Raw genomic sequence first — 115,343 nt, 5'->3', positions numbered from 1 at the left:
CTGCAAAGCTATTTCTTCACACTCGCTGCCGCGCTGGACGCCAGAGATGCTTATACGGCCGGTCATTCCGAGCGCGTCGCACGCTACTCTATGCAGATCGGCGAGCTGGCGGGCTGGGAAAAAAACCAGCTGCAAATCTTATATCGATCCGCTTTGCTGCATGATATCGGCAAGATCGGCGTGCGGGACGCCGTCCTGCTCAAAGAAGGCAAGCTGACCGATGAAGAATTCGATCAGATCAAGCAGCATCCCGTGCTGGGAGAAAAAATATTGAAGCAAATCGAGCCTGCCGATGCGATGGCAGACCTCCTTCCCGGCATCCGCTCCCACCATGAGCGCTATGATGGCAAGGGTTATCCGGATGGTCTATCTGGTGAAAACATTCCTCTAATTGGACGTATTATCGCCATTGCGGACGCCTACGACGCGATGACCTCCGACCGCCCCTACCGGAGGGGGATGTCACGCGAGCGGGCGCTCTCCATTCTGGAAGATGGACGCGGCACCCAATGGGATCCCGAGCTAACCGCTCGTTTCGTCGCGCTTAAGCAAGCAGCAGCTTCAGACAGCCTGTAAAAGCAAACAGAAAGCCTTCGCCTCCCTATTTGAGGAAAGCGAAGGTTTTTTCCAGTTGAAGAGAACTAGCCTCCGCTCACACGATATGCAGAGAGACATTGGGCTAACATCTCAATGTTCGCGTGGCTTGTCACAATGGCAAATCCCCCTTATGACAGCACTTCGGTAATTAATGAAGCTACAAAATGTAAAAGTGCATGCAGATTAGCCCTAAAAGGCCGAATCTAGCGGTCAAAATGCAAAAGTGCATTTGAAATCGCTCCATTTCATGAAAAAGAGGCTTTTCGGCCAATCAAAATGCACATTTGCATTTTGAGACGATAAATCATCGAAAAAGCGGCTGGCAACCTGCACTTTTACATTTTGATTCGCGATTTGGTACAGTCAGCGCCAAGCACGGAAGTAAAACCAATCGAAATGAAGGCGTCTTAGCTGGATAAACTACCTTTTAGCGAAATTACCTCGCTTTTCCTTTAGCTGTATGGATTTTATTTCCTCAATCAGCGTATTGTCGCATACAGAATTAAAAAAAGCTGTCGAGATATTCCCGACAGCCATGCTTCTCTTCCCCTCCTATAAGGAAAGGCGAAGCTCTTTTACATCATTAATTAATATAGTGCAAGTATTGCAGCATACGCTTCAGCATGACGGCACTTTGCGCTCTGGACGCATTAGCTTGGGGAACGAAGGTCGTATCCGTCATCCCTTGGATGATGCCCAGTCCGACTAGCTGCTCCGTTGCGCCGACAGCCCAAGCTGCAACAGCTTCGCCATCAACAAATGACTTCAGCGCATTTGCACCGCTTCCTTCTGAGGGCTTGCTTCCCGCATAGGCTAACGCCCTTGCGATCATTACAGACATTTGCTCGCGAGTGATGTTGGCATTCGGACGGAAGGAGCCGTCCTCAAACCCGCCTATCAGGCCCGCTTTCTGAGCCGCGCCAACCGCTCCGGCATACCAGTCGGAAGCTTTTACATCATCAAATGTCAGCCCTGCACTAGTCTCAGGCACTCCCAGAGCCCTGACCAGCAGAGCGGCGAACTCCGCGCGGGTAATGGTGTGATTCGGCGCAAAGCTGCCGTCCGGCAAGCCGCCTGCAATCCATTTGTTCGCGAGCAGCTCAACATCTGCCTGAGCCCAGTGACCTTGTAAATCTGTAAAGCTTCGATTGGATTCAATGATTGTATAGGTTCCGGCACGGTGCAATTGAATCGTTGCTTTCCCATCGCTCTCGAATACCGAAGGTACAAAATGCAGCCGGTTATCGGCATCCAGCCATACGGCAGTTGCTTTGTTCGGATCAAGCTTAGCTGTCAGTTCTATCGTCCGTTGCAGGTAAATACCTTGCCAGTTAGCAAGGGTCTGGCCATTTGTATCAAGTGCAACGACAATTGGATGCTGAAGAACAGCAGCCGAGCCCTGCTTGTTGATCGCCGACTGCAAATCGGCACTTGCCTTACCAGAAGGCGGAGCCATCGTCACTGTAAACGTGGAGCCTTCCCGCAAGCCTGCAGCAGATTGAAGCGGAATATGCAAGCTGTTGCCATCCAGCATAACTTGAATGCTGGCATTCGGCTGTCTGCTGGCTATGTCGCGCAGCGAATCGGCTGGCAGATCGATTTTCACTGCAGAACCCAATCCCTCAACTGCAATAACCGATTGCTGCTGCCCTTTGGAGAAAGCTTGAATCAATTGCTCAGAGGTCAGGAAAAGCTTTATCGCAGACACACCATCCGCAGATGTTTCCTTCACTGCACGCACCTCCGTCAAGACACCTCCAATGATGATCTTCGCTGTAATCGGCAGAGGCATGCCGGGGTTTCCTGCACCGCCTGAGCCGCCGGGTCCTTGACCTTCCCCGCCAGTACCAGGCGAAGGCGTCCCGATACCGGACACAGTGATCTCCTGAACTGCTTCGTTACCTAATACATCAATGGCATACACGGTATAAATACCGTTTGAAGTAACATGGAATTTCTCCGAGGCGATAATGTCATTCCCTGCTCCTGCACCTCTTGCAAATTCAGCAGCACTTCGGCTGCCCGGCAGCCACAGCAGTGCTGACAGCGTATTGCCTTTCAAGCTTCCGGATACGCTTGTTGCAACCGTCACGTCTGCGCCAGAGCTGCTCACATTGCCCGCACTCAGAGTAAGAACCGGAGGCTTTGAAGCAATAATGACCCCGCTCATGTCCGGTACAACATATTCGGTTGCGGCTGACGCACCATTTAGCCGGGTAATGCTTGCACCGGCCGGAAGCACAAGCTCAGAGGAAGCGGTAATGTCATCCTCAAGCCCCTCCTCCAAACTGTACACGAAAGTAAGTTTGTTCAACGGCACACCCTGCGGTCCGTTATATACAGCGGTTTTCGTCGTTCCGCCGCCGGAGCCGATAATAAGCGGAATCGTTGGCGTTCCGCTTACAGTCACCATGTATCCATAGTGAACGGTAAGCGTGAGGGCTGCACTTTTCCCATAGAGTCCGTTAGCCGGAGCCTGCAGCACCAGTTGAACCCATGTCGCTTCGAATTGATCCAATGCTTGATTTAAGGCAGCAATAGCGGCAATAAACTGCGCTTCGCTTTGATTAGCGGCGTCGTCAGCAATGGCTTGCGCTGCGTCAATTGCAGTCTGCATCGCGGCGCGTGCTGCACTCGTCGTCTCGCCTACGGCCGTACCTTCCGGGTGATCCGCTAGCGTCTGAATCGCTTCAAGCAGCAAAGCCTCCAATGCTGCGGCATCTCCCGCTTGAACTAGTGTATCCTCGAATACGTCTATCGCGTATCGCAATACGGCAGAGGCAGCATCAAGCTGAACCTGTGTTTGATGCGCGGCGTCATCCGAGACAGCCTGCGCTGTATCAATTGCCGCTTGCAGGGCAGCACGTGCGGCTCCTGTAGTCTCGCCTACGCCTGTACCTTCAGGGTGATCCGCCAGCATCTGATTCGCGTCGCCCAGTACCGCGTCCAAATCAGATGCGTCTCCCGCTTGGATCAGTGTGCCTTCAAAAGCAGTAATCGCCGCTCGCAACGCAGCAGCAGCCGTATCAATCTGCCCTTGCGTATGACTGCCCGCATTATTGGCAACAAGCTGCGCCGCTGTTATAGCGGTCTGCAAGACCGAACGCGCCGCAGCCGTCGTCTCACCGACGCCGGTGCCTGCCGGGTGGTTCGCAAGCGCCTGATTGGCGTCGGTCAACGCGGCTTGCAGTACCGTTACGTCTGGTTGTATGATTGCCGCATTAAACGTTTGAATAGCGGTTTGCAGCAGAGCCCCCGCTCCATTTAGATCGGCAGCCGTACTGGTATTCCGGATCGCTTCAACGAATGCCTTGGCATCGCTAAGCGCAACCGTCAAAGCCACATGAGCATAGAGCGGCACTTGTCCTGCCATTGGGCCTGGACTATGATCCTTCAGCAGCTTTTTGGCCGAAGCAATCGCTTCAAACAGTGAGGTGCCATCTACGAATGTATATCCTTTATTTCTCGCATAGGTTTGTACAGATGAGCCCGCATAACCGAATAACTTCAAATCTGCCGCAACGGCTTGATTGTTGTTGAAAGAATTAGATTCGATTGTGACGGTCTTGCCCATCAAGACAACGCTGGACAGCTGATTATAGCGAAAAGTATAACCGCCGATGCTCGTTATATTTGCTGGTATTACAACGCTCGTCAACTGATTGCCTCTAAACGCAAAATCGCTGATACTCGTCAGATTTTCCGAAATCCGGATACTGGTCAGTAAATTGTTCGAAAAAGCCTCCTGTTCCATGTTCGTTATGCTATTCGGTATAAAGATGCTTGTCAGCTTGTTATTGGAGAAAGCCCTTTGTCCCAGACTCGTGACGCTCCCGGGGAGGCTCAGGCTTGTAAGAAAGTTATAGCCAAACGCATTATCGCCGATCGACTTTATCCCGTTATGTAATACTACGCTGGTAAGATCGGTGATATAAAAGGACAGTTCTCCAATAGCTGTTACTGGTACTCCGCCTAAAGTAGCAGGGATCGTAATATCGACACCGGCTCCTCGAATGAAATTCGTTATGGTTGCTTCATTGTTGGCAATCGTGTACGTATAATCATTCTCTCCAAGCGCATAGATGCGGGGAGTCTGTGAAAATGATGTACAGAAAGTGATTAGAACGACTAATAGACATAATTTCTTCATCTTGTTCTCCTCTCAAAAATGGTTAATCCGCCGCCTCTCATTGTAGCAGCGCCCAATAAAAGAATAGTGAAAGACAGCGGTGTAACAACAGCAAAAAACCGCGAAGCATCAAGCCTTCGCGGTTTTTGTCGAAGATAGAACTATTTTATAATAGTAACGTTCCGGTCACTTTTCGTTCAGCAGATCCGTTCGCCACCGTTCATATAGTTCCGGAATTGAAAGCCCTAAAATCCGTTCCATCTGTTCTTGCTGCGGATTTCGTATCACTTCGTTCATGGTCTCTATGCCGTAAACTTCAATTATATATTGAACCATCATCCCGCTATAGAAATAAGCATCTCCGCCCGCTCGGTCAAAATAATCTGGAGCAGCAAATTGCTCCAATGAAGGAAGGCTGCCAAAGGTTCGCTTCTGCTGAAGCTCCTGCTCAAGCTGCTTGGAGGCATAATAGGCAAGCCCTTCGTCCAGCCACTTGACCTGGCCAATATCCGGATTAATCTGCTGAATTACGGCATGGACAAATTCATGGACAATTTGATCTGTATAGTAGGCCTGAACGATCGGCTCAGCCAGATTTGAAGGCGTAAATACTTTAATGATTTTATCGGAAGCATCATAGGTTCCTTCTGTTTCGCGGCCCATTACGCTCTGAAACTCTGGTTTATCGGTGTATACATAGTTCACGGTCTTCCCTGAGGTTTGGAATTGGAACATTTCTGAGATTCTCTCATAGTTTTCTTCGAAAGCTTCCGCCAGAACCGAAATGGCCTGCCCGGCAGTCTCTTGAGAATCCGGACTATAGAATAAGCCATGCTCCGTTTCCTGGATCAGATGCACCTTCCGGTCATTAGAGTTCCCACAAGCTGTTAATAGAAGCAATAGTACAGCAAAAAGCGTGAAGCTCCAGCACCTTCTGTTCATAAGAGCCTCCTAATCAAAATTTGGCGATTTACCCTTTAAACATAAATAGTATAATTTCACAGAAGAGGACGATAATCCTTCCTTCAGTTTGCCGGGTCATGAAATTGCGATGAGAATGATGTTGGGCTAAAATGATCCTTAGCCAGACCTAAAGGCGGTGAGCTATCTTCGTGTCTAACGGAAATAAACCTAAATCTAATGAATATCACTCGCTAGACAGCATGTTATTCAAGCTGCGGGAAATGGAATTCATTGAACCTCATACGAAAGAGTGGGAATTAAGACTTCAGTTTATCGAATCCCATATTATTCTAGCCGTTGCGAGCGGTCAGGGCTGGCTGACGATTGACGGAGAGTTTACTGAATTGCGGCAAGGCCATGTATACCTATGCAGGCCGGGTCAGCTCATTGAAGCCGCCGCCTATTCATTGGATGAACGCGGATTATACATGATGCGTTTCGATGTATTGGAAGAAAGCCAATCAACCGCTGACGCCACAACAACTATCAACCGAAAAGGCCTTTTTCCGGTTCAGGGAGAAGTCATTCTTGCCTCCCCGGTATCCGTTAACGCATTATGCGAGAACATCTTCCACAGCTTTCAAGATGAAGATCCATTAAAGCGATTCGGTACTCAAATCTCGTTTCATGAGCTGCTGCATACCATTCTGCAAGAGTTCTTGCGTGAATATGATAACGATGCTGAAGCCTCGCTGGATCACATTAAATCCTATATTGAGCAGCACTACCGTCAAGAATTGACGATTGAGCATTTGGCCAAAGTAGCGGGAATAAGCTCGCGGCATTTCATGCGTCTATTCAAAAAAACGTATGGCTGCGGGGCCATTGATTATTTAGCCATGTACCGGATTAAGGAAGCCCAGCGGTTAATGCGTACGGGCGGCCCTAATCGCCTTCAGGATATTGCAAGGCATGTCGGATATCAAGACGACATTTATTTCCGGCGTAAATTTAAACAAATTACGGGTGTCCCCCCGGCAACGTTTATGAGAAACAGCAGACAAAAAATCGCTGCCTATCATTTTCCCAGCATTGGACAACTGATTGCTCTTCAAATTACGCCTTGCGCTGCACCTGCCGATCATCCCTGGACGGATTATTACAAAAGAAAATATCAATCGGATACAGTGGTGGCGCTAAGTGCTGATGAAACAGAGAGACGCGAACAGCTTCAGCTGGCTAAACCTGATTTTATAATCGGTGTCGATATCTTTGTGTCTGCTGAGGAGCAAACCCGTCTTCAGGAAATTGCACCTTCGTTTTTTGTACCTTGGCTGGAGCATAATTGGCGAGATCATCTGCGCCTCATCGCTAAGTTTTTGGATAAATCAGCTGCAGCAGAAGCATGGCTCGACAGTTACGAGCGAAAAGCGCTTTTTGTAAGAGAAGAAGTGAAACAAACATTGAAGAACGAACGGCTGCTCATACTGCAAATTTCCGGAGTTCAGTTTCAGGTTCTGGGAGACAGAAGCTTAGGCGCCGTTATTTATGAAGATTTACGGGTCAGGCCCGCTGTTGGAATTGATCGCATGAATGCTGCTCAAGAGGTGCGCTTGAATCAATTGCCCGAATTTGAGGCTGATCGGCTCCTGCTGATTGTGGGTGAGGATGCCCTCTCGCAGTCCAGTTGGCGAACACTGCTGAATTCCGAGATTTGGCGCGGTCTAAAGGCCGTTATTAATGATCGGATTGACATCCTTCCTGCGTATCCTTGGGTGGAGTATACAGCTTTTACGCATGAGCTTCTGCTCGATGAAGTGTTGAAGCTATGGCGGTATCGTGCATAAAAAATTGTCTCTATCGTCTATATTCCAAATTGGCGAATTCAACTATACTCCTCGTATGTGATAATGATTATCAATATATGTATTAGTCATTATTAAATTGTTATTTCAGGAGGAGCACCTGGGAATGAAACGTAACAGAAGCTGGATTAGAAGTACCGTGATCGTACTGTTAGTCATGCTAAGCACTGCTTGCGCTGCTAATAATACAGAACCTAATGCCGCAAAGGAGAACGCCGGCGGAACAGCTACAAATGCCGGGGCTGCAGAAAAAGAAGAACGCGTCTTTTCAAGTCTAAAGGGAGATATCACCATTCCGGCGGACCCTCAAAGGGTCATTGGACTATCCGTCGTTTACCCTGAGTTCTTATACGCGCTTGGCGTAACACCTGTAGCTGTACAAAATTATCATGACGATTTCCCCTCCTACTTGCAGGAAGCCTTTAAAGATACGTTAAAGATGGGAATTGCTCAAACACCAGATTTCGAAGCGATTCTGGACTCTCAGCCGGATCTTATTATTGCCCCTACTTGGTGGGCCGATAAAGATTACGACCAGCTGTCCAAAATCGCACCAACCGTGCTATTGCCGCAGCGGGATAATTGGCGTGATGAGCTTAAGGATATTAGTGAGGTTCTCGGCAAACAAGATCAGGCTGAACTAGTCATTCAAGATTTGCAGACGAAGGAAAAAGAAGCAAAGGCCAAGCTCCGCTCCATTATTGGAGACGAGACCGTCTTATATATGATGGTTATGGATAAGGAAATTGTTATTTATGGAGTGAATAGCGACCGCGGCATCTTCATCCACAAATCGTTAGGTTTGCAGCCGATAGAAGATTTTCCGCAAACCGAGCTTAGCCTTTCGATTTCATTGGAGAAAATACCCGAGTACAACCCGGATCATTTGATCCTGCAGTTGGATGATGAATCAAGCGAAGCAGTTCAAAACCGATACAAAGAAATGGTGAATAGCTCCTTATGGAAAAACATGACGGCGGTTAAGAACGACCATGTGTACGTCGTAGGAGGCAAGGAATGGTTTAGTCTAGGCATGTCTCCATTAGCGGATACGTATGCCATTGACGATATTGTGAAAGCATTTGAAAGCAAGAAGTAAATTGAAGCAGTGTATGACAAAGGGAGCACAGATCCATACTGTGCTCCCTTTGTTGTCAACCTCTTATGCTATTTTCTAGACGGCGCTTCCCAAATCGCTTTCAGCCAGCCATTAAATTCGTCGCCCTTGTCGCCTTCATACGTATCGTAAATATCGGAACGCGTCTTTTGCAGCTTTTCCTTAAACTCCTCGAAGGTGTGACCCTCCGGCAAGCTTTTCTTAATCCGCAGCAAAATCTTGTTTGTCCCTTTGAACAACTCGCCTTTCGTTTTGGCAGGCATTTGTACAGGCTCGCCGAGCTTCTTCAGATTGCGGTATGCAGCCTCCCGTACTTGAAATACAGGATCGCCGGACAACGCATGCTGCAGCAGCTTAATAGCCGGATCGGTATCCAATTGACCCAGCTCATTTACGGCATTCAACCGGTCGCGCCAGCTTGCTTTGCGGTTGACTGCTTTTTTCAGCTCTTCAAAAACATTTGCTTGTTCGTTAACATCTTCAACATTATGGTTACTCAACTTTTAATCTCCTTAATCATTGCCGCGCCCGGCAAATGATGAATTGAATTTCGCACTGATGGGCTCTATTATAACATGAACCTGTCCAAACTTCGCATGTGATCGTAATTCTGCCCATCCATAATAATACACATAATCATCGTAGCATTACATCTTTAGGTAAAAATGTAAGCGTTTTATACTGAGTTCATAAGTCCGTTCAAAACTGCATGATGGCGCCATGTTGACGCATGATTTCGTAAACCAATATTTGCTAAATATTGGTTTTGTTGCATTGTGCAGGTCGATTGAAGGCAAATATCGATTGAATGAGACTGTTACCCTTTAAAGAAAAGGAGGCGATTGAAAAAAAACACCATGGGCCAGCCTTGCTTAATAATGTAAGCGCATTAATTCTTGGTTAAAACAATGATTAGGAGGATGGTTATGTTTTTAATGAGGCATTCCAAACGCAATCCAATCGTTATTTGGTCTCTAGCTGCACTGATCCTGCTTTCGCAGCTCACACTGTATCCTACGCATTCTTCTGCGGCAGGCGGCCCCAACCTGGCAGCAGGCAAAACGGCAACAGCCAGCGGACACGCAGATGTCTATGTAGCCAGCAATGTAAATGACGGCAATCAGGGCACCTATTGGGAAAGTCCGAACAACGCTTTTCCGCAGTGGCTTCAAATTGATCTTGGCGCCAACACAAGCATTGATCAAATCGTGCTGAAGCTTCCTGCCAGCTCGAGTTGGGCAACACGTACACAAACATTATCCGTACAAGGCAGCACCAACGGCTCGACGTTCTCCGATATTGTAGGCTCTGCAGGCTACGTATTTAACCCGTCGATCAGCAGCAACTCGGTCACGATTAATTTCGCCGCCACGAATACCCGTTATGTTCGTCTTAACTTTACAGCTAACACAGGCTGGCCGGCCGGGCAGATTTCCGAATTTGAAATCTACGGCGCTACAGTAACACCTACGCCTACACCATCAGCAACACCAACACCAACACCAACACCTACACCTACACCAACGCCTACTCCAACACCTACACCTACGCCTACGCCTACACCATCAGCTACACCAACACCTACGCCTACTGTGACACCTACGCCTCCAACTGGCAGCAATCTGGCAATTGGCAAAGCCATTACCGCTTCCTCCTCTACCTTCACATTCGTAGCCACTAATGCTAATGACAACAACACGGCTACATACTGGGAAGGCGGAAGCAATCCAAGCACGCTGACTGTCGATTTGGGTGCTAATCACAACCTGACTTCAATCGTTCTGAAGCTGAATCCGGGGAATGATTGGAGCACACGCACACAAACGATTCAAGTGCTGGGCAGCGATCAAAGCTCATCCACCTTCAATAACATCGTTTCTGCTCAATCGTATACATTTAATCCAGCGACCGGCAACTCGGTAACGATTCCGGTGTCGGCAACCGTTAGACAAGTAAGACTGAATATTACGGCAAATTCCGGTGCTCCTGCAGGCCAAGTTGCCGAATTCCAAATCTTCGGAACTCCAGCTCCGAATCCGGATTTGACAATTACAGGCTTGTCCTGGACACCGGCTTCTCCGATCGAGACGGATCCGATTACGCTGAATGCAACTGTAGCCAACATTGGTACGGCAAACTCCGGCGCAACGACCGTTAATTTCTACCTCGGCACTCAGCTTGCCGGTTCGGTTCCGGTAGGCGCACTGGCTGCTGGCGCAACGTCCAACGTATCGCTTAATGTCGGCCCTAAAAATGCGGCTACGTACACAGTAAGCGCGAAAGTGGACGAAAGCAATGTGGTCATTGAGCAAAATGAGAACAACAACAGCTACACCAGCACAACACCGCTTACTGTAGCTGCGGTATCCAGCTCTGACTTGATTGCTACTGCTTCTTGGAATCCAAGCAATCCAAGTGCAGGCAATACTGTTACCTTTACCGTCAATCTTAAAAACGATGGAAATATCGCATCTGCGGGCGGCGCTCATCCGATCACGCTCGTTCTAAAAAATGCCGCTGGTGCAACGATCACAACGCTGAACGGTTCGTATAACGGCTCTCTTGCCGTTGGCGCTTCCGCCAATGTTGTACTTGGAACGTGGACGGCCGTTAATGGCAGCTACACGGTGACAACAAGCGTTGCGGCTGACGCCAACGAAGTGGTCATCAAGCAAGCGAACAATACGAGCACAACTAGCTTGTACTCCGGCCGCGGTGCTAACATGCCGTTCACGGTTATCGAAGCCGAGTCGTCCTCCAATACGACAAACGGTACGAAGCTTGCTCCTAACTTCAAGCCTGGCGACTTTGCAGGTGAAGCTTCCGGACGTTCCGCCGTCAAATTGGATGCCACAGGCCAATATGTAGAGTTTACGCTCACGTCCGCAGCCAACGCATTTGTACTTCGGAATGCGATCGCTGACAATACGTCGGGAACGATCAGCATCTATGCTAACGGAGTTAGCAAAGGCAAATTCAACGTAACATCGAAATTCTCTTATGTATATGCTACGCCGAGCACGCTTGGCCGTCTGGGCTATGACAACTCGCCGGGAGCCGGGCTTACTGCTTACTGGTTGTATGAAGATTCCCAGCTGCTGCTCGACCAGGTCTACCCTGCTGGAACGAAGATCAAAATCCAGAAGGACGCTGGAGACGTGCCTTGGATCTATGTCGATATGATCGAGACGGAAAATGTTGCTCCTGCCGCATCGAATCCGGATCCTAGCAAATATGTTCAAGTTTCCGCAACAAAATCGATCGAGCAAGCGCTGAATGAATTCAGACAGGATTCAACGAAAAAAGGGATCTTCATCCCTGCCGGTGAGTGGACGATTAACAACAAAATCTTCCTCTATGGCCGTGCAACCGAAATTATTGGCGCCGGCCCATGGCACACCAAGCTGGTAGCGCCGCAAAATCAAAGCAATACCGATGTAGGCTTCAACATTAGCTCGGCCGCTAACGGCTCCACAATCAAAGATCTGTCCGCATGGGGCAACTATGTATACCGTGTTGACGGACCTGGCAAATTCATTGACGGCAACGGCATGCAAAATGTAACGGTTCAGAACGTTTGGGTCGAGCACTTCATCTGCTTGTACTGGGGTGTTAACTCCTCCTACAACACGTTCAAAGACAACCGGATTAAAAATACGTTTGCAGACGGTATCAACATGACGAACGGCTCTTCCTACAACGTCATTGACAACAACTACTCCAGAGGTGCCGGAGATGATGCCTTCGCCTTGTTCAGCGCCATCGATTCTGGCGGTTCATACAACGTCGGCAATAAATTTACCAACCTGACGGCTACCAACGTCAGACGTGCAGCCGCTTTTGCCGTATACGGCGGTTCCGATAACCTGTACCAAAACCTGTACGGAGCAGATACGCTGACTTATCCGGGCATCACAATCAGCAGCTTGAGCTTTGGCTATAACACATTAGGCTTCGGCGATAAGGATACCGTCATTGACGGCGTGACGCTGGACCGGACTGGCGGAGACTTCTGGACCAGCGTCGGTGCAGACGACAAAATCAATGAATACCAAAACTTCGGCGCAATCTGGTTCTTCGGAGGCGACAGAACGTTCAAGAACATTCTGGTTAAAAACGTGGACATTAACAACCCTGTCTACTTTGGCTTGATGTTCCAAACCAAATCGCCGGAAAACCTGTCGATGCAAAACGTTCGCGTAGAGAACGTCAACATCAACAATCCGACCCGCTACGGCATTAAGCTCGTCGTCAGCGCAGAGAGCGGTCAAGGACCAGCTCGCGGTTCTGCAAGCTTTACGAATGTGAAAATCAACAACCCTGGCGTTGCCGCCATTTATGGCGAAAGCGGCAGCCCGAACTTCACGGTTAACCGGGTTTCGGGGAACAACTGGTAAGCCTAAGCAGTAAACAGAGAAACGGCCTGCTCGTTAGTCGAGCAAGCCGTTTTTCTTTCTATATCCGGTAAGCCGGTAAAGGACGGCTTAGCCCCAAGTGATCGCGGAGGGTGGTTCCGCTGTACTGGGTTCGGAACAGCCCCCTTTTCTGTAATTCAGGCACAACTTCGTCCACAAACTCATCCAAACCGCCCGGTAACAGCGGCGGCATCAGATTAAACCCGCCCTGCTTTTCACAGAGAATAGGTATCTTCTATAATAAGAGTTATTAATGCAGCAAAAAAGGCAGGTGGCAGGCAATGAATATTTACGATCATATCAGCCTATGGGAGCACGCTAATTGCAAAATCATAGACGTTCGCCGCATCACCTTGCATTCCCATGAAAGCCAGTGCAGCTACGTCATACCTGCCAGCCTCTTTATGCTGTCTATCCGTGGAAATGCGCAGATCCTGCTGGACGGAACGGCCTACCAATGCCGGCGCTTCAAAGTGTTTCATGCCGGCAAAGGCACCGTGCTGGATATTCGTGCTAATGAAGAAGGACTGGAATACTATGCCGTCTACTATAAAGGAAGCACACCGCCCCCTGCACGGCAGAGCTTGATTGATCTGGCAGAGCGAGTCCGCCCGTTTCATATCCAGTTTGGCTTCTCCCCTGCTTTGCCTGGCCCCTTGTATCACAGCTTGACAGAGATGCACAAGAAATGGGATCAGACAGGCTCTCTTAATAGATTACATGTAAAAGCGTTGTTTCATACTTTTGTCCATGAGCTCTTGAATCAGATGCAGGAACAAGGCCTTAAGCCGGAAAAGCGTGATTTAGCCGCCCAGATTATTGCTATTATTCATGAGCGTTATGCGGAAGCGATCACTTTGGAATCTCTCTCCGAAAGCCTGAACTACAGCGTTGCCCACCTATCCTCCTATTTCAAAAGCCGGACAGGCCTCAGTCCCATCGATTATTTGATTAAAATACGGATGAATAAGGCGGCTGTGCTGCTAATCGAAACCGATGCCAATTTAAGAGAAATTGCAATCGCTGTCGGCTATCAAGACCCTTTTTACCTGGGAAGGATGTTCAAGAAGCATAAAGGAGTATCGCCCACACGCTACCGGATGGAACACTTGGCTCAGCACACCTTAGAAGATAGTCCTTCCACGAGCATGAGATCCTCCATTGTCTCACTCGAACCGCTCCGCTATACTGATGTCGGTGATAATGATTATCAATGTAGTGGAGAGGAAGAATTAACGATGTTTAAAGATTCCAGACCGCCGCTGGCGGCTTTGCTTTTCAGCTTCATGCTATTGTTGAGCGCTTGCGGTGCGGGAAATACAGCGGAGACGCAGCCTGCGCCATCAGCTTCGGAGACAGCCCCCGCTGCTAATGAACAGCCTCAAACCAAAACCGTATCGACCGTCCTCGGGGAAGTAGAGGTTCCCCTTCATCCCAAACGTGTAGTGGCTGGAGAATATTTGGGGAGCTTAATTGCTCTTGGCGTTATTCCTGTCGGAACATCCAGCCATCATATTCAGAATCCTTATTTCAAAGAGGCACTGGAAGGTAAAGATGTCACGGATTTAGGAGAGGGAAATGGTGATCTGGAGAAAATCTTGGAGCTAGCGCCGGATTTGATTATTATGGATGACACCTATATCGAGCTGAACGAGCAATTGTCCAAAATTGCACCAACCGTTGTTGTTCCTTTTGCATCCTTAAAAACAGTGCATGAAGAGCTGGATTATTTCGGTAAGCTGCTTGGCAAAGAACAAGAGGCGCAGCAATGGCTCGCTGATTATGACCAGCGCATTGCAGCAGCGAAGGAAAAAGCTGTTCAAGCCGTTCCGGCTGGCAGCACCTTCTCCATACTAGAATGGATAGGCAAGGAAGTATCCGCAGTAGGCGCCAGCTACGGCAAAGGAGGCCAACCGATCTATGAAGGATTTGGCTTTAAGCCGCCCGCTGCTGTCGCACAAGAGATGATTGATCCAGGCTGGGCCTCGCTCTCCAGTGAAGCTTTGCCGAAATACGCAGGCGATTATATTATTCTGACAACCGATCGAAAGATTGAGGATATCAAGGCAGATCCAATCTGGAGTTCGCTGGAGGCTGTGAAAAACGACCGCGTGTTTACATGGACCTCTGACCGCTCCTGGTATTGGGACCCGATCGCTATCCTTGCTCAGACGGAAGAGCTGGCAGCGTGGCTGGACGGAATTAAGAAATAAGGATTTGCCTGCTCTGCACGCGGCTTGCTTTGCATTCGGACATCCATCATACTGAAACGTGAACGAATGCAAGGCAACAGCGGAAGGAGAGATTTTCATGAATCTGCAACATAAAACAGCCATCATTACCGGGGCGGGCAAGGGAATCGGCAAAGCAACTGCCATAGCTCTTGCGAAGGAAGGCGTGCACCTTGGACTAATCGCAAGAACAGCTAAAGATCTAGAGATCCTTCAAGCTGAGCTTGTACAGGAGTATGGCGTTCAAGTCCACATTGCAACTGCTGATGTTGGCCATATAGAGGAAGTAAATGCAGCTGTGTCCCAGCTTATCGGTCACCTTGGCTCCATTGATATTCTAATTAACAACGCCGGAATTGCTCAATTCCAGACACTTCTCGATATGGAGCCTGGACAGTGGGAGCAAATCATTCAAACCAACCTGATGGGCACCTATTACGTGACCCGTGCAGCGCTTCCGACGATGATCGAGAAGAAAAGCGGCAGTATCATTAACATTGCTTCCACAGCGGGCGAGCGAGGTTTCGCTACAGGCTCCGCCTACGTTGCCTCTAAGTTTGCCATTATGGGATTAACCGAATCTCTTCTCCAAGAGGTTCGTAAATTCAATATCCGTGTGACTGCTCTTACACCAAGCACAGTGAATACGGATCTTGCCGCGCAGGCCGGGCTGAAAATTGGCGATGAGGATCGCATGATGCAATCCGAGGATGTGGCGGAGCTGATTATCGCAGCGCTTAAGCTGCCAGAGCGCGTGTTTATTAAAACAGCGGGCATTTGGACGACAAACCCGCAATAAGATGAAATCCCCTCCGGTTGTGATGGAGGGGATTTCTTTTATAGATTGCCATTGCAGCTCTTTATTTGCTAAGAAGCTTTTGAACAATAAATTGCATGATTAAGACTAATAATGTCCCGATTAAAAACGTATAAACGTTTATAAATACTGTATTCGTATATTGATTAATTAAGCCATAGCCCTCTAAACGGCCATCGATCATTTTATAAACGCTGATTGCGTAGTTAAATTGTAAATAGATAAATATTAGCAGCAAGCAAAACAAGGTGAAGAGATACGTGACGCCTCTAACTTTTAACAAGCTTCTTGTGTAACCAATATAGATTATCGAATAAATGAAAAATAAGAAAAGCGGTATCTCAATATACCATAATATTAACCCCGGATTTCCATTGCCGGAAATTGCTTTGGCCGGGGCCAATTCCATTGTAAAAACGTCAACCAGATAAATCATCAACAAATTAAGTAACAATAATAGCAATGAAGTTATCTCGGCCGCTTTCATTTTCATATTCGATGCTCCTTCCCTCACACACACTCAAAGATCGATAACGCCAATATACAATTGCTTCCGATCTGATGGCAGTGAGAAGAGCACGAAGAGACGAGAGCTGTCAGGCGACCATCGGCACAGACTGATGTACATATAATCCTCCGTCAACAGCTTCGTACCATTTCCATCATCATTAGCTGTAGCGATTCTAGTCCCTGTGACGAGGTCATCCACACTTTCTCCTATCGCGCCAAGCAAATAGGCTAGCTGACTGCCGTCCGGAGAGGGCTGAATTTGCGAGGGACCAAACCGGCCGCTCCCCTTTTCACCTGTATAATAGTGAATTCTTTCCGTTGAACGGTCTGATGTTTCCTTATTCAAACGTGAGTACTCATCCAGATCGGCAGGCCATGCAACCTCGGATATAACCTGACCCTCCGAGCCATACAAGCTGAACTTTCCTTCATTGCTAACGAATAGCCGTCTGGATACTGGCTCGACAAAGCTGTTCAAATATTCATATTCGTAAGAATTGACGATTTGCCGCTCCTTGCCGCTTTCTAAATTTACAATTTTCAAAGCGACAACATCGTCAAAGCCGTTATGCGCTACAAGAGATACGCCAGGCTCCAGCCACTCGATTGTTCCCCAGTATGCTTTGGCAAAAGGCAAAATGCTGGATTTACCGGAAGCGACATCGTAAAGGGCAAGCTCATAATAAGGGCCAGCTCCATCGCCAATTTGTTCTCCCGTATCATGTAAATAAACAAAACCCGAGGAATCTGGCAGCCATAGAGGCTGGGAATCCTTCGCTCCAGTTCTCCACTGCTCGATTGCTCCTGTAGGCGTAATAAGGCTCCCGATGTTATCACCACTATAGCTGACCGCCCATTGGCCATCCGGACTTGCATAGCGGGTGCCAGCCTGTGATTCAATTACACCACTCGCCAGCTTGTATGTTCGATTCACCGATTGTTCAGCATCATAGGTATCCCATTCCACATGTTCATTAACCAAACGCAAACTATACTTGTTTATTGATTCCCCGCCGCTTTCCCATACAACGGTCGACAAGCCGGATTGCATATTCATACGGATAAGCTTTGCGGACTCCGAAGTGCGGCTACTCGCCAACAATACAACTTCTTCTGGGCTGACAGCAATCATATTCTCATAGTCGTATTCATCTGAAGGAAGCTTTACTGCATTAGCATAGTTGCGTTGCAGAAAGGCATCTGTCACTGCATCCGATTCCGCCCTTTCTTCTGGAGCAGCTAAAGGAACAACAGAAGACGTGGCGTAAGGTACCGGTTGCTGTTCCGGCGGATACGAATTGTCCTTACAAGAAATTATTGTACCTGCAAGCACTATGATGAATGCTGCCTTCAGTAATTTATTTATCAAGCATCCTCACCCCATCGATTAACAAATACTTACATAATCGTAGACGCTTGGAATGCATAGATGTTGCACGCCCTAACACTTATTTCCCCACCAAACTAGCCGTAACGACCGTTTGCCGCTTGTCATTGTTGCTGACTTTGACCTTGATGACCTTCTTGGTCTGATTGCCCTGCCGGTCTGTGATGATGATTGTAATCTCATCCTCCCTAAGCTTCTCTGGATAACCTTCCAACTGAATATGCCCGATACCATCATTACCGGCAGCCAGCTCCGTTTTTTCTTCTACACTCAGATCTGCTGGCTCTTGTCCCACTCCCAGAAAATGCGAGTAGTTATCTTGTACGGCCCATTTGTGCATATTCCATGCAGTCCAGCGGTACCAAATGTCCCCGTAGTCTGTGAATGTATCGTCAAAAGTCATCGTCATCTTCTTATCATACAGAAGACCGAAATCCGCTATCGAAACTTGCCGCTCTTCATCGAATTTCTGATAATATTCGATATTCCAATACTTCTCATGCTGCGTCTTCGTCCAGTCTACAGCGTAAAGGTACTCATTCTTAGCAGACAATTCAATTTTTGCAATATCCTTGCCATCGATATAAAATTCCAGGCCAGGCCGGGCATCGACGTAGCTTACCGTTGTGGCGTCCTCGCCAGACTTGTTCTCATTATCCAGCAATTTGAACACAGGCCCGTCTGCCCCGATTTTCACGTTAATGGCATAGACCGTAGCTCCTCCTCCAAAGGGAATACTTATAAAAATGACTATTGCAATCCATATAATACAGACGGCTGATAACGCCCATCTTATGCGCCGCCTTCTTGGGAGCTTCGCTTGCACTACCGGCTGCTTCCCATTCAAAATATGCGTCTTCATTCTCTCCTTTTGTTCCTCATCAGGCGTCATACTTTCAAATAATGAACCTAACTCCTCTCTATTCATACAGATCATCTCCTATCTCCAATTTGAGTCGCTTTCTCCCATTTCTCATCTGCGTTTTCACCGTGATAATATTCAGCTTCAGCATGTTAGCAATCTCAGCTACCTTGTAACCTTCGTAATAATGAAGATACAAAATTAACCTGTATGTAGAAGGAAGCTTACGAAGTTTGTCTGCCAGATCGTGACTTAAAGCTGTGTCCAAGCCTGTCTGTTCAATTGAATAAGCATCTAGATCAACGACTTTTTTCCTCCACCATTTACGCAGCAAATCACGACAATGATTCTGTGCAGTAACAATTAACCATGCTTTCTCATGTTCGGTATCAGCAAATAACTTGCCGTTCTCCATCAGCTTTATAAAAACAGATTGGACCGCATCCTCCGCGTCCTGTTTGTTCCCCATAAGCGAGAAGCATACCCGATACACGACATTAACGTGACGATCGTATACGGCATTAATTGTATGGTCTGCTTGCGTGGTTAACTTCTTATCTTCAGATCGTTTTTGCATGAATATCAAGGACACTATCACCTGCCTTCTCCCCCCTTTCCTTCATAACACGATAAAAGGGAGCAAATGGTTTTCTTAACCCTAAATATTCCCCCAGAAAGCTGGTTGCTTTGGGTTATATTGTAGATGATACTTCCAAAAAAGAAACAAAAGGCAAGGATTTACCCTTAAGGTAACCCTTGCCCTTCGTTTTTTCTCAATAGGCCCTAACACTTGGTTTGAAAATTCGCTTTCCCTTCCAAGACCGCATACAGAAATTGCTTCGACTTCTTCAATCGCTTCTGAACCTCTTCGATTTCTTTAATTTTCTGCTCAACCATTTTTTTCTTAACCTCGTAGGATAAATTCAGCTCCTGATTGACCAGCAAGCTCAACTCCTCTATAGAAAAGTCCACGGATAACAGTGCCTTCACATCGTTCAGAAACTCAATAACCTCTTCCGAGTAAACGCGATAATTGTTGGCATCCCTTTGCACAAATAGGTCCGGAATCAGATTCTTGCGCTCATAAAATCGTAACGTCGATATAGGCAAACCCGTTAATTTGGAAACGTCATTTATTCTCATCCTGCAGCCTCTCTTCGTCCGCTTGCTATAAACTTAAGTTTATAGTTCATAATGCAAATATGATAACGAACGACATATGCAATGTCAAAAAATTTAATGTTATCAAAAGGAGAGATTCAATTGTTTAACCATATTCAAAATAATGATTTTACCAGCATCGTCAAAGGCCGGCGTTCTGTACGCCACTATGATGAGAACGTTATAATATCGAGGGAAGAGCTCACCGAAATCATTGCGGAAGCCAGCCTGGCTCCTTCCTCTGCAAATATGCAGCCTTGGCGTGTGGTCGTCGTGGATACTCCGGAAGGAAAAGAAAAGCTAAGACCGCTTGTCCGTTTCAACACCGAACAAAATGATACTTCGTCGGCCATGCTGCTCATTTTTGGCGATACGGACAGCTATTTAAATGTGGAGGATATTTACAATACAGCTGTGGAGCAAGGAAAAATGCCAGCTGAAGTAAGGGATCGTCAGGTCGGAACCATTCTATCGATGTATCCGACTCTCCCTAAAGAAGTGAAAGTTGAAGTGGCGAAAGTCGACAGCAGCCTTTTTGCCATGCAGCTTATGTTAGTTGCTCGTGCACATGGATATGATACGAATCCTATGGCAGGCTTTGAAGTGGATCAGGTAGCAAAGGCATTTGATCTTGATGAGGAACGGTATGCTCCTGTAATGATCATTTCAATAGGCAAAGCCAAAGTGGAAGGACATGAGTCCGTGCGGTTAAACGCGGATAGAATTACATTCTGGAAGTAACTATTTATCTGTTATCTAAACATTATTCTTACTAGAAATGCAGCCGTGTGAATTGTACCTTTTCTGATTAACCAGGTACGATTCATACGGCTGTTTTTCCGTCTCTCCCGCCCCGCTATCGAACATCTTAATTCTATGCAAAACACTAGTGCTAAAGCATTGGGTTTATGCTACGATGTCTGTGACTAGTAGTACGGAAGTTTTATTGCCATTGCGCAGAAGGGGATACCGATGCCCGAACCAGCCAACCATTCGCAGCAGCCCAAATCTAACGCTTCAAACGCTCCTGCCCAGCGTGCTTCCAGTGCGCCTGAATCAACAGCAGCGGGATTATCTTTAACGAACTTGAGACAAGGAAACATGTCCCCTGCTGAGATCATGCAGTTGCAGCGGGCTGTAGGCAACCAAGCTGTCAATCAGATGTATAGCAGCCGAAGCGCCTCCTCCTCGAGACCTCCTGTTCAGAGGCAAGGCATACGCGCAAGCAATCTTTTTCAATCGACGGAAACACCAGCCCGGTCGCCACAGCCTGATAGTGCAACTGCAGCACCTGCTGCACCGGCTCCCGTCAGAGAGATCCCTACGCCTCAAATACCAGGAGATTTGAAGGGAAAAGGCGGTTATTCGGAAGTGTACAGCTGGCTGAAGCAGCAGGCGCAAGCATCCAAGAAATCCGGATTATTCAGCTTCTTCGATTCCCTCCAGCCGGAGCAGAAGATGAGCGCTATCCGCTCCATGGCAGGCAATCCCCGGAATATCACCGTTGACGCCGTTAAGAAGTCGATGATGACCGGGATTTTCACCAAGTCGGTCGATTGGGACAAGTTCTCGGTCATTAGCCGTGAGACGAAGAAAATGGATACGAGGAACTACAACGCCGACCAGGATCGCGATTACGCCAGCTATACGGCGACTGGCACATCAGCAGCGGCAGGCGGCGTCTCCGGCTCAGCCACAATCAGCAAAACACTGGGAGCTAGCGGCGCAGCGGGTACGGCACTTGTTGCCGCTCCAATAGCTGGAGGCCTGAGCGGTTTTGCATCCGTTTCGCAGATCTATAACGCTACGCAGAACTATGATGGCGCACTCAGTACAGCTGGCAAGGCAAGTCTTGTCGCTGGAGAAGGAGCGAGCGGTGCAGCCGATCTTGCGAGATTCACCGCAGGCTCGGTTAATGGTGTACGGGAAGCAGCCGGCATGGCTGTGAATGGCGCTGCTACCGTTGCGGCAGGCGCAGGCGCTATTGTAGGCGGGGCAGCCTATATGGTCGGCGGCGCAGCCGGATATGTCGAGAGCGGCCGCAATGCGAAGAAGCTCGGTCAGCTCGAGCAGCAGCTTGGCGAACGTGCCGGCGAGGCGGAGACTGATCAGAAGCTGCTGGCAGCCAGTCTCGGACGTTCGACGCAAGAAATGAACAAGTCAAAAAGCGGGATGACAGCGGTAAAAGGCGCAATGATGATCGCTGGCGGAGCCGTTCTCATTGCCGCAGCCGCTTCCCCGGCAGGACCTATTCTTCTAGCGCTTGCCGCCATTCTGGGCGGTGTCGCGGCCATTGTGAAGTTCTACAGAAAGTACAAACGGAAAGAAGCATTCGTCGACAAGGCGCTCAAAGTCGAGGAAGCGATGGCTTTGCCTGCAAACAAAGACATCCCTAAGGATCAAGTCCGGCAAGCGCTGCTGGAGAAAAACGGCTTTAATAGTGTGGGGCAATGCTATACTCAGCTCGTTACCGATCTGGCGGGCATGTTGTTCGAAAGCGGCGTGAAGGGCGATGATGCGGAGAGCCGCCAAATTATTGAAGGTATCGGCTTGAAGATCGACAAGGCGAAGCAGAAACCGGGCAAAGACTTGATCGCCAAAAAACTGCATACATAAAGGAGCATCGCCATGACAGACTCATCATCATTCGCTTACGCAGTCCTCACCAGATTATTCGATTATTACACCAAGCATCAGATGGCTGTGAAGCTGTCTGAGCCTGATGAAGCTGCCCCTTATTTTTCGCTTCTGATTGGATTCGATGAGATCGGCCCCCGCAACGATTCGCTCGTTGTTGAGATGAGCTTTATCCCGGGTTTAGAGGAGCTAGAGAAGGAAGGCGTCTATTTGCTCCAGACGTTCGCAGTCATACGGGAAACAACCGCGCCGGAGCAATTCAATTCACTGCTCCAAGCTTGCGCTAGCCTTAATCTCTCCCTCCCGGTTGGCGCATTTGGCGTACTGGAGGACGGCGGGGCGCTTTATTTCAAGCATAACGCGATGCTGAGGAACAATTGGCTGGACGATGAACAGGGACTGCTGCATCTCGACCGGACGAATGCGTTAATACTCCACCAGCTTCATCAATTTATTGATAGGCTTATTGCAGAAGCTTAAACAAGAAAACAGAGCAAGGAAGCTGCAGCCTCCTTGCTCTGTTGCTATTTTATAGACCCACGCATGTACTGTTTACTGTGCGGCTCCTTACTTGTTCGTGTACTCAATAATATCCTCTAAATTGTTCGAGCTTACGAGCAATTTCCTCGACTTCATTTTTACCAGTATATACTGATGATCCGTATGAAATTCCTCTTGCTCGTCCTTCCAGATTCCATAGGATACAGAATTGACTTTTAATCTTTGAACTTGCTCTAGAGTCAATGTTTTAGTTCCATTGACCATCAGCAATGTTTTTTGATTGGTTTGATAGTTCTCAATTGAAGTGACAGTAATGAAGAAGACCATAAAGCACGCAACGGTAATAATAAATAGATAGTTGAAATTGATAGATTTTTTCACATTTTCACCTACCTTCATCGCTTCTAACCCTGCTATAAAAATTAGCCCCTAATTAACGCATCGATTAAGTCTCGCTCATTCATGGATTTCGCGAGATCCATCAAACGTTCCTTTTGAGCATGAGTCAATGCCTCTAGACTAACATTGTATTTCGTGACCAGAAGCTTAATACTTTCCATATTTTCAGGGCTTGGATTCCACGAAGCAACCATATAGGCAGAGACGATTAATTCTTGTTTCGCATTTTTATCCGGTGCAATTTTTGGATAAGTGAATCGGATATTTTGTTCTGACTCATCCAGGAAAACAAGCTTCATTGTCTCACCTTCTGGATCGGCACCATGATTCAGCATCCACTCTAACCACTCAGGCTTACTTTCGGTGATGGCATAATAAGCATCCAGATTATCTGCAACGGCTCCGTACTCGTATAATAATTCGGCAATTTCAAACGAGGCTGGCGTCTGTATGATGTAGCTTTTCCCCGTATGATCTCTCCGAATAACCTTCTCTTTCCCCACATGCGCCCAAGATAAATAAGAGAAATTGGAGTAGTACTCCGGTATTTTGCTAAAATCAATTGTTCCTTCCTCCAACATTACGCTTACTAACTCGGTTTGCCTGCCCACTACTGCCTCAATAAAATGCTTATTGGCATCTGCACCAGAAGCCAGCGTTTCACTAGCCCAGGATGCGTCCTTTTGATACAAAATGACTTGTTGCAAAGCGTATGTAGGATCTAGCCCCTCTTCCAGCAGAAAAATAAACTTAGAAAGATCATCTCTCTTAATCGCCTCCTGTAATTGAGGGAAAAAGTCCAACAGTGTAAGCACAGAATTTTTATTATCCCATTTCACACCCACGTTAAAAAACGTCTTCAATATGTTCGCAGGCACATAGAGAGAGCCATTCACTGATGTTGCAGCTTGATTCAGCTTAACTGTATTTCCATCAAACTTCGCCCATACATTATTAACTTTCATGGCCAGCTTATGATTCTGCTTATTTATCGTTATCGTTTTCCGTTCGTCACTTAACGTAAATTGAGCACCAACAAGGCGAAGAACATTTAATGGAATATACATCGTGCCCTTTTGCAAAACTAGATCCGGCTTTTGTTCGATTTTCTTTTCATTAACCACAAGCACTATTTGTTTCTCGGGCTGTTTGACAACAGCTGCAGAAGATAAAGAAGCATTTGATAAAAGCAATACCAGGATAAGCATCAGACCCATAATGCGTTTCATAAATTTATATCTCTCCTTGATAGCGATACTCTTTTTTCTCTCTTATAAACAATCATATATTATTTCTTACAATATGTAACTCCTTTTCCTCTTGGACTCCAATTACAGCAGGAAAGGGCCGGCTTTCTCCGCTGCGGAGATTCCGGCCCTTTCAACATTCCAATGGTCATGGGAGCTACCATCCCCATTCTGCATCCAGCCACTACAATCCTCGCGGCTCGTTTAATGAGATTTGCCCCTTTTTATAAACGATATCGGAGATAAACTCGCTCTCCCCTATTTGAAAATTCACAAAGCTATCCATGCCGGACAAGGTCGCTGCGAACAGTGATAGACTGCCATCTGCATTATTCGCGAATAGCAAATCCTCATTCGGATGCACATAGTTAAAGTTTACAACCTCTTTGGCTGCCGGATCGAAATAGGCCGCATGCGAGCGATGAAGCCCGGAGCCCCATGAATAGGTAAAATACAGCTCTGACATGCCGTCGCCGTTAAGATCAGCGAGCGACATGCTCGTTACGCCAAAGCCGCCGAACCACTCGCCGAGCGGATAGACAACACCTTCATATAACAGGAACGAGGCGGCTGATTTATCATATTTAAAAATCATATAATCGGAGTTTTCCCCGATAAAATCCGGCGTTATGTTATAACAGGTATCGTTGTCATAACCCGTCTCGTAGTTCTTTTGCAGCGCCAGAAAAGCATCCACCTTACTCGAGGTTCCAGCAATCGTCAACGGTTCTCCAGCTGCGTTGCCCTTCAGCTTATCGATCTTATAGATGCTCCAGAAATAGCGGCTCTTCTGCGTATTGACGCTGTCCGCATGCAGTGTTGCCAGCCAAATCTCATCATCGAGAAGATACAGCCGATAAGCCGGAGAAGCGGACGAATCGGTCAAGCTGTACTGATAGCGAGTCTTGTATGAAGCAATATCGGGAACGCCGATACCCTCGATCATAAAATCATTGTTGAATTGCTGCTCATCTATTGTTGTCCGCTTATAGGAGATCTCTGTTCTTTGCTGATTGCCAGCCCCGTTCGTTATGAGAAGCGTGTTCTCCGTCAACGTATAATATTCCTTATGCCCATCCATCGCAATAAAGGAGCTGAGCGGATTCATATAAATTTGCTTCTCAAAGCGGTATGTACCGTATAATCCCTCTGAACCCTCAGGCTCTTTAGTGGCGATTGGATTGGCGGAGCAAGCCGCTATAATAGCTATACAGGCTGCAGAAGATAGGACAGCTGCCCATCTTTTCGGCTCCTTAAAGTTAAGAATGTGGACGACACGCTCTCGGACGTTAGCCTCCCCGAATGCCACACCTGACGGGAAACGGCGGTTGGCTGCAAAAGCCAGCAGCGACGTACAGTACGCCTTCCTGTGGTCAGCACCTATCTTCGACAGCACCTTTTCATCGCAGCTCATTTCCATGTCTTTGCTCATCAGCACAAACGCCACCCAAACGAGCGGATTAAACCAGTGTATGGCGAGAATTAGAAACATGACCGGTTTGATCAAATGATCCTTTCGGGTCAAATGGTATTCTTCATGCTGCAGCACATAGCTGCGCTCCTGATCACTGAGACCAAATGGCATATAAATTATAGGTTTAATCAAGCCCAAAACGAAGGGCGAGCTGATGCGGTCGGATTCGAACAGATGACGGTCCAGCCGGACTGCTGTAGCCATTCGGCGCTTCAAACGGAAGTATGCAATCAGACTATAGATGAGCATCGCAGAGACGCCAAGACCCCATATGGTCGTTCCAATCGCTATCCATATTTGCATGGGATTCACGCTGGCCGCAGGCGGTGCTGCCGGCAGCCTGTCACTAACAAAGGCATTTACAGTCGGAATCCCCACCGTAACCTTCGGAGAATCCGTATATCCGATATCGGCTGGAACATAGCTGAGCGACACGTCACTGCTCTTTTGCGCCGTTGTCATATCGAAAGGATTCATATTGAAGAGGCTAAGGTCGGAGGAATAGGACACTGGACAGACCAGCCGAAACAACACTACAGCCCATAACAAATAAGAATATTTCTTTGGCGCGCGCCGAAGCAGCAGGCGGAAGAGAAGTATAGCAGCAATCACATAGGTTCCCGTTATGCTCATGTTGACTACCTTCAAAAAGAGCGATTCCACACTCATTCCTCCTTGTGCGCATCAATCAAACGCTTCAACTCGTCCGCTTCCTTAGCAGAAATCGTTTTGTTGCCGAAAAAAGAAACGAGAAACTGCGGCAGCGAGCCCTCAAAGGCACGCTCTATAAAATGCTCGCTCTCATACGCTTGCACCTGCTCTTTGGGAATGATCGCTTCCACAATCGTATCCTCGTTTTTAACGAGCCCTTTTTCGCACATTTTCCGCAGCACGGTGTAGGTGGTAGGCTTCTTCCAGCCAAGCTTGTCAGCGCATAGCGTTACGAGTTGCCCGGATGCCAACGGTTCATTCTCCCACACCACCAGCATAAAACGGTAGTCGCTTTCGCAAAGCTTCAAATTGTTCATCATCATTCGCTGCTCCTAACGGTTTATGATTATAAACCAACAGATTTAGTTTATAACTATAAACCAGCAATTGTCAATCGAACGAACAGCATCCTATTCCAGCACCTGACAAAAAAAAGCCTGAACCCGGTACAAACCAGATTCAGACCTTATATTGGGATATGATTATACGTTAGCCACATACTCGAAAGTAATTTCATCGTATTGATCGGCAGCATCTTGAAAAACTTCCACGATGCCAGAGTAGCTGTCGTGCTGCTCCGAATCCACGACCCATCTTATATTCAGCGGCAATGGCAAATGTCCGGTAACACAATCCCACAATGCGTCGAGGTTCCCGCCGTACCATTCAGGCAAGTCCAGCTTCTGCTTCAACCAGTCATGAACGTTCTGGAAGCGCTCGGCTTCTGACTGCTTCAGTTCGATAATCTTGCTCATTCTCGGATACTCCCTTTCTTCGTAATATCCGTAAACGACTTGTAATGGTCCGTTGTCATATAGATCAGACCATCATTGGAGTAGAGAATCCGGTCCGCTCCGCGCGTCCCCTTCTTATAATTGATATCGGCTTCGTACCATATCCGATTCTTCTCCTTCGGCAGCAGCCCTTCCCGATTGCCGAAGCGGTCGCCTCCGATGCTTTTGCCCGGCGCTGCCTGATTCAGATTCCCTTTGGATGCGACCCAGCCAAGCTGCTCTGCTTCCTTTTTCGTAATAAAATTGTCCGGAAGCTTGTGATGCTGCCGGATATAATCCGACACTTCCTTAAAGCTTGTAAGCGGTGCTTTTGACTGCGATTGCTGCTGCTGTTGTTGCTTTTGCCCCGTGTCAGCAGAGCTGCTTGCCGTTGGCGGGTTTATTTCATTCAGCGTTAAATTACCGCAGCCAGCCATTACTACCGCCAGCATAACAATCATTGCTGCCAGCAATGCACGTGACCAGTTGCCCATTTGCTTCATACTTGCACCAAACATCAAATTTCCCCATTTCTCATAAAACTAGCATTGCACATTCAGCACGCACACTTGCGCCAATGTTCTTTATTAATCACCCTAACCATACACCGCATAAAAAATACACCGCCAAGAGCGCTCAGCGATGTATTTAACAGGAGCAGCGGCTAGGCCTATTTTCTACCCAAGGCTTTGCATCGACCAGGCTTCTACATCCCAAATCTTCGTTACCCAATCCTCATAAAACTCAGGCTCGTGAGAGACGAGTACGACTGTGCCCTTGTAAGCTTTCAGCGCACGCTTCAGCTCCGCTTTGGCAACGACGTCCAAATGGTTTGTCGGCTCATCGAACAGGATCCAGTTGCTTTCCCGCATCATTAATTTGCACAGGCGCACCTTCGCCTGCTCCCCGCCGCTGAGCTGGTTCAAAGCTCGTGTAATATGCTCATTTTTGAGACCGCAGCGGGCCAGAGCACCCCGCACCTCATGCTGGCTCATGAAGGAGAACTCCTCCCATACGTCCTCTAGCGGAGTCATCGTCGGCGCCTTCGCCTCTTGTTCAAAGTAAGCAGGAGATAAATAATCGCCCAGATAGGTTTTGCCGTCCAGCGGAGGGATGACGCCAAGAATCGTCTTCAGCAGCGTGGATTTACCGACACCGTTGCAGCCGACAATTGCTATTTTATCACCGCGTTCGATAACCATATCCATCTTGGGAAGCAGCGGCCTGTTGTAGCCGATGACCATTCCCTCCGCTTCAAATACGGTCTTGCCGCTTGAGCGGGACTCCTTGAAGCTGAAGGTCGGCTTAGCCGCTTCCTCCGGCTTGTCAATGCGATCGATACGGTCGAGATGCTTCTCCCGGCTTTTTGCCCGGCCCGAAGTTGAGGCACGCGCTTTATTTTTCTGAATAAACTCTTCTTGCTTCTTAATATAATCCTGCTGCTTCTCGTAAGCATCGATATGCTGCGCTTTGTTCAATGCAGACATCTCCAGAAACTTATCGTAATTGGCTGTATAACGCGTCAGCCTCGTAAATTCCAGATGATAAATCACGTTCACGACCTGATTCATGAAGCCCGTCTCATGAGAAATCAGAACAAGCGCATACGGATAGTTTTTCAAATAATTGGTCAGCCAGTTGATATGCTCTTCATCCAAATAGTTGGTAGGCTCATCGAGCAACAAGACGCCCGGCTTCTCCAGCAGCAGCTTGGCTAGCAGCACCTTCGTCCGCTGTCCGCCGCTAAGTGCGGTGACATCCCGGTCAAGACCGATGGCATTAAGACCTAGACCATTAGCCATTTCCTCCACCTTCACGTCGATCAAGTAAAAGTCGCCAATCTCCAGTTCCTCTTGAATTTCTCCCATCCGCACCAGAAGCTGCTCCAGCGTATCCGGATCGGCATCGCCCATTTGCATCGTAATCTCGTTAAGCTCTTCTTCCAATACAAGCAGGGGTAAAAAAGCATCCTTCAAGACGTCCCGGATGGTTTTGCCCGCTTCAAGCTTCGTATGCTGATCCAGGTAGCCGTAACGAACACGAGGTGTCCATTCCACTTTGCCTTCGTCTTTCAACAGCTTCCCTGTCAAAATATTCATAAGCGTAGATTTGCCTGTACCATTCGCGCCAACCAGCCCGACATGCTCTCCGGCAAGTAAACGGAAGGATACATTTCGAAACAATACCCGATCGCCAAACGTATGCGATAATTGCTCAACAGTCAACAAACTCATTTTTCTATATCTCCATTCCTGTATGCGCCTCATTAAAAGGATAGATGGCTCAATTTGCTCGTATCATTGTACCATAAAAATGTTTATCCATTATTTAATCTATGTAAGTTTCCCTGGAATGCGAAAGGGGCTGCCTCTCCAGCCGCTTGCGCAGCCGGGAGACAACCCCTTACCTATTGCTTTAAGTATTACTGATGACTTGTCGGATGCTGTGCAGTTAACGGAATTTGACCCTTGAGCATCCGGTTGATGTCACCCGTCAGCCTCAAGTAGAAATCCGAGGATACCGCAACGCCATCGGCATTCAGCGTCAGGAAATATTGGTTGGCCGGAATCATCGAAGAATTCTCAGCCGCCTTAGCGATAGCTGTACCTTCATCGTACTCGTCGAACATGGCAACATAAGCCGTGTTAATGCCTAGGCTTTTCACGTTATACGCTTGACGCCACATGAAATCGCCGTGCAGCCGCGGAATTTGGTTCTGCGGACCGCCATGCAGGTTGTACCAAGAGAAGCCTGGCCACAGTACCGGCTGATAAGCGATGCCCAATTGATTCGTCATAGCCAAATCCTGCTGCATAAAATTGTTTTTGAAGTGATCCGCGCCAGCCTCGCCGCTGAAACGGCCCACATACCAAGGCGACAGCATGTCGAAGGACTGGTATACGCTCAAGAAGCCCGATTTGGAGTCTTCAACGCCCGTTCTCCAGTAAGTTGGCACGCCGCCAATTACGTAAACATTTTGATCCTTGAACCATTGAATAAGTCCAGCTGCCTCTGCCGCCGTACCCGGACGGTCCGTAAAGCCAATCCCCCAAATATTAACGACAATCTTCCCGTTCTGCTTCGCGTAAGCGGAAGAGGAAGTCAGGTTCATACCGCTCTGGATCTTGTTCGTCCAGTCATATTTGATATCGTTGACCCAGGTGCTAGCATTCATGCCTGAAGTGTCGTACATGACATAAAATTTGCGGCCATAGGTTTCCGCCGCATTTTTCACCTTAACCGCAACGCTGTCCCGGTTCGTACGCCAGTTGTCCGGCGATGTGCTTGCGCTTGCGCCAAAACGCTGCAAGGCTGCACCGTCAATGTTGTAGGTCTGCATCCATTCAAAATGCTTGTTGACCGTTTCCTGGTCATAGGACGAGAACAATTTTGCCTGCTGTCCGTTATTCAAGTTTTGCAGATTGGTCTGGTAAAGCTTCGAGTATTCTCTGAGGTCAGGATAGAGATCGAAATTGACGTTGCTGCCTGTACCTGGCGCAGAGCTGTTCTTGGACCAGTGGATCCAGCCTCCGTTCGGAGATCCGTCACCAGCAGCATTGAACCAGCCTTGGTACCCCGCAAACACTTTGCCTACAACATCTCCGCCAGTAGTCTGTGGTGTCGACGGATTAAAGCGGAACCAGTTGATGTTGAACAAATTGCCCGCTCCTCCTGTGAATTTCAGGAACAATGTCTGTACGCCAGTCGGGTTGCCGCTAACGGAGCAAGTCACTGTCGTCCAGTTCTGCCAGCCGCCTGTACCCGGTACCGTACAAGTAGCTGCAAGAGTACCCGTCAAGCTGCCCAAACGCACTTCAATGGCTCCACCGCTGGCATTGCTCGCCACTCGCGCATTGAAAGCGTTTGCACCAGTTCCGAAATCAACACCGTCAAATCGGAGATAATCACCATTATCGATAAACGCAACATTTTGCCCGCCCTCGCTCGAAGCCTCAAGCTGAATACCGGACTGTGCACTATAGCTGGACGCTGCAGTCTGCGTGAACGCCGATGCTGCCAGCGCGGATGACGGTTTTAATGCCATCGTCACCAGCAGCAATGCTACAATTAGCGCTGCGGCTAGCCATTTCTTATAGACTTGATTGTCAGATGCATGAATCATTTTTATTCCTCCTCGCTTTTAATAAGTGCATGCTTGCGTAGCGTAGCCTAATCTAGCTTGTCCTCCGTTTCCGAACGGCCGTCCGATTCTCCTTTCCTTGCAGACCCGATCTATTCGCCATTTTCTGACGAATTTCTTCAGCTGCCGCCCCAAAATCATACAAAATCTACGCGAGTGAGCCGACAACTGCCGGGAGCCTGTCATTATCATGTTCGTACATATTTCGCTAGAGGTATAGGAGACGATCTTGACTTTTACAGTCGAATAATATCCAGATTTTTGTATTTGAAGAAAAGAGTGCTGGAGCAGCGGCAGCGGATAAAACAAAGGCCGCTCCGCTTCTGAAAATCAGAGGCTGAACGGCCTTTGCTTCATCCTATGTATCGCTCGGAAGCCTGCATCCCATTTGCTCCACTTCCATTGCCATTTGGGATGAAGGTTCAATGAGGCTTCGCAAGGGCACTTCTTGTTCCTGCTCCGGCTGGTCGATCGGATAAATTCTGGCTGTCTCATTCTCCTCATTCACATGCTGAATATAAATCTGAACCCCATCGTATTCCACGTTCTCCATAATTGGCGACGCAGCAATTTCCTGTGCCCGCTGGATATTCATCTTATAATCCTCCTCCAATGCTGTTAATTGCCAATTACATTTTGTGCGCTAGAGGAAAGGTCTATACAGGGATTTATAAATATTCTTAGATAATTTAATGATTTTCTAATTTCACTAGTGTAATAAACATATTTTATATTCTTTTCAGTATCAATTGGATAAAAATATTTAATATGATAATATATTCAAAGCCATATATAAATTCATAGCACAGATAAACCTAATTACCCAATATATTTATTTTGAGGAGAAAAACTTGGATGAATAAGCTATTGAAACGGCTGATTGGTGCAACAGCCGCTATTGTTCTGCTTCTGAGCGTTATACCTTCCGCTCCTGCACGTGCGGAGCAGCAGATAGAACCAGCGATCGTTACAGACTATGAGATTCAACTCATTGGCGACAAGTCAACTTGGAATGCTTACCCTATAGTAAAAATCGGGAAAACCAATTACGCGGACGGTTACACTCGTACATCGGATGAGTATGCTTTTCCCGGCTTGAAGTTCAAGATGCCAAGCGTCGCCGGCCAGAATAGCAGCGACAGCTACAAGAGTAATGGGGACAAATTTATATGGAGCGCTTGGGTTTTAGACGAATATTATCAGAATGGCGATCATCTTTATATTCATATCTCTTATCCGGCAGGCGACAAGCAGCATGATCAACTGTTTGATTTTAATAGTAAAAATAAAACGATGAAGCTAGTTAAAAAGATGGTCAGCAGCGGCCAAAGCTATAACATACAGGTTTACCCGCAAGCCGAAATGTTTTCTGTCAAAACGGCGAGAGTATTAAACAAATTTGATATTTACAATATAAATACCGGGAAGCTGATTACGACTGCAGACTACGCCTTCCAGCCGTATCCTCTAGTAAGCGGGGGCACAGGGACGAACTTCAATCGAAAGCCTGCGAGCAATTCGCTCATTATTAACACCTATACGAATAACGAACTCAACAATTATGAATTGCTTCCTAATGGCAGCAAAAAACAGATTGAATATAAGCAGTCGAATTTTTTGGATGCAACAACGGGGTGGACCAATAAAGTTGGCACTATTGTTTATGGCAGTTATTACGATAAGGCAAGCAAAACTTGGTTGATTGGATACAAGACGAAATCAAGCAGCAGCTACAAGCCGCTGACTAAGAAAGGTACCGAGTCTCGGGTAGAATTTTCACCGAATTTGAAGTATATGCTGATTACCGAGTTTAAAAAAGATGCGAAAACCGGGAAACGAACAAATGAGTATCTAACCACTATTATCGATGGGCAGACGGGAAAAGTGCTGCGAACCCTTGCAGCCTACAATCGTAAATATGTTCATTTCACTTATAATTGGAAGTACGGAGATGAACTGGTAGAGCTTAGTTTCAATAGCTATGCGAGGGACGGCTATTTAAACCTTTCCACTGGCCTTTTTGTCAGCAAGTATCGAGAGTGGACAGACACATACGGCTCCTATTCGGGAGACTTCAGTAAGCTGCTGTCACCTGAACGAAGTCCTGAAATACTAGTGAATAATACGCTGCATGTGAATCTTTCAGCTCCAGGCGTATTTTTGGCCGATAATTATTTATGGTATGTAAGCGTCAGTGACTTTGCATCGAAGATCGGTGCTTCTGTGACGGTTTCGGATAAAAAGGTTATTGTGAAGCTGGACAATAAAGAGTTTACGGCAGATCCCAAGACAGTGATCACCTTCCGTAACCGCATGTATATCCCGATGCAGGATTTCCGCAAGCTGGGGTTGAAGCTGCAGCTAAACGGCGAAGAACATGTGAAACGTTATATGTATGATACAGCTTAAACAATATAGAAGATATGAAATAAACCTCATATTCCCTCTAATTTACGATGGTTAGAATAAAATCAAAGGCTGTTTAGACTCTGGAAAACAGAGCCTGAACAGCCTTTGTATAGTCTTGTGAAAGGTTAACCGTACTAAAGAACTCCAACTAGGCTGGCTTCGTTCGATCAGTCTTTCGAATCGCCGCTTTCCTTCGCTCCGCGTCCGAAATTCTCCTGATAGTAGCTTGGAGTGCAGCCCGCGTACTTCTTGAATATCGCGATAAAATATTTATAATCCTTGTAGCCTACGTCCGCCGCAATCGCATATACCTTCTCATCGCTGCGCTGCAGCAGCTCCATCGCCTTCTGAATACGGTAGCGATTCAGGAAATCGTTGAACGTGTAAGTCGTTTCACTCTTGAACTTTTGGTTCAAATACGTCGCACTGACCTCCAGCTTCTCCACCAAATCCTTAATGCCGATCTTTTCAGCATAGTGCTCCTGCACATATTGAATCATCTTCGATACGTATCGGGACGACTTCCCAGGCAGCTTAACGACCGAGGCCTGCAGCGATTCTCCGGAACCATTCCCTGCCGTCTTCATCGCCGCATATTGGCGCTTCATCTCCACCTGGCTCTTGGCGCGGTTCAAGGCTGCGAGCAGTTGCTCCTGCTCAAGCGGCTTAAGCAAATATTCCGTAACGCCCAGCCGGATGGCTTCTTTGGCGAGCCGGAACTCATCGTAGCCGGAGAGAATGATATAACTGCAATTGGCCTCATCTACGCTTCGCTCGATCATCGTAATTCCGTCCATCAATGGCATATTGACATCTACAATGACGACGTCCGGCCGCAAAGCTTGAATCTGACGAAGACCATCTTCGCCGTTCTCCGCTTCACCTACTACGATGCAGTCTGCCCCCACCCAGTCGAAGGTGAACCGCAGACCTTTGCGTATCATCTCCTCATCTTCCACCAGCAGCACCTTGAACATCCGCATCCTCCTTCAGATAAGGCAATACAAAAGTAACCGTCGTCCCTTCCCCTTCAACGCTGTCAATCTGAATACCGTAACGCTCTCCATACATGAGGACAAGCCTGCGATGCAGGTTATGCAAGCCGATATGTGGCGCGCGGTTATCCTGTGAGAGCATGATCGCACGCACTTCCTCCAGCCGTTCCATATTCATTCCGCCGCCATCGTCCTTGACCTCAATAATAAGATCGGCAGCTTTCACATAGCCAACCACCGTAATGGCAACAGACTGGCGCTGGCGATAACCATATTTGATCGCATTCTCAATGACGGGCTGCAGCATCAGTCTCGGAACGAGAGCAGCCTTAGCCGCTTCTCCTACCTTCTCCTGGTACCGAAGCCTGTCTTTAAATCTCATTTGCTGCAGCTTCATGTAGCCCGCGATATATTCCAGATCATTGCCAAGGACGACTTGGTCCCGTTCATTGCCAATGCTGTAGCGCAAGTGCCGGGAGAGCGTCAATACGATATCCTGAGCGAGCTTGTCGTCTACGACGATCGCATACCGCAGCATCTCCAGCACATTAAATATAAAATGCGGATGGAATTGCGACTGCAGATGCTTCACCTCGATAACCCTGCGCAAATCGGAAAGCTCTTCGTTCTTTGCTACAAGCTCATTCAAGCGACGCAGCATCAAATTGTACTGATTCGCAAGCGTCTCGAATTCGTCGCCTGTTCCGATATAGACATACGATTCCATATTGCCCGACTGCAGCTCCCTGACGGCAAAGGTCAGCTTGTCCATTGCGCGCGATTGGCGATTGGCGATAATCCGGGACGAATACCGGATCAATATCCATAGCAGCAGGCTGGCAAGGGCAAAAAATACGGCCAGCGATAAATAAGCAGCATGATTCCATTGCGCTGCGCTTAACGTGTATATTTTCCACTGGGAGGCAGGCACGTAGGTTTCCTTGCTATAGTATCGCCCTTTGTCGATCCACACATAGCCCTTCGAATCTCTAGCCAGGCTATACTTGTTCATCAGTCCGCGCGTCAGATTGTTCGTCGTAGCGATAATGTTATGATAAGAATCGGTGACGACTGCGATTTCATTATTTTGTACAAAGATCAGCTTCTGAAAGTCCTCTTCATACAGCTGATAAATCAGATAGCCGACTATAGCTTCGCCATGCCGGATCTCTTTGGCGAAGGTATAGGCCGTATAACGGTCATGAGAGAAGCGGAGATGGTTCGTCTCGGCCAGCGTAGACAAGCCTTGCCGGTACATTCTCCGGGCGATGGATTGCACCGCAAGATCTGTTGCATCGGAGCTATAATTGGCTGAGGATGCGAGCATATTCCCGTCCGTACCAACGATATGCATAATACTTTTTACCCGCTGCCGGTTGTTGAAGTCGTAGAACCGTTCGAACACCTCCGGGCCGTTGCGGCGCGACTCCACGAAGGAAATAATGGTGCCCAGCTCAGCAGCCACGTTCATCTCCCCAAGATAGGAAGCATAGACCTCCTCCACAGCCGTCTTGATCTTCTTGCCCGCATCCGTCGTCTGGCCGATCAGCAGCAGTCGTGAGTTAATCATCATAAATAATAGAAACAATACGAATAAAATCGATATCGGCACAAGGGTATGAAGCAGGAACATCCGGCGCAGCGAATCTTTGAAACTCCCTTTAGCCATCCCGTCTCCCCCTTCATGTGTTCTATTATCTTAGCCGACATTGCGGAATTGTGAAACAGCATCCTTTCGCCAAATGGACAAAAGGCCGGAACCCGCTTGCGCGAGCCCGGTCTGGACTTACATTGTCACTTCTTTTTTGCCTGACAGCTTGAAGAACAACAGCAAGGACAGGACAGTAATGGCCGTCAGCAATGTCGATAAGGCAGCCGCTACGCCGTAATTGCCGCGTACGACCTCCGTATAAACTGCAACGGTCATCGTCCGGGTGTTTCCGGTATACAAAATGATGGAGGTACTCAACTCCGTTATAATGCTGATCCAGCTAATGATCGCGCCAGCGAAGACGCCGGATATCATCATTGGAACCGTAATTTTGAAAAAGGTCCGCATTGTCGAAGCCCCCAGGCTGATCGCCGCCTCTTCGATGCTGTCATTCACCTGATGAAGGACGGCTGCGCTCGACCGGATCGTATAAGGCAAACGCCGGATGACAAACGCCGCGATTAGAATAACGGCCGTTCCGCTCAGTACAAGCGGCTGCTTGTTGAACGTAACCAACAGCGCGATGCCAAGGATGGAGCCCGGTACAATATAAGGAAGCATCGTGAACGTATCCAGCAGATTGGCAACGGCTCCTTTGCGCTTAACCGTAACGTAAGCGATCAGCACAGCAGCCAGCGTAATGATGACAATCGTAATACCGGCCATGATAAAGGTGTTATAGATGGAATCGCCCACCTTCGCGAATGCCGCACGATAGCTGTCCAAGGAGTAACCGTCGACGAAGATTTTACCCGACGTTTTCTGGAAGGACGTATACGCTACATACGCTTGCGGCATCATCGCCAGTATCGTGAACAGATAGACGTACACATGCGCTGCCACATTAGCGATACCCTTCAGCTTCTTAGGCTCGATTGGATTCAGAGCACTCATGCTGTAAGACTTGCGGTTCGCAACAAACTTCTGCAGCAGGAATACAGCAGTAGCGAACAGAACGACAATAACGCTGATCGCCGCGGCAAAGCCATCGTCGCCGCCAACCTCGCTAATAAATTCGTTGAAAATCAATACAGGTACCGTACGGAAGCCCTCACCGATCAGCATCGGCGTACCGAAATCCGCGAACGCCCGCATAAAGACGAGCAGGCCGCCTGCCAGCAGCGTTGGCGTAATCAATGGCACGAGAATCTTCCACATTTTGCGAAGACCGGTGCAGTTCATGCTTTCCGCAGCTTCCATAAGGGAGTTATCGACATTTTTCAGCGCTCCCGATACATACATGAAGATCAGCGGCGACAACTGCAGTGTCAGTACGAGCAAAATGCCGGAGAAGCCGTAAATATCAGGCATACGGAATCCAAATACATCAAAAACGAAGTTGGTAATAACGCCGTTGCGCCCGAGCAGCAGGATCCAGGCATACGCTCCGATAAACGGAGCCGACATGGACGAAATTAATATGAGAATGCGCACCGTTCCGCTGCCCTTGATTTTGGCAATGGTCATAATATAAGCAAGAGGGCCGGCCACCAGCATCGAAAGCACTGTGACACTTACCGTTACCTTTATACTGTTCCAAACGGCGTTCATATAGTAGGCTTTGCTAAAAAATTTAGTGAAATAAGCCAAGGAAAAATCGCCTGTTGTACCGTCAAAAAAGCTTTTAATTAACAGCATGAATAATGGCAATGCCAGAAAAATCATATAGCCTGCAAAAATAATAAACGTAATCAGCGACCAGATATCCCACCGTTTCATGCGGCCGGTCATAGCCCCGTCCCCCGATTCAAATTGCGCTCCCCGGAAGCGTCATACACATTAATAGTTTCCGAAAGGATAGCCAGACGAACCGTCTGTCCTATATTCACCTCATTATTAGCGGCCGATTGCTGAATAACTTCAACTTCCTGCCCATTGTCGAGCTGTACGACGAGATGTGTATTCAAGCCCAAGAAGACATTATTAACAACTTTACCCGCCAGCCCTCTGCCGTCCTCGGACAGTACAAACTCCTCCGGCCGGACAGAAATTCGGACCGCAACTGATTCTCCCGGCTTCACTTGCGCTTGCAGCGCCAGCATTGGCAGCGAATAATCGCGGCCGACCACTACGGAGGCTGCGCCATCCGCTCCGATCTCCAGCTTGGCGTCGATGACGTTCGTTCTTCCAATGAAGGTCGCAACGAATAAATTGGCAGGGCGCTGATAAATATCTCTTGGTGTGCCAACCTGCTGAATAACGCCTAATTTCATAACCGCGATGCGATCGGATACAGCCATCGCTTCTTCCTGATCATGCGTGACATAGACCGTTGTGATTCCTACTTCTCGTTGAATGGACTTAATCGCATTACGCATATCGACGCGAAGCTGCGCGTCCAGATTGGAGAGCGGTTCGTCCATCAGCAGTACGTCCGGATTAATGACGATAGCTCTTGCAAGCGCCACCCGCTGCTGCTGTCCGCCCGACAGATTTTTGGGCATTCTGTCTTTGTATATATCGATCTTGACCGTATTTAAAATTTCGCTGACTCTCCGCTGCTGATCCGATTTGCTCACCTTGCGGTTTTGCAGCCCGAACGCAACGTTCTCCGATACGTTTAGATGTGGAAAGATCGCATAGTTTTGAAACACCATGCCGATATTCCGCTTCCCTGGCGGGACGTCGTTCATTACTTTCTCATTAAAGGCTAGCGCTCCGCCTTCTATACTGTTAAAACCAGCCACCATACGCAACAACGTTGTTTTCCCGCAGCCCGAAGGACCCAGAAGGGTGAAAAACTCACCCTTCTGAATATCCAAGGAAAGCTCGGGGATAACCGTAGTGTCGCCATATTTTTTCACGATTTCTTGGAAGGATATCGCAACGCTCATGATGTACACCCGCTTTCTGATTAATCGATCATCTTCATTATTACTTCGCGATTTTTGTGAACAGGTCCGTGTAACGCTCTACGATGGCCGGTTTATTGGCTGCTACGTAAGCTACATCTTCTTGAATCACATTGATTTTATCGATTGGCGTCATGAAGTCTCCGATTGCAGCGTCCTTGCGGAGCGGACGATTTGTCGTTTCCTGTCCTAACGCATCTTGACCTTCTTTGGAGATGAGGAAGTCGATGAATTTCTTCGCATTCTCCTGGTTTTTGGAGCCTTTAACGATTCCCGCAACGGCATCCAGAAATACTGCGCCTTCCTTCGGATACACAACCTTCACGGGAGCGCCGTCCTTCACGTAGCTGACTGCCGGATCTTCATAGGTCAAGGCTACGACATATTCACCGTCGGCAACGCTCTTATGCGCTTTGCTGGAGCCGCCTGCAATTTTACCATCCAAATTCTCGAGCAGCTTGGCAACATAGTCCCAGCCTGCATCGGAGTCATAGTCTCCGCCCATTGCTTTGAGCATGTTCGTCAATTGTGCAAACGCCGAGCTGGAGTTGGCAGGGTCAGCCATTGCGATCTTGCCTTTCAGCGCCGGATTAAGCAGATCCTCATAGCCGTTAATTTGAATGTCGCCAGCCAGATTGGTGTTTACCAGCAAGACGCTGCCGTCTGATACGTACGGAGTCATAAAGCCTGTCGTATTGGAGTGGCCATCTATCAAGTCTTTATCGTTGGGCGAAACGTACTTTTCGAACAGATCGGCATTATCGTGAAACAGAGCGAACGCTCCTCCGAACATAACGTCTGCATAAGGATTCGATTTTTCCGACTGGATACGCTTGATCAGCTCGCCGCTTCCCGCCGATACCAGCTCTACTGTAATACCTGTCTGTTTCTCGAAGGACGGAATAAGAGCATTGATCATTGCTTCGCTGTTCGGCGTATAAATAACCAGCTTATTCGAGCTGCCTGCTGTGTCCGATTTGCCTCCTCCACATGCCGCCAGTACAGCCACCAACATTGTAAGCATTATTAACGTACTCAACCACTTTTTCATAACCCCTTCACCCCTCATCTGAATGTAACTTTATTTTATCAGTTTGTAAGCGCATTAAAATCCTATTATTCAACAGAATCATCTAAAATTCGCAACTAATTTACTCAACAAGTAACTATTCATAACATGAAGGTATCATTAAACCCATGAAAATCAGCGTTCTCTTGTCTATTATTTGTTAGCAAGCATGGAGGTAAACAAAAGAAAAAGCCAGGATCTTATGATCCGGGCTTAGTTCATGTAATTTTTTGTTATGTACTTATCCGCCGCTTATTTGAACGATATCTCTTGTTAATTACATTACGGACGATTCGCCTTGATTCTTGCGATCTCATCCTGCAGCCCTAAGCTTTCCATCTCGCTCAATATGGCTTTATCAATGCCGGATTCATGGTAAACGAACTGTTCCAGGTTTAAATGATAGTCCCGGAATAGCGCAAGCTTTGACGCATATGTAGCATTGTTCAAAAAGGTCTCCAATTCTCTCCTGCCAATATCCTCATCAAGCACAATTGTTGTATGCTGCCGCCCTGCATCCTCTGGATGCTCATTCAATATCCCTAGTTCATCTTGTGTCGGAACAATGATTCGCTCCTTTCGTTCGGCTCGCACTTTCTCCGAATACGTATATGGATCTTGAATGACAGGCGGATGCAGCCTTTCCTCCAGCCTTTCCCGCACTATCCGGCCGTTCTCTAAGTCCTCTTGCGTGCTTTCATATTCGGGTGCAGCGTTTTGTTCAAGATAATCTTGTTCATTCTGATATCCCATATAAAGCAAACTGGAATCGATCATGACAATACGAATAAATTCCCGGATGTTATTCGCAACGACTACAGCAGGCCGATCAAAATCCATAGGGGATACCAATACGATCGGTGCCTCCTCCAAATCTGTAACCATTCCGAAATCGGTCAAAAATCCGTAATGTGCCCCGTCCATCCCCGTCGAGCCGAACGCCACGACATCCATGGGCGTATTTAAATAGCCGCTATGTCCATCCATCGGATAGAAACCAAGTATATCGTCAGCACTTTTTCCTTCTTGCTCAAGCTCCCGATACAGCTCATTTAATGCTTGCAGCGTCGCAGACCGTCCGTACTTCCCGTAATTCACCTTTACACTCTCTTTATCCGATAGCTCTGATTCATCCTCATCGTACACATTCCATTCCTCATCATTATCATCTGTCTCTTCTGTAGAAATGTTAATTGTATGAGCATCTTCATCCCATGACACTTCAGTATCCGTAACCGACCCTAAATAATACATGGGTATATACAAGATGCCGTCCACGATCCGAAGATTTGACTCTTCCTTTAGGTGCAAATAGTGGGTTAAAGTAGCGTCCGGCGTGCGATAGGTAATCGTTATTTCTTCAGATGCCACCGCGAACTCCCAGCCCATTTGTTCTAGCGTATCCTTCATAGGCAAAAATCGCTTTCTCCCGTCTACGATAACCGGTTTGCTAGGCTTAATAAATTTGCCGTCAAATTTAATATGAATGGGCTGATCACCCGTCTTAATGTTTGTCATTTCAAAGTTTTGTTGTTCTCCATTGTAATAGATCTCTATAGAGCTTGGTTCTTTACTCATTAGAAAATTCGCAGCAAACCTATGCTCTACTTCATTATCATTATTGGCGTTGGCGTCATTAATGCGGATTTTCACACCCCCGTTAGCCTCGACTACTTTCATTTTAAATTTATTGTATAAGTTCTTATTATCATTTGGATTAAAGAATAACCAATACTCATATCTGGTTTCGCTATACTTTTCGTAGAGCAGGTGTATTCCTGTTTGTTCATTTAATTTAGCTTTCCAATTCGCAACGGTTACGTTCAATTGCTGGTCACTTTCGATTATCGTTGCTTTCACTTTGTTTTCACTTGAGTTTAAGAACATTGCTGCAGCAATACTAGACACAACTATAAAGAAAGCTGCTATTATGATTAGTTTCCTCAACGGGCCGTCTTCTTTCCCCCGCAATCGATGAGCAAGGCCTGCAGCGTGAATGCGCCCTTTCTCAGACTTCTTGCCCACCAATGCATAGGTAAAATGTAAACTATTTTAAAAAACAGGCGTCTGATTCAGTCTCAATTCCTCTTCATTTGTGAAGCCTTTATCCAGCGCCTCTTGCCGCAATGCCATGTAAAGCTCAGCCTTTGTAGCATTGATATAAGGAAGTACAAACAGGACACCAACGAATAGCGCAAGCGTGCCAAGTAAGATCCAGCCTAAAAAGCTTAAATCAATCACAAAGATATTAAATTTATGGCCCTTAGTCATCTGCCTGCTCAAATCTACCGCACGGCGATAGCCAATGTTCGGGTTATCCGCCAAAATGAACGGCACCTGGCTGTATGAGTAGGATTTGATGATACCCGGAATAACGAGGAGCAATGACCATAAGAAGGTCAGAAACGCACGCCAGAGCATCGTTTTCACAATATCCAAATATCTCTGTTTATTGAATGCATACATCAAATGATTAAGATTCACTTCCCGCTCTGCAGAGCCTTTGAAATAACGCATCGAGCCTGCCTCAAACGGAAAACCGAGGAAAATCCGAAAAGCAATGGCCAACAAAAAGATAACGATAAAAACGACAATGATAATAGCAAGAATCGGCCCGAGTATCGCCCACTCTATATCTCCGCCCATCCATTCGAAATCACGGGTGGAGCCCGATGATCCGAAGTTAAAGTTCGGAGGGCTGACGCTTCCGCCAAAAAATGCCAGTATAAAGCTGACTAAAAACGCCTTCCAATACGATGTCCGCAGCACCTCCTTTGCCCTCTTCTTCAACTCTTTACGATCCCACATTGACATCCCTCTCTCCTTATTACTTTGTTGTCCATCTTACAATAGATACCATAATTAATATAGTACTAGCATTCATAAATCATTCGTTTTATGTCAGCGAGAACTCCAAATCCGCCCCTATGTATTGCATGCAAGCTATAGGTTATATAGCCAATTTGGTATTGGATTGCAGCATTCATCACTGGTACATTAGTAGCAATATATAACCTATCTCATTGGAATAGTATGAATTTATAGGAAAGGAGTAGATCAAACGTTGCATGAGCTTGCTCCGATTTTGTCGATTGAAGGCGTCACCGTTGCCTTCAGAAGTCCCGGACAATCCGAGGACAGACTTGTCCTGAACCGTCTGCAGCTTTCCGTAGAGGCCGGGCAATTCATCTGCCTTCTTGGACCAAGCGGCTGCGGGAAGACGACGCTTCTCAATTGTGTGGCCGGCTTTCAGACTTATGCAGGCGATATTTACTTCAACGGCGCCCGGATCGAGAAGCCTGGGAAGGAACGCGGAGTCGTCTTTCAGGAATACGCTTTGTTTCCCTGGTTCACTGTTGAGCAAAATGTAGAATTCGGCCTGCGTGTGAATGGTGTGCCAGCAGCGGAACGCAAGGAACGAGCCCGGCATTATATTAGGATGGTGGGCCTTGCCGGCTTCGAGAAGCACTATCCGGGCAAGCTGTCAGGAGGCATGAAACAGCGCGCAGGACTCGCAAGAGTGCTCGCCAATGAGCCGGCCATGCTGCTGATGGATGAACCATTCGCGGCGCTTGACGAACAGACCCGCGAGAAGCTGCAGACGGAATTGCTGGGGCTCTGGGAGCAGCAGCGCAAAACCTGCCTGTTTGTCACTCACAGCATACAGGAAGCCGTTTACCTGGCCGATCGTGTAATCGTCCTGCAGCCGAACCCTGCACGCATCGCGCTCGACCTCCGAATTGACCTGCCAAGACTGCGGAACCGACATGATGAGAAGCTGCTTCAGTATCAAGCGCGAATAAGCGATATTTTGCGAGAAGGAGATACCCTCTATGGAGAACACCTTTCCATCATTACCGCATAAGGAGGTTCTCACGTCCCCGTCTCCGAAAAAGCGCTGGCAGCTCCCGCAAGGCAAAACGTGGACGCGTCTGTTCATCAAGCTATCCGGCATAGCTATACTGCTGCTAGCTTGGGGGCTTATCACCGGCCTTGGGTATGTTGTCCCGGCTCAGCTTCCCAGTCCGCTAGCGACGCTGCAAACGATGACGCACATGCTTCAGGACGGCTCGCTTATCCTCCATGCGATATCCAGCTTGAAGCGTGTCTTCTCCGGCTTTTTCGTTGCCTTTGCACTCGCGCTTCCGCTTGGACTGATGCTGGGCTCCTCCCGTTTGCTTCGGGATGCGATCAATCCTGTCCTAGAGCTGCTAAGGCCGATACCGCCGCTCGCCTTCATTTCGCTAGCTATTCTGTGGCTCGGAATCGATGAATGGTCGAAAATATCGATCATTATTTACGGCGCCTTCTTCCCGCTCCTCCTTAACATTACCGGAGGAATCAGTCAGGTTGATCCCGTACATATCCGGGCGGCACAATCACTTGGCGCCCGCAGAATTCATATTTTCTGCCATGTCACGCTTCGCGCCGCTATTCCGAACATGATGATCGGCATCCGCTCAGGAATGGGCATGGCCTTCATTTGCTTAGTCGGCTCCGAGCTGATCGCGGCGAACGAAGGCCTTGGCTTCCTCATTCAGGAAGGTCGGTACATGTTCAAAACCGATCAAGTGCTCGTGGGCATGATTACAATCGGCATCATCGGTTACTTTATCAATTTAGTCCTGACCACGCTGGAGAAAATTCTGCTGCGCTGGAAATAAATCATTTTTTTGGAGGCTATCGTTATGTCTATTATTCGTAAATCGCATTCTTCGCTTCTTATTTTCTTATTCATTGCACTCACTGTGCTGCTCGCAGCTTGCGGAGGCGGAAGCGGCAAGACGAATTCATCCCCATCGCCATCGCCATCGCCGACTGCCTCTCCTGCTCCTGCTGCGGAAGAAAAATCCGCCGCTACAGCCGCACCGACCGAACCGCCTAAGCCCGCTCTCGAAACGACCAGCCTGTCCATCGGTACAGCTCGTGATACGCAGCTGTCACCGCTCATCGTAATTGCGAACGAGGAAGGCTACTTTAAAGAAGAAGGTCTCGAGGTCAAAACCGAGCTGTTCGCGGCCGGCCCCGACGTCATCGCTGCTTTAGGCTCTAAGAGCATTCAGCTCGGCTCCTCCGGCGACATTCCGCCGATTATTGCCAAAGCGTCGGGTCTGCCGATTGAAATTATTGCCCAGCAGGCCGATATATCCGGTGTACAAACCTTAGTCGTCAATCCTGATAAAATCAAAACGCCAGCTGATCTGAACGGAAAGAAAATCGCCTTTGTACCAGGAACCGTATCTGAAGCTTTCTTCCTGCGCATCGCAGAGAAATACGGTCTTGATCTGAAATCGATCGAGTCGTTCAAGATCGGCCCGACGGAATTGCTGCCTGCCTTCCAGGCTGGCAATATCGATGCCTTTTCTATCTGGCAGCCCGTTGCTCTCAATGGTGTTAAGAAAGGCGGCGTTGCCCTCCTGACGGGCAAAGAATCACATGTTCCCGGCGAGGAAGGACCGCAGCAGCTCATTAGCTCCTACTCCATTCTGATTGCCCATAACGACTTTGCAGCCAAAAACCCGGAGACGGTAAAAGCGGTACTGCGGGCTTTGAACAAATCCGTCGCCTTTATTGAAGCCAATCCGGATGCGGCAGCCGAGCATATTGGCAAGACACTTGGACAAGACGCGGCCGATATCAAAACCTTAATCGCGCTCAACCATTACGCGCTTAATCTGACGCCGGAGCTGGTTACTGCACTGGAGAGCATCTCCAAGTTTTTGAAGGATAACGAGAAGATTAAAGAAGTGCCGGACTTCAAATCCTTCATCAATACCTCTTATCTGAAGGCCGTTACTCCAGAGCTGGTTACAATCCCTTAAATTAACGCTATAAAAAAAGTTCACCGCAGCCTTATCGGCAGTGGTGAACTTTTTTTGCTTGCCTATCGCTTAGCTTATGCCGGATCTACCACTTCCGGAGACACTCCTGCGAAGGTATAGAAGCTGGCATCAAACGGCGTTGGCCCGCCCGTCGTTACAAATCTGGCCGCTCCTTCGCCTGTGTACAAGTTGCGCGTACCATGGAAGATCCCCTGCGGCACATAGAGCAAATCGCCAGCTTCGAACGGCAGCCATTCCCCGTTCAAGTGAATTTCGCCTTTGCCTTCCACACCGATGAACAGCTCGCTGGAATGCGGGTGCTGATGAACGGCGAAGCTTTGTCCCGGCTCCTGAATACCGCAGTGCAGCGATAACCTGGCGCTGCCTGTGCCCGGCCAGAACAGGAAGTTCATATTCGCCGGATTCTCAATCGTCTGCGACGGATCATTGCCCGTAAAACCTTTCAACTGAGTCTCGTCGTTGTACAGATGGTTGAAAAGCCTCGGCTTGGATGCGATTGGCGAGCCTTCAGGCAGCACCGTCTGCCAAATGTACACTGTAACTTCCTCGTCTTGATCGGCCTTTACTTCATAATCGGAGCCGGACGGCGCGTACAAGGCGGAAACTGGCTCCAGAGCGCTCGTTGCATCTCCGACACGTGCACTGCCCTTCCCTTTCCATATAACCCCTACCACTTCTTGAGCTTTCCCTTTCTCACAGCTGGTCCAAGTGCCGCCTGGTTTAATCCGGACGACCAGCCCTTTGACCAGCACCGCTCCCTTCTCTTCATTCACAGGGATGGCGACCAGCAGATCACCGCGGTCCTCCCAGTTCAATTCCGAATACCTAATTACCGCACCGGATGTTAATGAATTTGCTGCAGTTGTCATCGTTACTCCTCCTCTTGAAAATAGTTATATAGGATGGGGCGGCAGGCGGGATCACCCCATCTGCCACCCCACTGCTCCCGCTCTTGCCGGTATGCTCAGACCAGCATTCCATAAGGGCTTCCCGCCGTTTGTGCGAAGGCATTGGCCGTCTCTCTCCGCAGGGAAACAGGCTGACCAACTTCCTCGCCGAATTGCCCCCGATCGTAGACCACTTGCCCTCTTACAATCGTCACTACGGCTTCTCCTTCAAGCTCGGCCCCTTCATAAGCCGACCAGCCGCTGCCCGACAGCACATGCCCCTCAGTGAAGGTCCACTTCTTCTCGTCATCAATAAGGAGAAGGTCGGCATCCAGCCCGACTTCGATGCTTCCCTTCTGGTGATCAAGGCCGAAACGAGCCGCTGGCCCCGCAGCAAGCAATTGGGCCACCGCAAGAAGCCTCTCTTCTCTGCTTAATGAAGGGAGATACCGCTTCAATCCGGTTAGTAGTACAGGCAGCAACTCCTGAACACCCGGCAAGCCCGGCGGCGCATCATGGAAATCAAAGCTTTTCTCCGCTTTGGAATGGGGTGCATGATCACTGCCGACTGACGCAAGCGTGCCGCGGGCAATTGACTGCCAGAGCCGATCCCGGTCACGCGGCTCCCGGATAGCAGGACTTAGCTTGGCCCTCGTCCCGAGCTCCCGCGCACTTGCATGATCGAACCATAATTGATGGGCGGTCGTCTCGTATGTAACGGGATATCCCGCCTCCGCCGCCGCATCCAGCAGCTCCGCCTCCTCAGCTGACGATACATGCAGTATATGAACCGATGTGCCGTACTTGCGGACGAACCGGAGCGAGCGAGCAACGGCTGTTATCGCTCCAATCCGCGGATAGACCGATTCGTATTCCGTCAAATCGGAGGGCTCGCCGCGAGACTGGCGGAACAGCCGAAGCACAAAGTCATCCTCCGCATGCAGCGTCAGCGGAATTCCCTTATCCGCCGCCAGCCGGAAAATATAGTCAAGCTCCGCCTCGTCATCAATAATGTGCTTAGCAGTCCGGTGTCCGGTAAGGAACAGCTTAATGCTCGCCGCTTCTCCTCGTTCCAGCGTCTGAAGCGCCTCTGCCTTGCCCGGCACAACCCCGATATGAAAGCCGTAATCGACATAAGACTGACCTTGTACGAGAGCCGACTTTTGCCGCAGCTTATCTACGGTATCCGTGTACGGATTCGTATTGGGCATGTCCAGCACCGTCGTCACACCGCCCGCTGCAGCTGCCTTTGAGGCGGAGTGCCAGTTCTCCTTATGCTCATAACCCGGTGTCCGGAAATGAACATGCGAATCAATAAGCCCCGGCAGCACATACCGCCCCTCTGCGTCGATCGTGCGATCCGCCGCTGCTTCTTCGTCTTGCCGCAGCAGCTTTGCGATCTTTCCGTCCCGAATACCGATCTTGCCTTTCAAGATGCGGTCCCGGTAGACGATACGGGCATTGTCGATCACAAGATCAAATGCAGCCCCGCTCATGAAATCAGCTCCCTTCCAATAATTTCACGAGCCAGCCGGTTTACCGGCCCCATTAGCGAAACAGCCCTTGCATCACGCAGCAGGCGTTCGATTTTTTTGCCGCGCACATATCCGGAGCCGCCAATGATCTGCTGAGCCTCGCGGACAATATTTTCGCTGGATTCCGAAGCGAAGATTTTGGACTGGTAGGCAATCTGGCTAAGCCGGTCGCCTCCCTCCTTTGCCCCAACCTTCTCAACCAGCGCGCGAACCGCTTCGAGCTGCATATGCAGCTCGGACAAGGCGGCCTGCAGTACCGGATTGCCCTGCTGCCCTCTGGCCTTCACTTGCTCCAGCGCCAGCTTGTAGGCCGCCTCGCTAATCCCGAGCGACACGGAGCCCAGCGTCAGCCCGCATTCGCGAATGCAGTTAATGACGGCCGGCGCTCCGCCAAGCGGGCCGATGACCTGCTCGCTTGCTACCTCGCACTGATGCAGATTAATAAACCCCGTCGAGGAGCCGCGCATACCGGATAGATTCGTATCGGCATTCGCGGTAATGCCCTGTGTAGTCTCTATTAGGAAAAAGGATTGCCCCGAATTGCCGTACAGCGAGCCGGAGTCGCCCGTACCCGTCTGGACAAGCACCAGATATAAATTAGCCAGTCCGGCCCCCGTCGTGAATGACTTCACGCCTCCAATTATCCAGTTGCCGTCTAGTGTGCGATCTGCAACTGTCGAAATATTCTGTTTATTTGCACCGGCACCTGTCTCTGACCAAGCCGATGCAGCCAGCCATTGCCCGTTTGCGAGCTTGGGCAAATATTCGGTTCGCTGCTTCACGCTGCCCCATTCCAATATGCGGGATACAACCGAGAAATGCTGAAAGACGATAATAGCGATTGATGGATCTACTTCCGCGATTGAGGCGATCAGCCTTCCGGCAAATAAAGAATCATAACCAAGACCGCCGTATTCCTCCGGCACCAGACTGCCCAACAGACCGGATGCCTTGAGCGCATCAAGCGACTCCTGCTGCGTCCGCCCCGTTTCATCAGCCAAAGCGGCGTAACGGTCCAGCTCTTCCAACAAAGACTCTATGCGTACACCTTGCGTTGCCACTCCCATTCGTATGCTCCTTTCTTAAACGGTAACGCCCCAAGCAGACGCACGTTTTTCTCCGAAATGCTGCTGTATAGCAAATGGTCGGATAGCTTGCCGCCCGTCGTAGCCGTCGAGATATAGGTGCTTCCGCCTTTCGTACTCACCCTCAGACGATAACCCGCGGCTAGCGTATCTCCGATCAGCCGATGAACGATAGTCCCTTCAATAGCAGCGGCTGCGCCAATGCAGGCTGCTCCAGTCAGCGCAATCGTCGGATGCCAGGACGGTATCGATACGCCCCTGAACGCGATCACACCCGGTTCATAGCTGGCAATAGCCGCTACCTTCGGAAAGACGCCATCCGGGTTCCACCCCAGCAGCTGCGCCGCAGAGCGGCGGATCGCTTGCAGACGCACCAGCGTGTCCTCTCCCGCCTCAAATAACGCTTGCTCCGAATGAATATCGAGCTCCGCGGCATTAACGAACACATACGGATTGCCGGAGGATGCGAGCGATACTTCATAGTCTCCATATTCCGTGGATAACCGGTTCGTTAATGCGCCGGATGGCAGCAGACTGGAGAGCGGCGTCTCACCGTCCACGATGAAATGCGCCGTGCAATTCATCCCGGAACGAACCGCATGGTCGACCTCGCAGACGAGGGAGTCGCCGACATTTTCCACGTATACACGTACGCGTAATCCCGGGCTTGCGCTTGGCAGCCAGCCCCACTTCATCGCGACCTGAATCGCAGCCAGGATGGAATGACCGCAGCTGCCCGAATAATCGAAAGTAACAGGATTGCCCGGTACCAGCTGGAAAAACAAATAGTTCAGGTCGTACATCGGATGCTTGGACGGACGCAGGACGACATATTTGGAGATCAGCCCGTAAGGCCGCTCTTCATCATCCAAGTTGTCGCTAATCTCCTTTAGAATTGGAATAATGGCTTCAGGCGAAGCAGGCAGCTCCGTTCCATCAATAATGATGGAGGATGACACACTCCCCTCAGCATGCGCCAAATACGTTTGCATCGGAATCACCCCTCAAACTGATATTGCTTGGAAGAACCAATTTGAACCTGATATTGACTAATCCATAGCTGGAAAATAACGAGCGACCACAGCGTCAACGCCGTCTTGCCGTCAGGCTGAGTCGCCTGCTTGTGCAGCAGCTTCTCTACCGCTGCCGGACTGAACAGATTATGTCTGCGCAGCGTGTCCCGGTCGAGTACCCGCTCCACTGCCTCGAAGAGCGGAAGCCCCTTGCGCATCATGGCATCGATTGGCAATGTGAACGGCTGCTTCTTCCGGTTCAGAATCGCATCCGGCAGTTGCCCTTCCGCCGCCCGGTACAGCAGGCGTTTCACTTTTCCTTCGCCGATCCGCCAGTCTACAGGCAGTTTTCCCGCCAAATCCAGAATGCGCGGCTGGCAGAAAGGAACCCGTACTTCTACGGAATGCGCCATGCTGAGATGATCGACACGCCGTAAGTGATACGAAGGCAGCCGGTACTCCCGCTCGAAATCGAGAATCGCGTCCAGTCTTCCCTTCCGGTGATGCGCAGTCCGCAGACTGTCCGCAATTTGGTCACCGATCGATCCGTTATCCTGTATAAAAGCGCGGTAATCATCGCTGTACAGCTCCTTGCGCAACTCCGGCGAAGCAACACCAAGTGATGCGACATAGGGTTTAATCCAGTCATGCGAGGACTCTGAAGCCTCCAGGAACCGGTCGTAGCCGGCAAACATTTCATCCGCTCCGTCGCCGGATACCGTCACCTTGAACCCGGCTTGATGAACCGCCTCGAACAAAGCGTAGCTGCTCAGCGTGATGGGATCGGCATTCGGCTGCCCCAGCCGCTCTGCTACAAGCGGCAGCAGCTTTTCAAAGTCACGCGGATCGACCAGCACCTCATGATGCGTCGTCCCGTACCGCTCTGACACTTGTCTGGCATAGATCTTCTCGTCCAGCGGCCAGTCGCCTACGTAAGATAAATTAAAGGAGTGGATGCCGGCTTGTCTCTGGCTTGCCAATGCGGTTACAAGACTGGAATCCAATCCGCCGCTGTTAATTGTGGACACAGGTACGTCTGCAAGCAGCAGCGCCTGCACCTCACGGTCAAGCTGTCCCCGCAGCGATAGAGCTGCGGAGCTAAAGTCACTGCCCAGCGGCTCCGAAGCGAGCAGCGTCTTCCACCGGCGAAGGGACGGCCGCTCACCCAGCCTTGCTTGCAGCAGCGAGGATGGCGGAAGCGCATATACGCCGTCAAACAGCGTCCGCTCTCCGAATACCACCTTCGTCGTCAGATAGAAATCGACGCCCGGCAGCCATAAGCTTGAAGGTACCTTGCCGAATGCCAGTAAGGACGGGAGCTCCGACGAGAAGTAAAGCGTTGTATTCCCTTCATCCCAATAGTAATACAGGGATTTAATGCCGGAAGGATCCGTTGCCAGGGTGAGTACAACCCCCTCCCGCAAATCGATGACTGCAATTGCGAACATTCCGTCGAGATAACGGACAAAATCCAATCCGTATTCCGCATATAACGCAGGCAGGATCGAACCGTCGCAATGATCCGTGAACGTATAGCCTTTTGCCTCCAGCTTGCCTCTGAGTTCCCGGTGATTATAGATCTCGCCATTCAATACGATGCGTATTGAATCGCCAAGACTGTAAGGCTGCTCGCCGCCATCAAGTCCGACGATCGCAAGCCGGTTATTCCCGATCGCCCAGTTTCTCTCTGCCCATACCGATTGCTGATCGGGCCCGCCTGCCAGCTGTTGATCGGAGACTGCCTTCAATCGCCCGGGATCGACATCCTCATGACCGATATATCCGAATATTCGGCACATCCTAACCACTCCCTCTGTCTTTATTCATTCAAACCAATAAATCCGGCCTGCATCTCCCCTTTCCAGTCTATGATTTTACAAATTGTTAGTAATTTAGTATTCTGGAATGTTTTACAATTTAGACTGTACTCTCCCGCTTCCCAGCCGTCCAATATTACTTATCCAATCAATCGTATTCTTTAGAAGCTATCGTTCCGACTTTAATTGACAACGAATGTCGAATCCTCTGCCGGATAAGTGAACGAGGAGACCTCCCCTTCGAACAGACGGACGACAATAAATTGCGGCCGTTCCGACAAACGGAAGGCATGCGGCCTGTGAGCGGGCACCACGACAACATCGCCGGGCAATGCCGTCAATTCAAAATAGCCGGTTCCCGCTTTGTCTTTTATCGTGAACACGCCTGCCCCTCCAAGCACAATCCGCACCTCATCATCCAGATGATAATGAAGCGAGCCGAATTTCTGCAGCATATCAGGAGTCTGCTCCGACAGGATCACAATATCCCATTGCTTGTAGCCCTTGCGCTCGGCAAAATCCGCAATCGAAGATTCATAGATGCGAAGCAGCCCGGCTTTCTCCTCCTCCGTCAGCAGCAGCCGTTCCTCATATGAGGATGGAGTAAGCTGCTCCTCCCACCTTTCGTAATAGACACCCTGCTCCTCCAGAAAAGAACGTAATTGAATTTCCTTGCGCGTCTCTAATCCGCCTAGCAATCGCAACTCAGCCATATAATTCCTCCTATTCCAATTTGAATTGTAAACTATCATAGTTGGAAATTTTTACCCTGTCAACCAAAAATATAAATGATAGTTTGGAACCAATATGTTCATAATTTCCCGTCTATAAAACCTATTAGGAAATTGATATTGGAAGTTTTTTTCAATCGCTCGTTATAATACTAATAAACCCGGAATAGGTGGTTTTAACATCATAAATTTAGGATATGGAGCGTGTGACCCATGGGTAAAAATGTTTTGTTCATTAGCGGAAGCCCTCGTGCCGGAGCCAATACCAAGGCCGTTGTTAATGTCGTGTATAGGTTGCTGAGGGATAAGCAAGGCAACTCGCAGCTGCTGGATCTTCACCGTCATGTACTGCCTTTGTTCAACGGAGATCCCGCTCAGCAGGAGCTGGATACCGTCGCTCAGCTTCAGAAGCTTGCGCAGGAGGCCGACGCTTTCTTTATCGTCACACCCGAATACCATAACGGGATCAGCGGCGCATTGAAGAACGCGCTGGATTTTCTGAACAGCGATTATTTCAAGGGCAAGCCCGTTGCCATAGCGGCTGCTGCTGGGGGCGGAAAAGGCGGAATCAACGCGCTGAACAACCTGCGCCTCGTGCTGCGCGGCCTCCAAGCCAATGTGCTGCCCGCCCAGTTTGTTGCCGATCCGGGCCACATTGATCAGCACGGCATCTATATTGACGAAAGCGGCGTTCAGACGCTTCAAGCGCTCGTTCTGGATCTCGCATCCGCCCTGCAGACGGAAGCCCGCGTATGACAGCGGACTCCCATCACCGTATTGCCAAAGAGGCGAACCGCTCGTGAGAACGCTGCTTGATTCGCTTCAATGGGCTTTTTTTCTGCTGACAGGCGGCCTTGTGGCACCCATTGTCGTGGCGGCGGCCTTTCAGCTATCGGATGCCGAGACGATTAGTCTTCTGCAAAGAACGCTGACCGTCATCGGCATCTCCTCCCTGCTGCAAGTAACGCTGGGCCATAAGCTGCCGATTCTGGAGGGCCCTGCCGGCGTATGGTGGGGCGTCTTCATTCTCCTTGCAGCCAACCTTACGCCGGGGGCGTCCGGCACCGTGCTTCTTCGCCAGATGGAAATGGGCTTGCTGCTGGGCGGGGTCATTATCTTGCTGCTGAGCGCTTTTCAAGTCATCCGTTATTTGAAAAAGTTGTTCACGCCGGTCGTTACCGGCACTTATTTGCTGCTGCTCATCTTCCAGTTCAGTTCTCCGATCGTGAAGGGTATTCTTGGCGTCGGCTACAAGGACCCTTACATCCATGCGAGTATTGCAGCTCCCGCCATCGCGACTCTGCTGCTGACTTTTCTGTGCGGCCGCAGCAAGACGGCTTGGCTCCGCAACTACTCCGCCCTGATCGGAATCGCCGCGGGCTATAGCTTATTCCTGCTTCTTGGTCACATTCCTGCGCTGCCTAAGCTGCCGGATACGGCTGTGCTCATCCCCCAATTATTCGCCTGGGGCAAGCCGTTGTTCGACTCGGGCATTACGCTCACGACGCTGGTCATCACGCTTCCGCTGCTGATTAACATGATTGCAGCCATCGTTGTCATGGAGAAAACAATCGGCCTTGAGCCCGCAGATCGCTATCGCCGTTCCGGCATTGTCATGGGCATCAACCAGATGCTGTCCGGAGCCTTCTCCGCGGTAGGCTGCGTGTCCAACTCGCATACTGCCGGCTTTGTCGCCTCTACACGCATGACTAGGAGACTGCCCTTTATGATCGGCTGTCTGCTGTTGATTATTGCCGGCTGTTTCCCGTTTCTAACCGCGGCGCTTGCGTCCGTGCCTGTGCCCGTAGCATTCGCCGTCATCTTTTATTCCTTCGCGCATCTGCTGTCCGCCGGACTGAAAGAGCTTGGCGCGATTCTGCAAAATGAGAAAAAGCTGACCATTGTGGCGTTTTCATTGTTCGCCGGAGTCGGCAGCATGTTCATACCTGCGGCAAGCCTTGCTGTACTTCCGGATGTGCTGAAGCCGATTTTGAACAATGGACTGGTTGTTGGCGTACTAGCATCCATCGTGCTGGAGCAGGCTTGGCAATTCAAAGACTCGCTGTCATCAGGCTCCGGCTCCCGCTTCGGCTCTTGGAGACGCAAGCAATCCCCTATCGAAAGGAGCACCGGCCATGCCGTTAACGATCAAAGTGTACTCTGATTATGTCTGTCCATTCTGCTTGCTCGCGGACGGCGAGCTGAAGGCAGCGGCGGCGGAACGGGACGTAACGATTGAGCATCTGCCCTTCGAGCTTCGGCCCTATCCGGCGCCAACTCTTCGTCCCGAGGACGGTTATATGCAAGCAAGCTGGAGCGAAAAGGTTTATCCGATCGCGGAGCAGCTCGGCATTCCGATTCGTATGCCAACACTCTCACCACAGCCCTACACGCATCTGGCTTTTGAAGGCTATCAATTCGCGAAGAAAGCGGGCATCGGCGAAGCCTATAATTCGAGGATGTATAAAGCTTTTTTCATAGATGGCCTGGATATCGGCGATATCAGCGTGCTGACAGAGCTAGCCGAGGAACTGGGCTTGAATGGCCCAGAATACCGTGAGGCTCTGGAGACCGGCGCCTACCGGGAAGCGCATAAGCAGGCGCTGCATCACGCCTTATATGAAGCCAATATTACAGCTGCGCCAACTTACGTGATCGGAAAAACAACGGTTAAGTGGCTCCTATACAAAGAGCAATTTCTCGAAGCGATCGATGCAGAGTTAAAAAAACAACGGCTGGAGCAATGGAGCACCGGCATTAGCTGCACCATTGACGGCTGTATCTAATGGATGGAGAGGAGAATTATTTATGACGTTAAAGCTTCAAGTCTATTCAGATTTCGTATGTCCTTATTGTATTCTTGCCGAAGGCGAGCTGGAGGCTGCTGCTGCTGAAAAAGGAATCGAGGTTGAATATGTGCCCTTCGAGCTTCGACCTTATCCGACGCCAACTCTGCGTCCCGAGGGCGAGTATATTACGAAGGACTGGAAGGAACGGGTCTATCCAATAGCCGCAGAGCTAGGCATTCCGATCGTGAAGCCGCCTTTCTCCCCTCAGCCGTATACGCACCTGGCCTTCGAGGGCTATCAGTTTGCTATCGAGCATGGCAAGGCGAAGGCCTACAATAAGCGGATGTATGAGGCCTTCTTTCTGGAGAGCAAAAACATCGGAGAAATCGATGTGCTGACAGAGCTGGCAGGCGAGGTTGGCTTAGATAAAGCCGCCTACCGCAAGGCGCTGGAGGAGCGCACCTACCGCGAGAAGCATCGTGAGGCGCTGCACCATGCTTATTATGTCGCCAACGTAAGCTCGGCGCCTACCTTCATTATTGGAGAGACGGTCATTCGGGGCATGGCGTTCAAGCATCAATTTCTGGAAGTCATTGAGCGGGAGCTGCAGCGGGAATTGGAATCCGCAGCGGGATAAATACAAAGAAGCAGGAAGCGAGCATGCTGCGCGCTTCCTGCTTCTTTATTTGCTGAACCTTAATATTATATTGATGAAAGTTATTTCTAGCTGACTCCCCGCCAGCCCTCAGACCTGCTTACGGCGCTTCTGCTTCGTCCGCACAAGCGTCCCTGCTACTTGCTGAGGCTGTTGAAGCAGGTTCAATATCGGGCAAGCCAGCTCGACAGCCTCATGGAGCGCCGCCAGCTCTTTAGACGAAGCGCTGGACTCAATGCGCAACGTGTACGCAATATTGTGAAGATAGACCGGAATATGCTCGTAGCCCGGCTTTCCCGCGAGCGGATGCATATTGCCCGTAACCTCTACCTCCACAGCTTCGAGCGGCACGCCGCGCTCCGCCGCTTGAATCAATGTAATATGCGACAGGCAGCTCCCCAGAACGCCAAGCTGCAGCTCAGGCGAGCTTGCCCCGAGCTGATGTCCCGCAAGCTCAGGGCCGCTGTCGCTAATGATTTGAAAATCACGAATCCGGATTTCGCGCACACCGCTTCGTCCAGCGACACGAATCCCAGCCTTCAACTGTTGAGGAGCTACCTCCCTCTCCTGAACCAGCCGCAGCTTACGAGCGTCCAGCGCCGATTTCTTGTCCTGCAAATAATCCGTTATCCCGCTCATCCCTCACACTCCTCCTCCGCCATCACCCGTTACACTTCATGACCGTACGGGCGGTTGACCTTTTTCTCCATAGCGCTTTGAATATAACCATACACAATGGCGGCCAGCCAATACAGGATAGCCGCCGCCAGGAACGATTCCAGAAACTTGTACGTATCGGCCGCCATCAGCTTGGCCTGTGCCATCATCTCCGTTAAGCCCAGCGTGAAGCCAAGTGAAGTTTCCTTCACAACGGTCACGAAGGTATTGCCGAAGGATGGCAGTGCAATGCGAAGCGCCTGCGGCAGAATGATCCGCCGCATGCCCTGCCAGCGGGTCATCCCGATAGACTGGGATGCCTCCCACTGGCCATATTCGATGGAGCGGATCGCCGCCCGGATAATTTCCGCCAAATACGCCGCGCAATTCATCGTAATGCCAATTACCGTGGCCCAATATGCATTGATCTCGCCGAAGGCGGGAATTAATTGCGGCAGCCCATAGTACAAAATAAATAATTGCACGAGCAAAGGCGTTGCCCGGAAAAAGGAGATATACACCTTCGCCAAGGGCGCGAGCAGAAACAGCTTGCGCCGGATCGCCGTCTCCAGCACCAGTCCCAGAACGAGTCCGAACAGCATCGAGAGCACAGCGATCGTCATGGTCAAATACATGAATTGCAGCAGCCGGGGAAGCGCCGACAGCAAATATACCAGATCAAACATGGATGGTCTTCGCCCCTTCCAGCACTATCGATATCAGTTATCCGGATTGGTCAAATCCTGCGTAAACCATTTTTTCGAAATCTCGGCCAGCTTGCCGTTCTCGCGAAGCTTCTTAAGCGCATCATTCACCTGATTAACCAATTCCTTATTTCCTTCATTATTCAGGAACGGGTTCGCGGCAGGTATCGTCGTCAGCTGCTTGCCGCCCAGTTGAAGCGGCAGCTTCGTTTTATTAATCGTGCCAAGCGCAGATGCCTTCGTTGCAAAGGTTGCGTCAATACGCCCGATGGCGACGTCCTGGAAGCCTGCTTCTGCGGTCTCGTAGTTGACGATTTCGATTTCCCCGTTCTTATCGAATTCCTTAACCAGATTGGCGAAGTTGGTGCCCGACTGAATGCCGATCTTTTTACCCTTCAAATTTTCCAGCGACTGAATGGCATCATTTCCTTGCTTCACAACAAGCTGCGCACCGGAATACACATAAGGCTCACTGAACAGATACTTTTTCTTTCTCTCCTCGGTTACGGCGATGGAATTGGCAATCGTATCGATTTTCCCTGTATCCAGCAATCCGAACAGACCGCTGAATTCCGACGTCTTCCATTCCACCTCGTAGCCTGTCAGCGCGGTGATCTCCTGCCACAAATCGACTTCAAAGCCTTCCAGCTTATTCGTCTCTGTATTCTGGAACACGTATGGATAAAAACCTCCCGTCGAGCCGATGACCAGCTTTTTGCCTGCAGCAGCCGTGGTCGCCTTATCAGTTACCTTCGCCGATACCCCCGCCTTTTCCGATTTCTCTCCGCATGCCGTCAACACCAGGACGATAGCCAGCATGAGCAACGCTACTGCCTGTAAAGCTCCTCTTTTCTTTCTGTACATGTCCAAACACTCCTTCAACTGTCATTTTGTCGGCCCTATCCGCTGCGCAGCCCGTTCGGCTTATTCTCTACCGGACTGCGTCACAGCTAGGGCACCCCCTACGTTTCACAGTTAACCTATGAATTTAATGGGTATTTAGGCCGCAAAATGATTATAAAGGCGCACTTCCTTCCGCTTCCAATACCAAAATCGATATTACTTTAATAATTCTAAGCCTATAATGGAGCGAGAACTCTCCCCAACCGCCGTCGTACTAGCCAACCGCTGCTGCAGCTTATGGAAATATTCAATGACATAAATTCGGAAACGCTCAAAGCTTGGCGACAGCTCCTGCCGCTCCGACCAGGTCAGACTGATCGTACGGAAGCAGTTCGGGTCCGCGATCCGCACCGATACCGTCGCCGGGTCCGTACTGTCCATATCCCACAGTGCAGGAACGAAAGCAGCGCCGATGCCCGCACGGACAAGCTTATGGAGCAAGGCGGGGTCCTCTACTTCAAAAATCACGTTAGGCGAAAATCCCGCTTTGAGGCAAAGCCCATCCGTCGCATCCCGCAGCCCGAAGCCGGCTTTCAGTCCAATAAAGGCTTCCTTCTCGAGCTCGGCCAAATGCACCGATTCCCTTGAGGCAAAACGATGTCCAGCCGGTACGAGCAGCCTCAGCTCTTCGGTGAGCAGCGTAATGCTAGTCGTATTCGGCAGCTCGATTGGCGGAGCAGACAAGCATAGGTCGATTTCCTTATCCTTCAGAAGCTGCTTCATTGAATTATAGCAGCCTTGCTGAAACCGGAATCTCGTTTCCGGATGCTTCGATACGAATGTCGCCAGCATTTCCGATACCATCGGCAAATGAATCGAGGCTACCGTAATGACTTCCTCATATCTGCCGGAAATCCGCACTGCCTCTCGCTTCCCTTTCTCCAGCTCGCCGAAGGCGCGCTCCACATGCTGTAAGAAAACTCTTCCTGCTTCATTAAGCCGAATATTGCGTCCAAGCCGGTCGAATAACGCAACGCCCAGATCCTCCTCCAGCCTTGCAATCGTCTGGCTTAAGGACGGCTGCGCAATGTTCAGCTCTTTAGCTGCTTGTGTAATATGCTCCCGGCGGGCAACCGTCTGGAAATACTTCAATTGCAACAGGTCCATTCTCCATCTCCTCTTCTCTCTTGAAATCGCCAGCAAAAAGCAAAAAAAGCCGAAGCAAGGTTGCTTCGAGCCTACAGAGGTCTGTTCGACTTATGATATGGAATCAATTGTATGATTTTATCATTAATCCCATTTTAGACATGTTGACAGAATTGGTCAATACAAAGTGTTATTTAGAAAAAAGAAAATGACAAAGACGCTTGCTCCGTACGCTTGAAGCGTGTAGGTCAAACGTCAATTTTAGTTGAGAAACAATGGTTACATGGATAAAAGCTAGCGAAGCGGTTCGCCCGTTTCCTCCACGGCTGCTGTCGTTGTTTCGCGCAGCGCTCGCCGGACGGCCGGCACAACTTCCGTTGCCAGCAGCTCGATGGAACGAGCCACTTTGGCGTAAGGTACGCCTCCTATATCCAATTGCAGCAAGTAGCGGTTGTGTCCAATCCGTTCATGCTGATACAGGATCTTTTCCACGATTTGCTGAGGACTGCCTACTGCCAATGCTTCATTGGCGCTAGTTGATTGCTCGAACTGCTCGCGAGATAGACGATCAGCCGGATTGCGTTTTTGCATAATATGCTCGAAGTAATTGGCGTGATACGGAAAATATTCATCCAGCGCCTGCTGCGAGGTTGGCGCTATATATCCGTGTCCGCATACAGCGATTGGGAGCTGATCCGGCGTGTAGCCGGCCGCCTGGCCCGCCTCCCGGTATGCCTCAGCAAGCGGCTTCAGCCGATTCGTATCGCCGGTAAGCTGAGCGAATGACAATCCCGTTCCAAGCCTGCCGGCACGCTCTGCACTTTCCGGCGTTCTGCCCACTCCAATCCATAGCGGGAGCTTCCCTCCCAATGGCCGGGGTGCGATTCCCGCTTCGATAAGCTCCGGGCGGAAACGGCCGTTCCAAGACAGCTTCTCCTGGGCATTAATTTGAAGCAGCAGCCCGATTTTTTCCTCAAACAAAGCATCATAATCAGCCAGCTCATAGCCAAATACCCGGTATGTATCCAGAAACGCCATCGCGCCGCGGCCGGCAATGAGCTCTGCTCTGCCGTCCGACAGCAGATCGAGCGTTGCGAAATCCTCGAACAGCCGCACAGGATCTGCCGTGCTCAGTACAGTCGTCGCGCTCGTCAGTTTGATTCGTTTCGTATGCCGGGCAATCGCAGCCAAGACGACGGGCGGTGCCGTCACCGCAAAATTCGGCGTATGATGCTCCCCCACCCCAAACACATCGAGACCGGCTTCTTCGGCAAGCTTCGCTGCCGCTATAATTTCCTCGAGCCGCTGCTTCGCACCGATCGGACGGCCGCTATGCGGATCATGGTTTAAATCACCAAATGTATATACTCCAAATTCAAAGCTCAACTTGCAACGCCTCCCTCTCGATCGCATGAACGGGTCCCCTCTATCTTAACGGGCGCCTGCGCGGGAACTCCAATATCAAATGACATATCGGATTCATAGGCTGGATCAATTAAAGCGATAGCGAACTTGATATTGGATTAAAGCGATTGAATCCCCCTATAATTACGTCAATAACCAATTAATCCTATGTGAATAAAATGAAAGGAGATAACTCCATGACCGTTTCTTTGCATTCCCCGGGCCGAATCAATAAGCTCCAGCTCAAAAACCGGCTCATTCTTGCCCCGATGCAGCAGCACAAGGGTACGCCGGAAGGCCATGCGACGGATTATCATGTCCAGCATTACGGACGGCGGGCAGCCGATGTCGGCCTGGTCATTATCGAATCCACTGCTGTATCCTCTGAAGGCCGCCTGTATCAAGACGATATCGGCATCTATTCCGATGCCCACATCGAGGATCTTGGCAAAGTGGTAAAAGCTGTACACGCTCGTGGTGCGCGCATCTTTATCCAGCTATCGCATGGCGGGCGCAAATCGCACCCGCTTCCCGATGAGAGACTCCTTGCTCCAAGCTCCATTGCTTTCAACGCGGAATACCGGCTGCCGTTCGCGGCCAGCGAAGCTGAGCTGGAGCTGCTGATTGATCGCTATCGCAAGGCGGCGCTTCGCAGTCAAGCAGCCGGGTTTGACGGCATTGAGCTGCATGCTGCGCATGGCTACTTGCTGCATCAGTTTCTATCGCCTGTTACCAACAGGCGCACGGATTCTTACGGCGGCAGCGTAAACAACAGAATCCGCTTCGTTCATCGTGTCACGGCTGCTGTTCGCGAGGCGGTCGGATCGGATTATCCGGTTCAGATTCGGGTGTCCGCTTCCGATTACGATCCAGCTGGCCTGCTCCCGCTGCAGGTTGCAGATTTTATTGCCCAGTTGGAGCCGCTGATTGACGCCGTTCACGTCAGCTCGGGCGGCATCACACCCGTCCGCCCTCTCGACGTTCATCCCGGTTATCAGATTCCCTATGCGGCTGTTGTGAAATCCAAAACAGCGTTGCCCGTTATAGCCGTCGGCGGCATTCATGGGAGCGCTTTGGCGGAACGCGTCGTTGCCGAGCAACTCGCGGATTTTGTGGCAATCGGGCGGCCGATGCTGGAGGAGCCGGATTTTGCAGGACAGCTGCTCGACAGGAAGCCCTCTCCCATTCTTTAAACTAGCAATATCCACTCTATGATAAAGGCGGTAATTACAGTGACAACTCAATTGAACAAATGGTACATAGTCAAAAAAGCGCTGGCTGGAGCAGTCTTGACGGCAATAGCGGTATCGCTTCTGGCAGCCTGCGGAGCTAAAGCGGATAAACCGGCTTCCGGCTCGGCGAAAGAGCAGAAGATTGTCCGCATCGGAACTAATGGAGCATTCTATCCCTATACCTTCAAAAACACGGAGAATGGCGACAAACTCGAAGGCTATGAAATCGAGATTTGGGAGAAGCTTGCGGAAAAGCTGAATTTTAAAATCGAGTACCAGTTGACTGACTTCGCAAGCCTATTCGGAGCGCTGGAGTCCAAGAAGATCGACACTATCGTCAATTCGATTGCATTATCCGAAGAGCGGAAGGCGAAATACTTATTCACCGATCCTTATGTTTACTCGGGTGCCCAGTTGGTTACCCAAAAAGATAACAAGACTGTCAATTCACTTGAAGATTTAAAAGGCAAAAAAATCGGCGTCGTCGCAGGCAACAAGATCATGCTGAACTATATTAAACAGGCTGATCCTGAGGGGAAAATTGAAGTGGTTATCTACGAGACAGGAGAAGGCGCCTTCCGCGATGTGCTGCTGGGCAGACTCGACGCCACCTTTTCTACCAAAGCAGCTGCCCTGGCCCAAATCAAAAAAACCGGCCAGCCGCTTCGTCTAGCAGGCGACCAGTTTGTCGTCATTCCGGCCGGTAGCCCCTTCCTCATCACTGACGAAAACAAAGCCTTCGTGGAAGAAGTGAATGCCACTCTGAAGAAGCTCCGCGAGGATGGCACAATCAAAAAAATAGCTGAAAAATGGTATGGCGAAGATATAAGCAAGCCGGCGGAGTAAGGCGATGAACTTCGACTTCGCCTATTTTATAAGAAGCCTTCCGCAATTGCTGAGCTATTTGCCCCTAACGTTCATGCTTGCCGTGCTGTCTATGATTTTCTCTGTTATGCTCGGTATCCTGCTGGAGTCGATGATCCGCTCGCGGGTCAAAGCGGTGAGTGCTGCGGGGAATGCTTATATTTTATTTTTCCGGTCCACTCCGCTGCTTGTCCAGCTCTTCCTGCTCTATTACGGACTGCCGCAAATCTTCCCTGCTCTAAGCGTCATGAATGCCTTCCAGGCTACCGTTATCGGGATCAGCTTGAATAATGGCGCATATCTTGCGGAGATTTTCCGGGGAGCGATCGACTCGGTCGACCGCGGTCAAGCAGAAGCTGCGCAATCCATCGGCATGACACGGCTGCAGACGTTCCGGCGCATCGTTTTCCCGCAGGCGTACCGGGTTGCTCTGCCTTCACTTGGCAATACGTTTCTTGTCATCATCAAGGAAACCTCGCTAGGCTTCACGCTAGGCTTGACCGAAATGATGGGCCAGGCGAAGCTGATGGCCGCCGACACCTTGAAGGTGATGGAAGCCTTTCTCTCCGTCAGCCTGCTCTATCTCTTGGTTGCCCTCTTCTTCGGCAAGCTGCAAGGCTTGTTAGAGAAGAAGGTAGGGAAGCCTTATGCGCAGTAGGACGTAACAAAGAGGGCCGGTACAATCCACTCGCATGAGCTAGACTGTCCGGCCTTCTTCGCTACTTCTTCATTCATTTCACCATTTAAATCCCTTTGGCTTGGTGATTTCAGGATATGGCGTTTCTCCTGAAGGATACGGCATTACGGTTGTATATGCTGATTTCCTTAGGTCATAGATGACGATTCCTTGTTGAACCTTATCTTCATCATCCATAAAAGAATAGGATAACATCGCTCTCGTACTGTCCGGGCTCCATTCCACGAGCCTGTAATACGGGTCTGGTCTCGATTGTTCAACAACCTTATACAAATTTTTTTCATTTAGAACATCATTTACACTATTTTTAAGCAAGGAGTGTCCAGTAATCGGGTCTACCAAATCAATAGATCCCCAAGTTCTCCCTCCATACTCAATGGACAATTTTTGACCATCTTCAGACCAGTATAGGCCCTCTATACTAAGCCATTGTCCCTCCAACGGGTATAAGGCATTCTGTTCAGAATCAAATATCCACACTTCACCGTCATTGTAACGTGCTTCGTTAAATAGGTGGAAAGCAACTCGTTTGCCGTCAGGTGACCTGCTAAAAGCAGAGTCGTCAAAATCATGCTTATACACATACAGTGCAAATTTCGCGGCCGACACCACATTGGTGTCTGTGGATGTAAGCAGCTTCTCTATGGCATCTATTGCCTTCTGTTTTTCTGGATGCTCGCTATAAGCAATGAGTTTATTACATGCATACCACTCAACATAAGCGTTCGGATGTGACACCCCTTCCAGATAAAGATTGAAGAGGTCTGGAGCTTCGGGAGAATCAATTGAGATCACTCCGTTTTTCTTTACAGCTAACTCGTCCCACACTGAAAAAGGCTTAGTTCCCACGTCCGCTTCCTCTATCTTGTCGTTTTGTGGAGTTATATGTACAGAAGTATTCCCCGGTGCTGCCATTGAACAGCCGGACAAGGCAATCAAAATCAATAAACTTAGCATCACCGCTTTATATTTCATATGACGTCCCCTTCCTGGATCCATCTGGTAAAATAGACGTCTGATTTCAATTTATGTTGCACAAAAAGGCGACTGCCGCAATTGCAGAGTCGCCTAGTAAAGAACTCATTTTATTGTTAGTTGGAGGGAATGGGCTTACCACACACTCGCATAAGCATAGTTCCGTATCGTGCCGTGATAGCGATACCACGGTGAACCATTTTCCTGCTGGGCGTAGAACAACGTTACTTCCGCATCAGGATCGATAACGACGTAACAGCCTCTAGCTCCGTCCCAGCCAAATTCACCATTGTGGCTAAGCGAGTTATTGTCCTCGCGGTTCACCATCGTTCTGACGCCGAGGCCATAGCCGTAGCCATACTTGCTCTCCCCGCCAAACCGGTTAAAATCCTGCTGCGCAACAGGAGACAGACGATTGGTGCGCATCGCAGTCACCGTTTCCGGTCTCAGAATACGCTCGCCGTTAGGCGCCAGGCCATAGTTGCATAACGCTTCCGCAAACACAATATAATCAGGAACGGTAGAGTACAATCCGCCCCCGCCGCTTTCATAAGCTCTGCCCGGCTGAAGGTTAAAGCTTTCGCCAATACTTGCCGCGCGGTGCGTCTGGGCATTAAAGCTGTTGTAAAGCTTGCAGAATCGACTTTCATCTTTAAGCTGGAACGAAGTATCCTTCATGCCCAGCGGGTCAAAAATATTTTGCTGCAAGTATTGTCCGAAGGTCTGCCCTGTTATCGCCTCAAGCAGTCCCGCCAGTACATCATGGCAAACGGTATATTGGAAATGCGAGCCCGGCTCGAAAAGGAGCGGCTCCTGTGCCAGCGCCTTAATGACGGAAAGCGTCTGTCCTTCCCCGTTGCTGTCGGCAATCACTTTGTTAACAGCGTCCGTGTCGATCTTCTCGACACCTGCTGTCATCGTAAACAAATGCTCAATCGTAATATGATTTTGAGCAGGACGAAGCTCCACTGTTCCGTCTGGCAGTGTGTGACGAACGGACATGTTTCTAAACTCCGGAATGTACTCGTACAATGGGTCGCTCAGTTTAAACTTCCCTTGTTCCATCAGCTGCAGCAAAGCCGTGACGGTGATAACCTTTGTCGCAGAATACAATCTGAAAATGCTGTCTCCGCTAAAAGAAACCTGATTCTCTACATCCGAAAACCCAGTATAATGCTCGTATACAGGCTGGTGCTTGTGATACATCGCCACACCTAACCCGGGTATGTTTTTCTCCTTATAAAACGCTTCCAAATAGGTAGTTAACTTCATAAAACTCATCATTCTCCACCTGCCGTTTCACTGAACTGTTACAAACCTTATTCAATTTTATCACTCCAGAACAGCCGCTGGGTACTTCAATAATGCGACATGAGTCCCTTATTTAGCGACCTTAACGTGCTAGTTGATCTAATAGGAATATATATCTTTGTGGCATTGATATTTCTCCCAAACAGGGGAAATTAAAATCCTTCAAAGGTTGTTCTAAAATTAAAACTACTCCAATTTTTAATAATCATTTGTTGTAAAGTTGCTACCAGAATTCTAAAAGCAAACTCCTCAGTTTGAAATAATAATTCCAAGTAATCTTGATGAATATCGCTATCAATTAGCTCTTCTGAAGGTGTATGTATAGTCAAACTCCCATGAACAAAATTACTTCTATATTGGTAAAATTGCTTGATTTTTTTTATGATACTCGATCTTTTTTCTTCATAGTTATCAAATAATATGATTGATATTCTTTCTTTTAACGAATTCAATATTCCTGACTGGGGAATTTCATAGATAGATTCTAAAGCGTGAGCTAACCAAACAATTTTACTTGGACTTATCTTATCATCCTCACAAAAGTGCAGTATAGAAAATAAACATTTATCCAATCTACTCTCACCAACAAATTTATTCCATATATTATTTTCATTAAACCAATTGCAAACCTTATTTATCGGTATGTATTGTATAACTGGCCAGGTCTCATCAGTCCAACACTTTTCGAATTCATAGTTACTTAATTTCAGATTCTGACTATCATCGGAGAAATCCAATCTGGCTTGAAAACAATCTAATAAACCTGGATATGACAAATTGAGTGCTAAAAATAAATTATAAATAAAATTCTTAATCATTTGTTCTATCACTGGCATATTTACTTCAGATGTAGATACCAGCATTATTATTTCGGTTTCATTTGGAATTTCCTCACAAAGTGTTTCAAAGAATTCATAAATAGAATGATATTGATCTTTATATTTTTCAAATTCAACATAAATTTCATCTATAAAAAAGTTCTTTTCTACATTGGTCTTGATAGCAGTTATGGCCCTAGACCAGTCCAAACTTAATTGAATACTTAAATTATTTCGATGAAGTTCAAAAGTTCCTAGGGTACTTTGAATATTATTTAATAGATCATAAATATATTCCTTATGATTTTTCCCTGAATTAGTAATTCCCATAGGCAAACCTTTAAATGTAAGTTTATAATTAAAAGAATGAGTCATATGAATTTTCAAGCCCCTTTCTGATATTCTGTTATTTCTTATACTAAACAATTGAAAGCCACCCATACTTCATTTCCTGATTAACTCTATCACTTCATCAAACCTAGAGACAGGGTGAACATATTACGATGTTGACTGCAGTTCATTCCTCATTTTCGCGTTATTAGATTTATGAACAATAGATTTTCGTGGCTTTTGTTTCTCTTGAAACTAAAAAAGGCAAGGGAAAATCTCCCTTACCCCAAACAATATAAAGCTATAAATTATATGTCTCTGAATAAAAGTTAAACCCCGCTTACTCCTGAACCAATTCCTTAACAACAGGCTTTCCGGCCTCGATCAATCGCTTATTGCTGACAAAGAATAAGGTCAGAACCAAGATTAACACTCCGGTGCCGATAAGCAGCCATTCAATTGCAATGACATCCGCAAGCGGACCGAAGATCATCATGCCGATCGGCATCATCGAAGTTGAAATCATACCGAATACGCCGAAAATACGTCCCATATAGTTCGGGTCCACCCGTTCCTGCAGCAAGACGGTCGTTGGCGTATTTGCCATCGGCAGGGCCACGCCAAATATAGCCATCACAATTAAGTAGATCCAAAATATCGGAACAATGCCCAGCACTAAGGTACATACCGCCATGATTAGATTAGCGGCAGTCATCGTATACACTTTGTTGCGAAAGCCGCCCCATGCTGCGATAATGCCTCCGCCAGCCATCATACCAACTGAAAAAGCGATCTCGATGCCCGTGAGACGCCAGTATTCGTCACCAAAGCTTCGCGTCACTTAAAGCGGCGTTAGAAACGCTGCTGGCGCCATTAGCACAAAGAAAAAGGCGAAAAAGATAAAAAAGGGTTTCAGAAAGCTATGGTTCTTAATATAGCTTAGTCCCTGCTTGAAATCATCCATATAGCTGGTCGTTTGCTGATCCAACGCCTTCTTATGCGCAGGGATTTTAAGATAGAAAAACAAAGTGAAGATCGCAATGGCCGCCGTTACAACATCAATGAAGAAAATGATCTCGATCGTTGCCACGGAGAGCAGCGTCGCACTGACAATAGGCGCAACGAACATCATTAATGCTTGCAGCGTTCCATTTATTCCGTTGACCTTCGTCAATTTATCCTCGGGTACGATTTGCGGCAAGATCGCTGCAACTGCAGGCGTTTGAATGCCCGCTCCCAGCGCTCGGACAGCTGCAATAACAAACAACAGCCATGGCGCATCATATCCGGATAAGAAAGTGAGAGCAAGAAACAGCGTAACTGTAGCAATCATGCCATCCGCTATCATTATCAGATATTTCCGGTTGAAGCGATCTGCCCACACACCTGCAAACGGCGACAGCAGAAAGGTAGGAATAAATCCGCATACGATAAATAAAGTCATCATCACGCCCGATTTTGTCGTCAGTGTAATGTGCCACATAATGGCATATTGCACAAGTGCAGAACCAAATAAGGAGATGGTCTGACTGCTCAGAAAAAGGATGATATCCCTCTTCCAACTCTTTTTTTCCATAGCATTTGTCATGTTTTACACCCTTCTTGAGATATGTAATTCTTCGTATAATGAAGACTTAACATCGTAAATAATTTACCATATATCTGACTCCGCATCACTACAAGAAATATGAAGCTTACCATTCGTCAAGGAGAGGAAGCATACATGATGGATATATCGAGAAAACTGGAGATACAAAGGCTGCAACTTGAACAGAAGGAACTGTTTGGTTCACATGTACTTAACCTATTAAATGGACAGTTTATGTATGAGGAATTTAAACAAAACAACATAATGGGCGAGTCGGATTACGCTCCGTTTAATGAGGCCATGTCCGTTAATGCTGCGGCTGAACGCGTTTTTGAGCAGGATTTTATCCGGATTCGGGCGTCGGGTCATCATGAAACGGAACAAAGCTATATCAAGAAGGTAATCGAGCCTCTGCAAGGACTTTTCAATCATCAGCGATATGAGTGTATCGTTCTGTGGTTTGGTGAAGACATGTTCTGTCAAATGAATCTGCTAACTATACTCGCCTATCTGGAACAGTCCGGATATAGAGGCAAAGTGGTGTTGAGCAGCTTCAGGGAGGATGAGTTTAGAACAAGTCAGACCGAAATCAGTCTGGGACATTATCTTGCTGTCTACCAAGAGGTGCTAGTTAAACATACAAAACCGTCCTATGAACTTTTGCCCGTCATGTATCAGGCCATAGAGATTTATCTGGACATGCTGAATGAGGTTAACGCAGTGACCCGCTTTATTGCGAAGCACAAGGAGCTTTCAGAATCGGAGCTGCTTCATCAGCTATTCGAGCTCTTTCCGGCAGTGGGATATGGAGATACCCAATATATAGAGCTTATTCATAAAGTGAAATAACGTCAACAAGATGAACAATGACGTGGGATGGAGCCGTTAAGGCAGCTTCATCTCTATTTGTCATGGCATCACACATAATTCCAATAAGATTAGCCCTCAGCAGTAATTTAATTAACAGGTATAATTAAGTACTTCCAAAATTAATTAGTCACTCTTATGACAGCATTTCGGTCAAAAAATACATACATTCTAGGTCTTAGAAATAGAAATAAAAAAAAATAAATTGACTTATTTTTCTTTATATGTCTTCATTTGTTAATAGGAGCAGGGATAATAAGGAGGAATTAATAATGATTCGTGCAGCTAAAAAAAGATTAGCATTGCTATCTCTAAGCGCCACTCTCTTGCTGGCATGGCCGGTCGGTGCCTTTGCCGGTTCGGCTACAGGCGTTCAATATGGCCATACTTATACGTTTAGTAACGGCTATATCAGCAATGGCGCGTGGGCACAAACTTCTTTCTCCTATCAAGGCGTACCCAAAGAAGTCAAACTGACTTATACGTATCGGAACCTTAGCAATATGACGGTCGTCACGACAGGTCCTGTGAGCAATGCAAGCAGCACTGCCGCTGCCTATGCCGTGATTCAAGTACCGAGTGGAATTAGCCAGCAGCCAGTCAGCGGATACAGCTCCCATAGCATTCGGGTTGACCCGGGAGCGCCAGTTATCGAAAATACCCATTTGCCTATTTAAGTAATCGATAAAACATAGAGGATACCCTGCTCCGTCCTTCATGATTTATCGGAACGGTAATGGTACGAGAAGGAGGCGTGCTGCAATGGCCTGTAGAAATCATGCAAGGTATGACATACGCCTCAAAACGACGATCTTACTGCTCTTGTTGAGCTTAACTATGCTATTGCTTAACGGCTGCAAAGGCGGGACAACGCAGACCTCTGCTCCAACGAACAACCCGGAAGCCGTTCAGGAAGTACTTAAGCCGGAAGACTATGAAACATTATGGCCCGGCAAGAAGAAGCTGATTTGGATTTCTGACAGCGATTTGCTATACAGTTCGTCCAAGGACATTCTAGTTGAATTCAATAATACGCTGCTGGCAAACGGCGCGGACTTCGTTGTCGAATTCGTAAATACCAATGTAAGCAGCGTACAGCAATATTATGATTTGATCCGGCGATTGAAGCAGGAAGGCAAGCAGGTTGATTTGCTGAATACAGGCTCAGGCTCGTATGACGTAGACATTCGTACTTATCCGGCGGCCGTTCGGGATGGTCTGCTGGAGCCTTTGGATGACTACCTGCAGACAGAGGACGGAAAGCTGCTGTATGATCATATCCTCCCCAGCTCGTGGGAGATGGTTACATTAGATCACAAGATTTACGGCATACACCCTATGCCTACAGCTGCGGCCAATCTGTATGTATTCATAAATAAGCATATACAAGAAAAATACAATATCAATCTGCCAGAGCACATAACCAGCTTGGATGAGCTGCAATCTGCCTTGTCGTTAGCGGCTGAAGAAGGTGAGCAGAATCAGAAATTTGTACCGCTCTACATTTGGCTAGGGTCAGGGAAAGAAATGAGCGGGTATGATTTTCTGGGCAGCAGCGGAATAGCGGTACGCCATACAGCAAGTGGTGCCCCTCTTGCTTTCAACCCTTACGCGGAACAAGATGTACAACAGTTGCTCCAAACATTATCTGCATACAAAGCATCAGATTACACAAAAGAAGGACAAGCATTCGAAGAAGTATTGAAGGGCAATTTCTTTGCTTTCGTTACCTACGCTTACCCCTCCACTTATCATGACGGCAAATTGCAGCTCGGTATAACCGACCCGATCCTCGATGTAAATGCACATCTTTTACAGAAGGGAATGAACTTCGAGGCTGTTAATGGCATTAACGGAGTAGCATCGTGGTCCGCTAATAAAGCAGAAGCCTTTCAATTGTTAACGCTTGTGAATACGAACAGCGAACTTTCCAACTTGCTCCGGCACGGCTTTAAAGAAGCTAACGGCAAGCCGCAATTTAAAGATATGGAAGAGATGATGCGCGGAATTGCTTCGCCGTCCAATAATCTGATTACGGTTCCGGTTGGGCTGGAGACAGCTAACAAGCTGAACGACTATCGCGAATATGCAGCCAGCTTCTCAATGTCGCCTGCAGCAGGCTTCACACTGGATGAATCGAGTATCAAAAATGATCTGGCAGCAATCGAGGAAATCAATCGAAAGTATGAGGAGTTATGGACGGGAAGTAAGGATGCCGATGCCGAACTCATGAAAGCGAATGAGGAGCTAAAGGCCGCTCATATTGATCGAGTGCTGGCGGAAATCAACAAACAACTCGACAGCTGGTGGAAGGTATCTCAAACGAAATAAACAAACTCTTTTCTCTTGCCAGGAGTATAAAAATAAAGAAGCTGCTCTGCGAACGCAGAACAGCTTCTTTCATTTATCCATATTAAACGGGAGGTTAACCTTCAAAAACTCAAGGCTACGGCAAAAATGTTGGCATTGGCGGCATGAATGTCGGCCCTGGTGGCACGTATGTAGGGAACGGGAACGTAGGCCCTGGCGGAGTCTGTGCCGGTGTCTCTACTGGCGTTTCAACAGGTGGTGTCTGTGCTGGTGTCTCCACCGGTGGCGTCTCTACCGGCGGCGGTGTCTCTGCCGGCGGCTCCGTCTGTTCTGGCGTCACTGTTGGCGTCACTGTTGGCGTCGCTGTTGGTTGTGGTGTTGCTGTAGGTTCTGGCGTCGCTGTTGGCCACGAAGTCCAAACTGGTGCTGGAGTGGCCGTAGGTGCCGGCGTCGCTGTTGGCGATGGAGATGGCGAAGGCAGATCAATTTTGTCTGCTTGCTTAGCCGCATCGTATGAAGACACTACGAGCAGGTCACGCGTAGCGTTCCCCTTGCCGCCGAAGGAACCGTCCGCATTGTTGCTCAGAAGCTTCAACTCCAAAGCTTTGGCAACATAGCCTTTAGCCCAGTCCGATACGGATGTGTCATCAACCTTCTTCTTATCGTCGGCAGCTTGACCAAGTCCTCTAACAAGGAAGGTCGCAAGCTGCTCCTTCGTTACTTTCCCCGCAGGATCATATTTCCCGTCACCTACGCCATCCGTAATTCCCGCAGCCTTAACCGCTTCAATAAACGGCAGCGCATAAGAATCAGCAGACACGTCACTGAATGAAGATGTCTTTGGAGCGTTATCTGTATTAAGTCCAAAAATCAATGCAGCTACCTTGGCAAACTGCGCCCGGTTCATTTCTTCCTTCAATCCAAATTTCCCTTCATCGACACCATTGAACACGCCCGCTGCAATTAGCGCATCAAACTTCGCCTTCGTGGCTGCGTCCAAATCGTTCAAATCGGAAAAATCGGCTGAAGTCTTTGCCGCTAGTGCAGTCATCGCACCGGTCAAGCTAACAGCTGTGACAATTGCCAGTGCTGCAATCCAACCTTTCAGTTTCACCTTCATGTCTCCCCCGCTTCATTGAAAATTCGACTTTCTTCGTCATTATATGCTAAAAATTAGCATTTTCATAGATATTGTCAAAAAAATATAGGACATATGAACTTGTTATTACTAGCTAATAGTATTCTCATGTTCTTAACCCGTTTGGCGAATCGTTCAGACGGGTAGCTATAAGAAAAGCCAGCCTGAGCGAGTAGCTCAGGCTGGCTGGAAAATCTACTAGTTTATGAAAAAAACCACAACTTTAGCTGCGAACAGATTGCCGCCAAATAATAGACGCGCCGATCTTGACCGTCTCCCTGTTCACATTGCCTTTAATAAGCTCCAGCAGCTCCTTCGCAGCCAGAAACCCGCTTTCGTACCGCGGAATTTTAATCGTAGTCAGTCCCGCCAGCGCTGCTGCATCGGAATCGTCAAAGCCGGTAATGGAGATGTTCTGCGGCACGGAGATCTGATGCTCTTCGAACGCCTTCATTGCTCCGATAGCCATGTTGTCATTGGCGCATACCAGCACTTCAGGATAGTCATTGCTCAGAATCATGAGCTTAGCCGCTTGATAGCCGCTTTTCTCACGGTAATTGCCGTGATAGTAGTACGACTGGTCGAACGCAATCCCATTCTCTTGAAGCGTGTCGGCAAAGCCAGCGAATCTTTCCTTATTGTCGAGCGAAGTGCTGTTTCCGCCTAGAAAGCCAAAGCGCTGAAAGCCGCGATCCACTAAAGACTGTACCATCTGGCGCATTACCGGATAATTGTCGACCAAGACGCTTTTCGTATTTTTATTGTCATTCTCGAGCACTCTATCCATGAGCACCACCGGAAATTCCGGTTTGGCGACTGTCTTGAAATACTCGTCCGACAGACTTCCGTCCAGACTAATAGTTCCCCTAGCGAAGCTGCTTTTCAGGAAATTATCACTTGATTTATTCGTACAAATGATGAGATCATACCCGTTCTCATTCAGGCAGGTGCTGACCCCTTCAATGATTTTCAAATAAAACTCTCGGTCAAAATCGCTAAAAATAAAAACGATGCGTTTATCTCTATCCGATTTGGTTTTTTTGGGCGAGGCGTCATGCACGTACCCTTGCTCCTCGCAGCATCGCAATATCCGGTCTCTCGTTTCTTGCGATACATTTTTCCGTCCGTTCAATACGTTGGATACGGTCGAAATAGATACGCCCGTCAGTTGGGCAATCTCTTTCAAACTGCTCATCCCGTAAACCTCCTCATCGTTTTTGCGTAAGTAAAATCCATTATAACACTTTACAAGCATTTTACCTACACATTTTAAAGACAAAAAAAATGCTATAACTGCTGCAGCTACAGGAACTGTTCAAACCGGGCCCATCTTAGAGTTAGTAAAACGAAATTAGTTTTACCTATTAGTTTATGTTACGTTTTACTTAAAATAACCGCTTACATTTAAGTAAAATATATATTTTTTACGAGTTTTTTATTGACTTCTTTACCTGTCTGTTTATAATCAAGGGTACATCCATAAAAGGGGAGGCTTTTGTAAATGACAAAAATAAAGCGCTTTATTTCCATCACGATTACCTCTGTTATGCTGTTTACCATCCTTAGTGCCTGCGGCGGGAACAATGCGGATAAAGGCGGCTCGGGCGGCGATAACGGGTCTGAGAAGCTGCCAAAAATCTCGCTGTTCCAATCCAAAGTCGAAATTGCAGACCAGCTGGAAGCGATGGCCAAGAAATATAAAGAAGAAACCGGCAATGAAATTGACGTATGGGGCTCCGCTGGCGACAACTACCTGACTCAGCTGCAAGCGAAGCTGAACGCAGGTGAAGGTCCTACGATCTTCGGCGTACAGACAGGCGCTGAGACGACTAAGCTCCAGTCCTACTACTACGATATGAGCAATGAATCTTATGTTAAAAATATCGCTCCGAACATGGAAGTGAAAATTGACGGTAAAATCGTCGGCGTACCGACAGGTGTAGAAGGCTTCGGCTTCGTCTACAACAAAGCGCTTGTTGATCCTTCCAAAATTACGGACCTTGCATCCTTTAAGGCATTCCTTGAGGAAAGCAAAGCCAAAGGCATTAACGGCTTCAGCCTGTCCCAGGAAGCGTACTTCTTAATCGGACACATTCTCAACACGCCTTTCGCGCTTCAGCAAGATCCGCTTGCATTCATTGAGAAGTTGAACAAAGGCGAAGTGAAAATGGCCGATACGAAGGAATTCCAAGAATTCGGCCAATACATGGAAGCGATTCGCGAGCTGGCGAAAAACCCGCTTGAAGTAACCTACGATAAGCAAATGGGTGACTTCGCAACAGGCAAAACTGCAATCGTTCACCAAGGTAACTGGAGCTATGGCATGCTGCAAGATTACAAGGACATCGATGCCGGCATGATGGCGATGCCGCTTGCAGGCAACACCAAGCTCGCTGTAGACATCCCTGCGATCTGGGTCATCAACAACAAGGCAACGGCTGACCAGATCAAAGCGGCTAACGCATTCTTCGAGTGGCTGTACAACAGCGAGACTGGCAAAAACATCATTGTCAACGAATTCAAGTTCATTCCAGCGATGACCAATATTGAAGCAAACAATCTGGATCCGCTGTCCAAAGCGGTATCAGAAGCTACAGTAAGCGGCAACACAATTCCATGGGCTTTGACTTACTTCCCGCAAGGTATCATCCAGAACGATCTGGCTCCGGTTGCCCAAGAGTTTTTCCTGACTCCATCCATGACCGGTGATCAGTTCTTGAAGAAGCTTGACGAAGTATGGGCGAAAGCTCCTAAGCAATAAACGCAGTATGATTGATAAAACGGGGAACTAACCTGCTTGTCAGGTTAGTTTTCTCTCTTTGAACCTCAATATGAATTGATCGAAATTACTCCGAAATGAGTGAATGCATATGAAAGCGATCAAAAATAGAGCCTGGTACGCTCTATTTACAGCACCACTGCTCCTCATCTTTTCCATCGTCGTCCTTGTGCCGTTTGCCATAGGCATCTACTATTCCTTCATTAGCTGGGACGGCATTCCGGCCAACCCGAAGGTATTCGTGGGCTTCGACAACTACGTCCACGTCTTTCAAGACGACCGGTTCATGAAGTCAGCTTGGCTGACGATTAAATTTACCTTTTTAGCGCTTGTCATTGTTAATATTATGGGCCTCGCCCTCTCTCTGCTTGTGACATCAAAGCTGCGCACGAGCAACATTGCTAGAACGCTGTTTTTTATGCCGAATCTCATCGGCGGTCTGATTCTCGGTTATATCTGGAAGTTCATCTTTACAGATGTGTTCAATTATATCGGCGAAAATACCGGCATGGGCAGCGTTTTCTTCAACTGGCTGCTTAATCCCGATTACGCGCTGTATGCGATTGCGATCGTGTTCGCATGGCAAATGGCGGGCTATACGATGATCATTTACATTGCGGGAATTCAAGGGATTCCCGACGACCTGATGGAAGCGGCGAAGGTCGATGGTGCCAATGCTTGGCATAAATTGACCAAAATTATTTTCCCGCTGCTCATGCCATCCTTTACGATTTGCCTATTCTTGACGCTTTCCGGCGCATTCAAAATATTCGATGTCAACCTGTCGCTCACGGGCGGCGGTCCGGTCAACTCTACTGAAATGTTCGCGATGAACATCTTCAACGAAATCTTCGGCTATAGCCGTTACGGTATCGGTCAAGCGAAAGCGATTCTCTTCTTCGTGCTCGTAGCCGCAGTTACACTCGTCCAGGTGTACATCACGAAGAAAAGAGAGGTGCAGATGTAATGAAGAAAACAGGCAAATGGATTCTGGAAGCTTTGCTTGTCGTTATCGCACTCCTCTTCTTGTCGCCGATCTACATCATGATCGTCAACTCGTTCAAGACCCGTTCCGAGCTGTATGAGAATGCACTGGCATTGCCATCCTCCTTCAGCTTCGAGTACTATGCGCAAGCGATGCAGAAGATGAACTTCATGACGGCCTTCGGCAACTCGCTGTTCGTTACGCTCGTCTCTCTGCTGTTCATCGTTGTACTCGCTTCTATGACCGCATGGATGCTCGTTCGTACCAACAACAGGCTGAGCCAGATTATTTTCATGGTGCTCGTATCGACGATGCTTATTCCGTTCCAGACGCTGATGATGCCATTGATGCAGGTCATGGGCTGGATTGGCACGACACTGCATATTCCGATGCTGAATACGCATGGCGGCCTCATCTTCATGAACGTCGGCTTCCACGCCAGCATGGCCGTGTTCCTGTATCACGGTTTTATCAAATCCGTACCGATTGCGCTTGAAGAAGCTGCTACATTGGACGGCTGCACCAAATTCGGCGTATTCTGGCGGATCGTATTCCCGATGCTGAAGACGATCACCATTACCGTAGCGATTCTGGACGTCATTATGATGTGGAATGACTACCTGCTCCCATCCTTGACGCTCTCGGATAAAGGCTTGCGGACGATACCGCTCTCTACGTTCTACTTCTTTGGAGAGTTTACGATTGTATGGAATCTCGCGATGGCAGGACTGACGCTGTCGATCATTCCGGTTGTCATCTTCTATTTCACAGCGCAAAAACACATCATTAAAGGAGTGGCTGAAGGTGCAGTGAAGTAAGCAGAAAAACAAACCGCAATTCGGTTGGAGATTGCACCTTATTCATTGCATCCCAGCTTAAATACAAGATTAAAGACGAAATACGACCTGCATGAACGTGGTTCCGCAGTAAGACGGAGCTATGCGGTTGGAGTGAGAAGGGGAAGATAACAACATGAACAAAACCTGGTGGAAAGAAGCTGTAGTCTATCAAGCCTATTGGCGCAGCTATTATGACAGCAACGGCGATGGATATGGCGATCTGGAAGGCGTCTATCAGAAGCTGGATTACATTCAAAGCTTAGGCGTAGATGTCCTGTGGCTCAACCCATGCTATGAATCGCCGGATGTGGACAATGGCTATGATATTTCGGATTACCGCTCGATTATGCCAAAAGCCGGAACGATGGCCACCTTCGACAAACTGTTGTCCGCTGTTCATGATCGCGGGATGAAGCTGATTATGGACCTTGTCGTGAACCACACCTCGGATCAGCATAACTGGTTCAAGGAGTCACGCTCCGCCATCGACAACCCGAAGCGAGATTATTACATCTGGCGCAAAGAGACGAACAACTGGCGTTCTTACTTTGCTCCGTCCACCTGGACCTATGACGATACGACTGATGAGTACTACTTCCACTCTTTCTCCAAAGAACAGCCCGATCTTAACTGGGAGAACGAGAAGGTTCGCGAAGAAATCTATGACATGATGCGATTCTGGCTCGACAAAGGCATCGACGGCTTCCGGATGGACGTTATCAATCTGCTTGCCAAGCTTCCGGGCTTTCCCGATGCCGAGAACCCTACCGATATTTCCTATCTGGGCAATAACCCGGGCATTCATGAATATTTGCAAGAAATGCATGACAAGGTGCTCAAGCATTATGATGCATTCACTGTCGGTGAAATTCCGTTCGTAAGTCCGGAAGACGGTGTGCTATACGTCGGCGAGGGACGGAAAGAATTGAATACGATGTTCCATTTTGAAGTATGCGACTATATGGCGCATTGGGATATGCAGCGCTTCAAGCAAATTCAAGCGCGCTGGTATGACGGCTTGTGGGGCAAGGGCTGGAACTCCCAGTTCCTGAACAACCATGACCATACCCGGGTCGTGACGCGCTTCGGCAATGATGCCGAATACCGGGAGCAGTCCGCTACCTGCTTTGCTACCCTCATTCATACCTTGCCGGGCATGCCGTATGTATACCAAGGCGAGGAAATCGGCATGACGGGTATTCGCTTCTCCTCCATCGACGAGTACAACGATATCTCGATGAAGAACAAGTACGCGGAAGAAGTCGGCAAAGGCCGTGATCCGGAGGAAGTGCTGAAGGAGCTGCAGCATTTGTCACGCGACAACTCGCGTACGCCAATGCAGTGGAACAGCTCGCCGCAAGGCGGCTTCACCGAGGGACAGCCGTGGATCGCCGTTAATCCGAATTATGCGAGTATCAACGTAGAGCAGGCTTTGAGCGATCCGAATTCAATTTTCTACTATTATAAGAAGCTCATCGAGCTGCGCAAGCGCAATGAAGTGATGGTATACGGCAGCTTCACCACTTATCTGGATGAGCATGATCAGATTTACGCCTATACGAGAACACTGGGTGACGAGTCATGGCTCGTTCTGCTGAATATCTCGGAGCAGCCAGCTGGTATCAATGTAGCCGACTGCGGCGTCACGAAGCTGGGCGAGATCGTGATCAGCAACTATGCTGGAAGAACCAATCAAGAGAATGTGATGGAGTTGCAGCCTTATGAGGCTGTTGTCTATCGCGTGTAAAAGATATAACCCGCAAGGCGGACACTTTATGGAGTGTCTGCTTGCGGGTTATTTATATTTTACACATATGATTCCAAATATCAGCAGCTGTCACCTAACGCACAATAACCTGCTCACGTCTTGGCCCAACAGATACAGTGGTCACTTTCACTCCAATAGCCGATTCAACAAAGTCAACGTACCCTCTTGCCTGCTCTGGCAAATCTTCGAACCTCTTCACTTGAGAGATATCACATTGCCAGCCGGGCAGACTTGTTAAAATCGGTTTGGCTGCGTACAGCTTATTCGTCATTGGGAATTTGTCTGTGATCGTCCCGTCTTCAAGCTCATAGGCAGTACAAACCGGAATTTCATCCAAATACCCGAGTACATCAAGATTCGTCAGCACGACCTCAGTTGCTCCTTGCATTAAGCAGCCATATCGAGTGGCTATGCCATCAAACCATCCCATTCGTCTTGGACGACCAGTTAATGCGCCATATTCCCCAGCATCGCCACCCCGCTTCCGAAGCTCCTCCGCTTCATTACCTGTTATTTCACTCACGAATGGCCCTGCGCCGACACAACTGGAATAAGCCTTAACAACAGCAATGACGTTAGAGATTGAGGATGCAGACAGTCCGGCCCCAATCGGGGCGTAACCGGCAAGAGTGGATGATGAAGTTGAGTATGGATAGATGCCATGATCTGGGTCACGCAGCGCCCCTAATTGTCCTTCGAGCAATATAGTGTCTCCGTTGTCATTAGCTTCTTGTAATAATACTGTTGTATTTGTGACAAACGGAAGCAAATATTCCGCTTCCCTCGCCAGCTCTGCCATCAAATCAACTGCTTGTACGGGTTGTTTCCCATATAAATGCTCAAGCAAAATATTTTTCGAGACCAGCGATTGTTCAAGCCGAATCTGCAGCCGGTCATGGTCGAATAGATCAGAAACCTGAATGCCAAGCTTCGCATACTTATCTGCATAAAATGGTGCAATACCCTGCTTCGTTGAACCGAATCCTCGTGCACCCAGCCTTTCCTCTTCAAGCTCATCGAATAGCCGATGAACAGGCAGCACAACTTGGGCTCGTTCCGAAATATACAGCTTTGGTTCGGGCACACCTCGTTCAGCTAGCATTTGCAATTCCCGCTTCAACACGCCAATATCTAGCGCGGTTCCAGGCCCAATAATATTTGTAACAGAAGGATAAAACACACCGGAGGGCAGCATATGCAGCGCAAACTTGCCGTACTCGTTAATTATAGTGTGTCCTGCATTGCTCCCGCCTTGAAAACGAACAACATAAGCCGACTTTTCAGCCAGCACATCGGTCATTTTCCCTTTTCCTTCGTCTCCCCAATTCGCTCCTACAATCGCTGTTACCGTCAAGAGACAGCCTCCTCTAAACATTGTAATGAACTACATGGTTGATTATAATCATGACATTGATATTAGAAAAATTAATGTTAATTATACCTGTCATAACGTGAGGTAATGGATATGGATATAAATTTAGAATGGTATCGCTGTTTCTACTGGGTAGCGAAGACTGGAAGCTTGACGAAGGCGGCAGCTCATCTTCATATTACACAGCCTGCCGTCAGTCAAACAATTAAGCAATTGGAGGATAAATTAGGAGGCCCTTTATTTTTCCGGACGTCTAAAGGTGTACATCTAACAGCAGAGGGCGAGGTTTTATTCCGCTATATTAATCAAGCTTTTCACCATGTTGAGTTAGGCGAGAACGCTATTGCAGAAATGCATGATTTAAATAGCGGGGAGATTCATATTGGAGCAAGTGATACCTTGTGTAAGCATTATTTGCTGCCCTATCTTGAACGTTATCACAAGCAATACCCGAATATCCGCATTCATGTAACCAACAGAACGACACCAGAGACCCTTTTACTCATAAAAGAAGGAGCGATTGATTTTGGCATTGTGAACTTGCCCGTGTCGGATAAACAGATCGATATTCGAGAGAGCTCATCCATTCAGGACTGTCTGGTAGGCGGCAGAGAATTTTCTCATTTGGCGGGTTCCACCCTCCCTTTGACTTCCATTCAACAGTATCCGCTGTTGCTGCTGGAGCAAGGCGGGAGCACAAGGAAGTATGTGGATGATTTTTTCGCCTCTAATCAGATGACCATTACTCCTGAGTTTGAACTCGGAAGTATTGATCTCCTTGTCCAGTTCGCTGTACGGGGCTTCGGTCTATCCTTCGTTATTCGCGACTTCATAACGGAAGAATTGAATGCAGGGGAGCTCGTTGAAATTCAATTAGATCCGCCATTGCCAGAGCGCCATATCGGAATTGCCACACTTCGAGGGGTTCCCCTCTCGGCTGCTTCAAAGTCATTTCTGGCGTTGTTGCCTTAAATTCAGGCAGATAGACATGAAGCAGAAGATTAATTGACACCTTTAAAGCGTCTGCATATAATAAGCTCATCTAACCCTAAGGAGAGATTTGTTGTTCTTAACGATGCTATCGTATAACTGGTTGTGAGAAGCGCGGCGCATAGTCAAATTTGGCTATGTGTTATTAAGTTTAGTTTCTTCGCCAGATGATTTGTTAAGAACAGCGGAGATCATTTAAAGCCTGGGGTAGTATATCCCTGTAGCGCCACGATCCGTGCTGATTTCAGCACGGTTTATTTATTTTCCAGGCGTATTCAGGGTCCTATTCTAACTAATGACGGCAAATGAACTCTCGTTCATTCGCCGTTTTTTAGTTGCATTCTAGTACAGGAAAGGAGTGAGGAATAGCGTCAATAAAATGACTGTTGATCGTTCCAGAATTCAATAATAAAGAAAGGTGAATGCTCCTATGAAATTAGAAACCACACGGTTAGTTGTTCAAACTATTGATCTCCGGCTCTTAGAGGCGGCAGCCAAGCGGGATACGCAAGCTATTGAAGCCATAGGATTTAAGACGAATGGCGAATGGCCCGCTGCGGATTTCCACGATGCCATCCCCTACTTTCGCGAGCTTCTTATTCGGAATAACGGAACGAGAGGCTTCGATTCCTGGGTCATCGCTGAAAAAGATACACTGGAAATCGTTGGCGGTACTGGTTTTCTAGGCGAACCTAATGCGAGCGGCATCATCGAGATCGGTTTTGCTACAAATGAAAGCTGCCGCCGCAAAGGCTATGCTGTCGAAGCCGCACAAGCCCTCATCGATTGGGCATTGCAGCAGGAGACAGTTCAAGGCATCGTCGCCAGATGCGAGCCGGGCAATATTGGAAGTTCAGGCGTGCTGACAAAGCTAGGATTCAACTTGGATCGGGAAGATGCCCAATATTGTTATTGGACATATGCTCCTCGAATATCGGTATGACCGGTTTGATTCATTGGACTACCGCTTGATGGCGATATAAATCTCCACTTGCCCATCATTCAGATCAATATCCAGATCATATAACTCGAAATCGCCTGTAAACGCCCGCTCATTGCCGGGCTGCCGTGACCATTGCCAGATGCCGGCCCATGCTTGCTGCACCTTCTCGATGACAGGCCCCCGCTCTGTGATGAATACGGCATAGGCGGCAGTTGGAACGGTGAACGTCGTAACCGTTTCGGGATATTGTTCTTGTCCGTCCTGCACTACCGGCACGCTGACCATGACTTCATATTGTCCGGCATCGCCCTGTTCATAATTGAAGTAGCAGCTATACAGACCGGGCTTCTCGACATGGTCAGCCAATTGTCCTCCAATATTGCGTGAGTAAAATTGCTCAAACAGCTTGCCGATTTTGCCATTGCCGCTTAGTTCCGCCGCATTTGTCGTGACGGCGCTAATTCCGGCCAGTGTGAAGGAAGGAATCTCCTCAATCCTTGCAGGTTCAATATGCTGATTAGGTTGGTTCATCGCTTATCAATCTCCCTTTTGTTTGATGAGCCCAGTATAAAACAAGCAACCTGACAACTGACTGTCAGGTTGCTTGTTCGTTCCTGTATATTTTCACAATTTGTTCTGCACGGCTGGCAATCGTCTCCCGCAAATGAAGGGGCTCAAGCACCTCGACATGATGGCCAAAACCAAGAATGAAGCTGTACAGCCATTCATCCTCCGGGTAAGCCTTCTTCACTTGCCAGCTGCCATCAGCCGTCGGTACAAGCTCCTCTATACCGAAGTATTCCTGGGCCAAATGACGAGAGTCAGCCTGAAAACGCAGGATGAACTCTATAGCCGTAGAGGGTTCATTTACCGTCTTCCCTGCTAAGCTATCCTGAGCGGGAAGCTCCCGGCGGGAAAAGGTCTGCTCCCTGTCGATCGTCACGTCCTTCATTCTCTTCAGCTTGAACAGCCTGAATTCCATCTTCTCCAGACAGTAGGCTTGCAGATACCATTGTCTCCCTTTCAGAATGAGGCGGTGCGGCTCCACTATCCGATGCGATATTTCTCCGCTGGCATTGGAATAAGTGAACCCTGCCACGAGGCAACTGTCTACTGCCTCCTTTAATAAAACCAGCTTGGGCTGCAAACTTTCATTCCCGTCCCAAGGCGAGTGGTCGATCAGCACGCGGTTCGTCTTGTGCCGGAAATCCTCGGAAGATGAAGAAGGTACAACGCTATTGATTTTTTCCATTAATTGAAGGTTCTGTTCGCTGCCGTATGTGGTTGCGATGCTTTGCAATGCCGTGATGATGGCAGCGAGCTCGTCATTGGTCAATACATTGCGGTCCAAACGATAGCCTTCCGCAAGTCCAATCCCTCCGTTCGTTCCCTGATAGGTAACGACAGGAATTCCAGCCCGGTTAATCGCATCGATATCCCGATATATGGTCCGCACCGAAACCTCGAACCGCTCAGCAAGCTCCTTGGCCTGCACCATACGGCGATTCAGCAGCAATATGATAATCGACAAGAGCCTCCCCAGTTTCATTGCATACATCCTCTGTTAGACTTCTTTAATCGTAGTGCCATTCAAGCTGTCCCTTTCTAACTTTTGCAGCATATATGATTTGTCCGGTATGATAATGAACCTCTCTAACCATCGCGATCATCAGGTTCAGAACCGTTGTCTCATTATTGACTTGGCTGTATGTAAGAGGCGGGCGATTGAGAAAGGGCTGCGACATGACTAATTCCGGCTTGGAGCGGAGATGTTCGAGATATTGAATGATGATGTCGAATGCTTTCATGGTCCGGTCATAAGCTTCTTCTTGCGACATCTGAAGTCCGCGTTCGAATTCCCCGTCTCTGTCTCTAGCATCGGGAATATCGAGAAAGATGGTCTCGATTCGCGAGTGTACACAGCCATGAATGTGAGCGACCAGATTAGCAATGCTATTGCTGTCCGCATTCGGCGACCAAGTAATATCCTCTTCTGACAGCTGCGCAATAGCTTGAAGCGTCCATTTCTTCTCGGATCTGAATTTGACCAGCATACTGTCGATCAGCTCAATCGCAATATCCATTTCCTCACCTCTGATTATGGATTTTACTTCATTTTACCAAACGTGCGTTCCCGTCGCAATACAGACTTCCCCCTGCCAAACCAAAGAGGACTGCAGCAGATCTCTTGCCCCGCCTGCCACAGCCCTTTGTCTCAGATGATTACTTTTCCTCGATCCGGTACCATAATTCGCAATACTCATAGCCGTCCTGATTGGTGCAATACATTTCAAAATTACCACCATCAATGATGTTGTACTTCGAGGTTTGCAGCCATTCGGAAAAAATCCGGTTGCGCAATGCACTCAAATCATACTTGCCGCTGCCATTCCCGTCATTTAAGGTGGAGAACACCGCCCAAGAAGAAGCTGGAACATCCACAACGGTATAGCCATCGGCCTTGCTTTGCGCCGACTTATAGCATCCGATCAGATAAGGGAATGTAGTATTGCTTGTGAACTTATAGGAATCGAATGCGAATACCGCCCCAAGCTCATGGCTGAAATGGCCTTCCGCTCTCCAATCTCCGATGACCGACTGTTCCAGTCGGTCAAACTCGCCATTATTGCTGATGTTCTGCCAAACCTCCGGGATCGATACCCCTTCCCCGTTCGCAATCGTGTCCATTCCATATACATCTTCTAGTCCATATACTTGAAAAGCTTCCCGTACCTCAATGCGATAAATCATCTCAGCAACTCCCTTTAACGTAATTTGAAAGGAGAGGCGCGGATAGGCTTTTAACCGGCTGCCTGCCTGCCGCGCTGAAGTAGGCGTCATTCCGTGCAAATTGTGGAAAGCCCGTGAGAAGGATTCCGGCGTTTCATAGCCATATTTCAAGGCGATATCTGTCACCCTGTTCTTCTTGTCCTGCAGGTCAAAAGCTGCAAGCGTTAGCCGTCTGCGCCTTATATATTCGGATAAAGGCATTTCGATAACAAACGAGAACATACGCTGAAATTGATAGACGGAGCAAACCGCGATTCTAGCAATCTGTTCGTAATCAATATCATGTTCTAAGTTGTCCTCAATATAGTCGATGGCGAGATTCATGCGTTGAAGCCAATCCATACCGTCCCCTCCTTTCATAAGGAGCTTAACATTGCATAGTAGCAGAGGCCTGACAATTCGTGCAATAAAAAGACAGGCAGCGAGCAAAAGCATAGACAGTCTCTTAGCGGGCCTAGTTGTTGGCATTATATAAATATATCCAATTAGAGCATTTCCAGCAATGCTCCTGATATGCGTAATATTGAACATCATTTGCGCAACACAGTACCTTACATATTTTAGGAAAAATTGAAATAATGCAAGGAAAGGGAGGAATGGACTTGGGGAGAAAAAGGCTAATCATTGTATGGTTTGCAGCATTGGCAGCTGTCATTTTACTGCTATGGCGATTCGTAGATTTTCAGAGTTTAAACAACAGTGAAGGAGGAGGTCTGCTGGAGCCTAAGTTCGAGGTTAAGCTGCACAAGGAACTTGTCTATGCCAACAAATCCAATTATCAAGGCAAAGAAGAGGCGCTGGCACTCGATTTGTACGAACCTGTACAGAAAGGAAACACAGCTTGTCCCCTCATCGTGTTCATTCATGGCGGAGGCTTTAACTCTGGAGACAAACGGGACGCAAAGGCTATTTCCGAACAATGGGCGAGCCGCGGATATGTCGTAGCCTCCGTCAATTATCGCCTTCGGGCCAATCTGCAGTCTGATCAGGAAGGAACGATAGCGGATGCGCTCGCAGATATTGAAGATGCCATCAACTGGCTTAGTCAAAATCAGAAGACTTACCGTTTCGATACCCGCACCACAGCAATTGGCGGGGATTCAGCAGGAGGCTTGCTAGCCGTAGATTTCGCTAATCAGCATGGGACAACGCCACAGGATGCTGTTCAGCTGTTTGCAGTAATTGATCTCTATGGCCCTGCCTCAATTACCAGCATTCATGAAAAATTCCCAGCCACGATTATTATTCATGGCACGTCTGATATGACGGTTCCTTATAATCAAAGCCTGCTCCTGTCCGAGCGATTAAGCAAGGCGGGCATTTATCAGCAGCTGATTACACTAGAGGGCGGCGGGCATAACTATCAAGATTCTAAATACTGGGATCAAGTTGTGCAATCAACCGTCAGCTTCCTGCACAATGCCCTCCCAGCATCCAAACACGCTCTGCTGCCCGAACAAATTGAGGTTCAAGCTTTTGCAGGCGACATCGCCAAAATATCATTCGTTAAACAAGGGGAGCAGCCCCCTGCAAAGCTCAAACTAAAGACGACCCTGCCGGACGGATGGAAGCTAGCGAATTCCGAAGCCTCTAATGACCAGACAGAAGTTCACATTCAGGTTCCCGCAAATGTAAAAGCAGGGCTCTATCCGATACTGTTGCGGACAGATGCAGGTTCTGCGCCGTTATCTGCGTATATCCATGTCCTTGAACCGCTGAGCTTCACACGTACGCCATTCTATGATCAAGTGAGCGGGCAAGTACACACACGTATGGACATCGTTAATCTGTCTCCTCGCCCGCTTCAGGGCAAATGGAGCTTACGCAGCTTTGAGTCTAAAGAAAATCATCAGAAGCCTTATTCACTAGATACCATCCAGCCCAATCAAAAAATAAGTGCCACACTGCCCTTCTATTCAGACGAACCGGAAGAGGCAACCGTTAGCGATAATGCAGGTGCGGTTCTGCAGGAATCGGCTCTTGTCACTTACACCTATGTCGCGGAAAAACAGAAACAGCCGCTCACCATTGACGGTTCACTTGATGAGTGGAATCTATCGCATCCGTTCCCGCTCAATCGCCCGTCTCAGCTTCGCATACAGGACTACAGCAGTCCGGAGAATTTTGGCGGGCAAGGCTGGATTTCATGGGATAAGGATCATGTATATCTGGCTCTGCAAATCAAAGACGAGCACCACGTACAGCGTGAGACACCGTTTAACATCTATATGGGCGACAGCTTGCAGGTTTCTTTTCGAGTCACTGACGGGTCAGGAGGCTTCCTGGGCGTTCATGAGTTTGGTGCTGCACTCCATGATGACGGCTCCACCTCGACTTTCCGCTGGCTGAGTCCGCCGTCCTTTAAGCTTGGAGAGATTGACGACTTGAAGACTGGGATCACTCATAAAGATGGAACGACCACCTATGAGCTGGCGCTGCCTTGGGAGGAACTTGGCGTTACCGAACCTTTAGAGGGCCAGCAATTAAAGTTCTCTCTGCTCGTTAACAACAACGACGGCGAAGGCCGGATGGGTTGGGTTGAGTACAACAGCGGTATCGGCTTCAAGGATCCGGAAGCATTTGGCGACCTGTTCCTGGTCAGCAGCCGTTAAGCCGCCATTAAGCGTTAAGAGGAAGGAGCCGCATTCGCGGCTCCTCTTTTTTTATATAGCAAGATTCTGGGACTGGGACGATACCGCTGCCCCCTCTTTGACGGCCCGGCCAGCCACTGCTTGTCCCGTGCTGCCAATCAAAATGTAAAAGTGCAGGTTGTAAGCCGCATTTACGACGATTTACCGTTTCAACATGCAAAAGTGCATTTTGATTGGCCCAAAATGACTCCATAGAGCGAAAAACGGCCGTTTCAAATGTATTTTTACATTTTGAACGCCAATAGGAGCCTTTTCAGCCCCATCAGCCTGCACTTTTGCATTTTGTTACTGTAATCAACACTCACAACGCGAATCTTCAGCCCCAACAACCGCTCAACCCGCTATTCTTCATCTGCCATAAAGGCTATGCCCCCTAAATCGGAGCCCCGCGTCCTCGCCTCGGACTAATCGCGATAAAACGACAATACCCAGCATACACCATTCCGGTCGGTCACAATACCGAGCAGTCCATTGAACGGAGCTTCGTACACCTCCGTCTGAACCGTCCCGCTTGCTGCAAACTCATCATATATCCTCCGGAATGCTTCCTCCGTATCGATCTTGAGAAACACTCGTACATAGTCGCCCTTTTGTACCGGCTTCGCTGCCTTCGTATCCGCAAACTTAAGGCTTGCTCCGTCAACAAGCAGATCGGCGTTCAGCACCTCTTCCCCTTGCTTTCGGAGAATAGAGATCTCGCCGCCAAAAACACTTTGATAATACTGGATTTCATCCTTGCAGTTTTCCACTGCGATAAAAGGTTGTGCAATCATCTTTTTACACCCTCCCAAGTATCATTCGGTTATATTGCGAAGCACATTTTTCAGCAGACCCAACAACAGCTCATACTCCTCTTCACTCATGCTTCCCTTGGACTTGCCCTTCACGCGATTCAGCACTTCTTGAACCTTTGGTACGACCTCAATACCCGACTCTGTCAAAAAAAGCATCTGATAGCGGTTATCCGCAGGATCAGGCTCCCTCTTCACATACCCCTCCGCCTCCAGCTTCGCGATAGCCTTCGCAGTAGTCGTCTTATCGATGAGCAGCTTCTCGCTTAGCTTCTTCTGTGTCGTTGGCTGCTGATTCGCAATCGCCATTAGAAAAATATACTGGCCGCTCCCGATCCGGTACGGTGCCAGCTCAGCTGAGATGAACACCTGCATATGACGATAAATCGCCGAGATGTAATGTCCATGCGATTCCGATTCCATTCGATTTTTCCTCCTCCCCAAATAGAATGCTATTGCAACTAATTTCAATATACGCCAGATAGGATGTTATTGCAACTATTTTCTCGAAAATAAGGCGTGAAATTTCAGACGATACATCATCGCATTCACTCTTCGCGTAAAAACGCTTACAAACCGCGGTTTTCATGCATTTTAAGCGTAATATAACAACAAAATCGTAGCAATTGAATGCTCCGGAATCTTAGAAAATCCAATAAAATCATCGAAACATGAAGTATATATCCGCTCCCCTGCATGATACCGTTGAATTGTAAACGGATTCAAACCGGCACAACAGGCCACCTATGAACGGAGAGTGAAGATTCATTGTTGCGTGAACTATCCAAACACAAAGCCCTATACCTAATGAGCATTCCAGCCATGATCCTTCTATTACTATTCAATTACTTCCCAATGGCCGGTATCATCATCGCCTTCAAAGACTTTAACTTGAGCAACGGCATATTCGCCAGCCCATGGATGCATCCCATTTATGAGAACTTCCGGTTCTTCTTCACTTCGGATAACTGGTTAAGCGTCACACGCAATACGATCCTATTGAACCTGATGTTCATCTTAGTCGGCACGATCGTGAACGTTGGGATTGCGATTCTATTCAATGAAATTCGAGCCACTTGGTTCAAACGGACTGCACAATCACTCACGCTGCTGCCGTATTTCATCTCCTGGATCGTCGTCGGCGTGTTCGCCTACAACTTCTTGAGCTATGAGCATGGCATGCTGAGCGAGCTGCTCGTCAAGTTCGGCTTCGACAAGGTTGACTGGTATTCGAACCCGAACGCATGGCCGTTCATCATTCTGATTATTTTCATCTGGAAGGGCGTCGGTTACAACAGCATTATTTATCTCGCGACGCTGACTGGTATTGACCATACGCTGTACGAATCCGCCCGGATAGACGGCGCTACGAAAATGCAGCAAATTTGGTTCATCACGATTCCATTGCTTCGTCCAACTATCATTGTCCTGACGCTGCTTGCGATCGGTCACATTATGAACTCGGACTTCGGCATGTTCTACTCGCTCGTTGGCGACAGCGCGCAGCTCTATTCAACCGTAGACGTTATCGACACCTTCGTATTCCGCAGCTTGAAGGGCTCGGGAGACATGGGCATGGCGGCCGCTGCCAGCTTCTATCAGTCTGTACTGGCATTTGTGCTTGTCTACGTCAGCAACCGTGTTGCCCGCAAGTACGAAAGCGACTCCACCCTATTCTAAAAAGACAAACTTGCCCTTATGGAGGTGCTACTATGAACACCCGTCGTTCTCTTCAAGCGGGAGAAGTGATTCTATATGCATTCATGACGATCGTTTCGTTGTTGTGCATCATTCCGTTCATCATTATTTTATCAAGCTCAATGACACGGGAAACGGATATTCTGATGCACGGCTACAACATTTTTCCGAAAAACTTCGACTTTAACGCCTACCGGTTTCTATTCCAGCGGATGGACGTCGTACTAACCGGCTACAAGGTTACGAGCCTTGTCACCGTCATCGGTACAGTAGCCAGCTTGATTATTAGCGCCATGATCGCCTATCCGATCTCGCTGCGCCGGCTGAAATACCGCCGTTTTATTTCCGGCTATGTGCTGCTTACGCTCTTGTTCAACGGCGGCATGGTGCCTTGGTACATCATTAACGTCAAATACCTGCATCTCCACAACAATTTGTGGGCGCTCATTCTTCCATCACTGGTGAATGGCTTCAACATATTCCTAATGCGCAATTACTTCTCGTCGATACCTGAGGAAATGCATGAATCGGCCAAAATCGACGGAGCCAGCGAAGTTCGCACGCTTTTGTCCATCATTGTCCCGCTGTCGGTTCCCGTATTCGCATCGGTTGGCCTATTCATCGGTCTTGCCTACTGGAACGACTGGTGGCTCGGACTGATGCTGATCGACAAAACCGATCTTCAACCGCTGCAATTAATGCTGCGAACAATCGTCTCCAACGTCGATTACCTCGCGAATTCCAGCGTATTGTCGACGGGCAGCGATCAGATGGTACCTCGCGAGAGCGTTAAGATGGCCGCTACGATCGTTACGATCGGACCGATCATTTTCCTCTATCCGTTCCTGCAAAAGTATTTTGTCAAAGGTCTTATGATGGGCGCGGTCAAAGGTTAAACGGCTGCCCCGCCGGATGGGCAACATCGGACATTTGCTTCCAATGCGATGCCCATCCCCAACTTTCGGCTTGATCGGCAGCAGCCGTGAAGCACATAATAAATAAGAATGAACAGGGGGATTTCACATGAAGATCAACACGAAACGCATCGCAGCTGGTATACTTGCAGCCGTCCTCGCTTTCTCGCTGACCGCTTGCGGCAGCGGCAATGATGGCAACAACTCGTCCGGCAAAGGAAATACCAAGAATGAAAGCGCTTCGAAGGACGGACAATTGAAGCCTGTAACACTCCGCTTCTACTTCCCGGGCGATAAGCCCCAAGCTACCGATGAAGTATGGCAGTATGTATCCGAATTAACGAAGGACACGCTGAACGCCAAGTTCGAAATCAACTATGTCAACTGGAATGACTTCAAGAACAAAATGAAGCTGCTCCAATCTTCCGGTGACAACTATGATCTGAACTTTGACGGCAACTGGCTCGACTTCCCGAATGCGATGAACCGCGGCGGCTACCTGGACATCACCGACCTGCTTCCGGAATATGCGCCAACGCTGTATAAGCAATACACCGACAACAACCTGCTTGATCCAATCAAAGTTAACGACCGCGTCTATGCAGCTCCATGGACGATCAAGAAAACAAGCAAACCGATCGTATGGTACCGTGGTGATCTGGCAGCCAAAGGCGGCTATGCGAAAGATAAAGTCGAGACTGTAGAAGACCTGGACGCTATGCTTCATGCGATGAAAAAGGCAGACCCTGCGATTCTTCCTATCTCGTTCCGTCCGGACAACTGGTTCGGCGATATCAGCCGCGTGTTCCAAGAGAAATACGGCTATGAGGATCTGAACTTCCACGGACTCGTTGTCAAAATCGATGATCCGAAGCATACGGTAATCCCTTGGGAGCAAACCGAAGCATTCAAAGAGTACGTAACATACATGAAAAAATGGAACGAAAATGGCATCATCCCTAAAAACCTGCTGGCGACAAAAGGTACAGAAGGCGACTTCAGCGCAGGTACAATGGGCGCAGCAATCAACCAAATCGACGGCGGTATTCTCGAAAATCCGAACACATTCAAACCGCAAATCGCTGAGCAAGGTGCAGTTAAAGTATGGTCCGAGTTCTATCCGGACAGCAAATGGGTTCTTGAATCCCCTCTCGGCAACGCAGTTGCAATTAACAAAAATGCTGCCAATCCGGAAAGAGCGATCATGTTCCTCGAGCAGCTTACAACAAACGAGAAACTGTATGATGCCGTTATGTATGGTATTGTAGACAAAACGTACAAAGCTGACGGACGCAAAGTATCCTACATGGACGGCCAAGGCAATGGTCAGCCTACGAACTATCTGGACTGGGCAGGCCAATGGGGCTTCTGGCGCACAGAGTTCCAGAAGGAAGACTCCTCGCGCACAGCTAACTACTTCAAGCAATACGATGCATTCATCAACCGTCCGAACAATATCGTCTCGACGATTAACTACTTCGTTCCGGATCAGTCGAGCATCAAGACGGAGAGCGCGAAGCGTGAGCAAATTCTGAGCGAGCTTGGCCTTCTCTTGATGACAGGCATCAACATTAAAGATGTCGATAAAGATGTTATGAACTTCATTACGAAAGAGAAAGATGCAGGCACGGACAAAATCGTAGCCGAAGTTCAAAAACAACTGGACGCTTACTTGACGAAGTAAACCGAACTGAATCGCTCCAAGCGTTCACGAAAACTTGCAGCGATCGCGAATGGCAGCTTTTTACTAGCCATTCGCGATCGTTTTTGTCTATACTAGTAAACGTGAATTGGTAGCGCTTATATTGCAAGGGAGGGAGGCAGTCAGGTGCTCTCATGGTTCAGACTCAAGAATAATTCCTTATTCGTACGTACACTCTTGTCGTTCACGATTTTGGTCATGATCGTCATCGTGACGATTACGTTAATCTTCTCCAACCTATATTCCACGACGCTGTACAGCCAGATCTCCCGCGAGCAGGTAAAGGGTCTGGAGATGCTAAGTGAGAATGTCGACAATCTATTTAAAGAGATGGATCAGATTTTCTTAAATCTTGAGATCAATATGGACATTGAGCTCTTCTTGTCTTCCCGGTCCCATGATGCTTTAACGACTAACAAAGCCCGGCTTCAAATTTCCAACATCCGTCAGATCAATCCTTACATTCATTCCATCTTTGTATATAACTCCGTCCTTCAAGAAAATATCGTCGAAGGTGAGCCTGGCTTTGATGTGGAAAGCTACTTGAAACGAGACGCTTCGTTCCAGAAGAGCGTAAACGACTCGCGTACCATCTATTTGACCCGTTTGAAAGAATCGGAAGTGCCTCCATCCTTCCTTACTGATAAAAAAGCAAAATATATCATTAGCATGGAATACACGAACCGCAGTGTAAACGGCGAGCAGCAGACCGTTGTCATTAACCTGAACGACGATCTGCTCGTCCGCGACTACTTGTCCAAGAACGGCGATCTGCTGATGCTCGTCGATGCAGACGGCAATCTAGTCGCACACAGCAATATTGATGAAATCGGCCAAAACATCAAGGATACCCCGTCGTTCCAAGCGGTGAAGAATTCAATCGCTGAGTCGGGCGATGTCATCAACAAGAAAGGGAATGACCGAACGCTAACCACATTCGTCATCAACCGGACGACCGGCTGGTACGTTCTCGGGTCTACGCCCTATCAGAGCCTGATACAACCGATTCAAGACAAACGGAATGAACTGCTTGGCGTATGTCTCTCTATTTTGTTGTTGTGTCTGGCGCTGATATTCCTTATCTCGAAAAAGCTGTATAATCCCGTACAACGGCTTACCGAGCTGTTCAAAGGCTCACAGTTCAATGTCGGCAGTACAGCGTCGAACGACATTTCCTTGATTAGTCAGGTCTACACCGAAACGCTGCAGCATATGCAGTCGCTCGAGAACAAAAATCGCGACAGCCAGCAGCTGATGAAAAACAACTTCCTCCGGAAGAAACTGATTGCCGATGAACCCGAGTCTGCCGCCAGCCAAAGCTCAGAGGACTTCAAGCTGCGCATCGACTTCGACCGGCTGCTGCTGTGCGTCATTAAGATTGACGGGTATTCGCAGCTGGATGGACAAAGCGCCATGGTGCTCGAATCCGTTCTGTTCCAGAGCGTGACGGAGCTGTTGAACGACGAGTTCCGCTACGAGGCACTGCAGATGCCTAAGGGTGAAATCGTACTGCTCATCAACGAATCGGAAAGCGTCGAGGATGGCTTCCCCCATCTGCTTGCCAAGTTGTCCAGCGTTAAAGATTCCATTGCCGTTACGCTGGACATCACCATTACGATTGGGATTAGCAATCCAATCGACGCGTGGGGGGATTGCCCGAACGCTTACCTTCAAGCTCAAGAGATGGTCAAGCAGCGATTCGTGCTGGGGTTGAACCGCATTATCTACCCGCAATACGTAGAGGAGATGCTGGCGCATAGCTTCGACCTCCCTACCGAGATTGAGCAAAGTCTGACGGCCGCAATTAAGCGTAACGACCGGGAACGGTTCGTGGAAGGCTTAGAGAATATGGCTGCCTTGCTGCGGGGATACGTCCATGCAGACGCGATGCAGGCGCTCTTCCATGTGCTGCTCGTCTGCATTACGCAGATGAATCAGATGCTTAACGATGAGAATAAAAAGCTGGGGATGCGTTTTGGAGAGCTGAACCTCATCTTTACGGAGATGGAGACGCTCGGCCAAGCGAAGCATTGGCTGCTGACTCAGTTCGATGAGTACCAGAAGAGCCTTGAAAGCATTCAGCATCTCAAAGAGAATAAATTTTACCGTAAAATCGAGGAAACGATCCAATACATTCAGAACAACTATTCCGACAGCAACCTAAGCGTCGAGATGCTCGCTGAAGTCGCGGGTTATACGCCCAACTATTTCTCCAAGCTGTTCAAGGAAATGACCGGCATCAATTCCGGTGAGTACATCCGCAAAGTCCGTATCGGTAAGGCGAAGGAACTGCTAAAGAACGATGAGCATAAAGTAAGCGACGTAGCGGAAATATGCGGCTACGTTAACAGCAGCCACTTCTACTCCGCCTTTAAGAAGGTCGTCGGGATGACGCCTTCGGCGTATCGGGAATTTGCGCTAGCGGAGAAGGAATAGGGAATGTGAAAAGGCAGGTAGCCCCTTTATAAGAGGAGCTTCCTGCCTTTTTTGTGTTATTTATATTGCGAAGTTGTTAGCGGAATAAACACAGTGCCCCCGCTAGAAATACTGCCTTCAACAAACAATTCTTCAACTCCGCCAATGTTAACCTCAATCGTTGTCAAGCCATCCTCCGCTTTAATAAGCTGTACTTCTTTTAGGATAACATCTTTTTTCGTATCTTTAACGGTAATATTCTTAAGGTCGGAGCCGATAGCTGCAATTTGCAGTTGAAGCGTTTGATACTGTTTATTAGGATGCAGCATAAAGTTGACGCTGCGGTCTCCAGTACCATTATTGAAATAAGCTTCTTTGTAATCCTTGCCCTTATAGGAAGTAAAGGCCGGGTCTTTCGTGTAATACATATCATCGAAGCCAACAGACAAAGCCGTGCCTTCGACCTTCTCTCCAAAAATAATCGTTTGTGTGGCTGGGTCATAATCGACGGCTACACCTAGTGCATCTGCTATCGCCCTCGCTGGAACGTAGTTGCTATTTTTGTACTCGATAGGTACGATTGCACTTCCTTTAGCATCCTTTAGCTGCACGAGTGTCCCATTTACTTTAACTTTCACACCGGGATTCAAGTATGCTTTAATTTCTTGCAGCTTTGTCGCTGCATATGCTCCAGTGCTCATACTTGCCAAAATCGTTACTCCTAAAATTGTGGCCATCGTTTTTTTCTTCAAACTTCATCTCTCCCTAATATATGAAAATAGATGAAAATATATGTATACTATACTTTGGAAAAAATTAATATACAAGTTAGAAAAGCACTAACTACAACGAAAGCGTAGCCCAATACCGAAGCTACTTAACTATATCTTCAATGACCGATATTTTCCCTTCCTGAATTTCAAATACATTCTTCCCCTCCAGCTGAAGCTTATCTCCCTTTTTCAAACCATTGGGTAAATCTGCCGACAATATGGCTTCATAACAACTTGCACCTCGGCTTTGCCGGGAACAGCGCTATAGTGAGTGATCGTTTGGCATCAGCTAGAGAAAATCTCTGCAGACTTTTCCGCCGACTCCCTAAATTCAGGTATCCCTCTCGTCTCCGTATCGATTTCACCATTGGAAAGTTCCTAAACAGGACCCCTTCATGCAAAAGCCTAAGCATGCCTTCAATATCAAATGAATCGTAGGCCTCAATATAACGCTCGATGATTTCTTTGCTGTTCTCACTCATTTTTCAATCCCCTCCTATTCTACAGGATGCAGTTACCCATTTGAGATCTATCTCTTTTCTATTGAACTCAGCCTGATTCCTTTATTCGCCGGATGCCTTGCAAGACTTGCTCCCGGACACTCTCCCGCAGCGAGTAAATGACCGGTGCGGAAGGTATGTCGAATTTCAAATGAGAATGGGGAATTTCCGTCAGTATGGTGCCAATTGGACTGCCTTGCTTGTCATAGATTACGTTCCAAAATATTCTCGATCTGTTGTCCCCCGTACCCCATTTTTCGAGAGAGTTTCGGAAAATCAGGCGCTTGCCGATAACAAAATCATTCTCATTGAGCTTCTCCACCGTGCTGAAGCCTGCATACTCTAACTGGTCGAATAAGAATGGCATAAGCTGATCCAAATAAAGACCATACGCCGCATCTTCAATATCAGCAAAAGCAGCCGTCAGTTGCTCATACATGGATTCGTACATAGACCTCCACTTAGACTCAATATAACGGTTCGCCACCTCACTTATTTCTTCAATCGTCATGTCTTCCCGGAAAATCAAAGATTCTTTCACCATAACCAAAAACCTCCTTCTCTTCATTTCAAATCCATTGTACTACTCGCAAGCAAATTAGAAGGTTATGCAGAATTAGAGGAGGAATATCAGCAGTTTTCATTGAAAACCTTACAAAGAAGTTTAATCTTTAAAGATGTGGCGGGGAGAGATGACCGGTTGACGATGCGTCTCAAAAAAATGGCGGAGAGATTCAATATCAGCGCCAGTACGATAAGGAATTACGAGGCCAAGGGCCTGATCCCTCCAGCTGAGCGGTCACCAAATGGCTATCGCGTTTATACGGAACTGCACGCAGCCTATCTATCGTGTATCCAAGCAATGGCCCAGCCATTCGGAATGGAAGTGACTGCCGAGGCTCTTCGTTGTCTCCATCAAAACAAACCGCAAAATGCAATGTGGATCATCCGGGAAAAAGAAATCGCTTTGTATGAGGAAAAAGAGAAACTAGAGAGGTTATTCGAGGATATTCGAGCTTACTCTAACGAAAATAAATCTCTGTATGCCGATGAGCCATTCACTATCAACGAAGCATCCGAGTTGACGCAGATTCCCAAATCTGCGATCCGCTACTGGGATCAAGCAGGATATGTAATGGCCGACCGGGATCCTACCAACCGTTATCGTCGATATAGCGGATCTCATTTGCTAAAAATCAGGCTGATTCAAATGCTGCAAAGCTCCGTATATTCAGAAGATACCGTGAATATTAGGCAATCTATCGGCGCGGTAGAACATACTGATCTGGAAGGCCTCGTGAATGTGGCTGAGAATATCAGGGCTTATTTGGATAAGATACTGGAAGCCCAGATGTGTGGGATAGCGAATTTATATGAGTTGATTCAGTTTACGAAAGATTAGGGGCATTCAAGTGTTGTCGGTTGGACTTGACAGGACTTCGAATAATGAAGTGAGCCTACGCGGTGGATATATGCGGCTACATCACTTTTACTCCGCTTTTAAGAAGGTTGTGGGTATGACGCCTTAGGCGTATCAGGAGTTTGCGCCTGTGGAGAAGGAATGGAGAATATAAAAAGGCTTGAGTACACCGAACGAATCACTACGAAAAGGCCAAGTGAAGTAATGATGTAGAGAAAGGTTGGGAAAATAAGGATAGATAACAGGCTGCATCATTTGTTAGCAGCCTGTTGAGGGGAAAAGCGGACTATGATTTTCGCTGATCAATTGTCCATCTGTAATGGTATAATCAAGGTAATTTCATAAGAAATTCAGAGCTTTTCCCCAATCTTCCCAAATTGATAAATCCATACTTTTCAAAATACTTAACGTTATCTATTGATTCAGTCCATAGGGAGCCAGGAATATTTAGGTTGCTCTGAATATATAAGAATGTCTCCATCAACTTTTTCCCTTCCCCTTTGCGGAATGAATGAATATGAAGTAAATCTAATATGTATTTAGAATTATAGTGCCTTAGAAACTTTTTGTCAGTTGTGTTCAAAGCTAGACACATGATTGCATTAATATTTTCTGATATTATTCCAATTCCCGGTTCTCCCGGGACTGCTATGTTTGGAACGATGAAGGAACCCTGTTTACCCTGTTTGAGTATCTCTGTAATAAACTTTATATCAAATGAATTTTTATCTTTACTTATTTTCTCTTTCAAACTGTTCATTGTTTGATTTGAAATTTGATTAAGTAAAATGGGATTAAGTTTCTTCATAACTTCATTTAACATAGAATGTGTCGCTAAAGCGTAGGACATATATAAGATTCCTTTCTATACTGATATAAAACCATTTATAATATAAATTTTAGATCGTCTACTAAACTTCAATCTTATATCTTTCTTTGAACCACCTGTCTTCAAACCCTTCATTATTACACCCAACGACAGCACATCCAAAAAATAATTCCGTATTGTATCTGATATGGTTTTTATCAAGGGCATCTAATGCAAATCGATAACACATTTGAGAACTTAAATTCTCTATTCTATTATTTATCATATCTATTGTAGGTAACATGTCATATATATATCTACATTCATCCAATACAAACATATCTGTATACATAACTGTTTCTTTTGCCTTATAACTCCACCCCACTGACTTTAATACATTAATATGATATGGTACTGACAATTGACCAATTAAAAGGCCAATAACACTTTGGAATGTAAAAACATCACAAGCTTGTGGTGCAACTCTCTGCCAATCCATGTTATAAACATTTTTTAATTTTTCTGAATAACATTCGATTCCATGTGACCCACCTAAAATCAGGTACAACATCACACTAAATTGATCAAGTAACTCTTCTGAATTAAAACTCATTTGATTAATAAGGCTTCGAGATGCTTTATTAAATTGATCATCGTAAAAGTCCATGTAAAATAATTTCAATCGCTCTCGTTCATCTTCATCGTCACACCAGTCATACAATTCTTCAATGTTTTTATATTGAGCCATTCTCAAAAACCATGGTATTGAGAAAAATGACATATCACTCTCTAAATAACCTCCAGAGTCACCTTCCAATTTAAAGGACAATTCTTCAATATAATCTTTTTGATCATCATAGGAAAATAATATTTTCTTGCATAATTTCATCTGTTTTTTATCTAATTCGAAAAACATTTCAAAGTATTCTTGACTCCTGCAGATTCTTATAAAAGGAATTACCACAGAAGAAATATCCATCATAAACCTTCTTATAAATTCAGAATAGTAATATTCTAAATTGTTGTTAACTTTATAAAACCACTCGTGAAATAATAAGCCCTGCTCTTCAGCAGATGCTCCATTGTCAGCATATGCTTTAGGGTAAAGGTATAGCGATACTATTTTAGCCAATAACTTTTTTGTACCAGGATCATTAGACTCATCAATATATGCAAAATTAGTGATTATAACACCAGGAGAGTTTAACCTATGGTTATCTATCAAAGAAACAATGTTAGAAATATTACGATTTCTCTTACTAGGTGAAACCAAAGCCCCACAGAAATCTAAATATACTATATCGAAGTTTATTGCAGAATTCGAGAAAAATGAACTTATCTTTCCGAGATGGATTTTAACTTGAGGAAAATTAATTTCCAGCCTTCCCACTGCTTCTTTATAAATATCATTATCAGATTCAAATGCCCAAATATTTTCTGGTAATATTCCTTGCTTTATAAGTTCCATTAGGTCATTCTCTGGATTAGGACCTGCTAAGTATGCAACTTTTAATTCACTTGGTCTTTTGTTTCCAAGGGCTGATTCAAAGTGTTTCTTCCAAGATTGTTCTGTGGACTTCTTCAAATTTCTTGCAAGAATATGATCACTACTATAACTTGAACTAAAGAGCATAAAGTCCCTTAAACTATCAAAATAATCTAATGTAGTTATTGTACTTTGTTTTCTATCTTCAGTTAATATAGAAATTGCGCTACTCAATGCTTCTGATCTAATAATGTTTTTTTCCTTTTCTTGGTACACCTTATCTGCCCCTCAAATTTAGATTACAAAAAATACACTAAATCATTATTGTTTAATTTATTTTGAATAAAATAAACAGTTTTATAATGCTCTCTTCTACTTTTCTTGATTATGTCTTTTAATGTTTTCTTTATAAATCCAGCAAATGAAACTGGATTAAATTCCAATCGTTTCAAATTGACTATACCATGCGATTTGACCTAAGTATAGAAAAATAACACCTACTACCGCACTAGATCAAGCTTTCGTCCCTCTGCTTCCTCTTGTTGCTCTACAGGACAACAAAGACCTGCTTTTGAAATACTTTTAGGAAGTTTTGCTCTGAACGATTTTTCATTCTTCTTATATTCTAGTAAACTTTTACTATCGCTTCCCCTCTTCTAGAGTGGAACAAACTTTTGAAAATAAAAATCTACAGCTCTAATGTTGGTTTTTCTAGCATCTTTATATTAAAAACATAAATTATGGAAATTTTATAATGATACATGTTATATTAATATCACAACTAACATCAATGGGGGATAGAATGAGAACTAATATTGCAGGTAGATTGGGAACCGATACTCCACTAATTAAAGACCTAATTGGGGATATAAAAAAAGGGGAAATAAAAATTCCTCAATTTCAACGTAAATTTGTATGGAAAGAACCTCAAGCATTTAACCTTTTAGATAGCATTGCTAATAATTATCCTGTTGGGAGCCTCTTACTTTGGAAAACTCAATCGAAATTGACTGTAGAACGTAATATAGGTGATTTTAAATTGCCTGAAACAGACGACCTTAGTCCAACAGATTATGTATTAGACGGACAACAAAGATTGACAGTGATCTATTCATGTTTTGGAGCAAATGACGATGATCAAGGTTATTCAATTGCATATGATTTGGAAAAGGAAGAATTCACGCCAAATCCTGTTGATCAAAAGTTAAGCGTATTTCCATTAAGATGGATATACCAAACTACTAAATTACTTAATTTCAGAACAGGTCTAGCTAGTCACAATAATGCTTTACAACTTCAAGAAAGATTGGATAATCTAATTGATATTGTCACGAATTATAGGATACCTGTAGTAACACTAAAAGATTTGACAGTTGAAGAAGTTTGTCCGATTTTCGAAAGAATCAACAGTTCGGGAACACGTTTATCAACATATGATCTTATGGTCGCAGCCACCTGGACACAACAATTCAATTTAAATAACGAGATCGAAGAAATCGCTAATTCTTTACATCCTAAAGGATTTGGTGATATTGAAGGTGATGCAATTCTAAAATGCATGGCAGCCATAAAGTTCAAAAGTGTCAAAAGAGAAAACGTGCTATCACTTAGAAATCTAACAAAAGAAGAAATGGACGAGTTAGTTACAAGTACCAAAAGTTCTCTCTTGAAATCTGTTGATTTATTATGTACGGAATTCAAATTATATAGTTGGGATTACCTACCATATGAAGCTATAATAGTTATTTTATCTTACGTTTTTTCAAACAAAAAGATCCTTTCTGCAGAAGACATCCGTGATATAAGAATTTGGTTCTGGACAAGTTCGTTCACTCTGAGATACAGAGGAGCTTCTGATTCATTCCTATCGAATGATTTAAAAAATGTAACTTCATTTATAATTGAAAAACAAGCAGACTCATCCTTATTTGGTTTACGTCCTGGAAGAAATGATTTAAAAAAAATATTGTTTAGAAGTAATAACTCCAGCACTAGGGCATACGTTTTAGCTCTCGCTTGCATAAATCCATTAAACATTACAAATGGATCAAAAATCGACACATCAAATGCACTTTCAATTTATAATAAAAAACAATTTCATCATATCTACCCTCAAGCATATCTCAAACGCATATCCAGTGATCTCGAAACCAATAGTATAATCAATATTTGTATGTTGGCAGCTTCAGAAAACAATTTCATAAGCGATCAAAATCCCAATGAATATTTACCTAAACTGATTGAAACACTTGGAGAGCGTTATGAAGAAGTCTTCTCATCTAATTTGCTCCCATTGTTAACAAGCACAGACTATAGTAAATTATCTTACGAGGATTTTTTAGAACTGCGATCTGAAATTGTGTACTCACATGTAATAAAATTATGCTCAGGAGAAAAATAAATTGATGCATTTCTGTCGAATAAGTGACCTAATTATAGTTTTCTGTTGACTTTAGCTTACCCTTCCATAAGGAAGAGCAGATTAGCCTTCTTTGTGTGGATGTAGGGGGAAGTAACATAAAGTTTCCAGTAAATTGCATAAATCCAAACAAATAAGTGCTAGGTACTAAGCGTAAGTACTTTATGAGAACAAGTGTTGATTCTGAGTTCTGAGAACAACGTAAAGAAGGACATCGCCTCATTCGCGATGTCCTTCGAGTCTCATATTACTCTGTACCGCTTAAACCTTCTACTCTTCCCCCACCGCAACCAGATTCTCCGGGTTGCTGCTCCAATCACTCCAACTCCCCGCATAAAGCTTCACGTTCTTAAACCCCGCGCTTTCCAGCGCAATCACGTTAGGCGTCGCAGTTACACCGGACCCACAGTAGACGATGATCTCATCGTCCGCCTGCAAACCTGCAAACCGTTCAAGCTGCGCCTCAACTGGCTTCAAAGCGCCGGCTTCATCAAAGCCGTCCTTCCAAAAGCGGTTCACTGCGCTTGGAATATGTCCAGCTACTGGGTCGATTGGCTCGACCTCGCCGCGATAGCGAGGAGCCTCGCGGGAATCGATGATGGTCACATCGTCACGGCCAATCCGCTCCCTTACATATGCAGCATCCACCACAATTCCTTCTTGTACCTGAGGCGTGAATTGCAGCCCCTCAATGCCCACTGGAGGCTCTGTCGACACTGCCTCACCTGCAGCCTGCCAAGTGGCAAAGCCGCCCACCAGAATAGCCGTTTCCCCATCATGACCAAGCCATTTCAGCAGCCACAGCAAGCGCGAAGCCATAGCACCACCCTGATCGTCATAAGCGACGACCGTCGTGTTATTGCCTACCCCAATGGCACCTAGCTTGTCCGCCAATCGGCTTGGTTCAGGCAATGGATGGCGTCCGCCACGGCCGCCGGGCTGTTTTGGACCTGACAGATCTCGCTCCAAGTGAAGATAGAACGCGCCTGGAATATGACCCGCTTCATATGCCGTTTCGCCCGCCGACGGGTCATTCAATAGAAAACGGCAATCTACGATGACGACTCCGTTGTCCCCTTTTATTTTCGCCGCTAATTCTTGCACTGTAATATATTGCACCATAGTTACCCCGTCTCCTCTACACTATTTTTTATGTACATTTACACCCAAGCATCGTTCGCATAGCCGCGTTCTTCCCAATAGCCGACATGCTCGCCTTCGATCAGCTCAATCCGGTTGAGCCACTTGACCGATTTGTACGCATACATCTTCGGCACGATCAGCCGCACCGGTCCGCCGAGATCGCTCGGAATCGGCTTCCCGTCATGCATCACGGCGATCATAACATCATCCATCCCCGCCTGCTCCAGTGACAGCGTATCCGTATACACACCGTCACCAGAGTAGAACTTGACGGTCTTGGCAGTCTGTTGAACGCCCGCTTCCCGCAAAAAATCCTTGAGCGGAATGCCTTCCCACGTATTGCTGTAAACCGACCAGCCCGTCACGCAATGGAAATCGCTCACCTGCACCTTGCGCTTAAGCGCCACGAACTTCTCCCAATTCCACTTCATAGGCTTGTCGACGAGACCGTCAATGGTAAAAGACCAATTGTCGTTGTTGAAGGTCGGGATTGGCGTAACCGTATATATTCGAAAATTACCCCGTGCCCCGCCACCGCTCGGCGGCAGCGATGCAGGCAGCGGCTCCGGCGGCGGAGCAAGATGGTTGCCGTCTCGCGCTACGATCTCGTCAATGGAACCGCCCCCTCCTAGACTCGGTCCAAGCGATTTCCCAAGCCATTGGAGAAACGAAGGTCCTACCACGACGGCAAGTCCGGCGCCAATCGACCATTTAATAACGGTACGCCGGCTATACACCGCCTGTGGTCCTGCCGCAGGATGAATGCCTCGCCCGCCTACACCCACAACTTCTCCGCCAGAAGCTGTCGATTCGTCGCGGATCGTCCGCCGCTGCGGCTCCTTGAGCCATTTTGCCCGTGTTATGGAGTGGTAAATAATATAAGGAAGTCCGATCCATGTCAGCAGGTCATGCACGACGAGAGCAGCATTGGCCCATGCGGGGCCAACCGCGCGGAACTGCCAGAGCAGCACCCCGGAAATAAACCAGCCAAGCAGTAACCCTAGCACCACCAGCACATTGAACCGCTGCCAAGGCTTCTCCCTCAGCTGCTTCCAATGCTTGCCCGCCAGCAGCAGATAGTAGATGACCGGCATAATCGATGCGATCCCGACGACGATATGCAGTCCCTTCAGCCATACGCGGCCTTCACCGAGAATGCCTCGCCAGAAGCCTCCAAGCAGTACCAAACCGGATACGGCCAAAATCACGACAATCCAGCCGTTCCATGCGTGCAGTCTGACAAGCTTTTTCCCATACCCTTTGCGCAATTTAGCCAGCCAATTCATCGTATGTTCGCCCCTCTCCGCCTCTATGGCGGCGACCTGCTATTCTTACCCTTATTATAGCAATCCCGCTTAACGGCGAACAACCCTGCCACGAGGCAGGGTATTCCTTGAGCCATCAAGCTGTCCGCACCATTCACAACCTCTACCGGGTCAAAACAACCGGCCCCGTTTCAGTAATCGCCACCGTATGTTCAAACTGCGCCGACAGGCTGCCGTCGAGCGTTCTCGCCGTCCAGCCGTCCATCCCGATATATACGCTTGCATCACCGATCGTCACGATCGGCTCAATCGTAATCACCATACCCTCGCGAAGCCGCTCGCCCCGCCCTGCTCGCCCTTCAGAAGCCTGCGGCTGCTCCGGCTCATGCAGCAGCCTTCCAATGCCATGGCCGACAAAGCTCGTAATGACTTTATAGCCAGATTGTTCGGCGCATTGTTGGATGGCATGACCGATGTCGCCGAGCCTTTTGCCCGGAACCGCTTCCGCTATGCCGCGGCTAAGCGCCAGCTTCGCCACCCGCAGCAGCCTTGCCGTATCCCGCGTAGGTGTGCCGATTGCATACGTCCACGCCGAATCCGCCTTCCAGCCATTCACTTCCGCCACCAGATCAATCGTGACGATATCTCCCTGTGACAACGGCACCATGTCGGGAAAGCCATGGCACACCACCTCATTAACCGAGGCGCAAATCGCGTAAGGATAGCCTTTATACCCTTTTTGCGCAGGAACAGCTCCCCGCTCCAGCAAGAAACGTTCAGCAAACCGGTCGAGCTCAAGCGTCGTAACTCCGGGAGCGATTCGTTTGGCAATCGCTTTGTGGCAGGCGGCTAATATTTGCCCTGCTTTTCGAATGGACCGGATCTCGTCCTTGGACTTCAATTCCATCGCCATGTGAGGCATCCCCCCTATGATCACCCTATTCGGGAAAGGGACGGAACATAACACGGAATGGTATCTATTTTGTGAAAAAAGAAAAAACAAAAAGGTCCTACATCTATATTGCCACAGATGTAAGACCGTTATTATCCTGCTGCTATCCGACCGAGGAATTCAATTTGTCCATCTCATCCTCAACCAACATCGTCAACTCATCCTCGTACCCGCCGGTAATCCGATACTTGCGAATATAATCGCGTACAAATTTACGCGGATCCTTCGGTTGAAAGATTCTCGTGAGTTCCTTCAGGCTTTCCTTGACTTCATTCTGGCTATGCTTCGCCATGAAATCTCCTCCCCTATACGTTGGATGGTCGTCCTAAATAACAAAATCCGAGAACGGATGCGGCTCTCACACCGCAAAAACCCCCGATCGGTGCAGGCAACTCCATGGTGAATGAGTCACAATGTTTGCATTTTTCTTACTATTATAACATTTCAGAACCGAATGCGAAAGCATTCAATTGTAAGTCCTGTCCAGAGTATCAAAATCATTGCTTCAGATCGTCGGCAGAAGCCTTGTCCTCCGGCGGCACAACGCGTGCGGTTATCGGAGGCGGGATATCAATCGCAGTCGGGGATGAGGACAAGCTTTTCTCCTTGTAGAACATCCGCAAATACGCAAAAACACCAATAACAGCAACCAGAATTCCAAATGCTAGCATTATAATCGTTACCCAGCTGTTAACCATATCTCCGCCTCCTTTCCTACCATGTTTATCGGCTTTTACTGTATTAGATTTCAGTCGTTCGAAAAATTGTCACGCTTCCATATATAGGTTAGATTATATCCTAATTGGATATAATTGGGCAACCGTACGTTCGTATCATTTATGGGACAAATTATTTCGTTTTTGTGACAATGCGATACGTGCCGCTGCCCCATGCAATGAGCCGATCGTCCTCATCTTTGACAAAAGCTTGAAGCGTAATCGTTCGCCCGATCCGGTGTATAATTTCTCCCTCACATCTCAGCCGCCCTGCCTTGGCATTTTCCAGAAAATGCGTGTTCAGCGTGGCCGTCACCGTCTTCTCATCCCGGCAAGCGAGCATAATCGCCAGTCCCATCGCATTGTCCAGCAGAGACATCAGTACGCCTCCGTGCACGATGCCGAGCAAATTGAGATGACGCCGGTCCGTTTCCATACTAATAATGGCTTTGCCCGCTTCTGCGTGAATGATTTCGCAGCCCAGCTCTCCCCAGAAGGAATCCTCGGCCCGTTCCGCAAGCATGGCTAAAAAGCTGGACGGGTCGGCATAATGCTGCTGTTCATACCCTTCCTCCACCGACACGCGCATCCCTCCTTAGCTTCGTCAACTCCGCTTGTCTGTATCCGTATGTTCCTCCTCCAACAACTTGCGCTTCAGCACTTTTCCGATCATCGTCTTGGGCAGGCTGCTCCTGAATTCGTAAATATGCGGAACTTTGAACGCAGCAAGCCGCTCCCTGCACCAGTGATCCAATTCCTCCGGCGACACCTCCGCCCCTTCTTTGCATACGATGAAAGCTTTGACCGTCTCCCCGCGATACGCATCCTTCACACCAACAGCCGCAGCCTCCATAACGGCAGGATGCTCGAAGAGCACCTCCTCGACATCACGAGGATAAATGTTGAAGCCCCCGGCAATGATGACATCCTTCATCCGGTCTACGATAGTGAAAAAACCTTCCTCATCCATCGCCCCCAGATCTCCGGTATGGAGCCAGCCCCCTCTTAACGCATACGCCGATTCCTCCGGATGGTTCCAATATCCCTTCATCACTTGCGGCCCCCGGATGACAAGCTCACCAATTGCGCCCACTGGCAAAAAATCGCCCTCGGCATTGACGATCGCCGCTTCTGTATCGGGAAAAGGCAGGCCGATCGTGCCGATTTTGCGCTTGCCCCAGATTGGATTCGCATGTGTCACCGGTGAGGTCTCTGTTAAGCCATAGCCTTCGATCAGCCGCCCGCCTGTCATCGCCTCAAACTGGTCCTGCACCTCAAGCGGAAGTGCCGCAGAGCCGCTGATACACACTTCGATAGAGGACAGATCGCTATGGACCGCATCTTTATGGTTGATGAGCGCGACATACATCGTTGGAGCCCCTGGAAAAATCGTCGGCTTCAGCCGGTCGATCGCCTGCAGTACCGCCGGAACCTCAAAGCGCGGAAGCAGAATGAGCGACCCTGCCTTCTTCACCGACATATTCATTAACACCGTTAATCCAAACACATGGAAAAGCGGCAGCGCCGCCAGGAACTTCTCCTTTCCGTCCTGCGCTTTATAGCACCATGCCTCTGTCTGCAGCGTGTTCGCAACGAGATTGCGATGTGTCAGCATGACGCCCTTCGGCGTCCCCGTCGTACCGCCGGTATATTGCAGCAGTGCAAGGTCCTCTCCCGTTGTAGCAGTTACGACTGGCAGCGCGGAGCTCGTGCTAAGCAGCCGTTTATAGGCGACAATTCCTAGACTGCCGTATGGAATATCGGCTCGAAAGCCTTCTTTGCGCTGTTTGAGCGGATAAAGCAGATTTTTCGGAAAAGGCAGGCCGTCCTTGATGGAGGTGACGATGACATGACGCAGCTTCGGCAGCGGCCCTGTCTCTGGATGCTCGCCTCGCACTCGTGCCAGCCGGGCATAAAACAAATCGGCGGTAATGATCGCGCTAGCTCCGCTATCAGACAGCTGATGCTGCAGTTCGCGTTCGACATAGAGCGGATTCGTCTGCACGACTACAGCGCCAAGCAGCAGCACGCCAAAATAAGCAGCCACTGCCTGCGGGCAGTTCGGCAGCATAATCGCAACCCGATCCCCTTTGCTGATACCAAGGGAAATCAGACCGTTCGCTAGGCGATTCGCATCCTGAAGAAGACTGCGGTAGCTGATGGACTTGCCCATGAAGTAAATCGCTTCATGATTCGGGTAGTTTTCGGCTGCTTTCGTTAGCAGGCAAGCGATGCTGTGGTTCGGATACTCCAGCGAAGCCGGGATTTCCTCGGGATAGCTGTCCAGCCATGGTTTAGGGCGCTCATTCGATGAAGGAGCTTGGGGTTCGGGTTCGGGTTCGGGTTCGGGTTCGGGTTCGGGTTCGGGTTCGGGTTCGGGTTCGGGTTCGGGTTCGGGTTCGGGTTCGGGTTCGGGTTCATACTTATTTTTGAGCTCAGGTTCCCCTTGCTCAACTTCCGGTTCACTTGCAATCTGAACTTCTGTTTCAGGCTCAGTTGCCGGTTGATTTTCAAGCTCGGATTCTTCTTGGGATTCCTCTTGGGTCTCATGCCCAGGCTCATGGGCAAGTTGAGGATCCCCTTCGGACCCTACCTCCAGTTCATTCGCAAGCTCTTGTTCTCCGAACTCATGCCCCGACTCATGAACAAGTTGCGGTTCCGCTGGGGGCTCACTCTCCGATTCATGAGCATACTGAAGTACTGCTTCTTGCTCTTGCTCCAGCACATGTAAGACCACGGATTCTGAGTCCGTTTCAGGTTGCGGCTCCGGTGCAAGCTCAGATTGTGCTGGCACTATATCGTCTCCAGCTTGAAGCTCAACCCCTTGCTCAGACTCCAACCCGGCCTCATTTTCGAGTATGGGCTCGACTTCCGGTCCAGTCTCGGGTCCGGGTTCCTGCACGGCAAGCTCGATATCAGCCTCAAATTCGGCCTCGATTGAAGAAGCCGAACTAATATGGAGCTCAGGTTCCGGCTCCAATGCCGTTGCTGTGACGTCTGCCGCCTCACTGGAGGAGCCGGCCTCTACCGGCTGCTCCATCTCCAAATTCTCCTCCTGGGAAGTCTGTTCATCGGGTGCGGATTGATTCGGCTCCTGCCGATCTTCGGGTACAAGCGGCCGTTCCGGTTTTGACGGATCCATAAAGCGTTCCCCCTCCTACACAATGTATTGCTCCCCTCGAATGACGCGGGCGGCAATTTCCCTTTTCTTCGCTACGTTGTCAGCCAGCGGAGCCCGCATCAGCTTTTTCAATACGGACAGCTGCATTTGCAAGCCGTCGCCCTGCTCCAATGCAGCAAGCGCCAGCTTGGCATAGGACTCAATTCGGTCCATTGCTTCCTGGACGAATACCTCCGTCATCTGTATCGCGTTTTCAGTTCGCGGCGTGATTGCAATCGCAGCAGTGGCTGCCGCCGCAACACCTGCCGCTCCTTCCTGCGCCAGTTTTTTCGTCCGCAGCAGCGCACTTTCAGCGGCAAATATTTGAATCATAATATCCGCCATCGCACAGAGTACCTCTTGCTCCTGATCCAGCCTCGTTCCCAGCTTTTGCACGGCCAGGCCGCCAACGGCGAGGAACGCTTTTTTCGCTTGCGCGATTCGATACGTCTCCTTTGCCAGCGGCTCGTCAAAAGCAGGCACCGGCATCGGCTGAAGCAGCTCGCCTTGCAGCGCTTTTGCTTTTTGCAGGAGAGGGAGCTCGCCCTTTAATGCTTTTTTGAGCAGCGTGCCCGGAATGAGCATCCGGTTGATTTCATTCGTTCCTTCAAAAATCCGGTTAATCCGCGAGTCACGGTAAATCCGCTCTACCTTGTATTCGCGGATATAGCCGTAGCCGCCGTGGATTTGAACCCCTTCATCAGCGACGAAATCCAGTGCCTCGGAAGCAAACACTTTTACGATGGAGCATTCGATGGCGTACTCGCTGATTGCTTTTGCCGCTAGCACTCCCGCATCAGGGGAATCCGCCTCCGCTTCAGTCGTCTGGAGCGTGCCGTCGATCCAGCCTGCCGTGCGGTATACCATGCTTTCCATAACAAAGGTTTGGATGTTCATATCGGCCAGCTTCGCACCGATCAACGGGTAGGACGAAATCGCACGCCCAAACTGCTGCCTCGTGTTGGCATATTGCGATGCGAGCTCAATCGTCTCTTTCGCCGCGCCTAGACAGCCCGCCCCCAGCTTAAACCGCCCGATATTGAGAATATTGAAGGCAATATGATGCCCTTTGCCGATTTCGCCGAGCACATTTTCGACCGGTACCGCTACATCCTCGAAGTAAAGCGGACACGTCGACGAAGCTTTAATACCCATTTTGTGCTCCTCGGGTCCGATGCTGAACCCCGGCGTATTTCTCTCCACGATAAACGCGGTAAAAGCTTCCCCATCCACCTTCGCATACACGATAAACACATCCGCGAAGCCTGCGTTCGTAATGTACAGCTTGGAGCCGTTCAATAGATAATGCTGACCGTCAGTTGACAGCTTAGCAGTCGTTTTTGCGCCAAGCGCGTCGGAGCCCGAAGCCGGTTCCGTCAGGCAATAGGCGGCGATCAGCTCGCCGGCAGCCAGTTTGGGCAGGTAGCGGCGCTTTTGTGCCGGCGTGCCAAAAAAGACGATCGGCAGCGTGCCGATGCCCGTATGCGCACCTACCGACAATGCGAAGGAAGAAGCCCGCGACAGCGTCTCGGATAGAAGTGTTGTACTCACTTTATCCAGTCCAAGGCCTCCGTAGGCTTCCGGCACGTCTGCCCCTAGTAACCCCAGCTCGCCCGCCTGCCGCATCAGCTTCACCGTCAAGCCATAGTCCAGCCCTTCCAGCTGCTCGTCATGCGGCGCAATCTCTCCCTCGGCAAACTCTGCCGCCGCGCGGGCCATCATGCGCTGCTCCTCGTTGAAATCCTCGGGCGTCACCGTCGCCGAAGGCAAAGCGTCTTCTACGACAAACCGGCCGCCAAATCGCTTTTTATCCGTCATGCCGCCAATCTCCCTTCCCCTTGCCCGTTATAAGTCCTTCGGGATTGCCTATTGCCTATGGATAAACCTCGAACAGCCCCGCTGCCCCCATTCCGCCGCCGATGCACATCGTCACAACACCAAGCCCCCCGCCCCGGCGTCTGAGCTCATGGATGAGCGACACGGACAGCTTCGTCCCCGTGCAGCCCAGCGGATGTCCAAGTGCTATTGCGCCGCCGTTCACATTTACCTTGTCGGGATCAAGGCCGAGCTGTTCGATAATGGGCACGCATTGAGCGGCGAACGCTTCATTGAGCTCGAACAGATCAATCTCTCTGAGCTCGACGCCCGCTTTCGCTAGCGCCTTAGGCACTGCCTCAATCGGGCCAATACCCATAATTTCAGGCGCAACACCCGCTACACTGTAGGCGCGGAGTGCAGCAAGCGGCTGCAGCCCAAGCTCCTTGGCACGCGCCCGGCTCATTACAATCACCGCAGCTGCTCCATCATTCATAGGCGAAGCATTGCCAGCCGTTACCGTACCCTCGCGGGCAAAAGAAGGCTTGAGCGTCGCCAGCGTCTCCGGCGTCGTATCCGGCCGGACGCTTTCGTCCGTGTCGAACGTGATCATGCTCTCCCATGGCCGCCCAGCCTCGTTCACGCCCGAGCGGCGGGCCGTCACCGGCACGATCTCCTCTTTGAAGCGGCCAGCCTGAATCGCCGCTGCCGCCTTGCGATGGCTGGACGCTGCAAAAGCGTCCTGCGCTGCGCGGCTTATCCCATAGCGGCGGGCCACTTCCTCGGCGGTATGGCCCATGCCCATGTACACTTCCGGCATCGAATCAACGATGCCGGGATGAGGAGCTATCTTGAAGCCGGTCATCGGCACATGGCTCATGCTTTCTACGCCTCCGGCGGCTATAACCTCCGCTTCGCCGAGCCGGATGCGCTCGGCAGCATAGGCTATCGCCTGCAGCCCGGAAGCGCAAAAGCGATTAACCGTGACCGCCGGCGTCGTCACTGGGAAACCCGCATATAGCGCGAGAACTCGCGCCATATTCAATCCCTGCTCGCCCTCCGGCATCGCACAGCCGATAATGACATCCTCCACTTCCTCCGCTGCTAATCCCGGAGCCCGCTCCAATGCGGCCCGCAGCACGGCCCTTCCCAAATCCTCCGCTCTCGTATCGGCAAGGCTCCCCTTCTTCGCCCTGCCGACCGCCGTTCGTACTGCCGATACGATTACCGCGTCGCGGTCATCCTCGGCAAATCGCTTGCCCGCCGTCCCCATCGGCTTTCCCTCCCTTTAGTTCGAGCCTGTTTCGTTCCACTGCACAAGCTTGTTACTTCTGCGTTGCTCAAGAGCTCGCCGCAGCGTTTCCGCATGAATAAAACTAACTAATTTTTAGCGTTACTAGCGCTGGGAGACTAGCAACCTCAACTGCACGCCTCACTAGCTGCTAGCAGACCAGTAGTCTGATTCCGCGAGCCCCGCACTGTCTGATCAAAATGTAAAAGTGCAGTTTGTTTGCCCCAAAATTGCCGTTTTTGCGGCTCAAAATGTAAAAGTGCAGGTGAATTGGGCTAAACCGGCCTTTTTGAGCCCAATCTAGTCAAACAAACTGCAGATTTGCATTTTGAAGCCTTATATAGACTCAAAACGGCAAATCAAAATGTACTTTTGCAGTTTGTGCGCCCCGCCCATAACGTTGAGCGCAGCGACTAGCTCACCCAACTAATTCCGCAGCGGCTTGCCGGTCGCGAGCATATGGCTCATCCGCTCCTGCGTTTTGCGTTCGCCGCAAAGGCTGAGGAACGCTTCGCATTCCAGATCGAGCAAATACTGCTCGCTCACCTCAGCGCCCGGCGCGGCGTTGCCGCCGGCTACCACATGGGCCAGCTTGGCGCCGATCAAGGCGTCATGCGCGCTCACTTGCCCGCTGAGCTGCAGGGCCTTCACGCCAAGCTGCAGCACAGCTCTGCCCTCGCGGCCAGCCACGCGGATGCGCTTCTCCTGCGGCGGTGCATAGCCCGCCCGGTCCAGCTCCAGCACCGCCCGCTTCGCTTCGGCAATCCGCGCGTCCTGCCGCGCGATGACCCGGTCCTGCGGGCGTC

General features: G+C 48.4%; 94 protein-coding genes and 4 pseudogenes (2 of these 98 running past the window's edge). 36 read left to right on the top strand and 62 right to left on the bottom strand.

The window, feature by feature from the left end; all coding sequences use genetic code 11:
- Positions 1-576, top strand: partial view of an HD domain-containing phosphohydrolase gene (locus ACFVVF_RS21180; RefSeq protein ID WP_387813946.1) — the 3' portion only. Its footprint begins 969 nt before the window's first position; 576 of the gene's 1,545 nt are visible here — the last part of the coding sequence; its start codon lies off the left edge, out of view; it ends in the stop codon at positions 574-576.
- Between the two features lie 604 nt (positions 577-1,180).
- Here ACFVVF_RS21180 and ACFVVF_RS21175 read toward each other — a convergent pair.
- Both ACFVVF_RS21175 and ACFVVF_RS21170 read right to left on the bottom strand, forming a co-directional pair.
- Positions 1,181-4,747, bottom strand: a complete 3,567-nt coding sequence (locus tag ACFVVF_RS21175; RefSeq protein ID WP_387813944.1) for an S-layer homology domain-containing protein — start codon at positions 4,745-4,747, stop codon at positions 1,181-1,183.
- 165 nt (positions 4,748-4,912) lie between these two features.
- Positions 4,913-5,668 (bottom strand): peptidase MA family metallohydrolase, encoded by a 756-nt coding sequence (locus ACFVVF_RS21170; RefSeq protein ID WP_387813942.1) that lies wholly within the window; start codon positions 5,666-5,668, stop codon positions 4,913-4,915.
- A gap of 170 nt (positions 5,669-5,838) precedes the next feature.
- On the opposite strand from ACFVVF_RS21170, the gene ACFVVF_RS21165 reads away from it, so the two are divergent.
- Positions 5,839-7,476, top strand: a complete 1,638-nt coding sequence (locus ACFVVF_RS21165) for a helix-turn-helix domain-containing protein (RefSeq protein WP_387813940.1) — start codon at positions 5,839-5,841, stop codon at positions 7,474-7,476.
- 124 nt (positions 7,477-7,600) lie between these two features.
- Positions 7,601-8,593, top strand: a complete 993-nt coding sequence (locus ACFVVF_RS21160; RefSeq protein ID WP_387813938.1) for an ABC transporter substrate-binding protein — start codon at positions 7,601-7,603, stop codon at positions 8,591-8,593.
- A gap of 68 nt (positions 8,594-8,661) precedes the next feature.
- Here the strand turns inward: ACFVVF_RS21160 and ACFVVF_RS21155 are convergent, their stop codons facing one another.
- Entirely contained in the window at positions 8,662-9,111 is a 450-nt protein-coding gene (locus ACFVVF_RS21155) for a HEAT repeat domain-containing protein (RefSeq protein ID WP_387813936.1), read from the bottom strand.
- Between the two features lie 426 nt (positions 9,112-9,537).
- Between ACFVVF_RS21155 and ACFVVF_RS21150 the strand changes: the two genes are divergently transcribed.
- Positions 9,538-13,008, top strand: a complete 3,471-nt coding sequence (locus ACFVVF_RS21150) for a discoidin domain-containing protein (RefSeq protein WP_387813934.1) — start codon at positions 9,538-9,540, stop codon at positions 13,006-13,008.
- Between the two features lie 58 nt (positions 13,009-13,066).
- Here the strand turns inward: ACFVVF_RS21150 and ACFVVF_RS21145 are convergent.
- A pseudogene (locus ACFVVF_RS21145) lies at positions 13,067-13,231 on the bottom strand (nitrilotriacetate monooxygenase); the annotation flags it as partial.
- Between the two features lie 76 nt (positions 13,232-13,307).
- Here ACFVVF_RS21145 and ACFVVF_RS21140 point away from each other — a divergent pair.
- Positions 13,308-15,239, top strand: a complete 1,932-nt coding sequence (locus ACFVVF_RS21140; RefSeq protein ID WP_387813932.1) for an AraC family transcriptional regulator — start codon at positions 13,308-13,310, stop codon at positions 15,237-15,239.
- Positions 15,240-15,336: 97 nt separating this feature from the next.
- Complete coding sequence (locus ACFVVF_RS21135; RefSeq protein ID WP_387813930.1) at positions 15,337-16,056, top strand: 3-ketoacyl-ACP reductase; 720 nt, start codon at positions 15,337-15,339, stop codon at positions 16,054-16,056.
- Positions 16,057-16,594: 538 nt separating this feature from the next.
- Here the strand turns inward: ACFVVF_RS21135 and ACFVVF_RS21130 are convergent.
- The 4 genes from ACFVVF_RS21130 to ACFVVF_RS21115 form a co-directional block, all read right to left on the bottom strand.
- The gene (locus ACFVVF_RS21130; protein WP_387813928.1) at positions 16,595-17,791 is read right to left on the bottom strand and encodes a TolB-like translocation protein; all 1,197 of its coding nucleotides are present in this window, start codon (positions 17,789-17,791) and stop codon (positions 16,595-16,597) included.
- Between the two features lie 241 nt (positions 17,792-18,032).
- On the bottom strand, positions 18,033-18,899 hold the full coding sequence (locus ACFVVF_RS21125; RefSeq protein ID WP_387813926.1) for a hypothetical protein: 867 nt from the start codon (positions 18,897-18,899) through the stop codon (positions 18,033-18,035).
- On the bottom strand, positions 18,892-19,410 hold the full coding sequence (locus tag ACFVVF_RS21120) for an RNA polymerase sigma factor (RefSeq protein ID WP_387813924.1): 519 nt from the start codon (positions 19,408-19,410) through the stop codon (positions 18,892-18,894). Before ACFVVF_RS21120 ends, ACFVVF_RS21125 begins: the two co-directional genes overlap by 8 nt.
- 206 nt (positions 19,411-19,616) lie before the next feature.
- On the bottom strand, positions 19,617-19,976 hold the full coding sequence (locus ACFVVF_RS21115; RefSeq protein ID WP_387813923.1) for a MerR family transcriptional regulator: 360 nt from the start codon (positions 19,974-19,976) through the stop codon (positions 19,617-19,619).
- 120 nt (positions 19,977-20,096) lie between these two features.
- Here ACFVVF_RS21115 and ACFVVF_RS21110 point away from each other — a divergent pair, with 120 nt between their 5' ends.
- From ACFVVF_RS21110 to ACFVVF_RS21100, 3 genes are all read left to right on the top strand, one after another.
- Positions 20,097-20,735 (top strand): nitroreductase family protein, encoded by a 639-nt coding sequence (locus tag ACFVVF_RS21110; RefSeq protein ID WP_387813920.1) that lies wholly within the window; start codon positions 20,097-20,099, stop codon positions 20,733-20,735.
- Between the two features lie 231 nt (positions 20,736-20,966).
- Positions 20,967-22,610, top strand: coding sequence for a phage tail family protein (locus ACFVVF_RS21105; protein WP_387813918.1), 1,644 nt, complete (start codon positions 20,967-20,969; stop codon positions 22,608-22,610).
- 12 nt (positions 22,611-22,622) lie between these two features.
- Positions 22,623-23,111 carry a hypothetical protein gene (locus ACFVVF_RS21100; RefSeq protein WP_387813916.1) on the top strand — a complete coding sequence of 163 codons (489 nt, stop codon included), beginning with the start codon at positions 22,623-22,625 and terminating at the stop codon, positions 23,109-23,111.
- A gap of 87 nt (positions 23,112-23,198) precedes the next feature.
- Here ACFVVF_RS21100 and ACFVVF_RS21095 read toward each other — a convergent pair whose 3' ends face one another.
- The 9 genes and pseudogenes from ACFVVF_RS21095 to ACFVVF_RS21055 form a co-directional block, all read right to left on the bottom strand.
- Complete coding sequence (locus tag ACFVVF_RS21095; protein ID WP_387813914.1) at positions 23,199-23,531, bottom strand: hypothetical protein; 333 nt, start codon at positions 23,529-23,531, stop codon at positions 23,199-23,201.
- A 23-nt stretch (positions 23,532-23,554) separates the two neighbouring features.
- Positions 23,555-24,760, bottom strand: coding sequence for a copper amine oxidase N-terminal domain-containing protein (locus ACFVVF_RS21090; RefSeq protein WP_387813912.1), 1,206 nt, complete (start codon positions 24,758-24,760; stop codon positions 23,555-23,557).
- Positions 24,761-24,962: 202 nt separating this feature from the next.
- Positions 24,963-26,915: a M56 family metallopeptidase gene (locus ACFVVF_RS21085; RefSeq protein WP_387813910.1), complete on the bottom strand. Its 1,953-nt coding sequence runs from the start codon at positions 26,913-26,915 to the stop codon at positions 24,963-24,965.
- A gap of 2 nt (positions 26,916-26,917) precedes the next feature.
- Positions 26,918-27,286 carry a BlaI/MecI/CopY family transcriptional regulator gene (locus ACFVVF_RS21080; protein WP_387813908.1) on the bottom strand — a complete coding sequence of 123 codons (369 nt, stop codon included), beginning with the start codon at positions 27,284-27,286 and terminating at the stop codon, positions 26,918-26,920.
- A 159-nt stretch (positions 27,287-27,445) separates the two neighbouring features.
- Positions 27,446-27,718 carry a barstar family protein gene (locus ACFVVF_RS21075; protein WP_387813906.1) on the bottom strand — a complete coding sequence of 91 codons (273 nt, stop codon included), beginning with the start codon at positions 27,716-27,718 and terminating at the stop codon, positions 27,446-27,448.
- The gene (locus tag ACFVVF_RS21070) at positions 27,715-28,254 is read right to left on the bottom strand and encodes a ribonuclease domain-containing protein (protein WP_387813904.1); all 540 of its coding nucleotides are present in this window, start codon (positions 28,252-28,254) and stop codon (positions 27,715-27,717) included. Before ACFVVF_RS21070 ends, ACFVVF_RS21075 begins: the two co-directional genes overlap by 4 nt.
- Positions 28,255-28,413: 159 nt before the next feature.
- The gene (locus tag ACFVVF_RS21065; protein WP_387813902.1) at positions 28,414-29,970 is read right to left on the bottom strand and encodes an ABC-F family ATP-binding cassette domain-containing protein; all 1,557 of its coding nucleotides are present in this window, start codon (positions 29,968-29,970) and stop codon (positions 28,414-28,416) included.
- A gap of 188 nt (positions 29,971-30,158) precedes the next feature.
- Positions 30,159-31,859 carry a carbohydrate-binding protein gene (locus ACFVVF_RS21060; RefSeq protein ID WP_387813900.1) on the bottom strand — a complete coding sequence of 567 codons (1,701 nt, stop codon included), beginning with the start codon at positions 31,857-31,859 and terminating at the stop codon, positions 30,159-30,161.
- A gap of 439 nt (positions 31,860-32,298) precedes the next feature.
- Positions 32,299-32,472 (bottom strand): annotated as a pseudogene (locus ACFVVF_RS21055) (small acid-soluble spore protein H); the annotation flags it as partial.
- Positions 32,473-32,732: 260 nt separating this feature from the next.
- Here ACFVVF_RS21055 and ACFVVF_RS21050 point away from each other — a divergent pair.
- Positions 32,733-34,286 (top strand): hypothetical protein, encoded by a 1,554-nt coding sequence (locus ACFVVF_RS21050; protein WP_387813898.1) that lies wholly within the window; start codon positions 32,733-32,735, stop codon positions 34,284-34,286.
- 167 nt (positions 34,287-34,453) lie between these two features.
- Here ACFVVF_RS21050 and ACFVVF_RS21045 read toward each other — a convergent pair whose 3' ends face one another.
- From ACFVVF_RS21045 to ACFVVF_RS21015, 7 genes are all read right to left on the bottom strand, one after another.
- The gene (locus ACFVVF_RS21045; protein WP_387813896.1) at positions 34,454-35,263 is read right to left on the bottom strand and encodes a response regulator transcription factor; all 810 of its coding nucleotides are present in this window, start codon (positions 35,261-35,263) and stop codon (positions 34,454-34,456) included.
- Entirely contained in the window at positions 35,235-36,950 is a 1,716-nt protein-coding gene (locus tag ACFVVF_RS21040) for a sensor histidine kinase (RefSeq protein WP_387813894.1), read from the bottom strand. The genes ACFVVF_RS21045 and ACFVVF_RS21040 overlap by 29 nt, the downstream gene beginning before the upstream one ends.
- A gap of 117 nt (positions 36,951-37,067) precedes the next feature.
- Positions 37,068-38,723: an ABC transporter permease gene (locus ACFVVF_RS21035; protein WP_387813892.1), complete on the bottom strand. Its 1,656-nt coding sequence runs from the start codon at positions 38,721-38,723 to the stop codon at positions 37,068-37,070.
- Positions 38,720-39,826, bottom strand: coding sequence for an ABC transporter ATP-binding protein (locus ACFVVF_RS21030; protein WP_387813890.1), 1,107 nt, complete (start codon positions 39,824-39,826; stop codon positions 38,720-38,722). The genes ACFVVF_RS21035 and ACFVVF_RS21030 overlap by 4 nt, the downstream gene beginning before the upstream one ends.
- 40 nt (positions 39,827-39,866) lie before the next feature.
- Positions 39,867-40,895, bottom strand: coding sequence for an ABC transporter substrate-binding protein (locus ACFVVF_RS21025; RefSeq protein WP_387813888.1), 1,029 nt, complete (start codon positions 40,893-40,895; stop codon positions 39,867-39,869).
- Positions 40,896-41,195: 300 nt separating this feature from the next.
- A complete protein-coding gene (locus ACFVVF_RS21020; protein ID WP_387813886.1) occupies positions 41,196-42,593 on the bottom strand; it encodes a stalk domain-containing protein in 1,398 nt (465 codons plus the stop codon).
- 372 nt (positions 42,594-42,965) lie between these two features.
- Complete coding sequence (locus tag ACFVVF_RS21015; RefSeq protein WP_387813884.1) at positions 42,966-43,721, bottom strand: DUF975 family protein; 756 nt, start codon at positions 43,719-43,721, stop codon at positions 42,966-42,968.
- Between the two features lie 256 nt (positions 43,722-43,977).
- On the opposite strand from ACFVVF_RS21015, the gene ACFVVF_RS21010 reads away from it, so the two are divergent.
- From ACFVVF_RS21010 to ACFVVF_RS21000, 3 genes are read left to right on the top strand one after another with little or no spacing between them, the layout of a single operon-like run.
- Positions 43,978-44,778 (top strand): ABC transporter ATP-binding protein, encoded by an 801-nt coding sequence (locus ACFVVF_RS21010; RefSeq protein WP_387813882.1) that lies wholly within the window; start codon positions 43,978-43,980, stop codon positions 44,776-44,778.
- Positions 44,747-45,577, top strand: coding sequence for an ABC transporter permease (locus ACFVVF_RS21005; RefSeq protein ID WP_387813880.1), 831 nt, complete (start codon positions 44,747-44,749; stop codon positions 45,575-45,577). The genes ACFVVF_RS21010 and ACFVVF_RS21005 overlap by 32 nt, the downstream gene beginning before the upstream one ends.
- A gap of 24 nt (positions 45,578-45,601) precedes the next feature.
- Positions 45,602-46,735 (top strand): ABC transporter substrate-binding protein, encoded by a 1,134-nt coding sequence (locus ACFVVF_RS21000; protein WP_387813878.1) that lies wholly within the window; start codon positions 45,602-45,604, stop codon positions 46,733-46,735.
- A 74-nt stretch (positions 46,736-46,809) separates the two neighbouring features.
- On the opposite strand, the gene ACFVVF_RS20995 is transcribed toward ACFVVF_RS21000, so the two are convergent.
- From ACFVVF_RS20995 to ACFVVF_RS20970, 6 genes are all read right to left on the bottom strand, one after another.
- On the bottom strand, positions 46,810-47,625 hold the full coding sequence (locus ACFVVF_RS20995; protein WP_387813876.1) for a cupin domain-containing protein: 816 nt from the start codon (positions 47,623-47,625) through the stop codon (positions 46,810-46,812).
- A gap of 95 nt (positions 47,626-47,720) precedes the next feature.
- Complete coding sequence (locus ACFVVF_RS20990; protein ID WP_387813874.1) at positions 47,721-49,139, bottom strand: dihydroorotase; 1,419 nt, start codon at positions 49,137-49,139, stop codon at positions 47,721-47,723.
- A complete protein-coding gene (locus tag ACFVVF_RS20985; protein ID WP_387813872.1) occupies positions 49,136-50,245 on the bottom strand; it encodes an acyl-CoA dehydrogenase family protein in 1,110 nt (369 codons plus the stop codon). Before ACFVVF_RS20985 ends, ACFVVF_RS20990 begins: the two co-directional genes overlap by 4 nt.
- On the bottom strand, positions 50,215-51,255 hold the full coding sequence (locus tag ACFVVF_RS20980; protein WP_387813870.1) for a PrpF domain-containing protein: 1,041 nt from the start codon (positions 51,253-51,255) through the stop codon (positions 50,215-50,217). The genes ACFVVF_RS20985 and ACFVVF_RS20980 overlap by 31 nt, the downstream gene beginning before the upstream one ends.
- A 5-nt stretch (positions 51,256-51,260) precedes the next feature.
- Positions 51,261-53,075 (bottom strand): asparagine synthase (glutamine-hydrolyzing), encoded by a 1,815-nt coding sequence (asnB, locus tag ACFVVF_RS20975; protein WP_387813868.1) that lies wholly within the window; start codon positions 53,073-53,075, stop codon positions 51,261-51,263.
- Between the two features lie 200 nt (positions 53,076-53,275).
- Positions 53,276-53,806, bottom strand: coding sequence for a cupin domain-containing protein (locus ACFVVF_RS20970; protein ID WP_387813867.1), 531 nt, complete (start codon positions 53,804-53,806; stop codon positions 53,276-53,278).
- 231 nt (positions 53,807-54,037) lie between these two features.
- Here ACFVVF_RS20970 and ACFVVF_RS20965 point away from each other — a divergent pair, with 231 nt between their 5' ends.
- From ACFVVF_RS20965 to ACFVVF_RS20950, 4 genes are read left to right on the top strand one after another with little or no spacing between them, the layout of a single operon-like run.
- Complete coding sequence (locus ACFVVF_RS20965) at positions 54,038-54,580, top strand: NADPH-dependent FMN reductase (RefSeq protein WP_387813865.1); 543 nt, start codon at positions 54,038-54,040, stop codon at positions 54,578-54,580.
- Between the two features lie 43 nt (positions 54,581-54,623).
- Positions 54,624-55,988 (top strand): purine/pyrimidine permease, encoded by a 1,365-nt coding sequence (locus ACFVVF_RS20960; RefSeq protein WP_387813863.1) that lies wholly within the window; start codon positions 54,624-54,626, stop codon positions 55,986-55,988.
- Positions 55,960-56,610: a DsbA family oxidoreductase gene (locus tag ACFVVF_RS20955; protein WP_387813861.1), complete on the top strand. Its 651-nt coding sequence runs from the start codon at positions 55,960-55,962 to the stop codon at positions 56,608-56,610. The genes ACFVVF_RS20960 and ACFVVF_RS20955 overlap by 29 nt, the downstream gene beginning before the upstream one ends.
- 22 nt (positions 56,611-56,632) lie before the next feature.
- Entirely contained in the window at positions 56,633-57,250 is a 618-nt protein-coding gene (locus ACFVVF_RS20950; RefSeq protein WP_387813859.1) for a DsbA family oxidoreductase, read from the top strand.
- Positions 57,251-57,358: 108 nt separating this feature from the next.
- Here the strand turns inward: ACFVVF_RS20950 and ACFVVF_RS20945 are convergent, their stop codons facing one another.
- The 5 genes from ACFVVF_RS20945 to ACFVVF_RS20925 form a co-directional block, all read right to left on the bottom strand.
- Positions 57,359-57,907, bottom strand: coding sequence for an OsmC family protein (locus ACFVVF_RS20945; RefSeq protein WP_387813857.1), 549 nt, complete (start codon positions 57,905-57,907; stop codon positions 57,359-57,361).
- Between the two features lie 29 nt (positions 57,908-57,936).
- Positions 57,937-58,611 (bottom strand): amino acid ABC transporter permease, encoded by a 675-nt coding sequence (locus ACFVVF_RS20940; RefSeq protein ID WP_387813855.1) that lies wholly within the window; start codon positions 58,609-58,611, stop codon positions 57,937-57,939.
- A 33-nt stretch (positions 58,612-58,644) separates the two neighbouring features.
- Entirely contained in the window at positions 58,645-59,493 is an 849-nt protein-coding gene (locus tag ACFVVF_RS20935; protein WP_387813853.1) for an amino acid ABC transporter substrate-binding protein, read from the bottom strand.
- A gap of 195 nt (positions 59,494-59,688) precedes the next feature.
- Positions 59,689-60,639, bottom strand: a complete 951-nt coding sequence (locus tag ACFVVF_RS20930) for a LysR family transcriptional regulator (RefSeq protein WP_387813851.1) — start codon at positions 60,637-60,639, stop codon at positions 59,689-59,691.
- Between the two features lie 273 nt (positions 60,640-60,912).
- Entirely contained in the window at positions 60,913-62,004 is a 1,092-nt protein-coding gene (locus ACFVVF_RS20925; protein ID WP_387813849.1) for an LLM class flavin-dependent oxidoreductase, read from the bottom strand.
- A 215-nt stretch (positions 62,005-62,219) separates the two neighbouring features.
- Here ACFVVF_RS20925 and ACFVVF_RS20920 point away from each other — a divergent pair, with 215 nt between their 5' ends.
- From ACFVVF_RS20920 to ACFVVF_RS20910, 3 genes are read left to right on the top strand one after another with little or no spacing between them, the layout of a single operon-like run.
- Positions 62,220-63,215 (top strand): oxidoreductase, encoded by a 996-nt coding sequence (locus ACFVVF_RS20920; RefSeq protein WP_387813847.1) that lies wholly within the window; start codon positions 62,220-62,222, stop codon positions 63,213-63,215.
- Between the two features lie 39 nt (positions 63,216-63,254).
- A complete protein-coding gene (locus ACFVVF_RS20915; RefSeq protein ID WP_387813845.1) occupies positions 63,255-64,100 on the top strand; it encodes a transporter substrate-binding domain-containing protein in 846 nt (281 codons plus the stop codon).
- 4 nt (positions 64,101-64,104) lie between these two features.
- Positions 64,105-64,776, top strand: a complete 672-nt coding sequence (locus tag ACFVVF_RS20910) for an amino acid ABC transporter permease (RefSeq protein WP_387813843.1) — start codon at positions 64,105-64,107, stop codon at positions 64,774-64,776.
- A 78-nt stretch (positions 64,777-64,854) separates the two neighbouring features.
- Here the strand turns inward: ACFVVF_RS20910 and ACFVVF_RS20905 are convergent, their stop codons facing one another.
- From ACFVVF_RS20905 to ACFVVF_RS20890, 4 genes and pseudogenes are all read right to left on the bottom strand, one after another.
- Positions 64,855-65,790, bottom strand: a complete 936-nt coding sequence (locus ACFVVF_RS20905; protein ID WP_387813841.1) for a hypothetical protein — start codon at positions 65,788-65,790, stop codon at positions 64,855-64,857.
- Between the two features lie 135 nt (positions 65,791-65,925).
- The gene (locus tag ACFVVF_RS20900; RefSeq protein WP_387813839.1) at positions 65,926-67,062 is read right to left on the bottom strand and encodes a serine hydrolase domain-containing protein; all 1,137 of its coding nucleotides are present in this window, start codon (positions 67,060-67,062) and stop codon (positions 65,926-65,928) included.
- Positions 67,063-67,253: 191 nt separating this feature from the next.
- Positions 67,254-68,360 (bottom strand): hypothetical protein, encoded by a 1,107-nt coding sequence (locus ACFVVF_RS20895; protein ID WP_387813837.1) that lies wholly within the window; start codon positions 68,358-68,360, stop codon positions 67,254-67,256.
- A gap of 229 nt (positions 68,361-68,589) precedes the next feature.
- Positions 68,590-69,837, bottom strand: a pseudogene (locus tag ACFVVF_RS20890) (MFS transporter).
- Between the two features lie 99 nt (positions 69,838-69,936).
- Here ACFVVF_RS20890 and ACFVVF_RS20885 point away from each other — a divergent pair.
- From ACFVVF_RS20885 to ACFVVF_RS20875, 3 genes and pseudogenes are all read left to right on the top strand, one after another.
- Positions 69,937-70,686: pseudogene (locus tag ACFVVF_RS20885) on the top strand (AraC family transcriptional regulator); the annotation flags it as partial.
- Between the two features lie 290 nt (positions 70,687-70,976).
- Positions 70,977-71,381: a hypothetical protein gene (locus tag ACFVVF_RS20880; RefSeq protein WP_387813835.1), complete on the top strand. Its 405-nt coding sequence runs from the start codon at positions 70,977-70,979 to the stop codon at positions 71,379-71,381.
- Positions 71,382-71,466: 85 nt separating this feature from the next.
- Entirely contained in the window at positions 71,467-73,035 is a 1,569-nt protein-coding gene (locus ACFVVF_RS20875; RefSeq protein WP_387813833.1) for a DUF3502 domain-containing protein, read from the top strand.
- A 115-nt stretch (positions 73,036-73,150) separates the two neighbouring features.
- Here ACFVVF_RS20875 and ACFVVF_RS20870 read toward each other — a convergent pair whose 3' ends face one another.
- Positions 73,151-74,128, bottom strand: coding sequence for an S-layer homology domain-containing protein (locus ACFVVF_RS20870; protein ID WP_387813831.1), 978 nt, complete (start codon positions 74,126-74,128; stop codon positions 73,151-73,153).
- Between the two features lie 247 nt (positions 74,129-74,375).
- Positions 74,376-75,347: a LacI family DNA-binding transcriptional regulator gene (locus ACFVVF_RS20865; RefSeq protein ID WP_387813829.1), complete on the bottom strand. Its 972-nt coding sequence runs from the start codon at positions 75,345-75,347 to the stop codon at positions 74,376-74,378.
- A 306-nt stretch (positions 75,348-75,653) separates the two neighbouring features.
- Between ACFVVF_RS20865 and ACFVVF_RS20860 the strand changes: the two genes are divergently transcribed.
- The 4 genes from ACFVVF_RS20860 (at position 75,654) to ACFVVF_RS20845 (ending at position 80,502) form a co-directional block, all read left to right on the top strand.
- Positions 75,654-76,913, top strand: a complete 1,260-nt coding sequence (locus tag ACFVVF_RS20860) for an ABC transporter substrate-binding protein (RefSeq protein WP_387813827.1) — start codon at positions 75,654-75,656, stop codon at positions 76,911-76,913.
- A gap of 109 nt (positions 76,914-77,022) precedes the next feature.
- The gene (locus ACFVVF_RS20855) at positions 77,023-77,898 is read left to right on the top strand and encodes a carbohydrate ABC transporter permease (RefSeq protein WP_387813825.1); all 876 of its coding nucleotides are present in this window, start codon (positions 77,023-77,025) and stop codon (positions 77,896-77,898) included.
- The gene (locus ACFVVF_RS20850; RefSeq protein WP_387813823.1) at positions 77,898-78,734 is read left to right on the top strand and encodes a carbohydrate ABC transporter permease; all 837 of its coding nucleotides are present in this window, start codon (positions 77,898-77,900) and stop codon (positions 78,732-78,734) included. Before ACFVVF_RS20855 ends, ACFVVF_RS20850 begins: the two co-directional genes overlap by 1 nt.
- A gap of 154 nt (positions 78,735-78,888) precedes the next feature.
- Positions 78,889-80,502 (top strand): glycoside hydrolase family 13 protein, encoded by a 1,614-nt coding sequence (locus ACFVVF_RS20845; RefSeq protein WP_387813822.1) that lies wholly within the window; start codon positions 78,889-78,891, stop codon positions 80,500-80,502.
- Between the two features lie 94 nt (positions 80,503-80,596).
- Here ACFVVF_RS20845 and ACFVVF_RS20840 read toward each other — a convergent pair whose 3' ends face one another.
- Positions 80,597-81,877, bottom strand: coding sequence for an adenylosuccinate synthase (locus tag ACFVVF_RS20840; RefSeq protein ID WP_387813820.1), 1,281 nt, complete (start codon positions 81,875-81,877; stop codon positions 80,597-80,599).
- Positions 81,878-81,988: 111 nt separating this feature from the next.
- Between ACFVVF_RS20840 and ACFVVF_RS20835 the strand changes: the two genes are divergently transcribed.
- Together ACFVVF_RS20835 and ACFVVF_RS20830 are read left to right on the top strand one after the other, a co-directional pair.
- Positions 81,989-82,867, top strand: a complete 879-nt coding sequence (locus ACFVVF_RS20835; protein WP_387813819.1) for a LysR family transcriptional regulator — start codon at positions 81,989-81,991, stop codon at positions 82,865-82,867.
- Positions 82,868-83,315: 448 nt separating this feature from the next.
- Complete coding sequence (locus ACFVVF_RS20830) at positions 83,316-83,828, top strand: GNAT family N-acetyltransferase (RefSeq protein ID WP_387813817.1); 513 nt, start codon at positions 83,316-83,318, stop codon at positions 83,826-83,828.
- An 18-nt stretch (positions 83,829-83,846) separates the two neighbouring features.
- Here the strand turns inward: ACFVVF_RS20830 and ACFVVF_RS20825 are convergent, their stop codons facing one another.
- The 4 genes from ACFVVF_RS20825 to ACFVVF_RS20810 form a co-directional block, all read right to left on the bottom strand.
- Positions 83,847-84,359, bottom strand: coding sequence for a GyrI-like domain-containing protein (locus tag ACFVVF_RS20825; RefSeq protein WP_387813815.1), 513 nt, complete (start codon positions 84,357-84,359; stop codon positions 83,847-83,849).
- A gap of 64 nt (positions 84,360-84,423) precedes the next feature.
- The gene (locus ACFVVF_RS20820; RefSeq protein ID WP_387813813.1) at positions 84,424-85,377 is read right to left on the bottom strand and encodes a helix-turn-helix transcriptional regulator; all 954 of its coding nucleotides are present in this window, start codon (positions 85,375-85,377) and stop codon (positions 84,424-84,426) included.
- 25 nt (positions 85,378-85,402) lie between these two features.
- Positions 85,403-85,912, bottom strand: coding sequence for a DUF1572 family protein (locus ACFVVF_RS20815; RefSeq protein ID WP_387813811.1), 510 nt, complete (start codon positions 85,910-85,912; stop codon positions 85,403-85,405).
- Positions 85,913-86,051: 139 nt separating this feature from the next.
- A complete protein-coding gene (locus ACFVVF_RS20810; RefSeq protein ID WP_387813809.1) occupies positions 86,052-86,960 on the bottom strand; it encodes an AraC family transcriptional regulator in 909 nt (302 codons plus the stop codon).
- Positions 86,961-87,220: 260 nt separating this feature from the next.
- Between ACFVVF_RS20810 and ACFVVF_RS20805 the strand changes: the two genes are divergently transcribed.
- Positions 87,221-89,230 (top strand): prolyl oligopeptidase family serine peptidase, encoded by a 2,010-nt coding sequence (locus ACFVVF_RS20805; protein WP_387813807.1) that lies wholly within the window; start codon positions 87,221-87,223, stop codon positions 89,228-89,230.
- A 443-nt stretch (positions 89,231-89,673) separates the two neighbouring features.
- Here ACFVVF_RS20805 and ACFVVF_RS20800 read toward each other — a convergent pair whose 3' ends face one another.
- Positions 89,674-90,042, bottom strand: a complete 369-nt coding sequence (locus ACFVVF_RS20800; RefSeq protein WP_387813805.1) for a VOC family protein — start codon at positions 90,040-90,042, stop codon at positions 89,674-89,676.
- Between the two features lie 21 nt (positions 90,043-90,063).
- Positions 90,064-90,483, bottom strand: coding sequence for a MarR family winged helix-turn-helix transcriptional regulator (locus ACFVVF_RS20795; protein ID WP_387813803.1), 420 nt, complete (start codon positions 90,481-90,483; stop codon positions 90,064-90,066).
- Between the two features lie 432 nt (positions 90,484-90,915).
- On the opposite strand from ACFVVF_RS20795, the gene ACFVVF_RS20790 reads away from it, so the two are divergent.
- The 4 genes from ACFVVF_RS20790 to ACFVVF_RS20775 all read left to right on the top strand — a co-directional run bounded on the left by ACFVVF_RS20790 (position 90,916) and on the right by ACFVVF_RS20775 (position 96,810).
- Positions 90,916-91,740, top strand: coding sequence for an ABC transporter permease (locus tag ACFVVF_RS20790; protein WP_387813801.1), 825 nt, complete (start codon positions 90,916-90,918; stop codon positions 91,738-91,740).
- Positions 91,741-91,772: 32 nt separating this feature from the next.
- The gene (locus ACFVVF_RS20785) at positions 91,773-92,654 is read left to right on the top strand and encodes a carbohydrate ABC transporter permease (protein WP_387813799.1); all 882 of its coding nucleotides are present in this window, start codon (positions 91,773-91,775) and stop codon (positions 92,652-92,654) included.
- Between the two features lie 127 nt (positions 92,655-92,781).
- Positions 92,782-94,356: an extracellular solute-binding protein gene (locus tag ACFVVF_RS20780; protein ID WP_387813797.1), complete on the top strand. Its 1,575-nt coding sequence runs from the start codon at positions 92,782-92,784 to the stop codon at positions 94,354-94,356.
- A 144-nt stretch (positions 94,357-94,500) separates the two neighbouring features.
- Positions 94,501-96,810 (top strand): AraC family transcriptional regulator, encoded by a 2,310-nt coding sequence (locus tag ACFVVF_RS20775; protein WP_387813795.1) that lies wholly within the window; start codon positions 94,501-94,503, stop codon positions 96,808-96,810.
- Between the two features lie 56 nt (positions 96,811-96,866).
- Here the strand turns inward: ACFVVF_RS20775 and ACFVVF_RS20770 are convergent, their stop codons facing one another.
- Both ACFVVF_RS20770 and ACFVVF_RS20765 read right to left on the bottom strand, forming a co-directional pair.
- The gene (locus ACFVVF_RS20770; protein ID WP_387813793.1) at positions 96,867-97,526 is read right to left on the bottom strand and encodes a stalk domain-containing protein; all 660 of its coding nucleotides are present in this window, start codon (positions 97,524-97,526) and stop codon (positions 96,867-96,869) included.
- A gap of 585 nt (positions 97,527-98,111) precedes the next feature.
- Positions 98,112-98,606 carry a DUF6022 family protein gene (locus ACFVVF_RS20765; RefSeq protein WP_387813791.1) on the bottom strand — a complete coding sequence of 165 codons (495 nt, stop codon included), beginning with the start codon at positions 98,604-98,606 and terminating at the stop codon, positions 98,112-98,114.
- Between the two features lie 99 nt (positions 98,607-98,705).
- On the opposite strand from ACFVVF_RS20765, the gene ACFVVF_RS20760 reads away from it, so the two are divergent.
- The gene (locus ACFVVF_RS20760; RefSeq protein WP_387813789.1) at positions 98,706-99,464 is read left to right on the top strand and encodes a MerR family DNA-binding transcriptional regulator; all 759 of its coding nucleotides are present in this window, start codon (positions 98,706-98,708) and stop codon (positions 99,462-99,464) included.
- Between the two features lie 346 nt (positions 99,465-99,810).
- On the opposite strand, the gene ACFVVF_RS20755 is transcribed toward ACFVVF_RS20760, so the two are convergent.
- Both ACFVVF_RS20755 and ACFVVF_RS20750 read right to left on the bottom strand, forming a co-directional pair.
- The gene (locus ACFVVF_RS20755; RefSeq protein ID WP_387813787.1) at positions 99,811-100,332 is read right to left on the bottom strand and encodes a hypothetical protein; all 522 of its coding nucleotides are present in this window, start codon (positions 100,330-100,332) and stop codon (positions 99,811-99,813) included.
- A 61-nt stretch (positions 100,333-100,393) separates the two neighbouring features.
- The gene (locus ACFVVF_RS20750; protein WP_387813785.1) at positions 100,394-102,052 is read right to left on the bottom strand and encodes a hypothetical protein; all 1,659 of its coding nucleotides are present in this window, start codon (positions 102,050-102,052) and stop codon (positions 100,394-100,396) included.
- A 526-nt stretch (positions 102,053-102,578) separates the two neighbouring features.
- Between ACFVVF_RS20750 and ACFVVF_RS20745 the strand changes: the two genes are divergently transcribed.
- On the top strand, positions 102,579-104,177 hold the full coding sequence (locus tag ACFVVF_RS20745) for a GmrSD restriction endonuclease domain-containing protein (protein WP_387813783.1): 1,599 nt from the start codon (positions 102,579-102,581) through the stop codon (positions 104,175-104,177).
- Positions 104,178-104,465: 288 nt separating this feature from the next.
- Here ACFVVF_RS20745 and ACFVVF_RS20740 read toward each other — a convergent pair whose 3' ends face one another.
- The 10 genes from ACFVVF_RS20740 to ACFVVF_RS20695 all read right to left on the bottom strand — a co-directional run.
- Positions 104,466-105,317 carry a sulfurtransferase gene (locus tag ACFVVF_RS20740; protein ID WP_387813781.1) on the bottom strand — a complete coding sequence of 284 codons (852 nt, stop codon included), beginning with the start codon at positions 105,315-105,317 and terminating at the stop codon, positions 104,466-104,468.
- Between the two features lie 38 nt (positions 105,318-105,355).
- Positions 105,356-106,624, bottom strand: a complete 1,269-nt coding sequence (locus tag ACFVVF_RS20735) for a molybdopterin-dependent oxidoreductase (protein WP_387813779.1) — start codon at positions 106,622-106,624, stop codon at positions 105,356-105,358.
- 142 nt (positions 106,625-106,766) lie between these two features.
- Entirely contained in the window at positions 106,767-107,516 is a 750-nt protein-coding gene (gene map / locus ACFVVF_RS20730) for a type I methionyl aminopeptidase (RefSeq protein WP_387813777.1), read from the bottom strand.
- Between the two features lie 142 nt (positions 107,517-107,658).
- Positions 107,659-107,847, bottom strand: a complete 189-nt coding sequence (locus tag ACFVVF_RS20725; RefSeq protein WP_042168109.1) for a hypothetical protein — start codon at positions 107,845-107,847, stop codon at positions 107,659-107,661.
- A gap of 205 nt (positions 107,848-108,052) precedes the next feature.
- Positions 108,053-108,253, bottom strand: a complete 201-nt coding sequence (locus ACFVVF_RS20720) for a hypothetical protein (protein ID WP_387813775.1) — start codon at positions 108,251-108,253, stop codon at positions 108,053-108,055.
- Between the two features lie 151 nt (positions 108,254-108,404).
- Entirely contained in the window at positions 108,405-108,854 is a 450-nt protein-coding gene (locus ACFVVF_RS20715; protein WP_387813773.1) for a PaaI family thioesterase, read from the bottom strand.
- Positions 108,855-108,875: 21 nt separating this feature from the next.
- Positions 108,876-110,558 (bottom strand): long-chain-fatty-acid--CoA ligase, encoded by a 1,683-nt coding sequence (locus ACFVVF_RS20710; RefSeq protein WP_387814298.1) that lies wholly within the window; start codon positions 110,556-110,558, stop codon positions 108,876-108,878.
- A gap of 870 nt (positions 110,559-111,428) precedes the next feature.
- Positions 111,429-113,249 (bottom strand): acyl-CoA dehydrogenase family protein, encoded by a 1,821-nt coding sequence (locus ACFVVF_RS20705; RefSeq protein ID WP_387813771.1) that lies wholly within the window; start codon positions 113,247-113,249, stop codon positions 111,429-111,431.
- A 55-nt stretch (positions 113,250-113,304) separates the two neighbouring features.
- Entirely contained in the window at positions 113,305-114,519 is a 1,215-nt protein-coding gene (locus ACFVVF_RS20700; protein WP_387813769.1) for a thiolase family protein, read from the bottom strand.
- A gap of 444 nt (positions 114,520-114,963) precedes the next feature.
- Positions 114,964-115,343 carry the 3' end of a 3-hydroxyacyl-CoA dehydrogenase/enoyl-CoA hydratase family protein gene (locus tag ACFVVF_RS20695; protein ID WP_387813767.1) on the bottom strand. It continues 2,077 nt past the right edge of the window, so 380 of the gene's 2,457 nt are visible here — the last part of the coding sequence; the start codon falls outside the window, past its right edge — the gene reads right to left on this strand; its stop codon occupies positions 114,964-114,966.

This window comes from Paenibacillus sp. NPDC058174, assembly GCF_042883865.1.
GTDB lineage: Bacteria > Bacillota > Bacilli > Paenibacillales > Paenibacillaceae > Pristimantibacillus.
The sequence above is the reverse complement of the archived record's forward strand: the minus strand, read 5'-3'. Positions and strand labels throughout refer to the sequence as shown.

What these genes read in the sequence shown, in the direction of transcription:
- ACFVVF_RS21175 (WP_387813944.1), bottom strand. Translation starts at nt 4,747, where the DNA reads ATGAAGAAATTATGTCTATTAGTCGTTCTAATCACTTTCTGTACATCA.
- ACFVVF_RS21170 (WP_387813942.1), bottom strand. Translation starts at nt 5,668, where the DNA reads ATGAACAGAAGGTGCTGGAGCTTCACGCTTTTTGCTGTACTATTGCTT.
- ACFVVF_RS21160 (WP_387813938.1), top strand. Translation starts at nt 7,601, where the DNA reads ATGAAACGTAACAGAAGCTGGATTAGAAGTACCGTGATCGTACTGTTA.
- ACFVVF_RS21150 (WP_387813934.1), top strand. Translation starts at nt 9,538, where the DNA reads ATGTTTTTAATGAGGCATTCCAAACGCAATCCAATCGTTATTTGGTCT.
- ACFVVF_RS21140 (WP_387813932.1), top strand. Translation starts at nt 13,308, where the DNA reads ATGAATATTTACGATCATATCAGCCTATGGGAGCACGCTAATTGCAAA.
- ACFVVF_RS21135 (WP_387813930.1), top strand. Translation starts at nt 15,337, where the DNA reads ATGAATCTGCAACATAAAACAGCCATCATTACCGGGGCGGGCAAGGGA.
- ACFVVF_RS21125 (WP_387813926.1), bottom strand. Translation starts at nt 18,899, where the DNA reads ATGAATAGAGAGGAGTTAGGTTCATTATTTGAAAGTATGACGCCTGAT.
- ACFVVF_RS21120 (WP_387813924.1), bottom strand. Translation starts at nt 19,410, where the DNA reads ATGCAAAAACGATCTGAAGATAAGAAGTTAACCACGCAAGCAGACCAT.
- ACFVVF_RS21115 (WP_387813923.1), bottom strand. Translation starts at nt 19,976, where the DNA reads ATGAGAATAAATGACGTTTCCAAATTAACGGGTTTGCCTATATCGACG.
- ACFVVF_RS21105 (WP_387813918.1), top strand. Translation starts at nt 20,967, where the DNA reads ATGCCCGAACCAGCCAACCATTCGCAGCAGCCCAAATCTAACGCTTCA.
- ACFVVF_RS21100 (WP_387813916.1), top strand. Translation starts at nt 22,623, where the DNA reads ATGACAGACTCATCATCATTCGCTTACGCAGTCCTCACCAGATTATTC.
- ACFVVF_RS21095 (WP_387813914.1), bottom strand. Translation starts at nt 23,531, where the DNA reads ATGAAGGTAGGTGAAAATGTGAAAAAATCTATCAATTTCAACTATCTA.
- ACFVVF_RS21090 (WP_387813912.1), bottom strand. Translation starts at nt 24,760, where the DNA reads ATGAAACGCATTATGGGTCTGATGCTTATCCTGGTATTGCTTTTATCA.
- ACFVVF_RS21080 (WP_387813908.1), bottom strand. Translation starts at nt 27,286, where the DNA reads ATGATGATGAACAATTTGAAGCTTTGCGAAAGCGACTACCGTTTTATG.
- ACFVVF_RS21075 (WP_387813906.1), bottom strand. Translation starts at nt 27,718, where the DNA reads ATGAGCAAGATTATCGAACTGAAGCAGTCAGAAGCCGAGCGCTTCCAG.
- ACFVVF_RS21070 (WP_387813904.1), bottom strand. Translation starts at nt 28,254, where the DNA reads ATGTTTGGTGCAAGTATGAAGCAAATGGGCAACTGGTCACGTGCATTG.
- ACFVVF_RS21065 (WP_387813902.1), bottom strand. Translation starts at nt 29,970, where the DNA reads ATGAGTTTGTTGACTGTTGAGCAATTATCGCATACGTTTGGCGATCGG.
- ACFVVF_RS21060 (WP_387813900.1), bottom strand. Translation starts at nt 31,859, where the DNA reads ATGATTCATGCATCTGACAATCAAGTCTATAAGAAATGGCTAGCCGCA.
- ACFVVF_RS21050 (WP_387813898.1), top strand. Translation starts at nt 32,733, where the DNA reads ATGAATAAGCTATTGAAACGGCTGATTGGTGCAACAGCCGCTATTGTT.
- ACFVVF_RS21045 (WP_387813896.1), bottom strand. Translation starts at nt 35,263, where the DNA reads ATGTTCAAGGTGCTGCTGGTGGAAGATGAGGAGATGATACGCAAAGGT.
- ACFVVF_RS21040 (WP_387813894.1), bottom strand. Translation starts at nt 36,950, where the DNA reads ATGGCTAAAGGGAGTTTCAAAGATTCGCTGCGCCGGATGTTCCTGCTT.
- ACFVVF_RS21035 (WP_387813892.1), bottom strand. Translation starts at nt 38,723, where the DNA reads ATGACCGGCCGCATGAAACGGTGGGATATCTGGTCGCTGATTACGTTT.
- ACFVVF_RS21030 (WP_387813890.1), bottom strand. Translation starts at nt 39,826, where the DNA reads ATGAGCGTTGCGATATCCTTCCAAGAAATCGTGAAAAAATATGGCGAC.
- ACFVVF_RS21025 (WP_387813888.1), bottom strand. Translation starts at nt 40,895, where the DNA reads ATGAAAAAGTGGTTGAGTACGTTAATAATGCTTACAATGTTGGTGGCT.
- ACFVVF_RS21020 (WP_387813886.1), bottom strand. Translation starts at nt 42,593, where the DNA reads ATGAAAGTAGTCGAGGCTAACGGGGGTGTGAAAATCCGCATTAATGAC.
- ACFVVF_RS21015 (WP_387813884.1), bottom strand. Translation starts at nt 43,721, where the DNA reads ATGTGGGATCGTAAAGAGTTGAAGAAGAGGGCAAAGGAGGTGCTGCGG.
- ACFVVF_RS21005 (WP_387813880.1), top strand. Translation starts at nt 44,747, where the DNA reads ATGGAGAACACCTTTCCATCATTACCGCATAAGGAGGTTCTCACGTCC.
- ACFVVF_RS21000 (WP_387813878.1), top strand. Translation starts at nt 45,602, where the DNA reads ATGTCTATTATTCGTAAATCGCATTCTTCGCTTCTTATTTTCTTATTC.
- ACFVVF_RS20995 (WP_387813876.1), bottom strand. Translation starts at nt 47,625, where the DNA reads ATGACAACTGCAGCAAATTCATTAACATCCGGTGCGGTAATTAGGTAT.
- ACFVVF_RS20990 (WP_387813874.1), bottom strand. Translation starts at nt 49,139, where the DNA reads ATGAGCGGGGCTGCATTTGATCTTGTGATCGACAATGCCCGTATCGTC.
- ACFVVF_RS20985 (WP_387813872.1), bottom strand. Translation starts at nt 50,245, where the DNA reads ATGGGAGTGGCAACGCAAGGTGTACGCATAGAGTCTTTGTTGGAAGAG.
- ACFVVF_RS20980 (WP_387813870.1), bottom strand. Translation starts at nt 51,255, where the DNA reads ATGCAAACGTATTTGGCGCATGCTGAGGGGAGTGTGTCATCCTCCATC.
- asnB (WP_387813868.1), bottom strand. Translation starts at nt 53,075, where the DNA reads ATGTGCCGAATATTCGGATATATCGGTCATGAGGATGTCGATCCCGGG.
- ACFVVF_RS20970 (WP_387813867.1), bottom strand. Translation starts at nt 53,806, where the DNA reads ATGGCTGAGTTGCGATTGCTAGGCGGATTAGAGACGCGCAAGGAAATT.
- ACFVVF_RS20965 (WP_387813865.1), top strand. Translation starts at nt 54,038, where the DNA reads ATGGGTAAAAATGTTTTGTTCATTAGCGGAAGCCCTCGTGCCGGAGCC.
- ACFVVF_RS20955 (WP_387813861.1), top strand. Translation starts at nt 55,960, where the DNA reads ATGCCGTTAACGATCAAAGTGTACTCTGATTATGTCTGTCCATTCTGC.
- ACFVVF_RS20950 (WP_387813859.1), top strand. Translation starts at nt 56,633, where the DNA reads ATGACGTTAAAGCTTCAAGTCTATTCAGATTTCGTATGTCCTTATTGT.
- ACFVVF_RS20945 (WP_387813857.1), bottom strand. Translation starts at nt 57,907, where the DNA reads ATGAGCGGGATAACGGATTATTTGCAGGACAAGAAATCGGCGCTGGAC.
- ACFVVF_RS20940 (WP_387813855.1), bottom strand. Translation starts at nt 58,611, where the DNA reads ATGTTTGATCTGGTATATTTGCTGTCGGCGCTTCCCCGGCTGCTGCAA.
- ACFVVF_RS20935 (WP_387813853.1), bottom strand. Translation starts at nt 59,493, where the DNA reads ATGTACAGAAAGAAAAGAGGAGCTTTACAGGCAGTAGCGTTGCTCATG.
- ACFVVF_RS20930 (WP_387813851.1), bottom strand. Translation starts at nt 60,639, where the DNA reads ATGGACCTGTTGCAATTGAAGTATTTCCAGACGGTTGCCCGCCGGGAG.
- ACFVVF_RS20920 (WP_387813847.1), top strand. Translation starts at nt 62,220, where the DNA reads ATGACCGTTTCTTTGCATTCCCCGGGCCGAATCAATAAGCTCCAGCTC.
- ACFVVF_RS20910 (WP_387813843.1), top strand. Translation starts at nt 64,105, where the DNA reads ATGAACTTCGACTTCGCCTATTTTATAAGAAGCCTTCCGCAATTGCTG.
- ACFVVF_RS20905 (WP_387813841.1), bottom strand. Translation starts at nt 65,790, where the DNA reads ATGAAATATAAAGCGGTGATGCTAAGTTTATTGATTTTGATTGCCTTG.
- ACFVVF_RS20900 (WP_387813839.1), bottom strand. Translation starts at nt 67,062, where the DNA reads ATGAAGTTAACTACCTATTTGGAAGCGTTTTATAAGGAGAAAAACATA.
- ACFVVF_RS20895 (WP_387813837.1), bottom strand. Translation starts at nt 68,360, where the DNA reads ATGGGTGGCTTTCAATTGTTTAGTATAAGAAATAACAGAATATCAGAA.
- ACFVVF_RS20880 (WP_387813835.1), top strand. Translation starts at nt 70,977, where the DNA reads ATGATTCGTGCAGCTAAAAAAAGATTAGCATTGCTATCTCTAAGCGCC.
- ACFVVF_RS20875 (WP_387813833.1), top strand. Translation starts at nt 71,467, where the DNA reads ATGGCCTGTAGAAATCATGCAAGGTATGACATACGCCTCAAAACGACG.
- ACFVVF_RS20865 (WP_387813829.1), bottom strand. Translation starts at nt 75,347, where the DNA reads ATGAGCAGTTTGAAAGAGATTGCCCAACTGACGGGCGTATCTATTTCG.
- ACFVVF_RS20860 (WP_387813827.1), top strand. Translation starts at nt 75,654, where the DNA reads ATGACAAAAATAAAGCGCTTTATTTCCATCACGATTACCTCTGTTATG.
- ACFVVF_RS20855 (WP_387813825.1), top strand. Translation starts at nt 77,023, where the DNA reads ATGAAAGCGATCAAAAATAGAGCCTGGTACGCTCTATTTACAGCACCA.
- ACFVVF_RS20850 (WP_387813823.1), top strand. Translation starts at nt 77,898, where the DNA reads ATGAAGAAAACAGGCAAATGGATTCTGGAAGCTTTGCTTGTCGTTATC.
- ACFVVF_RS20845 (WP_387813822.1), top strand. Translation starts at nt 78,889, where the DNA reads ATGAACAAAACCTGGTGGAAAGAAGCTGTAGTCTATCAAGCCTATTGG.
- ACFVVF_RS20835 (WP_387813819.1), top strand. Translation starts at nt 81,989, where the DNA reads ATGGATATAAATTTAGAATGGTATCGCTGTTTCTACTGGGTAGCGAAG.
- ACFVVF_RS20830 (WP_387813817.1), top strand. Translation starts at nt 83,316, where the DNA reads ATGAAATTAGAAACCACACGGTTAGTTGTTCAAACTATTGATCTCCGG.
- ACFVVF_RS20825 (WP_387813815.1), bottom strand. Translation starts at nt 84,359, where the DNA reads ATGAACCAACCTAATCAGCATATTGAACCTGCAAGGATTGAGGAGATT.
- ACFVVF_RS20820 (WP_387813813.1), bottom strand. Translation starts at nt 85,377, where the DNA reads ATGAAACTGGGGAGGCTCTTGTCGATTATCATATTGCTGCTGAATCGC.
- ACFVVF_RS20815 (WP_387813811.1), bottom strand. Translation starts at nt 85,912, where the DNA reads ATGGATATTGCGATTGAGCTGATCGACAGTATGCTGGTCAAATTCAGA.
- ACFVVF_RS20810 (WP_387813809.1), bottom strand. Translation starts at nt 86,960, where the DNA reads ATGGATTGGCTTCAACGCATGAATCTCGCCATCGACTATATTGAGGAC.
- ACFVVF_RS20800 (WP_387813805.1), bottom strand. Translation starts at nt 90,042, where the DNA reads ATGATTGCACAACCTTTTATCGCAGTGGAAAACTGCAAGGATGAAATC.
- ACFVVF_RS20795 (WP_387813803.1), bottom strand. Translation starts at nt 90,483, where the DNA reads ATGGAATCGGAATCGCATGGACATTACATCTCGGCGATTTATCGTCAT.
- ACFVVF_RS20790 (WP_387813801.1), top strand. Translation starts at nt 90,916, where the DNA reads ATGGCCGGTATCATCATCGCCTTCAAAGACTTTAACTTGAGCAACGGC.
- ACFVVF_RS20785 (WP_387813799.1), top strand. Translation starts at nt 91,773, where the DNA reads ATGAACACCCGTCGTTCTCTTCAAGCGGGAGAAGTGATTCTATATGCA.
- ACFVVF_RS20780 (WP_387813797.1), top strand. Translation starts at nt 92,782, where the DNA reads ATGAAGATCAACACGAAACGCATCGCAGCTGGTATACTTGCAGCCGTC.
- ACFVVF_RS20770 (WP_387813793.1), bottom strand. Translation starts at nt 97,526, where the DNA reads ATGGCCACAATTTTAGGAGTAACGATTTTGGCAAGTATGAGCACTGGA.
- ACFVVF_RS20765 (WP_387813791.1), bottom strand. Translation starts at nt 98,606, where the DNA reads ATGGTGAAAGAATCTTTGATTTTCCGGGAAGACATGACGATTGAAGAA.
- ACFVVF_RS20755 (WP_387813787.1), bottom strand. Translation starts at nt 100,332, where the DNA reads ATGTCCTACGCTTTAGCGACACATTCTATGTTAAATGAAGTTATGAAG.
- ACFVVF_RS20745 (WP_387813783.1), top strand. Translation starts at nt 102,579, where the DNA reads ATGAGAACTAATATTGCAGGTAGATTGGGAACCGATACTCCACTAATT.
- ACFVVF_RS20740 (WP_387813781.1), bottom strand. Translation starts at nt 105,317, where the DNA reads ATGGTGCAATATATTACAGTGCAAGAATTAGCGGCGAAAATAAAAGGG.
- ACFVVF_RS20735 (WP_387813779.1), bottom strand. Translation starts at nt 106,624, where the DNA reads ATGAATTGGCTGGCTAAATTGCGCAAAGGGTATGGGAAAAAGCTTGTC.
- map (WP_387813777.1), bottom strand. Translation starts at nt 107,516, where the DNA reads ATGGCGATGGAATTGAAGTCCAAGGACGAGATCCGGTCCATTCGAAAA.
- ACFVVF_RS20725 (WP_042168109.1), bottom strand. Translation starts at nt 107,847, where the DNA reads ATGGCGAAGCATAGCCAGAATGAAGTCAAGGAAAGCCTGAAGGAACTC.
- ACFVVF_RS20720 (WP_387813775.1), bottom strand. Translation starts at nt 108,253, where the DNA reads ATGGTTAACAGCTGGGTAACGATTATAATGCTAGCATTTGGAATTCTG.
- ACFVVF_RS20705 (WP_387813771.1), bottom strand. Translation starts at nt 113,249, where the DNA reads ATGACGGATAAAAAGCGATTTGGCGGCCGGTTTGTCGTAGAAGACGCT.
- ACFVVF_RS20700 (WP_387813769.1), bottom strand. Translation starts at nt 114,519, where the DNA reads ATGGGGACGGCGGGCAAGCGATTTGCCGAGGATGACCGCGACGCGGTA.